Origin of the sequence: Bradyrhizobium sp. R2.2-H (genome assembly GCF_004346455.1) — a bacterium.
GTDB lineage: Bacteria > Pseudomonadota > Alphaproteobacteria > Rhizobiales > Xanthobacteraceae > Bradyrhizobium > Bradyrhizobium diversitatis.
The window spans coordinates 1-112,098 of record NZ_SMBR01000011.1; the positions used below are offsets into that span (position 1 = coordinate 1).

Sequence of the window (112,098 nt, forward strand, 5' to 3'; positions counted from 1 at the left end):
AATGGGTCGCACCATCGGATGCTGGCCTCCAGCCCAGCCAGCATCTTGAATCATATTCGCCCCAGATCCGGAATCCCTTCCGATTCAATAAATTCGTGAACCGCTCTAGTTTGGCACGAGCGATGCCCACTCACTTGCAGCCTACTTCGTCAGCAGCGCATACGCACCGGTCCAGCCCTCCGGCGGTGGATTGAGCTGAAACTCCTTGATCCTCGCCTCGTAGAGCTTGAACAGCTTCTCAAGCGTGTCGGCGTCCTCGCTGCGGCGGCCGCGCTCGATCGCGTCCAGTGCGCCCTGCCAGTTGCGGCTCCGGTAGCAGCCGAGCATCTCGATGGTGATATTGCGCAGGCGCTGGAACGCGCCCGAATGCATCACGTCCTCGCGGCCCGCGATGGCATAGATGACTTCCGGTTCGGTCTTGCCCTTGACCATGATGAAGTCGAGCTCGAGGATCGCGAACTTCTCCTTGGCCGCGAGCGCGGTCCTGGATCCGACGATGATCGGGAAGCCGTATTCCTTGGTCTGCCCTTCCAGCCGCGAGGCCAGGTTCACGCTGTCGCCCAGCACCGAATAGTTCTTCTTCAGGTCGGAGCCCATGTTGCCGACGACGCCGATACCGGTGTTGAGACCTATACCGACATTGAGCGGGATGTAGACGTGGCCGCCATCCGCGGCTTCCTGCTCGCGCTCCTTGTTCACCACGTCGATCTGCTCCAACATCTGGATCGCCGCCTCGCAGGCATTGACCTCGTGCTCGGCATCGTCGAGCGGCGCGTTCCAGAACGCCATGATGGCGTCGCCCATGTATTTGTCGATGTAGCCCTTGCGCTCGATGATCACGTCGGTCAGCGGCGTCAGGAAGCGGTTCATCAGCGCGATCAGCCCTTGCGGATCGTGCTTGTAGCTCTCGGAGATCGTGGTGAAGCCGCGCACGTCGGAGAACATGATCGTCATCTCGCGCTCCTCGCCGCCGAGCACGAGCTTTTCCGGCGACTGCGCCAGCTGCTCGACCAGCACCGGCGACATGTATTGCGCGAACATGCCGCGGATCTGCACGCGCTGGCGCTGCTCGCGCACGAAGCTGGCGAAGATCAGCGTCAGATAGATCGCGGTGGTCGAGAGCAGCGGATAGGTGAAGTCGATGAGGTAGCGGCGCTGCGCGTAGAAGAACCAGGACGTGCCGACCAGGATCGCTGCGAACGTCGCACCGGCGAGGACGAGGCGCACCGGCCCGAGATTCGGGGTGAAGATGATGACGAGCAGGCCGATGACGAGCGCGGCGATCAATTCGACGCCGAGCGCGTAGCTCGGCTGGGAAATCACCGCCTTGCTCAGCAGGCTCTCGAGCACCTGGGCATGGATCTCGACCCCGGGCATGGTCGAGGACACTGGCGTGGTCTTGATGTCGTTGAGCCCGACCGCGGAGGTGCCGACCAGCACCAGCTTTCCGGCGAGCTTGGCTGGCGGGACGGTGTTGTCGAGGACGTCGGCCGCCGAGACGTAGATCGAGGGGTCCTGGCGCGCATAATGCACCCAGAGCTGACCGTTCTTGTCGGTCGGAATCTCGACGCCCTTGAGGCGAACGGCCCGCACGCCGGTCTTGTCGGTCCGGATCAGCAGCGTCGGCGTGCCCGTGGCGACGCGCAGAATCTCGAGGCTCAGCGAGGGCATGATGTTGCCCTGGGCGCGCATCACCATCGGCACGCGGCGGATCAGGCCGTCGCGCTCGGTCTTGATGGTGAACAGGCCGCGGCCGGCCGCGGCCTTCTCGATGACCGGTACGTTGCGAAGCAGGCCCGGGAATTCGAACAGAAATCGCTCGGCGCCCTCCTCGCCGACCGTCGCGACGCCGGTGAAAGGCAGCGACTTGTCGATCTCGGACGAGATCGCCCGCTGCCCGGTCTCGCCCAGCACCACGCGCGAGCGCTTGATCGCTTCGGCGAGGATCTGGTCATTGGTTGGAAGCTCGCGCAGCTTGGCGCGGGTGGCATCGTCGAGAGAGCGCATCTGGTCCGCGACCAGGTCCGGATTGAGCCGGTCGGGCTCGGAAAACACCACGTCGAAGCCGATCGCCACCGCGCCGCTCTGGGTGAGGTTCTGGATCATATCGGCGATCCGCGTCCGCGGCCACGGCCACTGACCGAGCTTGGCGAGGCTCTTGTCGTCGATGTCGACGATGGTGACTGGCCGCACCGCCTTGTGGCGCGGATCGATCAGCTGGAACATGTCGAAGGTGCGCAGCCGCAATTCCTGGATCGGCGGCGGATCCCAGAGGCGGGCGCCGGCAAACAGAACCAGCAGGACGAGGCACATCAGCCGCGCAAGGCCAAGCTTCCGCGCAAACCACCGCCGCAGGATCTTGAGACGTTTCATGAGGGTTGGATATCACGCTTTCGCGGCGAACGGCAGCGCGGATCGGCTGTGCGGACGGTCGCAGCCCATCGCGCAGCGATCAGGCATGGACGATGAAGTCGCTCGCCTGGACCTGGGCGACACCCTTCAGGAGGAAGGTGTCCGTCGCATTGATCGTGATCAGGGTGTCAGCTCCTGAGGCCGCCACGTGCTGGGCTATCCATGCCGAGTCGATATCGGTCGTCACAACCGCCGTCAGGTCGATGTGATCTTGACCGTGCTCAAAATCGAGGATCGTGTCGTGGTTGGAGTCGGCGGCGAATACGAACTGGTCCTGATAGCCGGTCCCGAACAGCACATCCTTGCCGCTGGTGCTGGCGAGGGCGACCGGGCCTTGTTCGTTCAGGTTGAAGATCAGATTGATCGTATCGGTCGCGCCGTGACCGTCGGTCACCGTGACCGCCAACTTATCCGTCGCAGTCGCGCTCTGGCTCGGCTCCGTATAGATCAGCCCCTGGAGTGCTGAATTGACACTCGCCAGCGTATCGGACGTCGGTCCAGGCTCCACATAAGTGCCCGAATCCGCCGCCACGGTGAGTGCGAATGTTTCATCGGGAGCAGCGTCGGCGTCGATGACCGTGATGCCGTGGATGAAGACCTGGACGCCTTCCTGCGATACGCTGATCTGGTTCACGTCGATCACCGGTGCGGCGTTCCCGTCGTCCGCGCCGGTCACGTCCACCGTGAGCGTTGCCGTGCCGGTCGCACCATGCGCGTCCTTGGTCTGGACGGTGAACGTATCCGTATAGTCGCCCTCCGAAAGCGCGTTGATCGCGGCTGCGTCGGGAACGTAGCTGTAGCTGCCGTCGGGGTTGACCGTCAGCGAGCCGTACAGTCCTGCAACCGTCGTCACCGCATGGTGATCTGCGTTCAGAACGGCATAGGTCAACGTCGCCGTCTCGCCGCTGTCGACATCCGTTCCGGACAAATGGCCGGTGAGATCGGAGAAGGTGTCGGCCGCGGCAGTATCCGTGAGCGGACCAATGTCGAGATCGGCGAGGGTCGGCGCGTCGTTCGTGCCGGTGATCGTGACCGTCACGTCCTGAGAGACCTGGGCGCCATGATCGTCGGTGAAGGTGACGGTGTAGACCTGGGTGATGGTCTGGCCCTGCGCCAGCGACTGCAGCACCGCATTGCTGTTGTCGAGGCTGAAGTGCCAGCCCAGCGTCGCGCCGTTGCTGGTATCGGTGCTGGATTCGAGCACGGACTGATCGATCGTGAAGCTACCGATGTTCGCGCCGGCACCGAATCCCGGCAGGGCCGAACTGACGGACGATGACTTGAACACGGCTTCCGCCGTGTGGGTATCGATCAGGTCGAGATCCTGGATCGCCAGCGTACCGCAGATCGCCAACGTCGCACTGGCATCCTCGGTCACCGCTCCAGTGGCATCTGCGGCGCTGCTGGTGACGGTCGGCGCGTCGTTGATACCGTTGATCGTGACGGTGACGTCCTGCGTGACCATCCCACCGTGATGGTCGTCGATCGTGACGGTGTAGACTTGGGTGATGGTCTGGCCCTGCGCCAGCGACTGCAGCACCGCATTGCTGTTGTCGAGCGTGAAATGCCAGCCCAGCGTCGCGCCGTTGTCGGTGTCGGTGTTGGATTCGTACACCGACGGATCAATCGTGAAGCAGCCGAGCGGCGTGCCGTCGTCGAAGCCCGGCAGATGTACGCTCGACGTCGACGACTTGAACACGGCCTGCGCGGCATGAGTGTCGATCAGGTCGAGATCCTGGATCGCCAGTGTGCCGCAGATCGAGAGTGTCGGGCCCGTGTCCTCGGTGACACAGCCCTTCGCCGCGTCTTCATCGCTCGTGATGGTCGGGGCGTCGTTGGCCCCCGTGATGGTGACCGTGACGTCTTTGGTGACCGTTCCACCGTGGAGATCGTCGACCGTAACGGTGTAGACCTGGGTGATGGTCTGGCCCTGCGCCAGCGACTGGAGCACCGGATCGTTGTTGTCGATCGTGAAGGTCCAGCCCACGGCCCCTTTCGTGCCGGCGCCCGGGTTCTCGCTCACCGGTCCAAGCACGAACGTGCCAATATGCGAGGTACCATCGCCGAATCCGGGCAGATGCGCGCTCGACGTCGTCGACTTCAGGATATAACTCGCGGTGTGTGTATCCGTGAGGTCAGGATCGTTGAAGGCAATGGTACCGCTGGCCGTCAGGACTTCCGTATCCTCCGTCACCGCGCCGGTCGAGATCGTGTCGTCCTCGATGATCGTCGGTACGTCGTTGGTGCCCTCGACATTGACGTCGGCACCATTGATGGAAACCGTGAGCGGCGTGCTGACGATGCCGCCGTGCCCGTCATCGACCTGCACCACGTAATTGAGGATCAGCTTCTCGTCCTCGGCAAGGAAGTCGAAGAGATGGTCGGGAACGCTGTAGGTCCAGGTGGCCGAGCCGTTGTTGCCGTTCCCTGCACCCTGCACCACCGTCAGCGGCACCTTGACGGCTGCGATCGCGGCGAGTTGCTGCGGCGTCAGCGTGGCCGTGATGTCGTTGCCTTCGGCATCGAGATATTTGAACGGCTGGGTCGACGAGAGCTCAGCGCTCACGATCGGCCGATCCGTCAGATCGACGTCGGCGAAGGTGACCGTGCCGGTGATGACGTCCAGAGCCTCGTTACCGGTCCCGACCTGCTCGATGACGGTGCCACCCGACGTCGCGACGGTAGGCTTGTCGTTCGTCCCCGTGATCGTGATGGTGATCGGGATGAACCTGGACTCGGGGTTCACCACAAAATTGGTATCGACCCGCACCATGTAGGTCAGCGTCAGGGTTTCGCCGGCCGCGAGGAAGTCGAAGACCTTGTCGGGGATCGTGTAGGTCCAGACCGCCGAGCCATTGTTCTCGTTGGCGGGGTCGGCGACGACGCTGATCTGGATCTGCGTCGCTGCGATGCCCTGCTTCTGGAGCTCGGTGAGCGAGGCAGTAACGTCCTGCTGGCCGGCGCTCTTGTAGACGTAGTTCGGCGCTTCGGCGAGACTCACCGACACTGTCGGCCGGTCGCCGAGGTTTTGATCGACGAATCTGATCAGGCCGGTGATCGTATCGGCGTTCGTGTCGCCCGTTATGCCCGCGCGCTCAGTCAGCGCGAACGCCGTCTTTACATTCCCGCCGGCGTCGAAGCTTTGCACGATCGGCTGGCCGGGAATACGGGTGGCCTGCTGCGTTGAATTGCTGGGGCCGTCGCGTCCCTGCGGGCTGAGATTGACGAATGTCGCGACTGCGACGGGGCCGGACCCCGACTTGAACGCGAAGTCCAGGCTGATCGGCGTGATCGTGTCGGTGAAGTTCGTGGTCAGCTTGGTGTTGGTGTTGTTGTCGGTGAACTTCAGCGTGAACACGTCCGTGATCAGCTTCTGAATTTCCGGCGACATCAGCGCATTGCCGATCGAGACGTTGCCGCCGCTGATCTGGATCATCTGGCCGGCCTGGTTCACCGTCGCGATCGGCAGCAGCGTGACCTTGTCGAACAGGATGTAGGAGCCGGTCGTGCCGTTCGGCTCGACCAGTACCTGGAAGCTCGCCTGTGGCTGCGGATCCCCGCCGCCGGCGGGAACGACGAAGTTGATCTGGGTCAGCACCGCCGTGCCGCGGATGCCCATGGTGGCGACCGGCGTGTCGACCTTCATGTCGCCATGCTTGGCGGTCTCGCCGGCGACGAAGGTGATGGTGCCCGCAACTAGGCTGAGCAGCGAGTAGTTGCTCGACCCGTTGGGGTCGTAGACCATCTCGTTCAGCACCATCCGCGCATTGGAGGACAGGCCGAACACGGTGCCGTCGATGAAGGTGATGCCAAGCGTCGAATCGGCGCCGGTCGAGACCACGTCGCCCTTCTCGACATTGTCGCCGTTGTTCAGGATGACCGAGACGCCGTTGCGAATCGCGGTCGCACTGCCGGAGAGTTTTGTGACGTGACCGATGACCTGGGCCGCAGCGGTGCCGGGCGCGGCCTGGGCAACCTGGACGTGGCCGGTGAGGGCATTGACGATGTCGCCGGTGAGGTGGGCGCCGTCGGGCGAGGCGATTGCGGCGCGCTTCTCGCCCCTGAAATAATCGTGAACCACGAACTCCTGCCCTTCGTGGGACAGCACGAGATCGAGGCCGGCGCGCTTGAACTCGCCGTTGAAGATCAGGTTGGGGTCGGGAACGACGAACGCGCCATCAGGCACATGGCCATGTCCCTTTGCGATGAAGGGCTTGGCCGCAAGGGAATCGGCATGGACGTGGCCAGGCGTACCGGAAACCTGGCCGTCCAAGGACGTCGCGGCGTCGAATTTGCCAGCGTAGTTCAACCGGGGCACCGCAAAAGGGTTAAAATTTAAGTAAGTATCAATTGCCTAAGCTTGCTTAGCATTACCAAGTCCTTAGCGAAACCATCTATTGCTCGTGTGATTTCGCGTCACTTGGTCATAAGAGCCCCCGCAGGCTGGCGCACTCCCAGAGAAGCTGAAGTAACACTCCAAGCATTCTGAAGTCGAATTGAGCTTAGATGCACGCATTCCCCATCATCCCAAGTCGTTCATTGTAAAATTGGTCGAAGCGATACTTGCGTCATCTTCATTGCATGGTGCCCGGCAACATCCTGCGCCAGATATGGAACTAGATCTGTGACCTAGGTAACAGAACCCCCGAAATAGCGCGCTGTTAGCCATAGGACGCAGAATCAGCCACCTCGCAACGCCTGCCTGCAACGGGATCCATACCACGGCAGCGCCCTCCCTAGCCTCGGGACCGTAAAATTTTAGGCAATTTGGGCTGGCCTGCTTCAGCCTGTCCCACGGTTTTAGGACCCCTGCCGGGCGCGTTAAGCAGAACAGAACGGCCCGCCTCGCACTATCTCCAGGGAAGCAACACAGCCCGGCACGTCGAGATCGAGGGGATCTCGCGAAGCCTGGGAAGGGGATGTCAGATGGAGACCGCTGCTCGCTCGCGCGCCTGGCGTGCAATCCTGATCTTGTGCGGCTTGATCCTGCTGGGATCGGCCGCCGAGCTTCGCGCCGGCACGCTGCTGTCGCCCGGCGCCGGCGTCCTCGTACGCAAATCCGCCGAACCGTTCGGCGTGTTCGCCTTCGCCATCTCATCCGGCGGCCTCCAGCAGAAATGGTCCACGCTGAAGGACAAGCTCGACGACGACATGGTGCAGCTCGCGCTGTGCGACGGCGACCGGGACAATTGCGTCTCGCCCGCGGCCCTGAAGCTGCTCGCCATCGTCGACCAGGCCCGCGCCCGCGATGGCCGTGCGCGCCTCGGCGAGACCAACCGCGCCATCAATCTCGCCATCCACGCGGCCAACGACGGCACCGACGACGTCTGGAGCTCGCCGCTCGCGACCTTCGTGCGCGGCGCCGGCGATTGCGAAGACTATGCCATCGCCAAGCTCGCCGCGCTGCGGCTGGCGGGCGTAGCTGCGGAAGACCTCCGCATCGTCGTGGTGCGCGACACCCGCGCCGGCGAGGAGCACGCGATTGCTGCTGCACGTCTCGACGGCCACTGGCTGATGCTCGACAATCGCCGCATGGCGATGGTCGAGGACGACGCTGAGCGGAGCTATCAACCGCTGTTCGTGCTCCATCAGTCTGCGGTGCTGAAATATGCCGACCAGCCGGTAATGGCCTCAGTGCACTAAGCGATGAGATCGGGATAAATCATCGCGCTTTAGCTTCTTGATCGCGCATGATCTTTTCAGAAAACCGCTGCACACTTTGCGCTAGCGCGGCGCTTCGGGTCCGGATCATGCACCACGCGTTCACTCACATCGCTCATCGGAGCAGCTCGACCTTTGCCGCCATGTCCGGGGCACGCGAGACCCTGTAGGTCGCGTTGCTGCATTTGAGGACCCAGACAGCGTAGTCCGGCCGGGAGCGCTTCTTGTCCCGTGTTGCACCAAGCGCTTTTTCGCAGGCGAAACCTTGCAAGCGGATCTGGGCGGACAGCTCATCCTTCGGCGTTTCGGCCGCGACCTGTTGCGCCCTCGCCGGGTAGCCGCAAACAACAGCAATGATGGCCAACGACAACAGTGATGCAAGTGTCTTGTGCATGACTCCGAACCCCAAAACAGGCACCTCGCGCGCGCGTAGAACTATACACAAGAATGCCAGTGTTGTCCGCCGACAGTCAGAATCAGCGATGTTCTGATCAGGCACGGGATTTCTGCTTAACGCCCGACGGCCGGTTTTGCCCATCGCCGCGCCGCCCTTTTCCTGCGACAGCTTCTCGCCCACAACAGCCGGCTGTAGGGCGCGCCTCACTCTTTACTTCCTTCTCCGTTTTGGGAGGTGGCGCGCGCACTGCGCGCGCCGGATGAGGGGTTCTATCGGCGCGCTCGAAGGACAACGCCTCGCGGAGAGAACCGCTCACCCGGCTTCGCGTTGCGAAGCCACCCTCTCCCGCAAGGGGAGAGGGTGCACCGAGTTCTCCGCAAGAGAGCATCAGAACATCAGATTGTCCTTCACCAGCACCCAGCGGCCGCCCTTGACCTGCTGCACCTGGGTGATGGTGTTGGCGAGGTGGTCGGTCTTGGAGAACTTGGTCGGCGGCGAGTTGAAGATGTCGAGGAATTTCTCGCCCGACTCGAGCGCATCGAGCATCTTCTGCCCGGTGAGATCCTTGCCGGCCTTGTTGGCGTAGAACGCAAACGTCATCACCGCGTTGTAGCCGATGATGGCCTGGGTGTTGGCGTCGGTGCCGAACATCTTCTTGTAGTTGACCAGCCAGTCCTTGACCTTGCCCTTGGCGGTGTCCTCGTACGGGATCTCGAAGCCGCTTGCAGCATAGAGTCCCTCGACGGCCTCCTTGCCGAGCATCGGCACTTCCATCACGTTGACGGGTGTCGCGCCGAGGAAGGTGACGTCCCAGCCGAGCTTCTTGGCTTCACTCATTGTGCCGATCGGCTCACGGAGGACCGCGCCGAGCACGACGAGGTCGCAGCCGTCGGACTTCATCTTGGCGACCTGCGCCGAGAAGTCGGAGGCGCCGCGCTTGTAGCTCGTGATCGAGGCCGGCTGCACCTTCATGGCGGCGAGCTGCTGGTTGAAGCCGTCGAGCACGTTCTTTCCGTACTCGTCGTCCTGATGCATGATGCAGGGCTTCTTGAAGTTCTTCCACTCCATCATGTATTTCAACGCCGCCCGCGTGCTCTCGACGTAGGGAAGCAGATTGTTGAACTTCAGCCGCTCCTGCGGCTTGGCCGGGTCGAACTTGAAGGTGAACTCAGCCGCCGTCAGCGGGAAGAGCTGCATGACGCCGGCGTCGAGCAGGATATCCTGCGCGGCGAGTACGGTGGGCGATCCCATCGGCCCCACCATTGCGAAGATCTTGTCGCGCTCGATCAGCTTCTGCGAGGCCAGCACGGCCTTCTTCGGATCGTAGCCACTGTCCTCGACCACGAGGCGGATCTTCCGGCCGTGGATGCCGCCGGCGGCGTTGACCTCCTCGACGGCCATCTTCATGCCGTTGGAGACCGGCACGCCCCAGCCCTTGATCGGACCGGACAGGTCCTGATGGGTGCCGATGACGATCTCCGTTGCCGAGATGCCTTCATTGGTGACCTTGGTTTGCGCGACGGCCGGCAGACAACCGAGCGCGATAGCGCCCATAGCAAGGCCGAACGCGTGGAACGACTTCGACATTGACGTCTCCTCTCCTTTGGGCCCGTATTATGCGAAGGGCGGGGCCATCGCTCCCTCGCTTTTTCGAAAGGTATGATTCACGCCACTGCACGCTCGCGATACATCGCCTCGATCTCGGCGGCGTAGCGCTTGTTCACGAAGCCGCGCTTCAACTTCATGGTCGGCGTCAACTCCTCGTCCTCCGGGGTGAGCTGGCGTTCGATCAGATAAAACCTCTTGATGGTCTCGACGCGGGCAAAATTGCCGTTGACCTGTTCGATCTCGCGCCAGATCAGGTCCTGGATTTCCCTCGCCCGGCACAGGCTGGCGTAATTGGTGAAGGGGATGTCGTGATCCTGGGCGAACTTCTCGACGTTCTCCTGGTCGATCATCACGAGGCAGGTGAGATACGGCCGCTTGTCGCCGATCACCACGGCATCGGAAATGTAAGGCGAGAACTTGAGCTGGTTCTCGATCTCGGACGGCGTGATGTTCTTGCCGCCGGACGTGATGATGATGTCCTTCATCCGGTCGGTGATGCGGACGAAGCCTTCATTGTCGATGGTGCCGACGTCGCCGGTGTGCAGCCAGCCGCGCGGATCGATGGTCTCGGCCGTCTTCTCCGGCTGGTTCAGATAGCCCATGAACAGGAAGTCGCCCTTGATCAGGATCTCGCCGTCGGGCGACAGCGCGACCTCGCCCCAGGGCACCGCGGTGCCGACCGAGCCGAGCTTGATCCTTTCCGCCGGCATCATGGTGGCGACCCCGCAATTCTCGGTCTGGCCGTAGACCTCGTGCATGTCGATGCCGAGCGCCAGATACCAGCGGATCAGCTCCGGTGCGATCGGCGCCGCGCCGGTGAAGGCGATGCGGCAGCGGTCGAGCCCGATCATGCGGCGAATGTTGCGAAACGCGACCAGGTAGGCGATGCGGTTGGCGATCCGCAGCGACAGCGGCGGCGCCCTGCCCTCGAGCGGGCACTCGACCATGCGGTAGCCGATGCCGATCGCGCGCCGATAGACCCATTGCTGCAGCGGCGTCGCATCCTTCAGCGCGATGGTGATGGCGGAATAGAACTTTTCCCAGACGCGCGGCACCGCGAGAAAGACGGTCGGCTGCACCTCGCGCAGATTGTCCGGCACGGTCTCCGGGCTCTCGGCGAAATTCATCACCGAACCGAGCGCGACCGAGATGTAGTAGCCACCGATGCGCTCGGCGACATGGCAGAGCGGCAGGAAGATCAGCCGGTCTTCGTCCTCTCGCGCCGGGATGAAGTCGTTGGCATGACGCATCTGGTGCGTGACGCTGCGGTTGGCATGCATCGCGCCCTTGGGCGGACCGGTCGTGCCGGACGTGTAGACGAGGATCGCGAGATCGCCGGCGCTGCGGCTGTCGATCATCTCCTGCCAGAGCGCTTCGCGGCCGACCATGTGGTTGCGGCCGAGCGCGCGAAGCTCGTCGAGCGACAGCACCATGTCGTCGCAGAAGCCGCTGAGGCCCTCCATGTCGAACACGATGATCTTCTGCAGGGACGGACAGCGTGCGCGGCAGGTGAGAATCTTGTCGAGCTGCTCCTCATCCTCGGCGAAAATCACCCTGGTGCGGGAATCGTTGACGAGATACTCGACCTGGGACGCGGAATCGGTCGGATAGATTCCGGAAGAGACGCCGCCGGCGCACAGGATACCCATGTCGGCATGGACCCATTCCGGGACGGCGTTGGCGACGATGGAGGCGACGTCGCCGGGCATGAAGCCGATCGCGCGAAGCGCGTAGGCGATCTCCTTCGAGATCTCAAGCCATTCGCGCCAGCTCGTCGGTTGCCAGATGCCGAACTTCTTCTCGCGGATCGCCGGCCTGTCGCCCCGCGTCTCGGCGGCGCGCAGGAAGCTCTTCGCGATCGTATCAGCGACCGTCAGCACCGCCGGTCGGGCCATGCGCCTCTCCTCCCTCCTTGTCGCCTGCCTCCGCTGCCTGCCTTGCCGGCGGTCTATGCTCGCGGATGGCAAGCTCATCTTACTGCCAGCTTGTCCTCACCGCCACGTCTTCTTCTTTTTCCAGCGCCGCTCGCCTCGCGCGCCCGCTTCCTTGGCGCCAAGGTAGAACTCCTGAATGTCCTGGGAATGCATCAAGCGGTCGCAGCTGTCGTTCATCACGATACGGCCGATCTCCAGCACATAGCCGTAATGTGCCGTCTCCAGCGCCACCTTGGCGTTCTGCTCGACCAGGAGGATCGACATGCCCTGCTCCTCGTTAACCCTGCGGATGATGGTGAAGATCTCTTTCACCAGCAGCGGCGACAGACCGAGCGAGGGCTCGTCGAGCAGCAGCAGCGTCGGCCGGTTCATCAGGGCGCGCCCGATCGCGAGCATCTGCTGCTCGCCGCCGGAGAGCTGTCCGGCCGGCTGGTTGATGCGCTCCTTCAGCCGCGGGAAATAGCCGTAGACACGCTCCAGATCCTCCGCAACGCCGTCCCGGTCCTTGCGCGGATAGGCGCCCATCATCAGGTTCTCGCGCACGGAGAGGAACGGGAACACTTCGCGCCCCTCCGGCACGTGGCTGAGGCCGAGCCGCACGATCCGGTCGGCCTCCATGCGTTGGATCGGCCTGCCCAGAAACTCGACCGCGCCCTTCTGCGGATCGAGGATGCCCGAGATGGTCTTCAGCACCGTGGTCTTGCCGGCCCCGTTCGCCCCGAGCAGCGTGACGATTCGGCCGCGCGGCACTTCCAGCGAGATGCCCCGGATCGCCATGATCGGCCCGTAATAGCTCTCGACGTTGGAGAGCTTCAGGATGGTGTCCGGGGTCGTGGCGGCATCCATCGGTCAGGCTCCCAGATACGCGGCGACGACGTCGGGGTGCTGCTGGACCTCGGCGGGCGAGCCCATCGCCAGCACCCGGCCGTAGTTCAGCGCGATGACCCGATCGGAGACGCGATTGACCAGCGACATGTCGTGTTCGACCATCAGCACGGTGACGCCGAGCTCGTTCTTCAGGTCGCGGATCCAGAACGACATGTCGCCGGTCTCCTCGACATTGAGGCCGGACGACGGTTCGTCGAGCAGGATCAGCTTCGGCTCCGAACACAGCGCCCGCGCCAGCTCGATCACCTTGCGCACGCCGTAAGGCAGGCCCGAAATCAGCTTGTCGCGATAGGGTTCGAGATCGAGGAATTCGATGACCTGCTCGACCCGGCGGCGATGCACCTTCTCGTTGGCCCGCACGCTCGGCAGAAACAGGAGCTCCTGCCAGAGCTGCGTGGTCGAGTGCCGGTGGCGGCCGACCAAAAGGTTCGACAGCACGGTCGCGTTCTCGAACAGCTCGATGTTCTGGAAAGTGCGGGCGATGCCGAGCCTGGCGATGTCGTAGGGCGGCTGCTCCGTAATGTCCTGGTCCTCGAAGAAGATGCGGCCCGAGGTCGGCCGGTAGATCCGCGAGATCAGGTTGAAGATCGAGCTCTTGCCGGCGCCATTCGGGCCGATGATCGAGAGAATCTCGCCCTTCTCGACCGCGAACGAGACCGCGTCGACGGCCTTGAGGCCGCCGAAATGCAGCGACAGGTTCTCGGCACGGAAATAGCTCATCGATTGCGCTCCGACTTCACGTAGATCTTCTGCCGCTTGAAGGTGGCGCGCTTGTAGAGCGGGAACAGCTGGAAGAAGAGCTTGATTTTGAGCCAGCGGCCGTAGAGCCCGAGCGGCTCGAACAGCACGAACAGCACGATGATGATGCCGTAGATCGCGCCCTTCAGACCGTTGAGCGAGGCGAAGGCCGCGACGTTCGACTGGATGTTTCCCGCAGTCGCCGGGCTCGCTCCGAAGGTCGCGGCGAGGCCGGCGATGATGCCGGGCATGTCGTCCTTGAGATAGGTCAGGAACGGATCGATCATCACGATGAAGATCGCGCCCAGCACCGCCCCGTGCAGGCTGAAAGTGCCGCCGATCAGGATCACGATGATGAACTCGATCGAGAGCTGGAGCGTGAACATCTCGGGCGAGATGAAGGAGAGCTTGTGCGCGAACAGAACGCCGGCAAAGCCGGTGATCGCCGCCGAGATGGCAAAGGACTTCACCTTGTAGAGCGCGACATTGACGCCCATGCTGCGCGCCGCCGTCTCGGAATCGCGGATCGCGACAAAGGCGCGGCCGGTCGGCGAACGCAGCAGGTTGAGCGTGCCGACGATGGTCAGCACCAGCACGGCAAGGCAGAGGTAATAGAAGGTCGGGCTGTCGCGCGGCACCGCGACGCCGAGCAACGACAGCGTCTTGACCCGCATGCCCTCGTTGCCGTGGGTCACGCTCTCCCAGCGCGCCAGGATCTCCTCGACGATCAAGGCAAAGGAGATGGTGGCGATGACGAGGTAGATGCCGGTGAGCCGCAGGGCAGGAAAGCCGACCATGGCGCCGATGATGCCGGTCAGGAGCCCGGCGGCGAGGAAGTAGACCGGGAACGGCACGTTGTATGTCTGCAAATAGGCCGCGGTGTAGGCCCCGATCGCGAGGAACGCGGCGTGCCCGAGCGAAGCCTGGCCGGTGAAGCCGGTCAGGATCAAGAGCGCCACGCCGACGATTGCATAGATGCAGACGAAGACGAGCTGGCTCATCAGATAGCTGGACAGCACATGCGGTGCGATCAACAGCAGGGCGAGCAGGACGCCGTAGGTGACGACGTAGCCCGAATGCGGAAACAGCCTGATGTCGTCTTCATAGTCGGTCTTGAACATGAATCGCATGGCGTTCAGACCTTCTTGCGGACGTGGAGGCCGAACAGGCCTTCGGGCTTCAGGAGCAGCACCGTCAGCAGCACGACATAGGGCGCGACGTCCTTCCAGCCCTCCGGCAGGTAGAAGCCGGCCATGCTCTCGATCACCCCGATCAGGACGCCGCCGACCACTGCACCGGGGATAGAGCCGAAGCCGCCGAGCACGGCGGCGGGAAATGCCTTCAGGCCGAGCGCGAGGCCGACATTGGAGTGGATGAAGGTGATCGGCGCCAGCAGCACGCCGGCACAGGTCGCGACCGCCGCGCTGATCGCCCAGACGACCGACACCACGCGCTTGACCGGAATGCCCATATAGTAGGCTGCCAGCATGTTCTCGGAACTGGCGCGCATCGCAGTGCCGAGCATGGTCTTGTTGAAGAACAGCCAGAGCAGCGCGCACAGGATCATCGTCGCCGCGATCACCGAGAGCTTGTCATAGGCGAGCACCAGCGAGCCCATGCGCAGCACGCCCTGGCTGAACGGCGTCTCGATCTTCAGGTCGTCGGTGCCCCAGATCATGCCGGCGACCGAGCGCAGGAAATAGCCCAGCCCGATCGTCGCCATGATGATCGAGAACTGAGGATAGCCGAGGATCGGCCGCACCACCACGCGCTCCGCCACCATGCCGAACAGCGCCATCGCGGCCACCGCGCCGGCAAAGCCGATCCAGTAGTTCAGGCCCATCATGCCGATGAAGGTGAAGGCGAAGAAGCCGCCCAGCATCATCAGATCGCCCTGGGCGAAGTTGACGACCTCGGTAGCCTTGTAAACGAGCACGAAGCCGAGCGCGATCAGGCCGTAAACGCAGCCGAGCGCAACACCGCTGACCAGCTGCTGAACAAAATCCAGCATCGACGCGTGTCCTCCCGATGCAACCCGCGGTTCTTCCCGACCGCCCTGCCGCATCTTGTGTCCAGTCGCTACGCAGTCGTCTCGCTGCGTTAGCGCCATTTGTCCGGAATCAATTCAGCCTGAACGCTCGCGCGCTGTCAACAAACGGTGACTTGCCTTTGGTCGATCCCGGATGAGGAATTTGAGGCAAAGCGATTCACCGTGCCGAAATATCTTCGGGTCATGGTCTCGGGCGATGCAAAACCGGATGGTGTGGCCGTCATGAAGCCGGACAACTCGGCGCTGGAAGTCCGAGGGTTAACGAAGCGTTTTGACCGTCCGGCGGTCGACGGCCTCGATCTCACCATTCGCGCCGGCGAATTCTATGCGCTGGTCGGCCCCAACGGCGCCGGCAAGACCACCAGCCTGCGCATGGTTGCGGGCCTGCTGCGCCCCGATGCCGGCGCGATCTCGATCTTCGGCATCGATGCGTTGCAGAGGCCCGCCGCCGCCAAGCAGGTGATGGCATGGGTCTCCGACGAGCCCATGATCTACGACAAGCTCACCCCGCTCGAATACCTCGAATTCGTCGCCGGCCTCTGGGGCATCTCCCCCTCGGCCTCGGAACCGGTCGCGCAAGAGCTGCTCAGCTCGCTCGGGCTCGCGCCGCACCGGCACGAGCGCTGCGAAGGCTTTTCCAAGGGCATGCGCCAGAAGGTCGCTCTCGCGGGGGCCCTGGTGCACGATCCCCGCCTCATCATCCTCGATGAGCCGCTGACGGGGCTCGATGCCGTCTCCGCACGCCACGTGAAGGACCTGCTCAGCGAGCGCGTCCGCGCCGGCTGCACCGTGATCATGACCACGCATATTCTGGAGGTCGCCGAGCGTATGGCCGACCGCATCGGCGTGATCGCGTCCGGACGCCTGGTCGCCGAAGGCACGCTGGCAGAGCTGCGTCAACAAAACGGCCATGCCGATACCAGCCTCGAAGATCTCTTCATCGCGCTGGTGACGCTTCAGGCCGCAGCATGAGCTCGGCAACCGCGCTGTCCTGGTTTGCCCGCCACGAGCTGCGGCTCGCCTGGCGCGAATGGTTCGCCATGATGACCGGCGGGCGGCGCAAGCGGACGCGCGCTGCCGTGATCGGCCTGCTCTGCTTCGCCGCGCTGCTGCACCTGCCGGCCTGGGCGGTGATCGGCCGTTTCGCCGGCCTGCAGCTGCCGCTCGACAAAACCTCGCTGATCGTGATTTCGGCGACGATTTTTCTCGCCTGGACCTTGATGCTGTCGCAGGCGATCGAGTCAGTAACGCGAGTGTTCTACGCCCGGGCCGATCTCGACCTGATCATGTCCTCGCCGGCGCGGCTCGCCAATCTGTTCTCGGTCCGCATCGCCGCGATCGCGCTGACCGTCACCGTGCTGGCGCTGCTGTTCTCGACGCCTTTCATCGACGTGCTGGTGATCGGCGGTGGCGCGCGCTGGCTTGCCGCCTTCGGCGTCGTCATTGCGATGGGCCTGTCGGCCGCGGCGATCGCGATCGCCGTCACCATTCTCTTGTTCCGCCTGATCGGCCCGGCGCGAACGCGCCTGATCGCCCAGGTCCTCGCCGCGATCATCGGCGCTGGCTTCGTGATCGCGCTGCAGGTCGCGGCGATCATGTCCTACGGCACGCTGTCGCGCTTCACCATCCTGACCTCGGGGAGCCTTGCCGCCTACGCGCCCGACGTGAACAGCATCTGGTGGTGGCCGGCGCGGGCGACCATGGGCGACACCGAGGCGCTGCTGCAGCTTCTCGCGCTCGCCCTGGTGCTGCTCGGCAGCGTGATGGCGATCTTTTCGCACCGATTCGCCGACACCGCGATCGATGCAGCGGCGTTCGGCACGTCCGGCCGCGCCCGCACGAAGGAGCGCCCGTTCCGCGGCGGATCGCGCCAGCAGGCGCTGCGGCGCAAGGAGTTCATGCTCCTGTGGCGCGACCCCTGGCTGATCTCGCAGACGTTGATGCAGCTGCTCTATCTGGTGCCGCCGGCACTCCTGCTCTGGCGCAACTTTGCCGACAGCTCCGCAGCGCTGACGCTGATCACACCCGTCATCGTGATGGCGGCCGGACAGCTTGCCGGCGGGCTCGCCTGGCTGACGATCTCGGGCGAGGACGCGCCCGACCTCGTCGCCACCGCGCCGCTGACGTCGTCCAGCGTCATCCGCGCCAAGATCGAGGTGGTGCTGATCGCAATCGCCGTGATCTTCTGCCCGCTGGTCGCCGCGCTCGCTTTCGCCTCGCCATTCCAGGCAGCCATCAGCGCCGGTGCGACCATCGTCAGCGCGGCCTCGGCGACGGCGATCCAGCTCTGGTTCCGGGTGCAGGCCCGTCGCAGCCAATTCCGCCGCCGCCAGACGTCTTCGCGGCTTGCGACCTTTGCCGAAGCGTTCTCCTCGATCGGCTGGGCCGCGACCGCCGCTCTGCTGCTCGCCCTGCCACTTGCCGGCCTCATCAGCGGCCTGATCACGGCCAGCCTCGTCGCTGCCACCTGGAGGTTCAGCCCAGGCGGGCGTGAAGGTGCGACACTGACGCGCTGTTGATCGCGGCCCATTGGCCATGCACCGCGTTGCGCGCTAGACTTGTTTCGAAGTCATCGGGGACGGACTCATGCGGCGACTGGTTTCGGCGGCCCTTGCGCTGTTCGGCGTATCCCTCGCACCTGCGCTCGCCCAGCAGCCATTTCAACGCAGCGAATGCTTGGCGATGGCCAACGCGGCGCCCCGCGTGATGCCGGCCGCATTCCGACAGGCGGCGGCCGTGGCCGAAGTCCAAATCACCTATGCCGGCCATTCCACCTATTTCATCGACACGCCCGCCGGCTTGCGCATCGCGACCGACTATAGCGGCGCATATCAGGTGGGACGGCTGCCCGATGTCGTCACCATGAATCGGGCGCACAGCACGCACTATTCCCTATATCCCGACAAACGAATTCCCCATGTGCTGCATGGCTGGAGCGAGGACGGCAAGCCGGCGATCGTGTCGGAGCGCATCAGCGATACGTTCATCCGCAACGTCACGACGGACATCCGCCGCTATTACGGCGACGACGCCGGCAGCGACATGATCCGCGACGGCAATTCGATCTTCATCTTCGAGGCCGCCGGCCTTTGCATCGGCCATCTCGGTCACCTCCATCACAAGCTGGACGACAGCCATTTTGCCCAGATCGGGCGGCTGGACATCGTGATGGTGCCGATCGACGGCACCTACACCATGTCGCTCGAAGGGATCTCGGACATCACCAAGCGCTTGCGCGCCTCGGTGGTGCTGCCGATGCACCGCTTTGCCACCCCGCTCGACGACTTCATGCGCCGGATCGGCCAGCAATTCGAGATCGACCGGCGCCTCGAGCGATCGTTCCGGATGTCGCGGGATGCGCTGCCGCCGAAGCCGACCGTGATCATCCTCGACGGGGTCTGAGGCGCAATTTTCTCCAAGCCCGATGTTGGCGTTTGGTGTTGATCTCCCCGCGACAGGAGATCGACATGACCGAGTTTGCGAGATTGTTGCACGCGGACGGACCGAATCCCGCGCACGCGGCGGCGCTTCAGCTTTATGGCCGTTTCGTCGGCGACTGGGATGCCGAGATCACGGCCCATGGACCCGGCGGAACGAAACACGTAGCGCCAGGCAATATCCATTTTGGCTGGGTGCTGGAAGGGCGCGCCGTGCAGGACGTCTGGATCATCCCCCGCGCTGCAGACGGGGCGGCTTTCCCGATCGCCGGAAACTGGTACGGCACGACGCTGCGCGTCTATGACCCCACCATTTCCGCCTGGCGAATCTCCTGGTTCGATCCCGCGCGCTGCGTGTTCCGCCAGCAGATCGGCCGGCCGCGCGGCAACGACATCGTGCAGGAAGGCACGACCGAAGCCGGCGAACTGACGCGGTGGAGCTTTACCGGGATCACGGACGACTGCTTTCACTGGCTCGGCGAATCCAAACCGGCCACGGCGGCCGACTGGCGACTCGTGGTCGATGTGAGGGCGAAGCGGCGCAAGGGCTGATGAAAGCGCCGCTGTGCTCGCGACGACGGACGCGGTTGCAGAACACGCGCTGCTGCGTGAAGAGATCAGATGCTAGGCTCCTTCCACAAGAACATAAAGGGAGCGAATGCCGATGGCCGCAAGCGGTCTTCCCGCCAACACGAGCGGACTATTCGTCGAGCCGCGCGAGGACTGGCTCGCGCTGCACCAGGAGGAAATCATCGATCCGGCGCGGCCGATCGTCGATCCCCACCACCATCTCTGGAATCGCGGCCATCGCTATCTGATCGAGGAGATGGCCGCCGACGTCGCGTCCGGCCACAACGTCACCGCCACCGTCTATGTCGATTGCCGCTCGATGTATCGCGCTCACGGACCTGAGGCATTCCGGCCCGTCGGCGAAGTCGAATTCGCCAATGGCGTGGCGGCGATGAGCGCCAGCGGAGGCTACGGCCCGGCCGCGATCTGCGCCGGCATCGTCAGCCACGCCAATCTTCTGCTGGGAGACGCCGCCAGGCGGGTGCTGGAAGCCGAGATCGCGGCGGGCAATGGCCGCTTCCGCGGCATCAGGCATTCGTCGGCCTGGGACGAAGACCCTGTCGTCGCGGGCATGTATGCGAATAGGCCGAAGGGGCTGTTGCAGGATCCGAGCTTTCGCAAAGGCTTTGCCTGTCTGGCGCCGCTGAACCTCAGCTTCGATGCCTGGCTGTTCCATCCGCAGATCGGCGAACTGACCGAGTTGGCGCGCGCCTTCCCCGAGACCAGGATCGTGCTCGATCATTGCGGCGGCCCAGCCGGCGTCGGACGCTTTGCGGGCCGGCGCGAAGAGGTGTTTGCGCAGTGGCGCGCGTCGATCCGGGAGATCGCGACGTGCGAGAACGTGGTGGTGAAGCTCGGCGGGCTCGCAATGTGCCTGCTCGGCTACGACTTCCATCTGCGCGAGAGACCGCCGTCATCCGAGCAGCTTGCCGCAGCGTGGCGCCCCTATATCGAGACCTGTATCGAGGCATTCGGCGTGAAGCGGGCGATGTTCGAGAGCAATTTTCCGCCGGACAAGGGCCAGTGCAGCTACCAGGTGATCTTCAACGCGTTCAAGCGTATCGCCTCGCCCTTGAGCGAGGCCGAGAAGACGGCACTGTTCTCGCAGACCGCGACCGAATTCTACCGGCTCGAGCTGTCGTCATGACGAAAAGAGGGGCCGGGATGTTGTTCCCGTCCCCTCTTCATCGTGGCCGCTGGGAAGCGTCCTTGAAACCTTATTGTCCGATCTAGCCGGCACCCATCAGCGAGGCCGGCCGGCGTTCGCCGGTGGAGACGAACATCTTCTTCAGCTTGTTGACGACGCGGATCAGGAAGCCGATCATGACCGGATTGGTCTTGCGGCAGAAGGCGATCTTCTTGACGTGCCCTTCGACGTGCCATTTCGCATGCGCGCCGTCGCGGAAGAAGATGATGTCGCCGGGACCGTAGCGCTTTGGCGGCATGCCGTCGCTCTCGAGCACGATCGATCCCTCCATGATCATGATCGTCTCGTCGATGTCGTAGTACCAGTTGAAGCGCCCTTCGGTGCAGTGCCAGATGATGGTCTGGGCTGTGCCATCGGCGCTGGTCGACACGACGCGGGAGCTTGATACCGGATTGCCCTCGATGATCCAGGACGGCTCGATCGGCCGCAGCTCGAGGTCCACATTGAAACTACCGACTTCAATCAATGCCATCTGCTTCCTCGGGAAAATGATATTTGCAGCCGAATCCCGGCCGGGATTGTCTCGAAAGATGCTCGGACGCTAGTCGCCCGTTTCTAATTCTTTCTTACATCGATTTCGAGAATCGGCCGGAAGCGACAGGTGCAAACGGTTAACGTCGCAATTCCCTTGCGAATCCGCGGACATGACCCGGTCCTTCCCGGGTGCGACAAAGTGCGCAACGGCCCTGGGACAAAGCTCGACGACGCCGGTGCTCCGGCCACCGGCGGCGGCGCGGCTCGTCGACGATCGAGAGAGTTACGCCGCCTACTTCGCCCACTCGCCCTTGCGGAACACGGGCACCTTGCTGCCATCGGCCAAAATGCCGTCGATGTCGGTCTCGGCCGAGCCGATCATCCAATCGATATGGATCAAGCTCTGGTTGCCACCTTGCGCCGCGATCTGCTGCGGCGTGAGCTGGGCGCCGTTGACGAAGCATTTCGAATAGCACTGGCCGAGCGCGATGTGAGACGCTGCGTTCTCGTCGAACAACGTGTTGTAGAACAACAGGCCGCTCTGCGAGATCGGCGAGGAATGCGGCACCAACGCCACTTCGCCGAGGCGCCGCGCGCCCTCGTCGGTGTCGAGCACCTTGTTCAGCACCTCCGCGCCGCGCGAGGCTTTTGCGTCGACGATCTTGCCGTCCTCGAAGCGCACGGCGATGTTGTCGATCAGCGTGCCCTGATAGGACAGCGGCTTCGAGCTCACGACATGCCCGTAGACCCGGCGGCAATGCGGCGTGGTGAAGACCTCTTCGGTCGGGATATTGGCGTTGCAGCTGATGCCGTTCTTGGAGAGCGAGGCGCCGCCTTCCCATTCGTGGCCGTCGGCCAGTCCGATGGTGAGATCGGTGCCGGGACCCGAATATTGCAGCGCGCGAAAGCGCTGGCCGTTGAGCCAGTTGGTGCGCTCGCGCAGCACCGCGTTGTGGCTCGCCCAATTGCCCATCGCGTCCTCGCGATCGACGCGGGACGCGGCGAAGATTGCATCCGCGAGCTTGCCGACCGCGACGTCCTCGGGATCATCAGGGAACACCAGCTTCGCCCAGGACGGGCTCGGATAGGCGATGATGTTCCAGTTGGTGTCGAAGTTGACGATCTTCTCCAGCGCGGGCTGATAGGCCATCGAATTCGCCTTGCTCGCGCGCGCCACCTTGGAGGGATCCTCGCCCGACAGCAGCATCGGGTTGTCGCCGACGATGGCGAGCCGTGCGGTGTTGTCCGAGAAGGCCCTGGCCATGCCCTCGTAGAGCCAGCCGGCGGCACGATCGAAACTGGCGTCGTGGCCATGGCGGTAGCGCGCCAGCGTCATCTCCTCGTCCGACAGGATCGGCGTCACGAGGCCGGCGCCGGCCTTGTAGGCATGCACGGCGATCCGCCGCACCAGCGGCAGCGCGATCGCGGGCGCCGTCAGAAGCAGATCCTGTCCCGGCCGCAAGCCCAGGCCCACCTTCACCGCCACCTCGGCCAGCCGGTCGAGCTTCGCGGGATCGATGGGAGTTGAGGTGTTGCGTTGATCAGTCATGCCGGGCCCTCTGCCGAAAGTCTCTCGCTCAATCTAAGTCTAGCATCGCAAGGCACAAGTGTGCGAGCGTCTTGCAACGCACGAAAGATACGCAGTTTCACGCATTTTGGTTTTCAACGCGTTGCCGATGTCAGCACCCGGTCGACCATGGCGGGCGCGAGCCCGAGGTAATTTTTCGGTGAGGTGAGTGCCTCGATCGTGGCACGGTCGATGCGGCTCGATATCCGTGAATCTGCGGACAGCGCATCGGCAAGGCTGATTCCCTTCTCGTTGGCCTGACGGCATGCATCATAGACCGCGTCATGCGCCTCCTGCCGCCCGATCTGCGGCGCCAGCCCCATCATGACCGCTTCGGCCACAATCAGGCCGCGGCTGAGGGCGAGATTGTCGTTCATCTTCGCTTCGTCCACGATAAGGCCTGCGAGCGCGAACTTCGCCTGGTGCAGCGCGCCGGCGGTCAGCACGAAGCTTTCGGGGATCGCCATCCATTCAGCGTGCCAGGGACCCGTGGCGCGCTCGAAATCCTGCACCATGGCGTCGAGCATCAGGCCGGCGTGCTGGCGCACCGCCTTGGACGCCGCAAGCATCAGTTCGGAGGAGATCGGGTTGCGCTTCTGCGGCATGGTCGAGGAGGCGCCGCGCCCCTTGACGAAGGGCTCGTAGACCTCGGCAAACTCGGTCGAGGCCATGATCATGATGTCGAGCGCGATCTTGCCGAGCGAGCCGGTGACGAGAGCGAGGAAGTTCACTGCCTCTGCAAAGCCGTCGCGCGCAACGTGCCAGGTCGAGGCGGGGACGCCGAGCTTCAGCTCCGCACAGAGCGCCTCCTGCACCTCGAACCCCTTGTCGCCGAGCGAAGCCAGCGTGCCGGCCGCGCCGGCAAACTGGCCGACCAGTACGCGCGGCTTCAGCTGCGCCAACCGCTCGGCGTGGCGATCGAACATCGCGAGCCAGATCGCGGTCTTGTAGCCGAAGGTCACCGGCAGCGCCTGCTGGAGATGGGTTCGGCCCGCCATTGCCGTGTCGCGATGGCGCTTCGAGAGGTCGGCAAGGATCTTGCGCAGCTCGGCGATGTCGCGTTCGACAATCTCGAGCGCGGCGCGCAGTTGCAGCACCACGGCGGTGTCCATGATGTCCTGCGTGGTCGCGCCCCAATGCACGTAGCGGCCGGCCTCGCCGCATTGCTTCACCATCTGATGCACCAAAGGGAGGATCGGATAACCGACGACATCGGTCTCCTGCCTGAGCAGATCGAAATCGAGGGCGGCGACGTCGGTCCGCGCCGCGATCGCTGCGGCCGCCTCCTGTGGGATCACACCGCACTTCGCCTCCGCCTTCGCCAGCGCCACCTCGACCTCGGCATAGCGTGCGACCGTCGCGACGTCCGAGAACACCTCGCGCATCTCAGGCGTGCCGAAGGCGTCGCGAAACAGCATGGAGTCGAGCACGGTGGTGGAGGCGGGGAAAGCTGGCATGGGCGTTTCTTCGTGGTTGGTGTTTTGTGTGGCGGCAGCTTACGCAGGCCGCGCATTTCGGCAATGGACATTCATCGTTCGCTACATTTGCCGCGCCACGACATTATGACGGCACGTCATCCTGTTACTTCGTCATCCCAAGGGGCGAGCGTGCGATGCGGAGCTGCGCACGAGAGCCTCGAAGGATGACGGTGCTGGATCGGCGAGCATGGTCCCGGCCCCGCGGAGATCCGCCGGCCGCAACATTCCAGCTGCGGTTGTATTCCCCTCCGGAATGGGCATAGCTGCCCTCACGCGATCGCGATGAACCAAGCGCCCCCTTCGAGAGACACACGGTTTTCGACCTAAATTTCATTTAGTCATTTTGCTTGCCCGATTTCACAATGAGGCCTGAGTTTTCGACGTGCAGTTTCTGTTCCGGGATCACCTTCTCGATACCGACCGGCGCGAGCTGAGCCGCGAGCAGGTTCCCATTGCCGTGGAGCCGCAGGTTTTCGACCTCGTCGTCCACCTCATGCAGAACCGCGACCGGGTGGTCAGCAAGGACGAGTTGATCGACAAGATCTGGCACGGGCGCAGCGTCTCCGAATCCACCCTGACCAGCCGGATCAACGCGGCGCGCAAGGCGATCGGCGACAATGGCGCAAGCCAGACGCTGATCCGCACCATCACCCGCAAGGGTTTTCGCTTCGTTGGTGACGTCCAGACACAGCACGGCGCGGTCGCACCGGAGCCGGTTCGTGTCGCCCAGAATCAGACAGCCTTCGCGCTGCCCGAGCGGCCCGCGATCGCCGTGCTGCCCTTCACGAATATGAGCGGCGAGGCCGGGCAGGACTATTTCTCCGACGGCATCAGCGAGGACATCATCACCGCGCTGTCGAAGCTGCGATGGTTCTTCGTCGTCGCGCGCAATTCCTCCTTCGTCTACAAGGGCCGCGCCGTGCACATCCACGAGGTCGCGCGGGAACTCGGGGTGCGCTACGTGGTCGAAGGCAGCGTGCGCCGGAGCGGCGAGCGGGTGCGCATCTCGGCTCAGCTCAACGACGTCTCGACCGGCAGCCATCTCTGGGCCGAACGCTACGACCGGGAGCTCGCCGACATCTTCGCCGTGCAGGACGAGATCACCGAGGCGATCGTCGCCGCGATCGAGCCGCAGCTCTATGCCGCCGAAAGCTTCCGAGCCCAGCAGAAGCCGCCAGGCAGCCTGGATGCATGGGACCTCGTGATGCGCGCCCTGTCGCATTACTGGCGCATTACCCGCGAGGACAACGCCGCCGCGCAAGGGCTGCTGGAACAGGCCGTCACCATCGATCCCGCCTATGGCAAGGCACTTGGCCTGCTTGCGACCAGCCATATGTTCGGCGCGCATATGGGCTGGGCCGACATGGCCGCGACCTTGCCGCTTGCCGAACGTGCGGCGCTCGCGGCAGTGGAGGCCGATCGCGAGGATGCCTGGGCCCATCACGGCCTCGCCTACACCTATTTGTTCCGCCGCCGCTTCGACGACGCGCTGGCGGAATTCGAATTGGCCCTGAGGCTCAATCCGAACTTCGCGATGGCGCATGCCTTTCACGGCGTGACGCTGTGCTATGCCGGACGATGGCAGGACGGCGATGCCGCCGCCCGTCGCGCGCTGCGGCTGAGTCCGCGCGACCCGCTCGCGGCGATCTATTGCGGGGTTGCGGCCTATGCCCGGTTCGTCGGCCGCGACTACGAAGGAGCCGTCCAGATGGCACGGGAATCAATGCGCCAACGCGGAGATTTCGTCGGCGCACATCGCGTGCTGACGGCCGCCGCCGGCATGCTGGGCGATCCGGCGCTCGCGGCGTCCGCCCTGGAAGGCCTCCTCCGCGCCCAGCCCGAGGTCTCGCTCGCCTGGATCACCCGCGAGCTGCCGATGCTGCGGGAAGAGGACCGTGCGCACTATCTCGAAGGCTTGCAGCGCGCGGGCATGAAGTAATGGCGGGGCGACAATGACCGCGCACCTTCTCCCATTGCAGCTTGCGATCCTGGGCTAAGCGCTATCCTGGGCTAAGCGCTATTCGTCATCAGGCCCGAACAGCCTGATCTGCGGAAAGCCGCTGCGTAGCCGGCCTGCATGGTCGCGCGCATCGGAGTCTTCGCGGACGTTGCGCGCGACGTCATCCCAATCGGTGCGGTCGCGCATGCCGCGCGGTTCGCGCAAGTCATGGTGCCGGCGCTCGGCCCAGCGCTCGCGGCGCTCCGCCCGGCGCCGTTCGGCCGCCGCACGCTTCACGTCGGAATCCCTCGCCTTGGCAAAGGCATTGTTCGAGGAGGATGATGGCTCGGTCGAGGCCTGCGGCTCGGCAGGTCTTGCCGCCTGCGCGGGCGCTCCCGGCACCGGCTTGGGCGGCTCGACTGCAGCGGCTTGCGAAGGCTGCGGTGCCGGCGGTTCAGCATTCGCCTGGGTGGTTGGCGTGTCAGACTTTGCTTCGGCCCGCGCTGGCGCAGCGATCATCGCCCCGAAGGCTTGCGTGCCGGTGAGATAGTTCACGCGCTCCGAAGGCGCGTTCGTCGTCGCCGGCGTGGCGGCCTCGGTGCGCTGTGCCATCTTGCTGGTGTCCGGGCCCTGCCTGGACGCGACCGGATGCATGATGTTGCCGGCAACGATACCGCCACCGAGACCAATGGCGATGGCCGCGATGATGGTTCCGGCACCGACAAAATAGGCTGTCGAGGCGCGCATTCATCCACTCCCTCTTTTGGAGCGGGCAACGCGTGGGGATTGCCGGATGTTCCTGATGGCCGCGGCTCCTGAAACAGGAAACCGCGCCGGGTCAGATCTGCTGCGCGACCTTCTCGAGCCCGATGAGACGAGCGAGCTTGCGCACTTCTTCCTTCTGGTCGTCACGCAGCTGGAACAACAGCGGCATCGCGGCCGACTTCAACTGCTGCACCTCGTCGCAGTTCGGGTCGATCTGCGCGCTGGGCGGCGCATTCGGATTCGACAGCTTGTTCGCCTGGATCTTGCGGGCGACGTTGCGCAGCGCGGTCTCGACCGAGGGCCAGTAATATTCCTGCGACGACGACAGTTTCAGGCGGTCCCTGATGCCTGCGATCTGCCCGTCGGACAGCAGCGAATAGGCCTTCTGCGGTTGCGGCTTGGCGACGACCTTCGGCTTGGCCGGAACCTCGATGGCAGGAACCTCCGTCGCGGCGGGCGCCTCGTGCACGCTTGCCTTCGGCATCGGGAAATCGGAGGGCGTGGCGGCGGCGAAGGCCTGACGCAGCGGCTCGGTCAGGACGGGCGCCTGGGAAAGCTTGTCGGCGGCCACCTGGACCGGCTGGATCGCGGCCGAGGCCAGCGCGAGCGTCGGAACCAGACGGTCGGCCTTGGCGGCGCGGTTTGTTGCGAGCGGCTTGGCCGGGGGCGTCTGGTCAATCATCTCGGCGCTGACGCTGGGCACGCTGTCGCGGCCGAGAATGGCGGTGGTGGCGGCGCCGAGGACGAGGAAACAGGTCAGCGCGACGATGGTGATGGCTTTGGACAAACGTCTCTCCGCGTCCGACTTCAAGTCCACGTGATCACTGCCCCGAAACTGGGCGATAAATAAGGCTTAACCGTGTAATTGCAGCGGCAATCGCGCGGACTGCGGCGACACCGCGCGAAAAGCTCAACGAAATCAGGCCGCTGCCGCGAGGTCATAGGCGTCCTGGATGTCGGCCACGATCTCCGAGGCTTCCCAGACCGCGCGCGGCTCGACCGATTGCAGCGTCACCGTCCAGTTGCCGCCACGGCGGGTCCGGGGGACGCTGACGACGTCGAAGCGGACGTTGCGGCACAGCGGGTGACGGGCCAGGGCATGGGCGACGCGGACGCGGATTTCGTCCATCGTCGCGGCTGTCTTGCTGTTGAGAAAATCGAAGTCCATCGCCTGTCCCCTCTCGGTCCTGGTTGGCGGCCGTGAAGGGGATTCTTGGCGGGCGATGGTTAATCTGCCGTTAAGTGCGGGCGCGCAGGGGCGCGCTCGATTAACTGTGATCGGGGGCGGCCCCTCGATATTCCGCACGCGTTCGCGCGACCAGATCGTCGACCGCGAGCACCTCCGTCACCCCAGATGCGGAGTGCCCGGCGCTCCAGATGTCGCGCCAGCGCTTCGGCCGATTCTCGCGCGCGGCGACGTCGATGTCCTTGACGATGTCGATCGCGCCGCGCGCCGGCAGGTCGTCCGGATCAAGTCCGGCGGCGACGATTGACGGCCGCAGCATGCTGGTCTGCAAGCCCGTGAACGCGGTGGTGAGCAGGACGTCGTCGGCGCCGCTCTCGACCAGCATCCGCTTGTAGCGATCGTCCGCCATGCTCTCCTGCGTCGCAATGAACTTCGTGCCCATATAGGCGAGATCGCAGCCGAGCACTTCCGCCGCATGCAGCGCATAGCCGTCGCTGATGCCGCCTGCCAGCACGATGATGCCATCGTAGAATGTGCGCACCGCGCGAACGAAGGCGAACGGGTTGAGCCAGCCGGTCTGGCCGCCCGCGCCCGCCGTGAGCAACACGAGCCCGTCCGCGCCGGCTTCCGCCGCACGCTCAGCGTGACGGATCGAGGCGACATCCGCCAGCACCAATGCCCCGGCATCATGGAGCGGCCTCAACACCTGCGCCGGCGATCCGACCGAAGTGATGACGACCTCCGGCCCGTGCCGCAGTAGCACGGCGAGATCCTCTGCGAGCCGCGCATTGGAACGGTGCACGATCAGGTTCGGACAGAGCGGCGCGACCTTGCGGCCGGTCTGATCTTCATGCCGTCGCAGCCGCGTGCCGATCTCGGTGAACCATGCGTCGAGTTGTTCCGTGCTGCGGCAATTCGCGGTGGGAAAGCTGCCGATCACGCCGTTGCGGCAGGACGCGACCATGAGTTCGACGCCCGACACCAGAAACATCGGCGCCGCGATCAGCGGCAGCGCGAGACGATCGTGGAAGCGTTGCAGTCGATCCGATGGCATGCATGCCTCCCTGCGCGGGCTTTGTCGTTTCCTCCCGCATTCGCTGTGCTAGCGTCATCGGCAACATTGGCACGCCAGAAGCCGGTGACAAAGCAACGAGGAAACATATGTCTGATCCGCTCCACGCATCGCCTCCAGCTTGTGCGCAGACGCTACGGGCGCTGTCGCGCTATCCCGACCGCACCGCTTTCGCCTGGCCCGAGGGATCGCTGAGCTATCAGGGCACCATCGACCTGATCGGACGCATCCAGGGCGTGTTCATGCGGCTTGGATTGCAGCCCGGTGCGCGCGTCGCCTTCCTCACCGCGAACCGCGCCGATACCTGGTGCGCCGGTGTCGCCGCGCAATTGGCTCGGCTCTGCATCACCTGGCTGCATCCGCTGGGATCGCTGGAGGACCAGCTGTTCCAGCTCGAGGACTCCGAGGCCGAGATGCTGGTGGTCGATGCCGCCGCCTTCCACGACCGCGGCGGCGAGCTTGCTGCGAAGGCGACCCGGCTGAAGGCAGTCTTCACCGCGGGTCCCGCCGGCTACGGCGTCGATCTGCTGGCCGCCATCGAGAATGCAGGACATGCAAGCCCGCAATGCCTCGCCGGCCCCGACGATCTCGCCACGCTGAACTACACCGGCGGCACCACCGGCAAATCCAAGGGCGCGCTGCGCTATCATCGCGAGAACAGCGGGGCTGCCGGCGCGATCCTCGCCGACTTCGAGATTCCCGAGGCTGCGCGCTATCTCACGGTCGCGCCGATCAGTCATGTCGCCGGGACGAAGGTGCTGCCGACCCTGATGCGCGGCGGCACCGTGCACATGCTGAAAGGCTTCGATCCCGAGGCGGTGTTGTCGACGATCGCGCGCGAGCGCATCAACTTCACGCTGTTCGTTCCGACCATGATCTATGTGCTGCTCGATCATCCCGCCCTGGACAAGACCGATTTGTCCTCGCTCGAGCTCGTGCTCTATGGCGCCTCCGCGATGTCGCCGAGCCGGCTGCTCGAGGGCATCGAACGCATCGGGCCCGTGTTCTCGCAGCTTTACGGCCAAACCGAATGCTATCCCGTCTCGGTGCTGCGCAAGGCGGATCACGATCCCAAGAACCCCGACCTGTTCCTGTCCTGCGGCTTTCCGATCGCGGCCTGCGAGGTCAGGATTCTCGACGACGACGACCAGGAGGTGAAGACGGACGAGCCCGGCGAGATCTGCGTGCGTGCCCCGCATGTGATGGCGGAGTATTGGAAGCGGCCGGACATCACCGCCGAGACGCTGAAGAACGGCTGGGTCCACACCGGCGACATCGCGCGCAGGGACGAGCGCGGCTACATGTTCATCCTCGACCGCAAGAAGGACATGATCGTCTCAGGCGGCTTCAACATCTTCCCGCGCGAGGTCGAGGACGTGCTGTCGCAACACGCGGACGTGGCGATGGTGGCGGTCGTCGGCATCCCCGACGAGAAATGGGGCGAGGCCGTTACCGCCGTCGTCGTGCCGCGCGAAGGCGCAAAGCCAGATCCGGACGAGCTGATCAACCTGGTCAAGACGCGAAAGGGCTCGGCGCATGCGCCGAAGCAGATCCAGTTCGTCAAGCAATTGCCGATGACCGGCGTCGGCAAGGTCGACAAGAAGGTGCTGCGCGCGGGCTTCTGGAGCGGGCGGGACCGGATGGTGGGATAAGCACCCGGAATTCTACGGGGGCTTTGTGGCCCGGACACCACAACACGCAACGGAGTGGGTGGCGGCGACGTCCACGTAATTGCCGGCGAATCAGGGAATCACCTAGACCGCTGTTGGGGCTGGGAAGCGGAGTGAGAGATGAGAGTCGCTTCCCTGGAAAGTGCAATCGCCGCGATCGCGTTGATCACGGCGATCGTCGTGGTGCTGTGGGAGATCAAGATCTTCTACGGAATGTGAACTGGCAGGATGCCAAGCATCCCTTCCGCGGCGGCGGAAGCCTGCCGTTCAATCGGCTCCAAGAGCGACGCTCGCCGTCACGCTCACCGCTTCTCGATCACCAGGCTCTGCACCGCGCGGCCGAAATAGCCCCGCCGGTCCGCCAGCCGAGACATCGCAAGGCCGGCACCGTCGGGACCGATCCACGATTCGCCATCGAGCAATATCCACTCACCGATGGGTTGGCGCGAAAAGTTCACGGTGAGATCGGCGTTGATGTAGGTCCAGGCGCGGAAGTCGAGCGTCGAGGCGGTGCCGTTGGAGAAGTCGGCGGCGACCACGGCGCGCATCGCCTGCGAGACCGCTTCACCGGCGATCAGCGGATGGTCGACGCGAAACCAGATCGCGCCCGCGCCGGCCTGGCCGAAGCGCCCGCGCGCGGCACGCATCGAGACCGATCGCACGAACGGGCTGGTGGCGGCGTGACCGTCCTCGACCAGCGAGTCCTCCGGAGATGGCAGCGTGACCGGCAGCTCCCTGACCTCGTCCGGCAGAGGCTGCGCCTCGTGCCTGATCTTGAGCACGGTGGCGCCGACCACCTGCACGCCGTCGGCGAGCAGCTTGACCTCGCAGAGCTGGATCTTGCGGCCCTCGCGCAGCACCTCGGTCGCGATCGTGAGCGGGGCGACCGGCACCGGGCGCATCAGATCGATGGTGACGCGCGCGATCTCCATCGGCACCGCCGTAGGGATGCGCTCGGCCGCCCACGTCACCAGCGAAGCCGGCGCCGAGCCGTGCTGCATGCGTCGGTCCCAGGGACCTGCCGCATCCGGGCTGGTGTGGACGTTATCGCCGTCGACGCGGTAGATGGCGGTCATATGTTCTCTGTGGTGCACGATCAGAGTTCAGAAAAAAGTGCCGTCCCCGCGAAGGCGGGGACCCATATCCCCAGGGAGAAGTGGCGGCGCGAAACCAGTATCCACGAGTCTTCGCCAAACTACTCCCTGTGGTTATGGATCCCGGATCTGCGCTTCGCTTGTCCGGGACGACAATAACTCATAGCGGCGGATCGATCGCTTCGTCGTATTCCTTCTTGAAACGCGCGATCAGGTCGGCCGCCGGCACGACCTTGTCGATGCTGCCGATGCCTTGTCCGCTTCCCCAGATCTCCTTCCAGGCCTTCGGCTTGGCGCGCTCGCCGGAGGCGTCGGTGCCGAAATTCATCTTGGACGGATCGGAGGTCGGCAGATTGTCGGGATCCATGCCGGCCGCGAGGATCGAGGGCTTCAGATAATTGCCGTGCACTCCGGTGAAGAGGTTGGAATAGACGATGTCGTCTGCGCTCGAGCCGGCGATCATCTCCTTGTACTTCTCGACCGCGTTGGCCTCCTTGGTCGCGATGAAGGCCGAGCCGATATAGGCGAAGTCGGCGCCGAGAATGCGTGCTGCGCGGATCGCCTTGCCGTTGCCGATCGCTCCCGACAGCGCGATCGGACCGTCGAACCATTTTCGCGTTTCGGCAACGAAAGCCAGCGGCGAGATGGTGCCGGCATGGCCGCCGGCGCCGGCTGCGACCAGGATCAGGCCGTCGGCGCCCTTCTCGATCGCCTTGTGCGCGAATTTCTGGTTGATCACGTCGTGGAAGACGATGCCGCCCCAGCCGTGCACGGCCTGGTTCAGCTCCTCGCGCGCGCCGAGCGAGGAGATGATCATCGGCGCCTTGTACTTGGCGCAGAGCTGCATGTCGTGATCGAGCCGGTTGTTCGACTTGTGCACGATCTGGTTGACCGCGAACGGCGCCGACGGCCTCTCGGGATGGGCGCGGTCATACGCCGCAAGCTCCTCGGTGATCCGCGCCAGCCATTCGTCGAGCAGCTCCGGCGGCCGCGCGTTCAGCGCCGGAAACGAGCCGACCACACCCGCCTTGCATTGCGCGATCACGAGATCGGGCACCGAGATGATGAAGAGCGGCGAGCCGATCACCGGGATCGACAGGCGCCCTTTGAACAAGGCAGGCATGGACATTGCGAAACGATCCTCTGTTGACGGTCAAATCGAAGGTTGGAGTCATACCAACAAGGCAATCTTTCCACTGTCAAGTATTGCGTTTTGGCGCCGTGGCGGAGGCGACGATCGCAATTCCAACCAACGGAATTCTTCTTCCGTCATTCCGGGGCGACGCGCCAGCGTCGAGCCCGGAATCCATCGGGCGTCAGTACGCGTAGTAAAATGGATTCCGGGTTCGCGCTTCGCGCGCCCCGGAATGACGAGAGGAGAGACCTGTCCCTACCCGATCATATCCGGATTGATCAGCCGCTCGAACGAGAACATCTCGTCCCACTTCTCCTGCGTGAGCAGTTTGCGCTCGACCACGACGATCTGGTGCAGCGACTTGCCGCTCTTGTAACCTTCGCGCGCGATCTCGGCGCACTGCTTGTAGCCGAGCAGCGGCTTCAGCACCGTGACGATACCGAGAGAGTTCAGCACCATGTTGCGGGTGTGCTCCTCGTTGGCGGTGATTCCGACCACGCAGTTCTCGCGCAGGCTGTTGACCGCGCGCTCCATGGTGCGGATCGAGAAGAACAGCGCGAACGAGATCACCGGCTCCATCACGTTGAGCTGGAGCTGGCCGGCGGAAGCCGCGAGCGTCACCGTGGTGTCGAGCCCGATAACCAGGAAGCTGGTCTGGTTGACGACCTCGGGGATAACAGGATTGACCTTGCCGGGCATGATCGAGGAGCCCGGCTGCAGCTGCGGCAGGTTGATCTCGTTGAAGCCGGCGCGCGGGCCCGAGGCGAGCAGGCGGATGTCGTTGCAGATCTTTGTCAGCTTGCTCGCCGTGCGCTTCAGCACGCCCGAGAGCTGCACATAGGCGCCGGTGTCGGAGGTCGCCTCGACGAGATCGCCGGCAAGCACGAAGTCGACGCCGGTCAGGGCGCTCAAGTGCCGCACGGCAAGCTTGGGATAGCCGACCGCGGCCGTGACGGAGGTGCCGATTGCGGTGGCGCCGAGATTGATCTCGCGCAGCAGCGCGCGCGCTTCCGAGATGCGCTCGACCTCCTCGCCGATGGTGGTGCCCCATCCCCGGAATTCGGCCCCGAGCGACATCGGCACCGCGTCCTGGAGATGCGTGCGGCCCATCTTCAGCACCCGGTCGAATTCGCGCCCCTTGGTGAAGAAGGCCTCCTGGAGCTGTCGCAGCGCCGTCATGTAGCTCTCGAGCCGCAGGATCAGCGCCAGCCGAAAGGCGGTCGGATAGGTATCGTTGGTCGACTGGCCGTAATTGACGTGATCGTTGGGACTGACATGCTGGTAGTCGCCCTTGGCAAAGCCGAGCGCTTCCAGTGCGAGGTTCGCGATCACCTCGTTGGCGTTCATGTTGGTGGAGGTGCCGGCGCCGCCCTGGATGAAGTCGGTGACGAACTGATCCATCATGTCACCGGCGATGACGCGGTCGCAGCCGAGGATGATGGCGTCCGCGACCTTGGCGTCGATCGCACCGAGATCGCGATTGGCCATCGCGGCAGCCTTCTTGACGTAACCGAGCGCCTTGACGAAGTAAGGCTCCTGGCTCATCGGAATGCCGGTGATGTGGAAGTTCTCCTTCCCGCGGATGGTCTGGACGCCGTAATAGATGTCGTCGGCGATCTCACGCTGCCCGAGGAAGTCCTGCTCCGTCCTGCTCATGGGCACTCCTTGTTGCTCGCGCGATGTCCTCTAGTTCTGGCACAGCGCACTGGTCACGAACGTATCGGTGCGGCAGTCATCCGGTTTGCGTTGCCTGCCCGGAATGAGAACCTTGGCCGAGCATTTCTCCGCGGAGTCGGCGTTCAGGCTCTTGCCCTCCTTGTAGCCCTTGCCCTGGCAGAGCTGGTCGGCGGCCTGCTTGCAGTCCGGCGCGCCGTTCGACGAGATGGGGCAGACCACGCGCCCTGATACCATGGTCGAGGGCGTGGCCAGCCGCGACAGGTCGTTCATGGTCTCGCTCGGGCTTTTGATCGGCGGCAGGATCGAAGGCAGCTTGTCGAACAGCTTGCCCATTTCATTGATCAGCCCGGGATTTTCCTCGCGCGCCGGCAGGGCGGAAGGAGCCGGCGTCGAGGGCGACGGCGCGGCCTGGCCCCCCTGCTGCTGGAGGCCGAGCGATGGCGGTGCAGATTGCGTCCATCCGATGCCGCCGCCACCGAGAAGGAGCAGCAGCGCCGCTGACATCAGCGTCCCGAGCCGGACCGCCGGATTGCCGGATCGAACCATCATGGCGGCAACCGTAGCCGAAGCCGGCCCTGCGGCAAAGCCGCCAGCGCCTAGATCAACTTGACCGCCACCACGAAGCCGAGCACCAGCACGATGGCGCCGAGCGCGACCCACAATCCGAGATGCCGCTCGATCCTGACCCGGATCCAGTCGCCGTAGCGGTTAAGCAGGATCGCGACGACGAAGAAGCGTCCGCCACGCGCGACAATCGAGCAGAGGATGAACAGGATGATGTTGTAGCCGGCAAAGCCCGAGGTGATGGTGACGAGCTTGTAGGGGATCGGCGTCAGCCCCTTGAGCAGGATGATCACCGCGCCCCATTCCGCATAGGAGGCGCGGAAGGCGTCGACCTTGTCGCCGAGGCCGTAGACCTGGATCAGCCATTGGCCCACCGAGTCGAACAGCAGCGCTCCGATGGCGTAGCCGACGATGCCGCCAAGCACCGACGTCGCGGTGCAGACCGCCGCATAGAGCCAGGCGCGCTGCGGGCGCGCCAGGGACATCGGAATCAGCATCACATCCGGCGGGACCGGAAAGAATGAGCTTTCGGCGAAGGAGACGACACCCATGATCCAGAGCGCATAGGGCTTGTGGGCGGCGTCGATGCACCAGTCGTAAATACGTTTCAGCATGGCGCCGCGATGAAGCACCATGGGACGGATTTGTCCATGCCGAGATTGAGGCGAATTATGACGTTTCTAGTGGCGCTTGCGCGCGGCACGGCTCTCGAGCGCGACAATTGGCCGCCTGGCCGCAGCGCGGGGTGACGCGACTTTGGGCAGTTTCATCGGCGATTTCGGCAGCTTCTCGGCAATGCCGAGCATGTCCTCACGCCGCGTCATCTCCCGCCAGACGTCCTCGGGGCGTACCCCGGCCGAGGCCCACAGCACGGTGAGATTGTAGAGCAGATCGGCACTTTCCCGGATCACGGCCTCGCTATCGCCGTTGACCGCATCGATTACGACCTCGATGGCCTCTTCGGCCAGCTTCTTCGCCATTTTGGAAGGGCCGCGCTGAAACAGCCGGGCCGTGCGCGATGTTGCCGGATCAAGATCTCTGGCCGCGAGCACAGCCAGATATAGCCGCTCAAGCGAATCACTCATGGTACTCAAACTACTCTAAACCAATGGCGAGCGCGTTAACGCGCGACAATAAAAGCAGAGAACGGGCCGGCGCGGCAAGCGCGACGGCCCGTCATGGTCAACCCATGAATGCCGGGCTAATAGCAGTTCTGATAGTAGCCTTGGCCGCAGAGCTCGGACGGAGCCGTGCCGCCATAGCGCTGATACTGGTAGTTCGGGCCCGGACCATAATAGGGACCGTAGGCCGGAGCGCTGTAATAGACTGGACCGCCGTAATAGCCGTAGCCCGGACCGTTGTCATAGGCGTAGGCATTGCGGCTGGCCGCGATGGCGAGACCCGTGCCGATGGCGGCGAAAGCCGCAGCTGCGGCCGCGCCGCCTCCACCGCCATGCCAGTGGCGGCCGCCCGCATATGAAGCGGTCGGGGCGATCGTGGTCAGCGCCAGCACCGCGGCGGTGGCAAGAACGGCCTTTCGGCCCGCAAATTGGGAGACTCGCTCGAACATGTCTTGGCCCTCCTTTGGGACCTGGAATGGACGCCTGCGGACAGGCTCATGCCTCTCAAAACCCGCATAACCTAAGTTAGGTTCCCCAAACCCAATACAAGCTGAACGGGGTTGCGTAACGATGCCGCAACGCCGCTCATCCTGCGTTCATGTTGGCGCGCGCACGGTCGCGGGCCGCGCGCTGCAAGCGTCACGAAACCATAACAATGCGGGACCGGCGCAACCGATGTCAGGATTCAAGACGACCGCACTTCACTGCCTGATGGCTCTCTCGATCTTGCTTGCAACGCTGTTTGCACGCGATGTCAGCGCGACCGAGACCACCGCGCCCGTTGCGATCCACTTCACCTTCGACCGCCCGCCGGACGCAAGCATGGCGCCGTTTTTCCTTGCGGCAAAGGACGGCAGGTTCGGCGCCGAGCGCCTCAACGTGGCCTTCAACAGCGCAAGCGGATCGCCGGAGACGCTCGCACGTGTCGCCAAGGGCGACAGCGAGCTTGCGCTCGTCGACATCAACGAGCTGATCCGCTTTCGCGACAAGGACGACGCGGCGCCGATCAAGGCCGTGTTCGTGCTGTTCAACAGCGCGCCCTACGCGATCGTCGCGCGCAAGAGCCGCGGGATCCAGCTGTTGACCGATCTCGACCGCAAGGCCGTCGGCGTCGCCGACAGCGATCTGTCGATGCGGCTGTGGCCGGCGCTGGCGCGGCAGAACGGAATCGATCCATCGCGCGTCAAATTCCACAAGATCAGCGCGGCGGTGCGCGAGCCGATCCTCTCCGCGGGCCAAGTCGATGCGGTCGCCGGCTTCAGCTATCTCACGGCGGTGAACCTGCGCGACCGCGGCGTGCCCGGAGCCGATCTCGTCGTGCTGCGCTACGCGGACTACGGCTGCGAAGCCTACGGCTTTGCCGTGGTGGTCAATCCCGCCTTTGCCGCAGCAAAGCCGGACGCCGTGAAGGGCTTCGTCCGCGCCCTGATGGCCGGCATCACCGCGACCGTCAGGGAGCCGGGACGAGCGGCGGAGGAGGCGGCGAGCCGCATCGACGGCGGCGACCCCAGCCTGGAGCTCGAGCGCCTGCGCGCCGTGCTCGCCGACAACATCCTGACGGACGAAGTCAGGCGCAACGGCCTCGGCGGCGTCGACACGGCACGCTTCGATCGTTCGATCGGCCAGATCGCGCAGGACTTCAAATTCCGCAAGCTGCCCACGGCGGGTGATATCTTCGACGACCGGTTCCTGCCACCGGTTGCCGGGCGGCTGATCAACTGAGCAAAACTGGCAGCTTCCGCTATATCTCCCGCACGATCCCTGCTTAGAATGCGGGCTCCGTTACTCGCCCGAGTTCGTCCCCGCATGTCCATCCTCCGCCTCTACACCCGCGTTCTCGAGCTGCTCGGCAAGGAAGCGCGGCTGGGCTGGCTGCTTGCGGTCGCCAATCTCCTGCTCGCCGCCTCGCAATTCGCCGAGCCCGTGCTGTTCGGCCGTATCGTCGACGTGCTCTCGGGCAAGACGGTGGCTGGGTCGAACTCGGCCTGGCCGTTCCTGGCTGCCTGGGTTGCGTTCGGGCTCTTTACCATCGCGTGCAGCGCGCTCGTGGCCCTGCAGGCCGACCGGCTCTCTCACCGCCAGCGTCAGGCGGTGCTGACGAGCTATTTCGAGCACATCCTGCAACTGCCGTTGACCTTCCATTCCGGCACCCATTCCGGCCGGCTGATGAAGGTGATGCTCAACGGCACGGACGCGCTGTGGCGGCTCTGGCTCGGCTTCTTCCGCGAGCATTTTGCCGCGATCCTCTCGGTCGTGGTGCTGCTGCCGCTGTCGCTCTACCTGAACTGGCGGCTGGCGATTCTGCTGTTCGTGCTCTGCATCGTCTTCACCGCGCTGACCACCTTCGTGGTGCGCAAGACCTTCGGCATGCAGATGGCGGTCGAGGAGCACTACAGCGAGCTCTCCGCGCGCGCCTCCGACGCACTCGGCAATGTCGCGCTGGTGCAGAGTTTCGTGCGCGTCGAATCCGAGGTGAAAGGGCTGCGCTCCGTCGCCGACGAGCTGCTGGCCGCGCAGATGCCGGTGCTGTCGTGGTGGGCGCTGGTCACCGTGATCACACGCGCCTCCACAACCATCACGGTGCTCGCGATCTTCACTTTCGGCATCGCCCTGCACGACCAGGGGCTCACCTCGGTCGGCGACATCGTGATGTTCGTGAGCTTCGCAACGATGCTGATCCAGAAGCTCGAGCAAGTCGTGAGCTTCATCAACAACGTGTTCATGGAAGCGCCACGCCTGCGCGAGTTCTTCAATGTGCTCGACGCCGTGCCCGCGGTGCACGACCGGCCCGACGCAATCGACGCCGGCCGGCTGTCGGGCCTCGTCGAGTTCAACGACGTCACGTTCTCCTATGACGGCAAGCGGCCGGCGATCGAGGACCTCACCTTCACCGCGCTGCCCGGGCAGACCATTGCGCTGGTCGGCCCGACCGGCGCCGGCAAGTCGACCGCGATTGCGCTTTTGCATCGTGCGTTCGATCCGCAATCCGGCGTCATCAGGATCGACGGCATGGACGTGCGCGGCGTCACGCTGACCTCACTTCGGCGAAACATCGGCGTGGTGTTCCAGGAAGCGCTGCTGTTCAACCGCTCGATCGCCGACAATTTGCGCGTCGGCAAGCCGGACGCGACCGAGGCCGAGATGCGCAAGGCGGCGGAGCGCGCGCAGGCGCTCGCGTTCATCGAGCGCAGCGGCGGCTTCGAGACCAATGCCGGCGAGCGCGGCCGTATGCTCTCGGGCGGCGAGCGCCAACGCCTGTCCATCGCGCGTGCGCTGCTGAAGGATCCGCCGATCCTGATCCTGGACGAAGCCACCAGCGCGCTCGACGCCGTCACCGAGGCCAAGGTGAATGCCGCTCTCGACGAAGTGATGAAGGGCCGAACCACCTTCGTGATCGCCCACCGTCTGTCGACCATCCGCAACGCCACGCGGATCCTGGTGTTCGAGAATGGGCGCGTGATCGAAAGCGGAACTTTCGATGAACTCGTGGCCAAAGGCGGCCATTTCGCCGAGCTCGCCAAGGCCCAGTTCATGGTTCAGGAGACCGCGCGGGCCAGCCTGACGGCGGCCGAGACTGCCGCGGCGGCCGCAATATCCCCATAGCAAGTCCCCACGGCGTCGTCGAAATTCGGCCTATTTCGTTGCGGAATACCGCGCCGATCCCCCTATTCTCGACGCACGAGCCGGTATAGGTTTGCGACGCCGCAAGCGGCGGCGCTGGATTTCAGGAACCGACCATCAGATCACGAGAGCCGACCGTATCAGGCGGATCTCCAAGGACCGGAATCGGATAGTGCACGCCCTTCGCCCGCTGCTTCGCAAATCGCTGTTCAACCTGTTCGCCGCGAGCCTCGCATGCGCCGCATTGCTCGCGCCTCGCGCCGCGAGCGCCGAGGCGCTGCTGCTGATCGAGGCCGACAGCGGCAAGGTGCTGCAGGCGGACAACGCGACCGTCCCCTGGTATCCGGCCTCCGTCACCAAGATCATGACTGCCTATGTCACGCTGAAGGCGGTCAAGGACGGCAGGCTGACGCTCGACACGCTGCTCACAGTGTCGCCGACGGCGGCCTCGCAGTCGCCCTCGAAGATGGGCTTCCGCCCTGGGACGCAGCTCACCGTCGACAACGCGCTGAAGATGATGATGGTCAAGTCGGCGAACGACATGGCCGTGGTGCTCGCCGAAGGCGTCGGCGGCTCGATCGACGGCTTCTCCGCGATCATGAACGACACCGCGAGGAAGCTCGGCATGACGCAAACGAGCTACGTCAATCCGAACGGCCTGCCCGCCGACGGCCAGATCACGTCCGCGCGCGATCTCGGAATCCTGGCGCGCGCCTTCCTGCGCGACCTGCCGGAATACGAATACTTCGTACACATCCCGGCGATCCGCTTCGGCAAACGCGTCACCGGCAATTTCAACAAGCTGATCGGCCGCTATCCCGGCGCCGACGGTTTCAAGACCGGCTTCATCTGCGCCTCCGGCTACAACCTCGTCGCCTCGGCCACACGCAACGGCCGCCGGCTGATCGCGGTGGTGCTCGGCGCCAGTTCCGGCACCGCGCGCGCGGTGAAGGCGGCGCAGCTGCTCGAGCGTGGCTTCGCTCAGGACAACCTCACCTGGCTGCGCCCCTCGCTCGGCACCGTCGACAATCTCGTGCCGGTCGACGCCTCGCCGCCGAACCTGCGCGACGAGATGTGCGGGCCCCACCGCAAGCGGCCGGCCAGTGACGACGACGATGCGCTGATTGCGGCCAATGGCGGCGCGACCGGATCGGCCTCGGCCACCGGTGGAGAAGCCCAGGTCACCTTCTTCACGGCGGGCCTGCAGCCGCCCCTGATGATGAAGGCTTCCGAGCTGATGGCCTCGGCCCCCGCGGCGGCCGAACCCGTGCTGGTCTATACCGGCCCGACCCGCACCGGCGCCGCCCTGATCGCGGCGGTCGCGGCCGATGCCGACCAGCAGGCCGCGTCCAAGCCGCGTGGCAAGAAGTCGCGCGTCGCCAAGAAGCCTGACGCCGACAAGTCCAAGGATGGAAACAAGGATGGACACAAGGACGCAGGCAAGGACGCCAAGACGGCGGCGGTGAAGCCGGACCCCAAGTCCGAAGCCAAGCTTGGAGGCAAGTCTGAATCCAAATCCAGCGCCAAGGGGGACGCCAAGACCGCAGCCAAGCCGGCCGGGTCCAAGCATGCCGCGACCAAGCATGATGCGGCAGCGAAGCCCGCCGAGAAGCCTGCGGCAAGCGGCGATCAGGCGGCCAAGCCCGCCAAGCCCAAGGCCGCGACCAAGCCGGCCGCAGCCGCCAAGCCGGCGAACAACAGTTAACGTTCCTCGGGCCTAAACCGCAGCCCGCGTTTCGCACCCGCGGCAGGGCGCTTTGCGACGATTCCAGTAGCTACGCCCGGACCTTTGCCCTAAGCCACGACGGCTTGCCACCAGTTCCGGCAGGCAGGATACTGGCGGCAATGCGGCAAGCCCGTGACACAACGGGCTCTGGTCAATGAGGGGAGTTTTCCATGGAGCGCATCTGGCTCAAGCAATATCCGCCCGGCGTGCCCGCCGATATCGAGCCGACACAATACGCATCACTGGTCGACCTTCTCGAGGAGAGCTTCACTGAGTTCGCCGACCGCAAGGCGTTCATCTGCATGGACAAGTCGATCAGCTATCGCGACCTCGACCAGATGTCGGTCGCGCTCGCCGCTTACTTGCAGGGCCGCGGGCTCCAGCGCGGCGCCCGTGTTGCGATCATGATGCCGAACGTACTGCAGTACCCCGTCGCGACCGCCGCCGTGCTGCGCGCCGGATACGCGGTCGTGAACGTCAACCCGCTTTACACCCCGCGCGAGCTCGAGCACCAGCTCAAGGATTCCGGCGCCGAAGCCATCATCGTGCTGGAGAACTTTGCCCACACGGTCGAGCAGGTGATCGCGAAGACGCAGGTGAAGCACGTCATCGTCGCCAGCATGGGCGACCTGCTCGGCTTCAAGGGGATCATCGTCAATCTCGTCGTCCGCCGGGTCAAGAAGATGGTACCGGCCTGGTCGCTGCCGGGGGCGGTGGCCTTCAACGACGCGCTCTCGGCCGGCCGCGGCATGACGTTCAACAAGCCGAAAATCTCGCCGGGCGACGTCGCCTTCCTGCAATATACCGGCGGCACCACCGGTGTCTCCAAGGGCGCGACGCTGCTCCATCGCAACATCGTCGCCAACGTCCTGCAGAACGACGCCTGGCTGCAGCCGGCGCTCGCCGCGCCGCCGCATGTCGACCAGCTCATGATCGTGTGCGCGCTGCCGCTCTATCACATCTTCGCGCTGACGGCCTGCTACTTGCTCGCGGTGCGCGCCGGCGGCTGCAATCTCCTGATCCCCAACCCGCGCGACATTCCCGGCTTCATCAAGGAGCTGGCGAAATACCAGGTCAACAGCTTCCCGGCCGTGAACACGCTCTACAACGGACTGATGCATCATCCCGACTTCAAGAAGCTCGACTTCTCCAAGCTGAAGATCTCCAACGGCGGCGGCATGGCGGTGCAGCGACCCGTTGCCGACCAGTGGAAGGCGATCACCGGCTGCTTCATCGCCGAAGGCTACGGCCTGTCGGAGACCTCGCCGACGTTGACCTGCAATCCGGCGACCGCGACCGAGTTCTCCGGCTCGATCGGCATCCCCGTGCCATCGACTTACATCTCGATCCGCGACGACGACGGCAACGAGGTCCCGCTCGGGCAGCCCGGCGAGATTTGCGCCAAGGGCCCGCAGGTGATGTCGGGCTACTGGAACAGGCCGGAAGACACCGCGAAGGTCATGACGGCGGACGGCTATTTCCGCACCGGCGACATCGGCATCATGGACGAGAAGGGCTACACCAAGATCGTCGACCGCAAGAAGGACATGATCCTGGTCTCCGGCTTCAACGTCTATCCCAACGAGGTCGAGGAAGTGATCGCGAGCCATCCGGGCGTGCTCGAATGCGCCGTGATCGGCATCCCCGATTCCAAGTCCGGCGAGGCAGTGAAGGCCTTCGTCGTGAGGAAAGACCCGAACCTCACCGCCGAGGCCGTGATCGCGTTCTGTCACGAGCAGCTGACCGGCTACAAGGTGCCCAAGCACATCGAATTCCGCACCGACCTGCCGAAGACCAATGTCGGCAAGATCCTGCGCAGGCAGCTCCGCGACGAGAAGAAGGCGGAGGCGGCGTAACGCGCGCCTCCGTTCATGGCTGACGCCCGCGACATCACGCCATCAGGCGTTCTCGCCTTCTGGCGAGAGGCCGGGCGCGAACGCTGGTACGAGCGCAGCGATGCTTTCGATGCGGAGATAAGACGCCGCTTTCTCTCGCTGTGGCAGAGAGCGGCCGCTGGCGAGCTGGCATCGTGGGAGGCGAGCGACGACGGCGCGCTCGCGCTCGTCATCGTGCTCGACCAGTTTCCCCGCAACATGTTCCGCGGCACGCGGCAAGCCTTTGCCAGCGACGCGCTGGCGCGCGACGTCGCCCGCCGTGCCATCGATCGGGGCGTTGATCGCAGGATCGACCTCATCCTGCTCGAATTCCTCTATTTGCCCTTCATGCATTCCGAGCACCTGCCCGACCAATTGCACTGCATCGCGCTGTTCCAGAACACCGACAATACCGAAAACCAGAAATACGCGCGGGATCACGCCGACATCATCCAGCGGTTCGGCCGCTTCCCCCACCGCAACCGCATCCTCGGCCGCGACACCACCGAGGAAGAGCAGGCCTTCCTCGACGGCGGCGGATTTGCGGGCTGATGACATCACGGTGAAAGCCACAGGCCCTGCCGCTTTCCCCGCCGGCAATATTGTGCAGGCCGGCCGCCCGGTCTAAAAAGCGGGACCGATTTTCAGGGAGACTGACGATGGCGATCCAGATTGGCGACAAGCTGCCCGAGGCGAAATTCCGCGTGATGACGGCGGAAGGCCCGCAGGTGAAGACCACCGACGACATCTTCAAGGGCAAGAAGGTGGCGCTGTTCGCGGTGCCCGGCGCCTATACCGGCACCTGCCACAAGATGCATCTGCCGAGCATCTTCCTCAACGCCTATGCCATCAAGGACAAGGGCGTCGACACCATCGCTATCATCTCCGTCAACGACGCCTTCGTCATGAACGCCTGGAAGCGCGACACCGACCAGCGCGACGAGGCCGTCTTTCTCGCCGATGGCAACGCCGACTTCACCAAGGCGATCGGCATGGAGCTGGACGCCTCCGCCAACGGCCTCGGCATCCGCTCCAAGCGCTATTCGATGCTGATCGAGGACGGCGTGGTCAAGAAACTGAACCTCGAGGCGATGCCCGGCAAGGTCGAAGTCTCCGGCGGGGATACGCTGCTCGGGCAGCTGTAAGAATGATGTCATTCCGGGGCGCGAACCCGGAATCTCGAGATTCCGGGTTCGGTGCTTTGCACCGCCCCGGAATGACGAAACAAAAACTCTACTCCCTCACCCGCTGCTGCAAGCGCGCCATCGCGACGCCCTCGCGCGCGAGCTGATCGGCGCGCTCGTTCTCGGGGTGGCCGGCGTGGCCCTTGACCCAGTGCCAGCGGACCTCGTGCTGCTTCAGCGCGGCGTCGAGGCGCTGCCATAGCTCGACATTCTTCACCGGCTTCTTGTCGGCGGTGCGCCAGCCGTTGCGCTTCCAGCCGAAGATCCAGCCGGTGATGCCCTGCCGGACATACTGGCTGTCGGTGTAGAGATCGACCGTGCACGGCCTCTTCAGCGCTTCGAGCGCCGAGATCGCCGCCATCAATTCCATCTGGTTGTTGGTGGTGTGCGGCTGGCCGCCGTTCAGCTCCTTTTCCTTGTCGCCGAACCTCAGGATCGCGCCCCAGCCGCCCGGCCCGGGATTTCCCGAGCAGGCGCCGTCGGTATAGATCGTGACATTGGGAAGCTCGCTCACGCCACCAGCCCCGACGGGGTTAGCCCATAGTCCCGCGCACTCGTCACGCTCTGGTGGAAGCGCAGCTTGCGGAAATATTCCAGGGGATCCTTCGGCCTGACCAGCGCGCCCGGCGGCACGTTGAGCCAATCGACCAGCCGCGTCAGCAGGAAGCGGATCGCGGCGCCGCGCGCCAGCAGCGGCAGCGCCGCCTCTTCGGTCTCGGAGAGCTTGCGCACCCGGCCATAGGCGTTGAGAAAAGCGCGCGCCTTGGTGACGTTGAAGGAGTGATCCGGCTCGAAGCACCAGGCGTTGAGGCAGATCGCGACGTCATAGGCCAGCATGTCGTTGCAGGCGAAGGTGAAGTCGATGATGCCCGAGAGCTTGTCGCCGAGGAAGAAGACGTTGTCGTTGAAGAGGTCGGCGTGGATCACGCCCTCCGGCAGATTGGACGGCCAGACGCCGCTCGAGAGATGATCGAGCTCGGCGGCAAGAAAGTCGCGCAAGCCCGGCTGCACCTCGTCGGCGCGGCCTGAAGCCGCGTCGAACAACGGCCGCCAGCCGGAAACCGATAGCGCATTGGTGCGCTTGATCGCAAAGTTCGCGCCCGCCAGATGCAGTTTCGCCAGCCCGTCCCCGACCCCGGCGCAATGCGTCGCGTTCGGCTTGCGCGGCCAGACGCCTTCGAGAAAGGTGATGATTGCCGCGGGCCGGCCTGCCAGCTCGCGCAGCGCCTCGCCGTCTTTCGCCTTCACAGGCAGCGGACAATTGACACCGTGCTCGGCCAGATGCGTCATCAGCGCGAGGAAGAACGGCAGATCGTTCTTCGCCACGCGCTTTTCGTAGAGCGTGAGAATGAACGAGCCCTTGCTGGTGTGCAGCAGGAAGTTGGAATTCTCGACACCCTCGGCGATGCCCTTGTAGGAGAGCAATTCGCCGAGATCGTATTGTTTCAGGAAATCCGCAAGCTCGTCGGCGGCGACGTCGGTGTAGACCGCCATAGAGGTCTACTCGGCGGCAGCTTCGGGGCGCACCTGACGCGGCAGCGGGAAGAACTCGTTCTCCTCCGCGGCCGAGACCGTCTCCACATGCAGCGTGTAGCGCTCGGCGAAGGCGTCCATGATCTCCTCGACGATCACTTCGGGCGCAGAGGCGCCCGCCGTGATGCCGAGACTGGCGATGTTGCCGAACCTGGTCCAGTCGATGTCGGTGGCGCGCTGCGCCAGCACCGCGATCTTGCAGCCCTCGCGCTCGGCAACCTCGCGCAGGCGCTGCGAGTTCGACGAATTCGGCGCACCGACCACGATCAGCGCGTCCACCACCGGCGCCACCTTCTTCACCGCGAGCTGGCGGTTGGTGGTGGCGTAGCAGATGTCTTCCTTGTGCGGACCGTTGATGTTCGGGAAGCGCTCCTTGAGCAGCGCCACGATCTCCGCTGTGTCGTCGATCGACAGCGTGGTCTGGGTCACGAAGGCGAGGTTGTTGGGGTCCTTCGGCGTGATCGTCTTGGCGTCCTCGGCGGTCTCGATCAGGGTCACGGCACCGGGCGGAAGCTGGCCGAGCGTGCCAACCACCTCGGGATGGTGGGAGTGACCGATCAGGAAGATCTCGCGGCCGCGCTTGAAATGAATCGCGGCCTCGCGGTGGACCTTGGTCACCAGCGGGCAGGTCGCATCCAGCGAGAACAGATTGCGGGACTGGGCGTCAGCCGGAACCGACTTCGGCACGCCGTGGGCCGAGAATACCACCGGTGCGGTGGCGTTTTCGGGGATTTCAGCCAGTTCCTCGACGAAGATAGCACCCTTCTTCTTCAACCCGTCGACGACGTACTTATTGTGCACAATCTCGTGGCGAACATAGACAGGCGCGCCGTATTTATCGAGCGCCCGTTCCACGGTGTCGATCGCCCGGACCACGCCGGCACAGAAGCCGCGGGGAGAACAAAGCACGATCTTGAGGTCTGGTTTGGCTGACATTGAGCGATCTCGGGACCGAATCACCCGTTTCGCCTTCTGGCGGGGGCGGTCGATGGATTGAACAGGGGCTTAAAACGGTCGGCTTGAACCCTACAGCGGTTCAAAGGGAATTGGGCCCCCTTTCGGGCGGTGTCAAGGCACTATCTATAGCAGAACCATTGCGTGGCTGCCCCCTCCCGGCTTATATAGCGCGAATTCCCTGTCATCGCTGATGACCACCGGTTTCGCCTCCAGAGGGGTGGGCGAAGCACAAAGGAGATTTGCCATGAGCAACGCACCTCTGATGCCCAAGGCGACCGCCGTCTGGCTGCTCGACAACACCGCGCTGACCTTCGACCAGGTCGCCGATTTCACCAAGATGCACCCCCTCGAGGTCCGCGCGATCGCCGACGGCGACGCCGCCCAGGGCATCAAGGGCATGGATCCGCTCTCCAACGGCCAGCTGACCCGCGAGGAGATCGAGAAGGGCGAGAAGAACCCGGATTACCGGCTCCGCCTGCAGGAGAGCAAGGTGGTGCTGCCGCCCCAACCCAAGCGCAAAGGCCCCCGCTACACCCCTGTCTCGCGCCGCCACGAGCGTCCGAGCGCCATCCTCTGGCTGCTGCGCAGCCATCCGGAACTCAAGGACGCCCAGATCATGCGGCTGGTCGGCACCACCAAGAGCACCATTGCCAGCGTGCGCGACCGCACCCACTGGAACACGTCCCAGCTCACCCCGATCGACCCCGTCACGCTGGGCCTCTGCTCGCAGATCGAGCTCGATTTCGAGGTGCAGCGCGCCGCCAAGGAAAAGCCGATCGACGCAACCTATGGCGGCGCGACCCTGCTGCCGGCCTCCGAGACTACCCGCAAGGACGAGTACGAGCCTGCGGAAAAGTCCAGCGACGATCTCAATGTCGACGCCGTGTTCGCCAAGCTGAAGACGCTCGGCGGCAAGAAGCACGACGAAGAAGAGGAGTGAGTTTCCTCCCACCGCTGGACACTAAACGAGTGCGACAGGGGTAACCCTGCCGCATTTTCTTCGCGCCTCCGCGGTTCCTCCGCGCGGTCCTGACGCTCAGGGTATAATGGTCGAAGCGGTTCGCAGGCCAGCCGCCAACCCGACGGGTCCGATCTCCAACATCTTCTCATTCGGCTTGCACGACCAACTGGTCGCATCCTTGACTGGACCTGATCCGTCGTAGGCAGCCATGGTTGGGTAGGAACAGAGCGGCATCGCGCGCGCTTCGGAGCCAGATTGGCCAGGAGGGCTGACGGGGGTGGCCGCGTTGATTGCTTCCGGAGGTGTTCCCTTTTCGATCCATGCGTCCAGCGCCGAGAGCGTGTCAAAGCGGCTGGGCCCTGGGCCGCCTCGACAGTGCTGCATCCCCGGGACTGCGAAGAAGCGCGCACTCTTCTTCAACTCGTCGTAACCGCCGCGGTGCTTGGCGAGGTCTTCGTAGTAGCGGACAGTTCGAAACGGGCTAAGGGCGTGATCGGACATGCCGTGATAGAGGATGAGCTTGCGTCCTGCGTCGAGAAAGGCGTTGATCGCGTCGAGCTGATTGCCATTTCCGCCTTGGGTTCGAGCGAGAAACAGCGCGAGATCTTCGGATTTGACGCGTCCGTCGGTCTTCACTCCGAATTCCCTCACATTGAAGTCGGGATTCCGCATCACGATGTGCTGAACGATATGATCGGAAAATGCCCATTCGAGCGGCGCCGGTGCAAAGCCCTTGTTGCCCCAGGGCTCCGCGGCATTGATGTCGATCGGAGGAGTGTTTCCGCCCATGAAAAGCGCAAACTGGCCTTCCATATCCGTAGGCGAATAGCCGGGATAGACAAGCCGTCCGTTTTCATCATGCACGGCCGTGAAATAAGTGCGAAGCGATGTCGCTTGTTCGGAGGTCAGGCAATCAGCCTCGCTGCCAGCCCTGCAAATCATCGTGGCGGGATCGAAACCGCAGGCAGCGGGGTTCTGGATCAGGCCGTCCCGAACACCGTCTAGCGCATCGCAGCTGGCGCGAACCGCCTTGTCGATCTTCGGCAGCATGGCTGCAGGTATGTGGGCCCGCACGTCTGACAATTGCTGCTTCTGAAATTTCATAATCGGCAGCATAGAGGATATGTCGAAGAACGGCGCTCCGGCGATGATGCCGTCGTAATCTTCGGGAAAGCGGGTCGCTTCGACCATCCCCTGCCGTCCGCCGTTCGAGCAGCCATCGAAATAGGATCGCTTGATCTCGGCGTCGAAGTAGCCCTTGGTGATCGCCTTAGCCGCGATGGTCACAATATGCGTGGCCCGAAAGTAGTAGTCTGCAAGCTTTGCCTCATTGGGCCGACCCGGCGCGGACAGGGCCCAGGCGGCGTCAAGACCTGACGCGGTGTGTCCCTGATCTGTGATCGCCACAGCATAATGATCGGCAGTCGCCACCGCGATATCCGTCTCATTTGCTGACAGGTTGTTTTCGAACAGGCCGCCCGCCAAGCCACCGACGCCGACGAAGAGGAATTTTCCATTCCAGCCGGATGGCAAGCGCAGCTGGAACAGGGCATTGCCATCGGGCGCCCCTTGGCCGGTCGTCTTCACCGATCCTGCAACAAAGCACAGGCTCTCAGTATCACGCCAGTTAACCTCAGTGATCCTTACGTCAGACGGCGCCAACGCCCGTAGCGACTCCAGCGAGCATTCGGCCGGCGCCGAAAGCGCCTTCTCTGAAGCATTCGCGAGGAAGAAGCAGGCAAAGGCACTTACCAGAGGACGCGTTTTCAACTTCATTGGCCCTCGCATTCGATCCCGTCGTTCGACGACCAAATGTCTTGCGGACCGTCCACACTGTCAAATATCATTTGTAGGCAAACGACATCATTTGCAGGCAAACAAATGCTGCCGTCGTGAGCACGCACGATCGAGACAGGCATATCGGCGTTGGCTAACGCCGCCGCTCCTACCCGGCCGAGGCCCGAAGCTCTCGGCCAGGCCAGGATGATTGCCTGTACTCGCGGACTGCGAGCTCAGAACTTGTACGTCACACCCGCGCCGACCAGCCACGGATCGATATGCGCGGTGCCGGTGACCGGGATCGCGCCGTTGACCGTGGCCGAGTAGTTCGGCTGGAGCCACAGCTTCTTCACGTCCACGTTGAGGCCCCAATGCTTGTCAAACATGTAGTCGAAGCCGAATTGCACGGCGCCGCCCCAGGCGTTGCTGACATGCAGGTTGGTGACGGCAAGGCCGCCGAACGGAATGTTGGACGCCGAATTGTTGAAGAACACGGTGTAGTTCACCCCGGCGCCGATATAAGGCTTGAAGGCGCCGAAATTGGTGAAGTGGTATTGTAGGGTGAGCGTCGGCGGCAGCAGCGTGGTCTTGCCGATATCGAGCCCCTGGAGCGTGCCAGATCCGGTGAGGTGATGCCGCGTGACGCCGAGAATCAATTCGGCCGCGATGTTCGGCGTGAAGAAATAGGAGATGTCGAGCTCGGGAACGACCTGGTCGCTGATATGAAGGCCCGAGTTCGGCGAGGACAGCGCAGGCACACCCGCGACATTGACCGTGCTACTACCGCCGTCCGGCAAGACGCCGAGCACGCGCAGACGGATCATCCAGGGATTCCAGGCCTCCACCGCCGGCGGCGCCTTGGTATAAACCGGCAGATCCGCAGCTTGCGCCGATGCAAGCGCGCCGCCGAATGCAGCGGCGAGCACTGCGATCCGTGCGGTGTTCCGAATAGTCCTTCGCATTGAATTCCCCTTGAGAGCCATGCGCGCCCCGTTGCGCGATCACAGCTGTCAGAGCAGAAACCAGGCGCCCTCGGATTTGACCTGAATCAAAATTGGACTGACGCGCCATGAATCAGGTCCGGCGTTGCACATCTGCCACGGTAGACGACAATGCGAGGGACTTGCACGGTAGTTGAGTGGGGCGCGCGACAATGGCCGCGGAGAACCGCGATCGCTTCAGTTCGGCACGTGCAAACGCGCTCAGACCGCTACGGCCGCACGGGATTGTTCAGCATGTACTCGCCGAGATCGCGCTGGCGGCGGTCGGCGCGGGCAATGGCAGCATTGCGCTGGACGTCACGGTCCTTGCGGCAGGCCGCGTATTCCGGCGAGCCCTGCACATAGCCCCGGCTCTGGCAGACCGCGTCATCATCGTCGCCGCCCATCGCCACCGGCGTCTGGTAGCGCGCGGAGCAGGCGGAGAGAACGATGGCGAGAGCTAAGGCGATCAGCAGGCGCGGCGCGGCGGAAAGCGGCATCAGGGGTCCCTTGTTGGCCGGCACTGTTTAGCGCGGAATGCGGAGAATGTAAGTCCCTGGACGCCGCTCCCCGTTCGCGGTCATTCCCCGCGAAGGCGGGGAATCCAGTACGCCGCGGCCTCTCGGCTCCAACCTCACCGTCTCTGGAATACTGGATCGCCCGCCTTCGCGGGCGATGACAGCAGCAATTGGTGGGACGGCGTCACGCCTCGCGGGCAAATGGCGTTAGCCTCACACCCTCCCCTTCAGCGCCTCCCCGATCTCCTCGAGCGCCTTGGGATCCTCGATGGTCGCCGGCATGGTCCAGGATTCGCCGTCGGCGATTTTCTTGATGGTTCCGCGCAGGATCTTTCCGGAACGCGTCTTGGGCAGACGGCCGACGGTGATGGCGAGCTTGAAGGCGGCGACCGGGCCGAGCTTGTCGCGCACCAATGCGATGATCTCCTTCTCGATCTCGGCGGGCGGGCGCTTCACGCCCGCTTTCAGCACCAGGAAGCCGCAGGGTACCTCCCCCTTGATCGCGTCCTTGACGCCGAGCACGGCGCATTCGGCAACGTCGGGATGCGAGGCCAAAATCTCTTCCATGCCACCGGTGGAGAGCCGATGGCCGGCGACGTTGATGATGTCGTCGGTGCGGCCCATGACGAAGACATAGCCGTCCTCGTCCTTGTAGCCGGCATCAGAGGTTTTGTAATAGCCGGGGAATTCGCTGAGGTAGGCTTCCTTGAAGCGCTCGTCCTGATTCCACAGCGTCGGCAGACAGCCCGGCGGCATCGGCAGCTTGATGACGATCGAGCCCATGGTGTTGGCGCCGACCGGCTTTGCCGCTTCATCGACGACATCGACCTGGTAGCCCGGCATCGGCACCGTTGGCGAGCCGTGCTTCACGGGCAGCATGCCGAGCCCGACCGGATTGCCGGCGATGCACCAGCCGGTCTCGGTCTGCCACCAATGGTCGATCACCGGCACCTTCAGCTGCTGCTCCGCCCACTCCACCGTCGGCGGATCGGCGCGCTCGCCGGCAAGGAACAGCGTGCGGAATTTGGAGAGGTCGTACTGCCGGATGAATTTTCCCTCCGGATCGTCCTTGCGGATGGCGCGGAATGCGGTCGGAGCGGTGAAGAAGGCCACCGCCTTGTGCTCGGAGATCACGCGCCAGAACGCGCCGGCATCGGGCGTGCCGACGGGCTTGCCCTCGTATATGATCGTGGTCGCGCCATGAAACAGCGGTCCGTAGACGATGTAGCTGTGGCCGACCACCCAGCCGATGTCGGAGCCGCACCACCAGACCTCGCCCGGCTTGACGCCATAGAGGTTGAACATCGACCATTTCACCGCGACGAGATGCCCGCCATTGTCGCGCACGACGCCCTTCGGCACGCCGGTCGTGCCCGAGGTGTAGAGGATGTAGAGCGGATCGGTGGCGGCGACGGGCACGCAAGGAGCGCTCTTGCCGTCGTTCAGCGCCTTGCGGCGCAGGCTGGCCCAGTCATAGTCGCGGCTTGGCGTCATCTCGCAGGTGAGCTGCGGACGCTGCAGCACGATGCAGGCTTTCGGCTTGCTGCCGGCGAGCCTGATCGCCTCGTCGAGCAGCGGCTTGTAGTGCACGATACGGCCGGGCTCGATGCCGCAGCTTGCGGAAAGGATCAGCTTCGGCTGCGCGTCGTCGATGCGGGTGGCGAGCTCTTTCGCCGCAAAGCCCCCGAACACGACCGAGTGCACCGCGCCGATGCGCGCGCAGGCCAGCATCGCGACCACCGCTTCCGGCACCATCGGCATGTAGAGGATGACACGGTCGCCCTTGGCGACCCCGAAGTCCTGCATGACGGCGGCGAGCGCCTGGACCTCGCTCAGCAGTTCGGCATAGGTGAACTTGGTGACCGAATTGGTCAGCGGCGAATCATGGATCAGCGCGACCTGGTCGGCGCGGCCGCGTTCGACATGGCGGTCGAGCGCGTTGTAGCAGCTGTTGACGACGCCGCCGGCGAACCAGCGGCCGTAGGTTCCTTGCGAGGGATCGAAGATCCTGGTCGGAGGCTCGATCCAGTCGATCTCCTTCGCCGCCTCGGCCCAGAAGCCGGCGGGATCGGCCAGCGAGCGCGCATGGACCTCATGATAACGACTTTTGCCGTCGGCGTTTCCTTGGACGTTCATTCCCGCGCTCCCGTGCCTTTATTCGCCTGCCCTTGACCCTTGTGGCAGGACAGGCGCCCCGCCATGACCAGGATCAATTGCCGGCCTTGTTGTGAAGCTATTTTCGCGGGAACGGGCCGCGGTTCAAGCTCAAAAGGATGGGCCTTTCGGGGAAGACACAACTACCGCCGCGCGGGCGGTGCGCCCTCTCGCCCCGCTTGCGGGGGGCAGGGGTCTCCGGAAGGACGGTGGCGGTTCGACTCGAGGAGAGACGACGAGGGCGGAACGCTTCTCAGCTTTCCATCGCGTTCAGCTTCTGCAACCGCTGCTGCATGATCTTCTTCAGATCATAGTCGGGGCGGCCGAAGCTGGCGTTGCGCGTGGCGAGGAAATCGCGCTGCGTCCTGCGCAATTCGCCGGCCGAGCGCTTGTTCGCCAGCTTCAGCACGCGCGCGTAGGCATCGGCGATCCGGCGGTCGAGCACGCCGAGCTGGGGATCGGCGCAGATCACCTTCTCGACCTCGCGCTTCGCCGTCGCGCAATCGAACGACGGGCCGTTGCCGGAAGCCGCATTCAGCGGACGCAGCGGCTCGGCGCCGAACTTCGCGATCTCGGCGGTCATGGCGCGGCGGCCGTTGGCTGCATTCTCGTTGCCGGGATCAAGCTTCAGCGCCGTCTCGTAATCCGCCAGCGCCTTCTTGCGCTCGCCCATCTTCTTGTAGAGCACGGCGCGGTTGTTGTAGGTCTTCGCAAAATTCGGATCGAGCTCGATCGCGGCATCATAGTCGCTCAGCGCCGCCCCTAGCTCGCCCTTGAACTGGTAGGAATCGCCGCGGTTGGTCAGGAAGTTGGCGCGCCGCTCACGCCGGATCGCTTCGTCGTAATCGGCGATGGCCTTGTCGTACTCGCCCATCGCCGCATAGGCGAGGCCGCGATTGTCGTAATATTCCGGCTGCTTCGGATCGAGCCTGATGGCCTCGGTGTTGTCGGCAACCGATTTGTCGTTCTGGCCGAGCTTCTTCCAGGCCGCGCCGCGGTTGGTGTAGGTGCGAGGCCGGTTGGGGTCGAGCCGCAGCGCCTCGTCGAAATTCCTGATCGCCTTTTCGTTGTCGCCGCCAAGATAATAGGTCACGCCGCGGTCGGACCAGGCCTGCGCATCGTCCGGCTTCAGCCTGATCGCCACGTCGTAATCGGCGAGCGCGCGGTCGAGCCGACGCTGATTGGTGTAGACCACGCCGCGCGACTCGTAAGCCTCCGCATCCTGCGGATCGAGCTCGATCGCTTTGGTCAAATCCGCCGCAGCGCGGCCGAGATCGCCGCCGGCCTCGCGCAGGAGGTCGCCGCGCAGGCGCCAGGCCTTTGCGTTCCTGCCGTCGAGCGCGATGGCGCGGTCCAGATCGCGCAGCGCCTGCGATTGCCCTCCAAGGGTTCGCGCATTGGCTTCGGCGCGGACGACGAGGGCCGCGCTGCGATCGGAGGCTGGATTTGCAGTCTTGTCGATGATCGCGCTGCACGCCGGAATCAACTCTGCCGGGGCAGCCTTGCTGCCCAGCACGCACTCTGTGCTCGCCGCGGCTGGGGAAGCGAGAACAAGGCTGATCGCCGCGCTGAGGAAAAAGGCGCGAAGCGAGATTTTGGCGGGCGAAGGCGCTTGCGCGGAGGCTTGAGTGCCGCACATGACATTGGGCTCCGTGACGTCGGGTTCTCACCGTTGTCGCCGCCGGCAAGGGATGGGTTCAATGAGGCGCTGTCAGGGGAGCACCGGCGCCTCTCTCCCTCGCCCCGCTTGCGGGGAGCTATGGCACATGGTGCACACGGTGCGGCGGCATCGGCACTGGGCTCCCTCTCCCGCAAGCGGGAGAGGCGGAGCAAGCCCTCGGACGATCCCCGTGAAATGCATATGCGATTGCCCTGCCGCTTGCGGGGAGAGGCGAAGAGCTCAATACCCATCCACCCCGTTCAGCTTCTGCAATCGCTCCTGCATCGCCTTCTTGAGATCATAGCCCGGTCGGCCGAAGCCGGCATTTCGGCGCGCGATGAATTCATCCTGTTCGCGCTGGAGTGCCTTTGCTTCATCCGCATTGCGCGCCGCGCGGATCACGCGCGCGTTCGCTGCAAAAATCTCCCGGTCGAGATCGGCAAGCTCGCGATTGCCGCAGATCGCCCTTTCAACCGCGCGGCGCGCTCGCGCGCAATTGAAGCTGGGCTTGCCGGCAACCGCCATCTGCGCGCCGATCCGCTCGAGCTCGCGCGCCATCGCCTTGTGATTGGCCCTGGCCTTCGCATGGTTCGGATCGATCTTGAGTGCTGCGCCGAAATCCTGCACCGCCTTGGGCTTGTCGTCCTTCTTCAGCCAGAGCTCGCCGCGTGCGTTGAAGACATCCGCAAGGCCCGGATCGAGCTCAAGAGCACGGCTATCGTCGGCGATGGCACGGTCGACCTGGTCGTGCCTCGCCAGCAGTGCGCCGCGCGCGATCAGCACCTTGATCAGGTCCTCCTTCGCCGTCTTCTCATCGTCGATCACGGCGGCGCAGGCGGTGCCCGCCTTGTCCATGTCGTCGGCCGCGGTCGCCGCAAGGCAGAGCTCGACATCGACCTGCGTCACCGCAATCGACTCGCCGCCGGTCGCAGCATCGGCCGGGGCGAGCGAGAGTGCGTAGAGCAGCCCGGCGCCGAACAGGTGAATGAAAGAACGCATGCTCGTTGCTGTCGGAGGGTCTTGTCTCAGGATCTTGTCTAAAGGTCTTGCCTTGACGCTGCACTATCCATCATACGGCCGGATTGGTGCTAGCTTGTGGCGCCGCTCAGGTCGGTCTCGGGGATCATCGTGTCGACATTCGAATGGATCATCGCGCTTCTGCTCGGCGCTGTTGCCTTATCGGCGCTCGCGCGGCGGATCAAGGTCCCCTACCCGACCTTTCTCGCCATCGGTGGCGCTCTGATCGCCTTCGTGCCGTCCAGTCCGTCCTGGGCGCTGGAGCCGGACCTCGCCTTGGCCCTTTTTGTCGCACCGGTCCTGCTCGATGCCGCCTTCGACACCTCGCTGCGCGATCTGCGCAACAACTGGGTTCCGGTCTCGACCCTGGTGGTCGCCGCAGTCGGCCTGACCACGGCCGCCGTGGCCTATGTCGCGCACCGGCTGATGCCCGACATGCCCTGGGCCGCCGCGGTCGCGCTCGGCGCGATCGTGGCGCCGCCGGATGCGGCCGCTGCCGTCGCGATCCTGAGCCAGGTGAAGCTGCCTCACCGCATGGTGAAGGTGCTGGAGGGCGAGAGCCTGCTCAACGACGCCAGCGCGCTTCTGATCTATCGCATCGCGGTCGGCGCGGTCGCCACCCAGCATCTGACATGGAGCCAGGTCGCACCGACCATGGCGCTGGCGCTGGTCGGCAGCGTCATCGGCGGCCTTGTCGCAGCACGCATCATCGCGCCCATGATGGAGCGCGTGACGGAAGCCCCGAGCGCGATCATCGTTCAGTTCGCCACCACCTTCATGATCTGGATCGGTGCCGAGCATCTCGGCCTGTCCGGCATCCTCACCATCGTGATCTACGCCATCGCCCTCGCGCGCACCGCGCCGGCGCGCATGCCGGCCCGGCTGCGGGTGCCGTCCTATGCGGTGTGGGAGACGATGGTGTTCGTGCTCAACGTCCTCGCCTTCATGCTGATCGGCATGCAGATGCGGCCGATCTGGACGCGGCTCGATGCCGACGTGCGCTGGGAATATTGCGTGGCTGCCGCCTGGATCCTGCTCACGGTAATCCTGGTACGCCTCGGCTGGGTGACGTTCTATCGCACGACCCTGCGCGTGCTGATCGCAAACGGACTCTATCATCCGAAGGATCCGAAGCAGATCGCTTCGCCCAAGGGCGGCCTCATCATCTCCTGGTGCGGCATGCGCGGCCTCGTCACGCTCGCGACCGCCTTTGCCCTGCCGGAGGGTTTTCCCCATCGCGACTTCATCGTCTTCATCGCCTTTGCGGTGGTGCTGGGATCGCTCATCATCCAGGGCCTGACGCTGCGGCCGCTGATCCTCGCCTTCAACCTCGAGGACGATGATCCGGTCGGCGTCGAGGTCGCGCGCGGGCGCGCGGTCGCCTATCGCGCAGCGCTCGATGCGATCGAGAGCGATCCGTCGGAGGAGGCGGAAATCCTGCGGCTCGAATATCGCGCCATCCTGATGCAGGCCGAGACCGATCCGAACGGTGGAATCGCCAGCGGCGAATTGCCCGCCGACCCCCTGCGCCGCCGCGCCATCGAGGCCGCACGCAAAGCGATCTTCGATCTCCGCGCCACCGAGGTGATCGGCGACGACGCGTTTCATCGGCTGGAGGAAGAGCTCGATCGCGCGGAATTGAGCGCGGGCGGATGACGCAACTCCGCGATACAAACTCGGTGTCGTCCCGGACAAGCGAAGCGCCAGACAACGCGCAGCGTTGACTGGAGCGGAGAGCAGATCCGGGATCCATAGCCACAGGGAGGGGTTTGACGAAGACTCGGAGTGACCAGCCTGCCCCAAGCGTGACCCGGTGATTATGGGTTCCGGATCGGCGCGCGCTTAAGGCGCGCTTGTCCGGGACGACAGCGGAGGGTGAATAGCCGGGTTTGAACCAAACGCCACCTTTCCAGACTCACTCCTGATGACGACCCTGATCGACGACCGTCGTGTGCGCGCGCGTGAGGCGTCGCCTGCACGATATTTTTATTTCCACATGGCCCTGGCCTGCGCGGCCACCGCCTTTCTCGGCTTCGCACCGACCTATTGGGTGCCGCTCGCGCAGCGGACATTGTCGGCAAGTCCGGTGATCCACTTTCACGGACTCTTGTTCTTCACCTGGTCGCTCTATTTCGTGCTCCAGACCTGGCTCGCGGCCTCGGGCCGCGTGGTCAATCACCGCTCGCTCGGCATCGCCGGCGTATCGCTCGCGACCGCGATGACGATCTTCGGCTTCCTCGCCTCGGTGCACGTGATGCAGCATTCCGCAGCGCTCGGGCAGAAGGAAGCCGGCATCGGCTTCTCGATCGTGCCGATGAGCGGAATCGCGTTCTTCGCCGTGGTGTTCGTGCTGGCGATCATGAACACGCGCAGACCGGAGATCCACAAGCGCCTGATGCTGCTGGCGGCGGTCTCGATCCTCGATGCCGCGATCGCGCGCTGGTTCCTGACCTTCCTCGCGCCTCCGGGACCGGCCGGCCCGCCGCCGGTGCCCGTGACGATTGCGCCGGCTGTCGTCGCTTCCCTGCTGCTCGTCGTCGCCATGGTGCGCGACTGGCGCACCGAAGGCCGCGTGCATCCGGTCTACATCTACGGCACGCTCGCGCTATTGGCGGTGAAGGTGCTGAACTGGCCGGTCAGCGAGACGGCGGCATGGCACGCGTTCGCCGGCGGGATCCTGGCGCTGGCGCAATAGGCAACCCGACACTCAGCTGTCGTCCCGGACAAGCGCAGCTCTGGACAACGCGTAGCGTTGTCTGGAGCGAAGCGCTGATCCGGGACCCATAACCACAGGGCGATGTGGTTACGAGGACTCGGAGTTACCGTTTAGCAAAACAACTTTATCCTGTGGCTATGGGTCCCGGATCGGCGCGCGCTTTTGGCGCGCTTGTCCGGGACGACGACGGAGGTTGAAGCTACGCCCCCGCCTTGCACGTGATCCCGCCGTCGACCACGAGCTCGATGCCCGTCACGTATTTCGACTCGTCCGAGGCCAGGAACAGCGCTGCATTCGCGACGTCGAAGGCATCGCCCATATGGCCCATCGGCACCTGCGCATCGCGCGCGCGCCACATCGCCTCGACGTCGCCCTTGGCGTAGCTGGCAGCAAGACCCGCTGAATGCTCGACCATCGGCGTCTTCATCAAGCCGGGCAGGATCGCGTTGACGCGGACATGATGGCGCGCGAACTCGATCGCCGTGGTGCGCGTCATCTGGTTCATCGCCGCCTTCGAGGTGCCATAGGTGACGTAGGAGATGCCCATGTGGCGGATCGAGGCGATCGAGGAAATGTTGATGATCGAGCCGCCGCCCTGCTTCACCATGACGGGGATGACGTGCTTCATGGCGAGATAGGCGCTCTTGAGGTTGACGCTGAAGACGCGGTCCCAGCTCTCCTCGCTGACCTCGACCACGCTGCCCATCTCGGCGATGCCGACATTGTTGTCGAGCACGTCGATGCGGCCATAGGCCTTCAGGCATGCCGCGACCATCGCCTCGATCTCACTTGCGCGCGACACGTCGGCCGTGAACGCCGTCGCCCTGCCGCCTTCCTCGGTGATGATCTTCGCGGTCTCCTCGGCCGCGGTACCATTGCGATCGACGCAAAACACCTGCGCGCCCTCGCGCGCGAAGGTCACCGCGGTCGCCTTGCCATTGCCCCAGCCGGGGCCGATCGAGCCGGCGCCCACCACCATCGCAACCTTGCCCTTGAGCCTATCCATCGTGATCTCCCTTTATTTCTCTTGTTGTTCGCAGATGCTCATTGTGGTGGCGTTAGCACCGATCGGATGGCCGACAATCTCCGACAATGTCCGGCACTTCCCGTCATGGCACAACCGCCATTCCCCGGCCGCACCGGAATTACCGAGCACGACCTCATGCATCGGCGGACGCTGCGGCCGCCATTGAAACCAGCCATCGACGAGCCGCGCCTCGGGCGGCGGCTCCATGCCGGGGCCGGTGCCCTTGACGCGGGCCTGCACCAGTTCGAGGCCGGCGGGCGTGACACGCCAATCTTCCTGCCATTCGACCTTCGCGACCGAATGCGTCCAGGCCAGCGTGAAGGCGGACAGCGCCAGCGCCTTCACGCCTGATGCCGTTGCGAAGCAGAGGCTCACGCCGCCTCGACCGCCGTCGGCGGGCGCTGCCGCCATTGCCACAGCACCAGCGCAGCAGCGAGCACGAAGCCCGCGGTGTCGCTGAACGGGAATTCGCCGAGCAGGCAGAACGCGGCGCCGAGCGCGACCAGGCGCTCGATCAGCGTCAGCCGCGTGAACAGGAAGCCGATCGCGACCATGCCGAACAGGCCGATCGCCACCAGCGCCTTGGTGGCGGCCAGCGCCACCGCGCCGTAGAAGCCGAGCCTGGCCGCCATGGGATCGCCGGCCTGCAACAGCAGCGCCGGCGAATAAACGAAGATGAAGGGGATGACGTAGCCGGCGATCGCGATGCGCATCGCCTCCCAGCCGATCTTGTCCGGATTCTCCTTGGCGATCGGTGCGGCGGCCAGCGCGGCCAGCGCCACCGGCGGCGAGAGGTCGGCCATGATGCCGTAGTAGAACGCGAACATGTGGCTCGCGATCAGGGGCACGCCGAGCTTCGCCAGCGCCGGCGCGGCGAGCGCGGCGGTGATGATGTAGGTCGGGATGGTCGGAATGCCGGTGCCGAGCAGGATCGACAGCAGCATGGTCATGACCAGCGCCAGGAACAGGCTCTTCTCGCCGAGACCGATCACCCAGCCGCCGAAGATGGTGCCGACGCCGGTCTGCGACATCATGCCGATGATGACGCCGACGATGGCGCAGGCCATGCCGACGGTGATGGCGGATTTCGCGCTCTCGGCCAGCGCATCGCGGCAGGCGCGCAACGCCGCAAACCCTCCGCGGACGAAGGCGGTGATCACGATCAGCCCGACCACGACGCTTGCGACCGGCACGATCTGCAAGCCCTCGCGCGACAGCGCGGCGACCACGAGCGCAAGTCCGATCCAGAAGATGTAGCGAATCGCCGTCGCGGAGACGCCGGCCGTGATGGCAGTGCCAAGGATCAGCGTCACGGTCAGCGCGAGGCCCATGCTGCCGGCATAGAGCGGCGTAAAGCCTTCGAACAGCATGTAGACGAGGGCGGCGAGTGGCAGCACGAGGTACCAGCGCGCCACCAGCGCCTTCCAGGCGCTCGGGATTTCCGAGCGCTTCATGCCGACGAGACCGTGCTTGCCGGCTTCCAGATGCACCATCCAGAAGGCCGACGCGAAATACAGGATCGCAGGGATCGCCGCTGCCTTGACGATCTCCGAGTACTGGACGCCGAGCGTCTCGGCCATGATGAAGGCGACCGCGCCCATCACCGGCGGCATGATCTGTCCGCCCATCGATGCCGTCGCCTCGACGCCGGCGGCGAAGGCGCGGCGGTAACCGAACCGGATCATCAAGGGAATCGTGAACTGGCCGACGGTGACGACGTTGGCGACGCCCGAGCCTGAAATCGTGCCCATCATGCCCGAGGCGAACACCGCGACCTTGGCAGGTCCGCCGCGGGTGCGGCCGAACAGGCCGAGCGAGACGTCGGTGAAGAGCTGGATCATGCCGGCACGCTCGAGAAACGAGCCGAACAGGATGAACAGGAAGATATAGGTCGCCGACACGTAGATCGGCACGCCGTAGAAGCCTTCGGTGCCGAACGACAGATGCGTGACGATCTGGTCGAAATCGTAGCCGCGATGGTTGAGCGGCGACGGCAGGTACTGGCCGAAGAACCAGTAGACCAGGCACGCGCCGCACATCAGCGGCAGCGCCGCTCCCATCAGGCGCCGCGTGCCCTCGAAGATCAGCACCGCGAGCAGCGTGCCGACCACGAGATCGAGCCGGGTCGGATCGCCGTCGCGCGCGATCAGGTCGGCGTAGAAGATCCATTGGTAGAGGCCGCAGAAGAAGCCGGAGCCGCCGATCACCCAGCCGAGCGCACGGCCGAAATTGCTCTTCGCAGTGAAGTTCGCGATCAGGCCGAAGGTGAGCAGAACGAGGAAGCCGACATGGACGCCGCGCACCACCTGGCTCGGCAGATAGTTGAATGCGGCGACATAGAGCTGGAAGGTCGCGAACGCGATGCCGATCCAGTAGGCGAGCCGTCCCCACCAGCCCGGGCCGAAGCCTTCCGGGAAGCCATGCTCGAAATTGTCGAACTCGACCTTGACCTTGTCGGGCGCCGTCTCGGTACCCTCTGCCTTTTCCAGCATCCAACTCGTCCCCAATCGTCGAGCGCTTATAGCATTGGCACGGTCCACCCGAGCCGTCATGCCCGGGCTCGTCCCGGGCATCCACGATCTTTGTCGCCAAACCTAAAAACGTGGATGGCCGGGACAAGCCCGGCCATGACGAAGCGTGGCGAGAGCCGACCTTACTTGATCAGCCCTTTTTCCTTGTAATAGCGGATCGCGCCGGGGTGCAGCGGAACCGGGCTGCCATTGGCTGCGGTCTCGAGCTTGATCTCCTTGCCGGCCGCATGGGCGTTGACGAGCTCAGGGAGCGACTCATAGACCAGCTTGGTCATCTGATAGGCGAGATCGTCCGACACCGCGGAGCTCGTGACCAGATAGTTGATCACGGCCGCAGTCGGCACGTCCTTGTCCTGACCGGTATAGGTCTTGGCCGGAATGATCGCCGAAACGAACGGCGGGCCGATCTTGTCGACGGTCTCCTTCGGCACCGACACCACAGTGATCGGGCTCGAGGTCGACAGGTCCTTCAGCGAGGCGACGCCGAGCCCGGCCGATTGCAGCGTGGCGTTGAGCTGCCGGTTCTTCATGAGATCGACCGATTCGGCGAAGGGCAGATATTCGACCTTGCCGAGATCCTTGTAGCTCATGCCGGCGGCCGCGAGGATCGCGCGCGAGTTCAACTCGGTACCCGACTTCGGCGCGCCGACCGACAGGCTCTTGCCCTTGAGATCGGCGAGCGTCTTGATGCCGCTGTCGGCGGTCGCGACGATCTGGATGTAGTTCGGATAGATCGCGCCGATGGTCCTGAGCTTGTCGAGCTTGGTCTTGAAGCCGGCCTCCTCCTCGCCGTCCCAGGCCGCTTTCAGCGAGTCGCCCAGCGTGAACGCCAGCTCGCCGCGCCCCTGCTGCAGCAGGATCAGATTCTCGACCGACGCCTTGGTGGCCTGCACCTGTGTCTTCACGTTCGGAATCTTGTCGCCGTAGATCTTCCCGATTGCGACGCCGAGCGGATAGTAGACGCCCGAGGTGCCTCCGGTCAGCACGTTGATGAAGGATTGCGCACGCGCGCAAGGCGCCGACGCCGCCAGAGCAAGAGCCGCGGCCACGCCGAAAATCGTCCGTTTCATGGTTGTTGTTCTCCCCAAACCGGCGGCGAAATTGGCTGGATGAGGGGCGCGGGTCAACCCATCCAAAAGACAAAACAGGACTGCGGCGAACGGCCGTTCCCGCCGGGTTCTTTGGAACCGGATGGTGCGGCGAGGTGGCGCAGCGTGACTGGAGTCGCGTTAGGTTCGAGCCGGAGCGGCTTGCTCGGTCACCTCTCCCGCAAGCTTGCGGACGAGGTCGCGCCCAGCGGGTCGCGCCAACGGCGCGCCCGACGACAGGCTCCGGCGCGGGTGAAGGTTTTCTCCTCCAGGGGATTGTCCCCATGCGGAGGCACCCTCTCCCCAACCCTCCCCGGAAGCGGGGGAGGGAGCCCACCGCTTACGCAGTGGCGATCGGGGCTCCCTCACTGGAACGTCATGTCCAGGCACTTCGAGATGTCGGAGCCGAGGCCGGAGGAGATGGTGATGCAGCCGCGGATCTTCTGCGCGCCGACATCGGCGGCCCAGACCGAATAGCCGCCTGGGCCGAAGAACGAATTGGTGTTCGGCGGCTCGGTCTCGGTGGGGTCGAAGTCGTAATGTCCGTCGGTCTCGAAGATGCGCGGCTTCTTGGTGCAGCCGCCGTCGGTCTGGACGTTGATGACCTCCTTGTTGTCGCGGGTCAGAGCCAGGGAAACCTGGCAGCGGAAATATTCCGACGTCTTGGTATTGAAGAGATAGGTGTAGGACTTGCAGGTCGCCGTGTTCAGCTTGCCCGGGGCGAGGCCGCGGCTGCAGGAAATGCGCTGATTATGGCTGAGCTGGTAATCATCGGCCCGGGCCGCCGGCACCATCGCCGCCAGCGACAATACAGCAGACCAGCAAAACTTGATCACATGGCGCATCCGAATCATCCCTACCAGTAATTTTGTCGAATTGCGTTCTAGACTGAAAGCGGAACATAGTCGCGAGGGGACGAAGGGAAAATCACAAGCTACTGGGCAAGACGTGATGCGCTGCGGCGCTTTCGCAAATTGACCCGGCCACGCCGTTCGTGATTTGTTCAAGCCTGGAATGTCCCGACTGTGGGAGGATGGGATGACGGCATTTTCAACCAAGACAATTGCAATCGTAGCCGCGCTCGGCGCATGCGCAGGGCCCGCATTGGCGCAAACCGGAGCGACGCCCTGGGAACTCAAGCCCGACATGGGCTATGCCTATGACAGGGCCGGCAAAACCTATTCCTACAAAATGGGTACCAGCAACGCCGGCGAGCTCCTGAAGGGAGCCAAGAAGGTGCCGAAGGGCACGCTGTTCTTCATCGGCCAGAACGGCCAGCTCTACATGCGGAGCGGCCCTTATCTGGAGGGCGACGGCAAGTTCAAGTTCGGGCCGGATCAGTAGGGGCGCGGGCTGGCGGGCGATTGCAGCACCACACACTCGGTGTCATCACCCGCGAAAGCGGGTGATCCAGTATTCCAGAGGCCGCAGCAATTGAATCGAGAGGCCGCGGCGTACTGGATGCCCCGGTCGAGCGGGGCATGACAGCGGAGAACGTGGCGAACCAAGGCCTAAAACGCCCCCGCGAGCTCCCGCGCGCCGGCTTTGTTGCTGTTCGAGTCCATCCGCTCGTCGGTCACGGCAAGCAGCTTCGCCACCGTGTTGTGGCGGATCGCGACCGGATTGCGCTCGTAGCCGCCGCGCTGGAAGAAGTTCGAGGTCGGCACCTTCTCGCGCATCGCCTGCGGCATCGTCACCATGTCGAGACCGGTGCCGTCGCCGGTGAGGTTCATCATTTCGAGCTCGGCCGCGGAGAGCGGTCGGCTGTGGCCCTTGGCGCGGGCGAACAGCACCGACGTCAGCAGCTTGTGAGTTTGAAGCATCGGTCCAATGTCGACGTCGAGCACCATCGCATGCATGGCCCAGCCCTGCGGCGTGTTGCCGATCTTCTCGTGCTCCGACCAAGTGTCGGGCACCGACTTCGCATGCGCCACCATTTTCTTCAGGACAGCGAGCTTGTGCTCGAGCGCATGCCGCGCCGGCCCAGAGGTCCGCGCCACCTTCTCGGAAAGCGCACGGATGAGTTCATGGCCCTGCTCGGCCAGCAGCTCGACGCTGTTGGTGGTCAGGAGCTGATTGTAGCCCATCGCGGTCGAGATCGCGCGCTTGCCGCCGTGCTCGATGCCCGCCTGCACGTCGTAACTTCCGGTGCCGCCGGTTTCGAACGAATAGACCCGCACCGCCTGCTCACGTGTCAAGCCGTGGGCCAGCGCGTAGCGCGCATAGGCGCGCTTGAACTCGAGCTCGCTGGACGGGCGCTGCGGCGTGAACTGGTAGAGCTGCTGCGCCGCGCGCAGGAAATCGGCAACCACCGGAATAGGCTTTCGCGGCGGCCGCTCCGGCGTTTCCTCCGGCTCCGGGTTCACCGGGCGCTTCGGCCCGTTGTAGAGAGGCGGATGCTCCAGCACGTAATCGTCGAGCGTGACCTGCTGCCCGCTGCGCCGCTTGGCGTTGCGGCCGCGACGCTTCTCGGAGATCTTGCTCCAATAAGCGCCAGCCTCGGCGTCGAAGGCGGCGCGCGCCGCCTGGTATTCGGCAAGCTTGCGGCGATATTCGAGCACGGCAGCCGAGGCGCCACCTTGCGCGAAAAACTGCGACAGCAGCTGGGCCTTGGCATCGCGGATCGCCGGCGGCAGCGCGTCGGCCTCGCCGCTGCGCGCGGCCGGCGTGATCAGGACGAGCGCAAGTGGAACCAGCGCCAATGTGTTTCGAATCGAATGATGCATGCTGCCCTCTTAGCAGGCATCCGGTAACCGTCACGTTAACGCGCCGTTTACCATGTCACTTCCAGGCGAACACCGGCTGTTCCAGGTCGGTGACGCGGGTCTGCCGCCCCGCCAGCACCTCGCGGAACTGGTAGATCAGCGCCGCCGTCGGCGCGTGGATCAGGCTCATCTGGTGGTGGAAGCGGATCACGCGGCGGCTGCTTTCGGGAATGGCGACGAAATCGAAAGCGTCCTCGCGCTCGATCGTCGCCAGCGCGATGCGATGCACGGACGCGACCTCCTCCGGGTTCGGCCGGATCGCGGCGCTGGCTGCGGCCCAGACCACGACCGGCGTGATCAGATAACCGGACCGCGTCGGGTAATCGTCGAGCGTGCCGAGCACATCCGCATTCGTCAGGCGAAGGCCAAGCTCCTCGTCGAGTTCGCGCAGCGCCGCTTCGACCGGCGTCTCGCCGGGATCGCATCGGCCGCCCGGCAGCGCCCATTGACCGCGATGGGCGCGCAGATGCGACGCGCGCAGCGTGAGCAGCAGCGCAGTGTCGTCGCCCTCGCTCGCGGTTAGCGCGACCGCCACCGCGGCGCGTTTCAGCGTCGCTTGCGCATCATCCTCCTGCAGGCGCGTGAAGGCCGCGCAGGCATCCGCGATATTCCGCCGTGTGGCATCATCGAACGGTCTCATGATGCTTGACTACACCACGTCCGGCCCCGATGAAATGCGCTCGCAAGGCCCACGCAGGAACGGACGACGACATGACCACCAAGGCCGCCGCAAGGCTGAAATCAGACGGCTGGAGCATCCTGGAGACCACGGGCTTCCTCCACCTCGTCGGTCCCTTGTGGGAGCGCAAGGTCGACGGCCATTACGAATTCGCACTCGCCACGGAGGACAAGCACCACAATCGCCGCGGCATGGTCCAGGGCGGCGTGATGATGACCTTTGCCGACCGCACCTGCGGCATGACGGCCCGCTATGTCTCCGGCAAGGAATATCTGGCGACGGTGCAGCTCGACACCCACTTCGTCGAGGCCGGCCAGATCGGCGACATCCTGATCTCCCGCCCGCGCGTGGTCCGCTCGACCCGCAGCCTGATTTTCATGAGCACCGAAGTCAGCGTGGACGATCGTTGCGTCGTGATGGCGAATGGCGTGTTCAAGATATTGAAGGGGCCGGCGTAGGCATAAGTTAGGCAGCCCCCGCTGTCGCCAAACACTCCGCTGTCGTCCCCGCGCACGCGGGGACCCATAACCCCAGGGAGTAGATATAGCGCGAGACAGGTCACTCCGAGTCTTCGCCAAACAACTCCCTGTGGTTATGGGTCCCGGATCTGCGCTCCGCTTGTCCGGGACGACGCGAGGAAATCGGGCTGCCTTCCTCACCTCGTCATTGCGAGCGCAGCGAACCAATCCAGAATCCCTCCACGGACACATCTCCCGATTGCTTCGCTGCGCTCGCAATGACGGGCGTTGCTGGCTATGCTGCTCTCACGAAGAAGCAGCAAGGATAGCCCATGCAATACCGTCAGCTCGGCCGTACTGGCCTGAAAGTGTCGCCGATTTGCCTGGGCACCATGATGTTCGGCGGACCGACGGATGAAGCCACGTCAAAACGGATCATCGACAAGGCGCACAGCGCCGGGATCAACTTCATCGACACGGCGGATGCCTATTCGAAAGGTGGCTCCGAAGAAGTTGTCGGCCGCGCCATCGCCAGCAATCGCAACGCCTGGGTGCTCGCGACAAAACTCGCCAATCCCATGGGCGGCGATCCCAATCGCGGCGGGCTGTCACGACGCTGGGTCTTGCAGGCCGCCGACGAAAGCCTGACGCGGCTCGGCACCGATCACATCGACATCTACTACCTGCACAAGGAAGACCACGCGACTCCGTTGGAAGAGACGGTGCGCGCGATGGGCGACCTGATCCGGTCAGGCAAGGTGCGCTATTTCGGCGTCTCCAACTACCGCGCCTGGCGCGTTGCCGAGATCTGCAACATCTGCGACCGGCTCGGCATCGATCGACCCGCGGTGAGCCAGCCTTACTACAACGCCATGAACCGCATGCCGGAGGTCGAGCACTTCCCGGCCTGTTCCTATTACGGTCTCGGCATCGTGCCCTATAGCCCCCTGGCGCGCGGCGTGCTCACCGGCAAGTACAAGCCAGATGCAGCCCCCGACAAGGAGACGCGCGCAGGCCGCAACGACACCCGCATGATGCAGACTGAATGGCGGCCGGAATCGCTGCGCCTCGCGCAGGAGATCAAGACTCACGCGGAGAAGAAGGGCATCACCGCCGGACAGTTCGCGGTCGCCTGGGTGCTGAACTCCGCCTTCGTCTCGTCGATGATTGCCGGTCCCCGCACCGAGGAGCAATGGGACGGCTACATCAGCGCGCTCGACTATCGTTTCACCGCGGATGACGAGGCGCTGGTCGACCGGCTGGTGACGCCAGGCCATCCCTCGACGCCGGGCTACAACGACCCCGCCTATCCGATCGAAGGCCGCCGCGCGCGGACGGTCAGCTTCTAGTCGCGATTTTGACGACGAACAAAATGGTGCAGGCAATACGACGTTGCATTGCAGTATAGCGAGCCCAACAAAGCGCGCCTCAACTCCTTGACAACTTGAACAACTGCTCGCGATGGTTGCGCATAGATTGGTACCATTTCATCTAGGCTAACTACATGATTGCTCCACAAGCAGAGCCTGTCGTTCAAGCGCCACTTTATGCACCCTATTCTGAGGTTGCCTACGCCATTCGTCTACTCAATGGCGAGCCCGTTCAGCGGGTGCGCGACATGATCAGCGCAATTGCCGACCAAACGGGGACACCACAAAATCCTGTTGATTGGTCGGATCCCGACACCTGGATCGGAGAGCGCCTTTCGGGCGACCTGCAAGACCTGGCGCGCAAAATATGGGAAGGGAGCGGCAAGGAGCTGAATCCTCGCTACCTGAGAGGGTGTTATCTTTTCATCAACAGAATGAGGCTCCTGGATCGAGTTGGTGGCGTTTATCAGCTTGGCGATAGGGGCCAGAAGTTCTTAGCGAGGGACGAGGCCATTCTTCGCGAACTTGATGCTGCAGAAGGTATACCCAAACTACTTTCCCTCGTTGCCGAGCGCTCTCCCTGCAAGAGAGGGGATATTCTTCCGGCCTGGTCTGATTATCTAAAAGCCGTCTCACTATTTACGACGCCAAAGAATTTTGCTGACACCCTGCGTCGTAGGCTGATGGCGATGGCCGAACGCAGCTTGATCACTCGTGAGGGAAATTACTATACGATCACCGAAACTGGATTGCATTGGCTGAAAGGCTTTTCCCAACCAATCGAAGCTAGCATAGCCAGCACGGCGCCTTCCTCGAAGCGCACTACAGTTGCGGAAGCTGCTCATGCGCACAATGAAGAGCAATTGATTGCGTTTCGAGCCCGTCTGATGCAGTTGGAGCCGACTCAATTTGAGCACTTCGTTAAAGAACTGCTTGATGCAATGGACTATGAAGACGTCCGCGTCACAAAGGTCAGCGGCGACAAGGGCGTTGATGTGGTTGCTCGTGTTCAATTTGGTATAACAGAAATAACCGAGGTGGTGCAGGTCAAGCGCACCGAGAATACAATTACTCGCCCTAAAGTCGATGAGCTGCGTGGAGCGCTCCCATATTTTAAGGCCATTCGCGGCACAATTATCAGCCTTGGCGGCTTCGCAAGAGGTGCGCAAGAGGGGGCTCTATTTATTGGAGCCGCACCAATAACTCTAATTGACGGGAAACGCCTTCTTGATCTCTGTATAAAGCACCAAGTCGGTATTCGACGCAGCCCTGTTGAGATTTACGAAATTGACGACGCCTTCTTCGCAGAAAAATTCACTCAGGAAGACGTCGAAGAGGAAGGGCCGATCGTCGGCAACATTGAGGATACATAGGCGCACCAGATGTTTCCCGAAGACCGCTACGGCCTGCCGCTCTCCACCACCTCGCACGAGGCGGCGGCCGCGTATCGCGAAGGCGTCGACCTCATGCTCGCGGGCTGGACCGGCACGGCGGAGACGCTGGATCGCGCGATCGCGACCGACCCGGAATTCGCACTTCCCCATATCGCCCGCGCCCGCGTGCATGCCTTCTACCAGCAGGGTGATCTCGCGCGGCAGAAGGCGACGCTCGCGCGCGAGCTGGCGGCCAAGCGCGGCACCGAGCGCGAGCGCTCGCATGTCGAGACGCTGGCGCTCGCGATCGAGGGCCGGCTGCTCGAAGCGATCGCGTCGACGCTGAAGCACATCGACGTATGGCCACGCGACGCCGTGGTGCTGTCGCTGCCGCTCGGCGCGTTCGGCCTGTTCGCATTCTCCGGCATGGCCGACCACGATCGCGCCCGGCATGAGCTGTGCGAGCGCGTCGCGCGGCATTATGGGGAGGATTGGTGGTTCCTCACCATGTCCGGCTGGGCGATGACGGAGAATGGCGACGTCGCCCGTGGCCGCGCCGTCACCGAGCGCGGTTTCAATCTGCGCCGGCAGAACGCCCACGCCATGCACGCGGTGCTGCATGCGATGTTCGAGGACGGCTCGATCGATGCGGTCGACCGTCTCGTCGACGAATGGATCCCCACTTACGACCGCGCCGGAATCCTGCACAGCCATATCCGCTGGCACCAGGCGCTCGGCGCGCTCGAGCATGGCGATGCGGCGCGGGCGCTGTCGATCTATGCCGACGTGCTCCAGCCCTCCGCCACGCAGGCGCCGCCGCTCAACGTCGTCACCGACAGCGCCTCGCTGCTCTGGCGCCTGTCTGCCTACGGCCATGCCGTGCCGAAAGCGCTGTGGCGCGAGGCTGACGCCGCCGCGCAAAAGCTGTTTCCGAGGTCAAGCCTGTCCTTTGCCGACGTCCACATGGCGCTGTTCGCAGCCGCCACGCAAAACCGCGAGGCGCTCGCCGCGCGCCTTGGGACGATCGAACAGCGGCTCGCTGACGGCAAGCTGCCCGCCGGTCCCGTGGTACCGGCAATCTGCCGCGCGCTCGCGGCGTTCGCCGATGAGGATTACCGGACTTGCGTCCAGGTGCTCGCGCCGGTCCTCGGCGAGGTCGTGCGCATCGGCGGCAGCCATGCCCAGCGCGAGCTGATCGAGGACACCTTTATCGTCGCGCTCATGCGCAGCGGTGAGCTGCCACGCGCCCGCGCCGTACTGGATGCCCGCCTGCACCGCCGGCCCTCGCTTCGGGATGCGCGCTGGCAGGCCGCGACAGGCTAGCTCCGCCACGAAAAAAACACTGCCCTGATGGCATGTGCTGGCCATACGGGTTGGGCAATTTGGGCAAAGCGCCGTCGGGGGTGACGCGGTGGTATTCCAGGCGGGAATTGCGGTGCAAACGGGATCGCAACGAATTTGCGGTTCGATGGTTGTCGGACGGACCTTTTCCGCCGCTACAGCCCCCTGGCACACGAGCCCGACGATGCGCCTCTGCCGACCGGTCCTCGCCGCCCTGATCATGGTCTTGGCAAGCCCTTGTTTTGCCGAGACTTCTGGACCCATTCCGGTCAACAATCCGCAGCCGCAGCAGAACGCCTTTATCGACCTCCTGGCGCTGATCTCCGGCCACTGCAAGACGTTCAAGGTCGCAGGCCGTACCTATGCCTGCAAGACGGTGGCCTACGCCCATGGCGACAGGGGCCGGGTCAATTTCGCGGTCGCTGTCGACAATCCGTCCGATGACAGCCACGTCGTGTCGTTTTCCGGGGAGAACGGCAAGCGCGCCGACGACAATTCCTACGAGCTGCCGATCGACCGCATGCTGCTGAACTCAAAGGACCGGCCCAGGGTCGACGGCCTGCCGGTGCCGGCCGAGCAGACCTCCACCGGTGTCTGCCGCCAGACCGGCAATTTCGCCGCCCGGAAGGTGAACGACGTCACCTGCTCGGCGACCGACAACCAGGGCCGGAAATACGAGCTCGTGTTCGTCTCCGACGGCTCGCCGGTCAGCGTGCGCCGCATCCGCCAGTCGGCACCGTCGATCCAGGACCCGTTCAAATAGCCATCACGCGAACGCCTTCTCCAGCGTCGCGAAGATCACGGCAAGCGACTTGTCGTGCCGCGTCACCGGCGGCACCGGGCGATCGATCTTCATGAGCCGATAGACCGCCGTCTGCGCCGCACGCACCGAATATTCGACGGTGAACACGACGTCATCGGGGATCTCGACGAACTGGCTGACGAAGGCGAGATTGACGGAATTTTCGGGCACCGGCAGCGGCCGGTCGGTGGCGTTGCGCGGCATGAACATGCTGGTGATGTAGGGCATGCGGCAGGGAATGCAGATCGCATCCTCGAACACGGCGGGATCGAAGTTCAGGTGACCGCAAAGCTCCTTCAGGATGTCGGCGCCGCCGCAATCGGACATCGGCTTTGCCACGAAATTGCCGATGCGGTCGGGATGCAGCGCGTAGCCCCAGAACACCTGCACGTTCTTCGGCTGGCCCGTGAAATGCGGCTGGTGATAGAGCACGACCGACATCAGCCAGTTTGAGTCCTTGAACGTGACGAGACCGCCGGTGCCGGCCCTGTTGCCGGAGAACGCTTCCATCCGGTCGAAGAACCGGGGATCGCGGCAGGTGACGGTGAAGGACAGCCAGTAGGATTCGGGGATCGAACTGTTGAACGCGGACGGATTGCCGAATTCGGGACGTCCTTGCGCGATCGTCTCCCACAGCGCCCAGCCCTGACTGTCGGCCTTGGTCAGGCGCGGCGGCGGCTCGGTCATCGTGCCCAGGCTCGAAGCGTCCGTCATCGAGCCGTTCTGGAAGAACACGATGTCGTCGTCTTCAAGCCGGACATTGGCGGTGCGGCTGTCGCGGTCGAGCGTGAGCTGACGCACGCGCAAGCGCGCGCCGTCGGCCTCGAACGCCATGTCGGTGACGCGCGTCCCGCGCACGAACTGTACGCCCTGGCGCTTGAGCCAGTCGGCGAGCGGCCGCACGATCGCGTCATACTGATTGTAGACGGTGCGCTTGACGCCGCCGAGCGTCTCGATCCGCGGAAACTCGCTCATGAAGCGGTGCAGATAGCGCTTCAGCTCGACCGCGCTGTGCCAGGGCTGGAAGGCGAAGGTGGTCTGCCACATGTACCAGAAATTGGACTCGAAGAATCCGGGCGACAGCCAGTCGGTGATGCGGCTATTGCCGAGCGTCTCCTCCGAAGCTTCGGTGAGCCGCAGCAGCTCGATCCGGTCGCGCGCGGAAAAGCCCATGTGCGAGACGTCGACCTTGAAGCGGTTGCGGTCGACCAGCCGCGCGCGGGAATGCGCCGGGTTCTCTTCGTTGAAGGCGATGGTCTCGTCGCGCACGCTGAGGCCGGGATGTTCGAGCGAGGGAATGCTCGAGAGCAGATCCCAGGTGCATTCGTAATGGTCGGTGGTGAGCATGCGCCCGCCGCGCAGCGAATAGGCGCCGTTCGCGAGCTGCGCGCCGTCGAGGCTGCCGCCCACCAGCGGCTGCGCCTCGTAGATCACGATGTCGCGCCCAGGCAGCTGCGCATCGCGAACGAGGAACGCCGCGCCTGCGAGCGATCCAATGCCACCGCCGATGAAATACACCTTCATGATCTGCCTCGATTGCATTTCGAATGTCGCGGCCACATTGCATCGGGCGGCGGCGGCCGAAGTTGCGCTGGATCAAGGGCAGCCGAAGGCGGAATCACGTCGCCGTTATCGGCGCCGGCTTCCCGGCGTAGATCTGCTCGATCTCGGCGGCGAAGCGGCGCTCCAGCGCGGGGCGCTTGTTCTTCAGCGTCGGCGTGAGCAGGCCGCCGGCAATGGTCCACGGATCCAGGGTCCACCAGACCGCGCGCGGCGTCGCGTAGGACGGATAAGCCTTCACGGCGGCCGCAATTCTGGCCAGCAGCACGGCCCGCTCCGCCGCAGCGCCTTGCTTGTCGCTCGCCGCGAGCCTTTCCTTTTCCTGCGCCCAGGCCTTTGCATTCAGCACGACCAGCGCGGCGAGGAACGGCCGCTGTTCGCCGATCACCAGTGCCTGCTCGAACAGGGGATCGGCGAGGATGGCGGTCTCAAGATCCACCGGCGCGATCTTCTCGCCGGTCGAAGTGACCAGGATGTCCTTGATGCGACCGGTGATGGTGATGCGCCCGTTCTCGATGCGGGCCTGATCGCCGGTGTGCAGCCAGCCGTCGGCCTGCTTGACCCTGCGCGTCTCTTCCGGCTTGTGCCAGTAGCCGAGCATCACGCTCGGCCCGCGAACGAGCAGCTCGTCGAGCTCGCCGAGCCTGACCTCCAGACCGTCCAGGACGCGGCCGACCGAGGACGGATCGTTGTCGTCGGGCGTATTGACGGAAACGACCGGCGAGGTCTCGGTCATGCCGTAGCCCTGAAGGATGTCGAGCCCGAGCGCGAGAAACAGGCGGATGACCGGCTCGGCAATCGGAGCCCCGCCGGAGACCGCAACGCGCAGGCGGCCGCCGAACTGGGCCAGCACCTTGTCGGCGACGAAACGCTTCAGGAGCGGCCAGGCGAGCCGGTCGAACAGCGTCTGCGAGCCCCGCCCCTGCCGCGCATCGAAGCGCCGGCCCCCGACGGCAAGCGCGAGATCGAGCAGCGCGCGTTCTGCGCCGCCGGCCGCCGCGCGATGTTGCATGATCAGGGCGTAGATGCGCTCGTAGATGCGCGGCACCGAAACAAGCACCGTCGGCCGCACCATTTTCAGGTCTTCCCCGAGCTGCGGCACCGAGCGGGCATAGGCGACGCAGGCCCCCACCGCGATCGGATAATAATAGCCGCCGGTGCGCTCGAAGGTGTGCGAGAGCGGCAGGAAGGACAGGAAGACGTCGTTGGGCACGGCCGCGATGCGCCGCGCGACCGCCTTCACGTTGGCGACGATGTTGCCATGCGACAGCATCACGCCCTTGGGCCGGCCGGTCGTGCCCGAGGTATAGACGATGGCGGCAAGATCGCCCGGCTCGACCGCGACGTCAGCCAGCGGCGCGCCGGCGCTGCGGGGCTCCGCAAGCCAGCGGTCGAGCGCGACGATACGGGCATCGGCAGCACTGAGCCCCGCCGCATCCGCGCAGACGATGCGCTTGAGATGGTCGAGCGGCTGACCAGTGGCGGTGATCGCCTGCCAGCGCGAAAGCCTATCCACGAACAGCAGCAGCGCACCGGAATCGGCGAGGATGTAGGCGATGCTGTCGGGGTTGTCGACGGCATGCATCGGCACCGGAACGAGCCCGCGCGATAGCGCCGCCTGGTCCATCGCGACATGCGCAATGCCGTTCGGCATCAGGATGGCGACACGCTCGCCGGCCGAAAAGCCCTCCGCAGCCAGCGCCCGCCGCCAGCGCTCGAATTCCGCATCGATGTCCTGCCAGGACTGGCTGACCCAGCACCCGGCAGCGCCGTCAAAATGGCGATAGGCCTCCGCCGCCGGCGTCGCATGGACGCGCCAGCGCAAGAGCTCCGGCAGTGTCGTCACGTCAGCGAGCGACTGCGGTTGACTGATCGGCCCCGGCATGGCGTCCTTTCTTCTTAACTCTATCGATCCCCAACCATCTGGGGCCTCGACACTAGGCCGGCCAGACCGCGCCGCCTTGATCCTCAGCAAGGCGGCCATGCTTCGGAGCGACCCATGACGCGCGACCGCCTGTTTCTGCTGCGCCCCGGTTTCGACGATCCGGCCTTTCCGAATCGCCGGTTCTATTGCTGGCATTGCGCGCTGATCGAGGGCGTGCTGGCCTCGTTTCCGGCGCTCGCCGAAAAGCTCGACGTCGAGCGGATCCCCTGGCCGCTACCACGGCAAGCCGTGATCGCGCTGGTCGGCGAGGAGAACCAATCGTTGCCGCTGCTCGTGCTCGCGACTGGCGCAACTTCGCAGCACCAGACCGGCAGCCATCATGGCCGCGCCTTCATCGCCGACAAGGACGCGATCCTCGCCGCGCTCTCCGAGCGCCACGGCTTTCCCGATCCGCATCCGTGAAAGGTGTGCGAAAATCTGCGTACCCGCTCTCGTGTCCCGGACGCGCTGCAGCGCTCCTTGCGCTGATGTGCAGAGCCGGGACCCATGCAGCGGGCACACCAAGAACATGTGCCCCGGCTCAGCAGCGCATCGTCGAAGAGACGCTGCGCTGCGTCCGGGGCACGAGTCGCGAGGCAACGCATCGTCATGCGACAATAGAACGCGCGGCGTTCAAACATCGACAGACGTTAACGCGCGTTAATCGGAACTCCACATCTGCGTCGTTTCGACGCCAGCACTGGCGGGAACGCGCCGGATGCTCATGTGTTGTCACTCGACATTCAACTGGAGTGATGACATGAAGTATCTCATTGCCGCGATCGCCCTCGGTGCTGCGGCGTTCGCCGGCGGATCGGCGGCCAACGCGGCAGGCAGCGTGAGCGCCAAACAGACCGCGCAGGAAAGCCGGTCCACCGATATCAGCGCGCACCGCAGGCACCATCGCTGGCACGGTCACCATCATCGCTGGCGGCATCATCACGGCCACTACCGGCCCCATTACAGAAGCTACGGCTACTATCCGCGGCACCACGGTTATTACGGCGGCGGACCGTACGGCTATTATGGCGGCGGTCCCGGCGTGACGTTCAGCTTCGGCGGCGGACGCTGGTAAGACAAAAGGCCCGCAGAGATGCGGGCCTTTTCCGTTATCCCTGCAAGATTCTCTCCGCCGTCTCCAACCCACTCGCCAGCGCCGCCTCGACCGTGCCCATATCGCGGCCGCGATAGAGCGCTTCACCCGAAAACAGCACGCGCCCGTCGGCACGTGCGAGGATCGCCTGTGCCTCCCGCGTCCGCGGCGTCGCCCAGGAATAGGCACCGCGCGCGAATCGATCATGCGCCCAGTTGATCGCAGCCGCCGCCACGAGCTCGCGCACGATATCATCGCGCGGCAGGCCGAACATGGCGGCGAGCGAGCCGAGCCCGGCATCGATCAGTTCTTGCGGATCGAGGCTTTCCAGCTCCGCCGTACGCGGGCCGCCGAACCAGCCCGTGAGCACGGGCTGCTGGTCTGGATAGCGCGTCCACCACACCGGGATCACCTGGTCGGACAAGAGGAAGGTCATGTCCGCGAGATTTTCCTTGCGCTCGCGCCACCATGGCCGTGCGAAGCGCAGCAGGATCTTGATGACATTGCCGAAGCCGATGTCGTCGGCAGCGGCGAGCTTCGCGCGCGCCTCCGCCGGCAGCGCGATCTCGCGCAGCAGCGGCAGCGGCACGGTGAGGATCACGCGATCGCAGGCGTGCACATCACCGCCGGCGCAGCGAACGGTCACCGCGCCGCCCCCCTCCGCGAGAGCCGACACGACACAGCCGAGGCGGATGGTTGCGCCGTGCCTGCGGCAGTCGGCGGCCAGCACGTCGATCATGGCGCCGTATCCGCCGTCGATCCGCGCCAGCGGAGCGTGTCCGCCATCCATCCATTCCGCGCGCAACGCCAGCGTGGACGCGCGCTCGGGGTCGGCCGCATCATAACCCTCGACCATCCGTTCGATCGAACGGCGCATCGGCGCATAGTCGTCCCCGGCAAAATGCCGGCGCAGGAAGTCGGCGACCACGAGATCGTCCTTCAAGCCCCGCAGCGTGGCTTGAAGCTCTGCCTCATGGAGATCGGGGCGATCCTCGCGCGCGAGCCTCGCCCCGTCAAAGCTCCATTGCTCGCCTTCGATCTCCTGGAGGGACAGCCCGGCGTCGCGCAGGAGTGCGCGCGTGACCGGCGCCTCGCCATGAACGAATTCAGCGCCGCCATCGGCGCGATAGCCGAACTCCGAGGCCGGCAGCGGATGAATGCGGCCGCCACAGCGCTCGCGTGCCTCCAGGATCGTCACCTTCCGGCCGGCACGCGCCAATTCGCGCGCCGCCATCAGGCCGGCCGCGCCGGCGCCGACAATGACGATGTGCTCGGATGGATCGGACATGCCGCGCTTACCGGCTCGCTGCCTGAGGGTCGTTCTTGATCAGATATCGCAGCAGCAGGACGCCGCCGCCGAGCTCGCGCGTGCTCTCCAGCGTCATCGCGGTGATCGGTGCACGCCGGTCGCCGTGCGCCTCTGTCGAATCGAACACGAAGGGTGCGCCTTTCGCGCCGTCGATTGCCGGGCTGAGGATCAGGTTGAACTCGTCGATGAGACCGGCGCGCAGGAACGCGCCGTTGGCGACGCCGCCGCCTTCCACCAGCAGACGCTTCACGCCCAGCTCGCGGGCGAGGATGTCCAGCGTCAGCCCCAGGTCGATCTCGGACTTGCCGGCAAAGATGTAGGACACGCCCTCGCCGCGAAGGCCGGCGAGATGCGAATCCGGCACACGCTCGGTCAGCACGACGACGATCGGGTCGCCGCCGATGTCCGAGCGCCCCCAGCCGATCTTGCCCTGTGCATCGAGCACCACGCCATAGGTCTTCGCATCGCGCCGCGCAAACCAGCTTTGGCGCGGGAACGTTGCCTCCGTCGCGGGATAGGGCTTGCCCTTGGCGAACTCCGCCCCGGTGACGCGGCCGATCACCCAGGCATCGCCGCCGAGTTCGTCATGGATCTTCTCGAACCAATCCGTGCCTGCCCCCTTCGGACGCCAGCGGCTCGGATGCGTGCGGCCGTCGAGGCTGGAGTGCATCAGACAGATGACATACGGCTTCATGCAATTCTCCGGATAGCGCTCAGGCCGCGGATCCACCGCCGGCTGCCGCATTCTCCTTGGCGCGATCGCTCGCGATCACCGCCAGCGGATTGAGCTTTGGCGGCGCGACGAGCTGGAGCGTGTTGGTGTCGCGATGATTGAACGGCGCGCCGCGCACGAACAACTCGGTCTGGATCAGATAGGTCCAGCTGCCATCGTCGTTGAAGGTGATGTCGCAGCGGTAGGTATCGGTGCGGAAGGCCTGTTCCAGGAAGTCGGTCGAGCAGATCCCGTAAGCGGTGTCGCCGCGTTTGGCGGTGACCGTGATTGTCCTGTCATCCGGCCCGGCCTTGCCCGAGGCCAGCAGCACCTGGCCGCGCGGGATCGCCAGCGTCTGCATGATCAGCCCGGTCGCGGGCTCCCACAGCCAATAGCCGACCTGGTCGTGGAAGGTGATGTCTTCTTCGGGCGTGTTGATGTGGATGTGATAGCGCAGGCCGTACAGCAGCTGCGGTCCGTTGGCCTGCGGATCGATCGGGTCCATGCGGATGCGCTCTATGAAGGTTCGCCGCTCCGGCCCTTCCGCCTTCGGATTGACGTCGATGCCCTTGTCCGCCTGCCAGGTGCCGGCGAGCCGCCGCAGCGGGCCGAGATTGGCAAGGCCGTCGGGCGAGACGTCCTCGGGCTCGGTGAAGATATCGGCGGGAATGGGGAGCATGAGGGCCTCGCGGGATTGCGGAGGCCAGCAATATCACAGCCAGGCGCGGCGTGAATTCAACTCATGCCCCGACAAGCGCCGGGGGCATTCGAGCCATGCGACGATGCTCGTTGCATCCCGTGCGCCGACGGCCCGTGGCGCGGCCGCCGGCCCCGATACTGCTCTCAAGCCGCTTCCGACATTGATTTCGCGCGCTGCTCGAGCACGCCGATCGTCGACACCAGGTTGTCGCGTCGTGTGCGCAGGTTGAGCGCGAGCAGCGGATAGGTCGGCTGGTTCACGTCGAACACCCTGGCCCGAGCTTCCTCCTCGAGGATGTCGGTGTTCAGGAGCCGAACGCGCCACCACAAATCGGCGATCAATGCATCGAGCCGGAGTTCACCGGCAGCACCAGAACGGGACATTTTCTGCATCACTTGCCTCAACCTGAAACGGCCTCTCGCCGAGACCTTGGCTTGGCTCCTGACTGAGCAAGCAGAGTGCCAGGATGGGCCGGGTGCAGGCATGCGGGTTGGAACCAACAATTGGGCACTGCACAGTGATCCGGGGCCTGTTCCCGCTCGTTCTCAGCCTCGGAGATCGCTTGTCGAGGCGCTATGATCGCTGCTATCCGGGCTATAGATGTGCCAATCCGGGCTGAAGCTCGCGTGCCCCGGCGGGGTGAGGCGCGGCTGTCGATTGGTGCGAGCAAAGGGCCGAAGGCAAAGGTGGATTGGGCTGATTTGATCGGACGCGTCGCCTCTCACGGTGACCGGGCCGCTTTTAAGCGGCTATTCGAGCATTTCGCGCCTCGCATCAAGGGACTGATGCAGAAAGCCGGGTGCAGCTCCGACGAGGCGGAGGAGATCGCCCAAAATGCGATGATCGCCGTGTGGCGGAAGGCGAGCCTCTTCGATCCTGCGACGGCTGGCGCGGCGGCCTGGATATTCACGATCGCGCGCAACCTGCGGATCGATTTATTCCGTCGCAGAGCGCGGGCAAACCGTCTGCATGCCGATTCCGAGCTGCCCGATGCACCGGACCCAGCCGAACCGGCAGATGCCGTCATTTCGCGGGTGCAGGATGCCGCACGGATCGAGTCGGCCATCAAGCAACTCTCGACAGAGCAATCCATGGTGGTGAGGCTGTCGTTCATCGAGGAGAGGGCGCATCCGGAAATCGCGAGCCAGCTCGGTATTCCGCTCGGAACGGTCAAGTCTCGGATCAGGCTGGCGATGAACCGGTTGAGAGACATATTGGACGAAGAAGCATGACGATCAGCCACCACCCGCCTGAATATCTTCTGGCCGATTTCGCGGCCGGCAAGCTGGAAGAGGCCCATCAGCTGGTCGTGGGAGTTCATGTGGCAGGTTGCGCGCGGTGCGCCCGCTTTGTGCGGGCCATCGAGCAGCTTGCGGGAGCCGCGCTGGAGGATGTCGAGCCGGTGCCGATCGCACCAGATGCGTTCGACCGCGTCATGTCGCGAATTGACAGCGCTCCGGAAGACGAAGCGGCGCCACCCCTCACGTCCGACGCCAATCATGATCTTCCGCCGGCACTGCGAAAGTATCGCATCGGCAAGCGCCGGCGCATCGCGCCGGGTCTGAGCATGCGGCCGATCGAGCTTTCCGGTTCGGGCAAGGCGCGCGCCTTTCTGCTTCGGTCCGCGCCAGGCTCACGCATGCTTGAACACACGCACACCGGCACCGAACTGACGCTCGTCCTCGAGGGCAGCTTCAGTCACGAGGGCGGACGCTTTGGTCCTGGTGATTTCGATTACGGTGATGACGAGATCGAGCATCGTCCCATCGTCGGGGACGAAGGCCCATGCGTCTGCCTGGTGGCGATGACCGGCGACCTGCGCATGAACGGTTTTCTCGGCCGACTGATCGGGCCATTCGTGCGGCTTTGATTCTCTCGAGTCCTTCTCCCCGGGGGTGATCCAGACCCGCGCCCGGAGCGTTTCGAAACAAACGCAAGGGAGACAGGACATGGCCGGTTCAAGCCTGGCGAGTCAGGTGCCGAGCGAGAGGCTGCCTGAACTACTGGCACGCGTTTCCGCAGGCGAGACACGTGCCTTCGCAGAGCTCCACACGCTGACACGAGGCCGGCTGCGCAGGATAGCGCTGGCCGTTGGAGCTTCACCTCACGACGTCGACGACATCCTCCAGGAGACCTTTCTGAAGATCTGGCGCAAGGCTGGTCGGTTCGATCCCGGACGCGCCCCGGCGATGGCCTGGATGTCCGCGATCGTCCGGAATACCGCAATTGATCATCGGCGGACCAGAAGGCAGCAAACTTACGAATTGGACGAAGCGCTCTTGGTTCCGGCGGGAGCCGGCGCGCCATCGATCGAGGATTTCGACTACGCCAGTGCCGAGCCGACTGCGCGCGGAGCATTGGCTCGTTTGCCGGAAGATCGCCGCAGGCTGGTGGCTCTCGCTTATCTCGAAGGCGAGAGCCGCGCCAGCCTGTCACGACGCTTCGGTGTGCCGGTCGGCACCATCAAGACCTGGCTGCATCGAACCATCCTGGCGGTGCGCAAGGATTGCCTCGCGGCTGCGGCCTGACGCCGGAGAACGCGCATGGCTGCAGAGATCATCGCGTTTCCGGAGTCCGATCGCGGGGACCGGCTCGTCTCCTCGATCGCACGGCTCGAAGCGGTTTTGAGAGATGTCGAACGTGTCGGAGCCGACGATCCCGGAGCCAACCTCGATCAGCTGCTTGCTGCCATGGAGCGCATGAGCGATCAACTGGTCGATCTCGCCTGCCTCCTGCTCGACGAAGATGCGAAGCTGCAGGCTCAAAGCACATTCAGGTCCTTGTCCGACAAGATCGCGGAAACCAGAGACACGTTCGACCAGCTCGGAGGGCGAAGTTGTACCTAGCTCGGCCTGCCACGCTTGCTCACGCTTAGTCGGCCAGCTTTCGAGCGACGAGAAATCCGATCCATGCACTGACGCCGGCAAGAAACGATCCCCAGCAAACATCCGCAAGTGTCAGCCCGGTCGACCAATTCCGCAGGGTCGCCTGATTGGTGAGATCATAGGTCGCATAGCTGAAGCACCCGAGCATCACGCCGGACATGAAGGCGCGCAGCGCATTCCCGTCTTGCTGCGCGGGCAGCACGGCGAACCAGATCAAACCGATGGGATACAACAAGTAAAATGCCGCAGCGGCCGCCAGATTGGGCTCGGCCCGCAACATACCCCCCAGCACCGGCCGGTAGAGCCTTTCGACCATGATCTTGAGCCAGACCATGTCGATTGCAACGAAGGTCAAGGCCACCGAAAGATAGGTGAAGAGAAGATTCATGTCCGCGTTCCCGTCCGATTGCATCTGGCCGGCTTGTCGAACCCGGCATCGGATTAACGACCGGCGAACCACGCCGGATCATATCCGCGCACTCGCGCCCGCTTGCGTCCAGCCAGCACAACAGCCACCGGCCATCAATGTGCGTGTTTCGGCGGCCACGGGACGAATGCATTGGTTCGCGCCTGATACTCCCGATACCGGTCGCCGCGCGATTGCAGCATCTGCTCCTCAAGCGGGGGTATCCCCGTCACATGCACGAGTATCCAGTACATCATCGCCGGCGCCGCCAGGCTGACCCACCCCCATGCATATCCGGGCGACAGCGCGATGACCGGGTAAGCCCACCACCCCAGCCATTCGAAGAAATAGTTCGGATGACGCGACCAGCGCCAAAGGCCGGCATCGCAGACGAGCCCGGCGTTGGATGGGCAGAGCTTGAACCGGCGCAATTGCCGATCCGCCAATGCCTCGCCTGCGACGGCTGCCAGAATGATGACGGCTCCGGCGTAGTCCTGCAGTCGCAATCCGGGCTCGGGAGCGTGCGCCGCGAGGAAGACGGCGAACGGCAGCGGCACCGAGACCAGCGCCTGCGATTGCAGAAAGAGGAACATCCGGCGAGGAGCCGCAGCCCCCCACTGGCGCGCATAGTTCGCATACCGAGGATCGTCGATGCCTGCCGCGGCCCGGCGCGCAATGTGCGTGCCGAGTCGCACCGACCAAAGCAGCACGAGCCCTGCGACGAGCACCCGGCGTGCCAGCGTGTCGTCGGCGAGAGGCCACAGAGCGGCGACCGCGCCAACGAGGCCGGTCGCGTAGGACCAGATTGCATCAACCCATCCGGAGTTTCCCGTACGCTGCTGAACGACCCAGGCCAGTCCCATCAGGAGACAAAGGGCCAGCGCAATGCCGCCTATTGCCTGAACATGCACCAAAACCATGCCCTCACCAGAATTGCCCTCTCCTCGATACGTCGGCTGCAGGAGCCGGTTTCGCGCTCGGCGGCGGGTCGGCCGATGGTCCGCAAGGTGATCCGCGCCATCTCGCCGAACGTTTCCTTGCGCAGCGACCGTATCGAGCACCGTATTGACGGTATCCAGTGGGGGCGACAGAGAATGCGTTTGGCCGTGATCGGGACCGGAATTGCCGGCAATGCTGCCGCGTGGCTCCTGTCGAAACGCCATGCCGTGACGGTGTACGAGCGCGAGCTGCGCCCGGGCGGACATAGCCAAACCGTTCGCGTCGACTATGATGGCGAAGCCGTTGACGTCGATGTCGGCTTCATCGTGTTCAACGAGGCAAATTATCCGCAATTGACGGCGCTGTTCGCGCGGCTGGGCGTGAGGACCGTCGAGACTTGCATGAGCTTCGCCATGTCCGCCGATGATGGCCGGTTCGAATGGCGGGGTGGCGGCGAGACCTTCCTGCAGACTGTTTGCGGCCTGTTTGCACAACCGCGCAACCTCTCATCGCCATCCTATTTTCGCATGCTGGCCGAGGTCCTGCGATTCAACAGGCAGAGCGCGGCGGACTTGCGCGCCGGCCGGCTGCACAACCTGACGCTCGGCGAGTATCTGCGCAAGGAATCGTTCGGGCCGCGCCTGTTCTCCGATTATCTCGGACCGATGGGGGCGGCCATCTGGTCGTCCTCGTCGGCCGACATTCTGTCTTTCCCAGCGGAAAACTTCGTCGCCTTCTTCGACAACCACCGGCTCCTGCACCTGGACCGGCCGCGCTGGCGGACCGTGGAGGGTGGCAGCCGGCGCTATGTCGACAAGCTCACCGCTATGTTCAAGGACAACATTCGGCTAGGCTGTGCGGTGACGTCGATCCATCGAGCGGAGCATGGCGTGACGATCCGCGACAGTCATGGTGGTGTGGAGACTTACGATGCCGTCGTGATGGCCTGTCACAGCGATCAGGCCTTGGCGGCGCTGTCGGATGCCGATGCCCAGGAGCGCTCGGTTCTCGGCGCGATCAGGTATGCCCCCAACACCGTCTATCTGCACCGCGATCGCAATCTCATGCCCAGGCGCCGCCAGGCATGGGCATCCTGGAACTTCCTGCAATGGCCGCGACAAACGCCCGTCCAGAACGACGTCGCGGTGACCTATTGGATGAATCGGCTGCAGGGCATAGACGACCGCAAGCCATTGTTCGTCAGTCTCAACCCGCCTTTCGAGCCGGCGGCCCATCTGACGTTTGCAAAATTCAGCTTCGCCCATCCGCAATACGACCTGGCAGCGTTCGCGGCGCAGCGACGGCTCCCCGCAATTCAAGGGCGCCGCCGGACGTGGTTCTGCGGTGCCTGGACCGGCTATGGCTTTCACGAGGATGGCTTGCAGTCCGGCATCTCCGTTGCCGACGCGCTTGGCGGCCAGGTTCCATGGCGTCGGTCCGACCCGTTGCTGGTCCAGGCTGCCGAGTAGCACGATGGTCCAAACCAAACCGACGAGAGCGGAGAATGCGATAGCGCCCGCCGCGCTCTACCGGGGAAAAGTGATGCACGCGAGGTGGCGGCCCGTGCAGCACAGATTCAGCTACCGCGTGATGAGCCTGCTGATCGATCTCGACCGGTTGGGCGAAGCAAATGGCCTGTCCAGGCTGTTTGGCGTCAATCGAGCGGCACCCTTCAGCTTCCACGAGCGCGATCACGGCGAGGGCAAGAGCGCCAGCCTCGGCCAGCACGTCCGAGGACTGGCAGCGGAGCGCGGCATCGATCTCTCCGGAGGCCGCATTCTCCTTCTCTGTTATCCCCGGGTTCTGGGCTACGTGTTCAACCCGCTTTCGGTCTATTTCTGCTACCGCGCGTCCGGCGACCTCGCACTGTTGATCTACGAGGTTCGCAACACCTTCGGCGACATGCATTCCTACATCCTGCCCGTGCAGGGTGCGCGACCGGGCTGCACAATACGGCAGAGCCAGGCGAAGGAATTTTATGTTTCGCCTTTCATGGCGATGGAAACACATTACCGCTTCAGCATTTCTCCACCGGAGCGAGATGTGAGGGTCAGGATCGTGCAGACGAGCGAGCAGGGCGCGATGTTTGCGGCGGCGTTCCGCGGACGACGCCGCCCTCTGACCACCCACTCGCTATTGGCGGCGCTGTTCGGTCTGCCCTTCCTGACGTTCAAGGTGATCGCAGCCATCCACTGGGAAGCGATGCGGCTTTGGCTGAAAGGTACTCCGTACGTGCCCCGTTTGAAACAACGCGAGACTTGAACCATGGACCTCGCAGCCACGCATCAGGCCGTTCAATTCGATGGTGTCCCATTCCTTGCCCGACTGGCTCTGCGCCTTGCATCGCAGATCAGATACGGCACGGTTCACGTGCGCCTTCCCGACCAGAGAACCGTCACGTTGCGCGGCCGCCTTCCGGGTCCGTCGGCCACCATCGAGCTCAACAACTACAGGTTCGCGCGCAGCCTCGTCATGGGCGGCGACATCGGCATGGCCGAGGCCTACATTCGCGGCGATTGGAGCACGCCCGATCTCACCCAGCTTCTCTACGTGTTCTGTCTCAACGAAGAGCTGGTCGACAGTGCCTTTCCCGGGAACATGCTGGTCCGGCTGTGCCGGCGGGTGCTTCATCGACTGCGCCGGAACACCAGACAGGGGTCGAGGCACAACATCCACTCGCACTACGATCTCGGAAACGAGTTCTTCGCTGCGTGGCTCGATTCGAGCATGACCTACTCGTCGGCTTTGTTTCCGGCCGAGACAGCCGACCTGCCCTCTGCCCAACAGCACAAATACGAACAACTGGCGAAAGCTATCGAATTGCGGCCCGGTCAGAGCGTGCTCGAGATCGGATGCGGTTGGGGCGGCTTTGCCGAGTTTGCCGCGAAGACTTACGGCGCCAGCGTGGTGGCCCTCACCATCAGCAAGGAGCAGCACGAGTTTGCCCGTCGACGAATCCACGAAGCCGGGCTCGCCGAAAAGGTCAAGGTCCGGTTGCAGGACTATCGCGACCAGGAAGGTCATTTCGACCGCATCGCCTCCATCGAGATGATCGAGGCCGTCGGCGAGCAATTCTGGCCAACCTACTTCGATCAGTTGAATCGGCGGCTCAAGCCCGGCGGTCTGGCAGGCATCCAGGCCATCACGGTCCGCGACGAGCTCTTTGACAGCTATCGGCGGCGTGTGGACTTCATCCAGAGCTACATCTTTCCGGGAGGGATGCTCCCCTCGACGACTATCCTGCGCTCGCTCGGCGAACGCTTCGAGCTGCCTGTCATTCGCGAGCGCGTGTTTGGGCAAGACTATGCAAAGACGATCGCGCTCTGGCGAGAGAACTTCGGACAGGCATGGAGCGACCTGACCTCGCTCGGGTTCGACGAGCCCTTCCGCCGGCTGTGGGAATACTATTTGTGCTACTGCGAGGCAGGATTCAGGGCCGGAAAGATCGACGTCCGGCAGCTGGTTTTTGCACGCCAAAGCTGACGAGGCTCAGGGGACAGCGGCCCCCGCCAGCAGCGTGCGGTATTTCAATGCATGATCCGGAGAAAGTGCGCAGCGGTTTTCCGAAATGATCATCCTCAAACAAACATCCAAAGCGCGATGACGATTCATCCCAGTCTCATCGCGCTTCGACAGTGCTGACGGTTTCGGGCCTCACACTGCGTGCGCGAGAACGATCGCGCCGGACAGGATGAGGATCCCGCCTGCCACATAGCTCAATCTTCGGCCGAACGGCAGCAGCTTTTCGCCGGCGACATAGAGCATGAGCCCGACGATCCAGACCAGATTCATCACGCCGCCGACAAACAGCAAGACCATCAGAACCCAGCAGCAGCCGACGCAGTAGCTGCCGTGGCGCAGCCCCATGCGGAATGCCCCGCGCGTGCCGGGCCGCCAATGCCGGCTGAGAAACAACAGCGGGCTCTCGCAGTACCGCAGGCAGGCGCGTTTGAAGGGCGTGAACTGGTAGAGTCCCGCGGCAAGCAAGATGACGCCGCCCAAAACCGCGCTGGTGCTTGCCATCGCCATCGACAACAAGCCGAGGCGTTCAAGCGTCCATTGTGCCAGGACTGCAGCGAGACTGAACCCAGCCCATGTCACGAGGTACCCGGCGAGAAAGATCCAGGCATCGATTGCTGCGCGGGATGCAGTCTCGTCCTTTTGCCTGATCGTCGCATACAAGAGGACCGTAGGCCCCGCGCTCGGCGCCATCATCGCGATCATCATCACCCACCACATGGCGAACAGCAGCGCGGCAGAACGCAGCGTCCACGGCATTGGCGCCATGTCCGGCATCTCGGCCATCATGGCGGTGTCCATGCCGGCGCCGCCCATGAGATAGGCCCAGGCCAGCGCCGCCACGACGGCGGTCCCGATCGCGACGATCAGGCGATCGCGGTGGAGCAGATGTTCCAGTATCGCACGCCCGTGCATGGGTTAATCCGCCAGCGTAGTGACGAATCCCGGGGCCGGATCTTCATCCGTCGCGACGCGCGCGTCGCGCTCCCGGAAGACAACGAGTTGACACCGAAGCTGCGGCCTCGATGTCAGCGCCGCATCACGCCGCGACGCCCTCGGGCGTCTGCACGACATTGGCGAGTGAGCTGTGCGTACCCTGCGTCTCGAATGGGATCGCACCGGCCGAGCGGATGTTGGCGGACGCGACCTCGGCGGCCCTGTGCTCGAAGCCCTCGGGCATGACCACTTGAATTCGATGTGGCGCACCGGTCACCGGATTCTTGATCGGTTCCACCTCGGTCTCGAGCACGCTGCCGGCGACGAGTTTTGCGACACGGCCATCCTTGTCGAAGGAAAATTCGAACGGCGCGAAGATCGGATCGTGAATGGTCGTCACGATCAGGCTGAAGATGTGGAACAGCGTGCCCTCGGCCGAATACTTGCCCGACAGGATATTGAACAGCGCCTGTCGCTGCTCCGGTGTGGCGCGTTCGTCGACGATGGGCTGCATCTTGCCGTTGCCTTGATGCAGCGCGCCGGGGAAATCCACCACGACCGCAAAACAAAGGCCGTCGAGCTTGACGTCCTCAAAATGCCCCGTCGTGATCCGCATGCCGACCAGGCCCTTGCAATAGCCGTTGGTCGGTAGAGCGTTGAAATCGCAGGGGCAGCCAAACGCGCAATTGCAATTCTTCATCCATTCGCCTTCGAGACGCCAGTCCGATGCAGCCATGGCACATCTCCCAATGTGAACGGGGACGCGGCAGCCGTTGACGAATTTGTTCAGCGTTGTTGTCGAGGCAATGCGAAAGGCGCGAGCGGGATCGAGGTCCGATCAGAAGGCCGGCATCGTAGACGAGTTGATGGCGAGCTGCCGTTTACCGTCCGAGGATCATATCAGCCGCCACCGGCCACGTATAGTGAACGAGGGTAGTGCCTCATAGGCAGCCACATCTCGGGGATGTCAGGGAAATGGTGCCCAGGGGCGGAATCGAACCACCGACACTGCGATTTTCAGTCGCATGCTCTACCAACTGAGCTACCTGGGCGTGCTCCAAGAGAGGGGCCAAAGCCCATCGAGCGGGCGGTTTATAGTGGGCTCGGGGCGGCCTGTCCACCCGGCTTCGCCAAGAGGCTTCGCCGGGCGCCGCCCGGCTGTGCACAAGCTGCGGCGGCCCGCATGGGGCCGGCCGGCACCGCTTTCAAGCAATTGAAATTATTGGTCTATTCTACGTCGTCGACCTCATCATCGCGACCGGGGATGACATAGGAGCCCTTCAGCCAGCGGTTCAAATCGACGTCGCGGCAGCGGGAGGAGCAGAACGGGCGGGTCTTCTCCGACTGCGGCTTGCCGCAAATCGGGCAGGCCTTCCGCGGGCCGGTGGGCTTTTCAACTTGGTCATTCATGACATCGGCAGCTTACACGAGGTGAAGGGCTTCAAGCGCCTGTCGGCAAACGGGTTCCCGGGGCGGCAGCGCAGGGGGCCGTCGCGGCCCTTCTACTGTGCATGGGGTTGTTTTCGCGGTTTTGTTCGGGCCGCGGCCTTCGGCTCACACCGCGGTGGTGTTGAGCCAGCCGAAGCGGATCGGAAAACCTTCGCCGCCGAGCAGCGTCGTGGTCTCGTACAGCGGCAGGCCGACGACGTTGGTGTAGGACCCCACCATCTTCACCACGAAGGAGCCGGCGATGCCCTGCACGGCGTAGCCGCCGGCCTTGCCGCGCCATTCACCGGAGCCGATATAGGCCTGGATGTCGTCCTCCGACAGACGCTTGAAGCGCACGCGGGTTTCGACCAGGCGCTGGCGGAACGCCTCGCGCGGCGTGACGAGGCAGATCGCGGTGTAGACGCGGTGGTTGCGACCCGACAGCAGCCGCAGGCATTGCGCGGCCTCATCCACCAGATTGGCCTTGGGCAGGATGCGCCGACCGACCGCTACCACGGTGTCCGCGGCGAGGATGAAGGCGCCGCGCAGCTCGTCGTCCAGCTGCACCGATTTCAGCGCCGCATCGGCCTTGGCCCGGGCGAGGCGGTTGGCGCAGGCGCGCGGCAGCTCGCCCCGCTTCGGCGTCTCGTCGACGTCGGCCGGCCGGAGCGCGTCGGGCTCGATGCCGGCCTGGTTGAGCAGCGACAGGCGGCGCGGCGAACCGGAGGCAAGTACGAATTTGGGGCGGCCGAGCATCAGGTGATTTGCGGGATGAAGCGGAGGGGTGAATTGCGCGCGGAACCTATCGGAAGGGGGCCGATTTCACAACCGGGAACCGGAGGTTTGGTGATTCGAGGTGTCCGACATGCCTGTGCCTGCGCTCTGTGACGCGGGTGTTACGGCTTCTTCGCCTCTCCCCGCTTGCGGGGAGAGGCCGGAATTCAAGCGTGCTTGAATTCCGGGTGAGGGGGACTCTCCGCGAGTCTCACTGTCACCGTCCTCGCGGAGACTTCCCCTCACCCCGACCCTCTCCCCGCAAGCGGGGCGAGGGGGAAAAGCCGCTGCGTCCGGGGCGCGCGCCCTACCCGCTCGCCGCGCCCGCCTTGGCGAAGCGCCGGCGGATGCGCATCAAGAGCTGATCGCAGACCTCGCGATAGGCAGCGAGCTTCTGGTCGCGGCTGCCTTCGGTGATGGTGGGGTCCTGCGTCGGCCAGTATTCGACCTCGGCCGCGAGTGTCCGTGTCAGCTCCAGTGCCTTGTGATGCGCCTCGGGCGAGAGCGTGATGATGAGGTCGAAATTCAGCCCCTCCCAGTCCTCCAGCTCCTCGAAGGTCTGAGGCTTGTGGGCCGAGATGTCCTGGCCGAGCTCGGCCATCACGGACACTGCGAACGGATCGAGCTCACCCTTCCTGGTACCGGCCGACTTCACGTAGAGGCCCTGCGGAAACATGTGCAGCAACAGGCTCTCGGCCATCGGCGAGCGCACGCTGTTCATCGCACAGGCGAACAGCACCGATTGCGGATCGCGTGCGCGTGGGGGCGCAGCCATCCGCGTTTAGCCTTTCCAATGCAGGACGGTAATGAGGGTGAACAGGCGGCGCGAGGTCTCGAAGTCGACCCGCACCTTGCCCTTCAGTCGCTCCTGGAGCGTGCGCGACCCCTCGTCATGAATGCCGCGGCGGCCCATGTCGATGGCCTCGATCTTATCGGGGGTCGCGGTGCGGATCGCCTGGTAATAGCTGTCGCAGATCATGAAATAGTCCTTCACGATCCGCCGGAACGGCGTCAGCGACAACAGATGCGCGACGACAGGCGTGCCGTCCTCGCGGCGGATGTCGAACATCAACCGGTTGCCGGTGATGCCGATATGCAGCGTGAACGGGCCCTTCCCCTCCGCGCCCTCGGGCGCGAACAGATTCTGTTCGATCAGATCGTAGATCGCGATCGCCCGCTCATGCTCGATGTCCGGCCCGGAACGGCCGATCGAGTCCTCGTCGAGCGTGACGCCGACGATGCGATTGGCCGAGTCGTCCTGTTCGGGCGGCTTTGTCATGACAGATTGAGGCGCAATCCAATCGAACGCGAATGGGCATCCAGCCCCTCCGCCTTGCCCAGCGTCATCGCGGCCGGACCGAGCGCACGCAATTGATCGGGTCCGCATTTCAGGATCGAGGTGCGCTTGATGAAGTCATGCACCGAGAGCCCGGAGGAAAATCGCGCCGAGCGCGCCGTCGGCAGCACGTGATTGGAGCCGCCGACATAGTCGCCGATCGCCTCGGGCGTATGGGGCCCCAGGAACACCGCGCCGGCGTTACGGATCTTTTCGGCGAGCGCCTCCGGATCGGAGGTCATGATCTCGAGATGCTCGGCAGCGATGGCGTCCGCGAGCGGGATCGCCTCGGCAAGGTTCTTCACCATGATGACGGCGCCGAAATCGGCCCAGGAGCTGCCTGCAATCGCCGCGCGCGGCAGCGTCTTCAACTGCGCCTCGACCGCCTTTTCGACGTCGGCGGCAAGGCGTGCCGAGTCCGTGATCAGGATCGACTGCGCGCTCGCATCGTGCTCGGCCTGTGCCAGCAGGTCGGCGGCGATCCAGTCGGCGTTGCCGGTATCGTCGGCAATCACCAGCACCTCCGAGGGACCGGCGATCATGTCGATACCGACCTTGCCGAACACCAGCCGCTTTGCGGCGGCGACATAGGCGTTGCCGGGGCCGACGATTTTTGCGACGGGCTCGATCGTCGCGGTACCGTGCGCGAGCGCGGCAACGGCCTGAGCGCCGCCGACACGGTAGATCTCGGTGACGCCGCCGAGATGCGCGGCGGCCAGCACCAGCGGATTGAGCTTGCCGTCGGGCGAGGGCACCACCATCACGAGGCGCGAAACGCCGGCGACTTTCGCGGGCACCGCGTTCATCAGCACCGATGACGGATAGGCCGCGGTGCCACCAGGCACGTAGAGGCCGGCAGATTCGATCGCGGTGTAGCGCCAGCCGAGCTCGACGCCGAGCGGGTCGGTGAAGCGCTCGTCCTTTGGAAGCTGACGGCGATGATAAGTCTCGATGCGGTCCCGCGCGAGCTCGAGTGCATCCAGCGTCGCGGCATCGCAGGCCTTCACGGCGGCCTCGATCTCGGCGGCGGTGACGCGCAAGGAGGATGCATCCAGCGTCAGCCGGTCGAACTTGGCCGTGGCTTCGAGCAGGGCGGCATCGCCACGCCTGGCCACGTCGTCGACGATCGCGCGCGCGGCGGCCTCGACATCGGCCGAAGCCTCGCGCTTGGCGGCGAGGAAGGCGGCGAATCGCTGGTCAAAATCGGCGCTGCTGCGGTCGAGGCGAACGGGCATGTTTCGCTTGGCTTCTGGCTGGTATTTTGGGGCGGATCGGCGCACCGGGTCCCCTGCTCAATGGCGCGGCGGGGAAGCTGCGTCAACCCTCGGCAGATGCCGTTCGGGCGACGGCCTCAGCCCATTCGACTGGTATACCGGCCACCTTACCCCTCCCCCTCGATCCCCGTTCCCAGCGCATCGTCCCCGAGGTCGGTCAGCTCGCATTCCAGGCACTCGACATCGAGGCGGATGGCGCCGCCCTGGGCGAACAGAAGCAGGGCGCTGCCGCCGGGCTCCTCATGGCGCCCGTCCTGGGAGTGAAATTCAATGCCGACGAGGTCCAGCACCTTGTCCGGCGCGGCGAGATCGATGTTGCGCGACTTGCAGGCGAGCACACGGTCGAAACGGAGCGCGGCGACCAGCCGGCGTGGTTCGGCCTCGCCCTCCAATGTCTGCTCCCAGTCCAGCCGGCTCATTCCGACCACGAGCCGCTTCTCGCCCTGCCGCCAGATAATGTCGGAGGTCTGGACTCGGGCGTCCTGGACATGGGTCGAGATCACGGCGAGGTCGTCGGCGTCGAGCGCGATCAGTTTGAGCTGGGGCGACATTTCCGACGCTTCTCCATTGGAGGGGTCTGGGCTCAACGCGTGCGGGCCCCGAAATTTCCGCGCAAACTAACCGGCCGGCAGGTTAGAGGCTATTGATATCCTCCATCTCCAGCACCCTGCGCGGACACCCCTCCCCCGCAAGGCAGGGCCATCGCATGTGCACATTTGCAGAGGTCGTCATGCCCGGGCTTGTCCCGGGCATCCACGTTCTTGTGCTGCGTGGAAACGCGTGGATGGCCGGGACAAGCCCGGCCATGACGCTGTAGAAACAGTCGGTGCCTCACACCTCACATGCGATGGCCCTGCCCCGCAAGGGGAAGGTAAGAGTCACTCACTCCCTGAAGAACGCCAGCAGATCGGCGTTGATGGTTTCGGCGTGCGTGGTCGGCATGCCGTGCGGAAAGCCCTTGTAGGTTTTCAGGATGCCCTTCTTGAGCAGCTTGGCAGAGAGCGGCGCGGAATCGGCGTAAGGCACGATCTGGTCGTCGTCGCCGTGCATCACTAGCACCGGCACGTTGATCTTCTTGAGGTCCTCGGTGAAATCGGTTTGCGAGAACGCGACGATGCCGTCGTAATGCGCTTTCGCCCCGCCCATCATGCCCTGGCGCCACCAGTTCTGGATCACCGCTTCCGACGGTGTCGCGCCAGGACGGTTGTAGCCGTAGAACGGGCCGGCGGGGAGGTCGCGATAGAATTGCGTGCGGCTGGCAGCGAGCTGCTTCTGGAGGTCGTCGAACACGCTCTTCGGCAGGCCGCCCGGATTGGCTTCGGTCTGCACCATCAGCGGCGGCACCGCCGAGAGGATCGCGGCCTTCGCAACCCGGCTCTCGCCGTGACGGGCGATGTAGTGCACGACTTCGCCGCCGCCGGTGGAATGGCCGACATGAATCGCGTTCTTGAGGTCGAGATGCGCGGTGAGCGCGGCGAGATCGTCGGCATAGTGGTCCATGTCGTGGCCGTCGGCGACCTGCGCCGAGCGGCCGTGCCCGCGGCGGTCATGGGCGATGACGCGGTAGCCGCGCGTGACGAAGAACAACATCTGCGCGTCCCAGTCGTCCGCCGACAGCGGCCAGCCATGGCTGAACACGATCGGCTGGCCAGAGCCCCAATCCTTGTAGAAGATCTCGACGCCGTCTTTGGTGGTGATGGTGGGCATGGATTGCTCTCTTTCGGTGAAAATTCAATTGCGTGGCGCGCCGACGAGCACGCGCCAATGCCGTGCAGATAGCTACGCGAGATTCTGAATGCGATGCCTCGAATCAACGGGGAACGTTGAGAATCGTGTGATCAGGCAAACGCCATTGGCCTGAAGCGGCGCCAGGCGCCGATGGTCAGCACCACGAAGAACACCAGCACGATGCCCTGCACCACGGCGAACACCGGACCGGACGGCGGCGCCGGCGGCACGGCCGGTGCGAGGGCGGCGAGCGCCGGCACCTTCAGGAACGACTGGATGACCAGCACGAAGACGTTGAAATAGAGCGAGATCATCGCGGTCACGATATAGACCGGGCGCCAGACTCCGGCGAGCTTCATGCCGTACAGCGCGACGCAGGCGATCGCGAGCAGCACCAGCGAGATGATGCCGATGATATGCGAGGGCAGCAGCTCCTTGAACGGAAACAGGAAACCGGTGGCGCTGGTGAGGATCGTGGTCAGCAGGAAGATCGCGGTGAGGGCCGGCATCGGCTTCGAGCCGAGCAGGCCGAACATCACGACGAGGCCGGCGACGATGGCGATCAGGCTGATGATGACATGGATCAGCGTAAGGGCGGGCAGACTCAACCCAAGGACCATGACATCTCTCCTGTTCTCCGCATTGAGATGTTGAGAGTAGTATTACGGTCCTCATGGGATTGCCACCTGCGTTGTCGTCACACGCAGAGGCGCGGCCATGCGTCATCGTGCGAATCGACAAACGCGTGGCCGATTTATTTCGCGTCGCCGTCACGGCGGACGGCCGTTTCCGACGAAAGTCGAATCGATCCTTCACACGTCCTTGGTGTCGAAGATCAAGAGGTCGGCACCGCCGCTGGCGAACTTGGGCACGTCGGCGCCGGTCGCCTTGCCTTCGGGGCTGGCGAATGCCGCCTGAATGTCGGCCACGCTGTCGAAGGTGAGAATGGCGACGAGATGGATCCCGGAAGGACCTGCCGGAGATGCGACCGGCCCCTTGCTGACGGCGTATTTCTTCAGACCGGGAAGTTTCTTGGCGAGCGGGATGTGCGTCTCGGCATAGTACTTGTCGAAGGCGGCAGCGTCCTTGGGTGTTTTGTACAGCACGACGATTTCAGCCATTTGGTCCTCCCTTGGGAATCTTTGTTTTTCTACGCGCGGTTGGCCCCGCGACGAAGCGATAGTCTGTGGGACGCAGCAAGATGGCAAGCCGGATTCGGCTTGCCATCTCCTTGTCTTCTGCGTGCCTAAAGCGCCGGTTTTGCGACGTCGCCGAGATAGCCGTGCAGGGACGCCACGACCTGCGCGCCCTCGCCGATGGCGCCGCCGACGCGCTTGACCGAGCCGGAGCGGACGTCGCCGACGGCGTAGACGCCGGGCACGGAGGTTTCCAGCGGCGCCACCAGCTTGCCCTGGTTCTGTTCGGACTGCGCACCTGTCACGACGAAGCCGCCGCGATCGAGCGTCACGCCGCAGCCGTCGAGCCAGGAGGTGGCGGGATCGGCGCCGACGAACAGGAAGAGATTGCGGATGTCGGCAGAATCCTCGTCGTCCGACAACCGGCTCTTCCAGCGGATGCGCCGCAGCAGCGAGGCCTCGTCGCCCTCGAGCGCGGTAATCTCGGTGTTGAACATCAGTTCGATGTTCGGTGTCGCTTCGATGCGCTCGATGAGATAGCGCGACATGCTGGCGCCCAGGCCGCCGCCGCGGATGATCATCAGCACTTTCCTGGCGTGGCCCGACAGGAACACGGCGGCCTGTCCTGCCGAATTGCCGGCACCGACGAGAGCCACCTCCTCGCCGGCGCAGAGCCGCGCCTCGACCGGCGAGGCCCAGTACCAGACGCCGCGTCCCTCGAACTTGTCGAGGTTCACGATGTCAGGCCGGCGATACCGCGCGCCGCTCGCGACCACCACGGCGCGCGAACGCAGGGGATCGCTGCCCTCGATCGTCACCGAAAATGCGCCATTCCCGCGCGTGCAGTCCAGCGACTTCACCGTCACCGGAATCATGATGTCGGCGCCGAATTTCTGCGCCTGGGTGAACGCACGCGCGGTCAGGGCCTGGCCCGAGATGCCGGTCGGAAAGCCCAGATAGTTCTCGATCCGCGCGCTGGCGCCGGCCTGGCCGCCGAAGGCGCGGGTGTCGAGCACGGCGACCGACAGCCCTTCGGACGCGGCATACACGGCGGTGGCGAGCCCTGCGGGTCCGCAGCCGACGACCGCAACGTCGTAGATGCGGTCACCCTTTGCGCCGCCGATCATGCCGATGGCGCGCGCGAGCTCGGTCTCGTTCGGGTTGCGCAGCACCGCGCCATCGGCAGTGACGACCAGCGGCCAGTCTTCGGGCTTCGGCAAATACCGCGCGATCAGCTCAGCCGCATCGCGATCGCGATCGGGGTCGAGCAGATGATGCGGCTGGCCGTTGCGGGTGAGGAACCCCTGCAACCGCACCACCCCGACGGAGTTCGACGGTCCGATCAGCACGGGGCCGCCGGCGCCGTCCTGGATCAGATTGACCCGGCGCAGGATCAGCGCCCGCATGATGCGCTCGCCGAGCTCGGCCTCGGCGACCAGCAGCGCGCGCAGCCGGTCCGGCGGCAGCAGCAGCGTCTCGACATCGCCCTCGGCGCGGCCGTCGACCAGCGCAGGCCGGCCGGAGAGCTGGCTGAGCTCGGCCAGGAATTGCCCCGGCCCCTGGTCGATCACCGGGGTGACGTGGCCCAGCCCGTCGCGCTGGGTGATGGCGACAAGGCCCTTCAGCACGACGAACATGCCGGGGCCGGGCTTGCCGGTCTCGAACAGCAACTCGCCATCCGCGAAGGTGCGGATTTCGCCGAAGTGCCTGATCCGTTCGATCTCGGCCGGTGACAGCGCCGGAAAGGTCTGCTCGGGGCGAATGAAACGCGACAGCTGCGCGTCACGGTCGGTTCGTTGTGGTTCGTCCTGCCCCATGGCCACCTTATGCACTCCAAAAATTCCAGCCGCCGCCTCAACTGCCGGTCTTGCCGGCGGCCCCCTCATTTAGGCAACCATCGTCCTTCTGCGAGGGGTCGGTGCTTGCGGCGCGTTCGCGCGCCTGCACCTTCCGCCGCTTCAGGTTCTCGCGCAGCGCCGATTTCAGCCGGTCGTCGCGGGATGCCCGCGCCTTCCTCGCGCTCTTGTCGTTCTGGTCGGTCATCAAGGGCCCATTCACGGAAATCGGGGACAGGATGCCACCGAAGTGTGGCAGCTCAAGAGGCCGACGCGATCCGATCGTGCGAAACGCGAAATGGAGCAAGTCCAGTGTCCCGGGCAACTGGCCAGTTGGCCGGGATATCGGGCCCCGAATCGGCGGAAAGTCGGTGATTTCTCATCAAATGAGGCATTTTGGCCCCGATATCGGCTCGATTTTCTCGTTTCGGCGGGGCTTGCAAGCTTGCACAGGAGGGGGGCTTGTGGCAGATATCGGCCCGCTTGGTAGGCCCCCTCGGGCGCCCGATTCTTTCACCAGCACATGCTGCCGTAGCTCAGTGGTAGAGCACTCCATTGGTAATGGAGAGGTCGACAGTTCAATCCTGTCTGGCAGCACCAGCTTCTCCCATTGAAGCGAGCCCTATTGAAACAAGCCTTGCGCCTGGCCAGCGAGCCCGCAACTCCCCGGATGCCATCGTGATCAAACGTTCCCTGCCCTACGAAGGACTGCTCCACGAGATCGTCGAGCATAACGGCGTGCTCTATCTCGGCGGCATCGTTCCCGAGGATCCGGGGCTCGACATGGCGGGCCAGGCCGACGATGTGCTGCGCCAGTTGAAGACGCTGCTCGAGGGGGCCGGCTCCGATCTCTCCTGCGTTCTGCAGGTGACCATCTTCATGGCTGATCTCGCCGACAAGGCGGCGTTCAACCAGGTGTGGAAGCGCTATTTCACCGCGGACCATCTGCCGGCGCGTGCCGCGATCGGCGTCGCGGACCTCGGCCCGGGCGTCAGGCTGGAGCTGACGGCGATCGCCGCCCGCCGCTGATCCTCGAGCGGCATCGGCGAGGCAAGAAAGCTCGGTCGTTCCTGTGTTCACACATGAAGCAGGGTTCTCGCGGCGCGAAGCGTCCGAGTTTTGCTGGTTTCCTTGACCCTCTCCATGTGAAGAGGGCGCAGGGAAAGCCGGGTGCCGGCTGGCACCCACGATCCGCTGCGCTCAGGTATTTGCACACGCAAATGCGCAGGCGGACAACAGGTGGGCCGGAAAACACCCGGCCTTCCCTGCGCGATGGGTTGACGGCTTATGCGCGCTCTCCCCGGAGCCGAGTTCCTTCTGGCCTCCGTCACCTCGCGAATTGGCGATGTTCCGTGACCCGGTTGGGCCCCGATCCGTCTCCGCAAGGCTTGACCGTAGCAACGACGGTCAGGACGACGCGTTTTCGCCGTACGCAGCTTCCGGCTCTGCCGAGAGGCTTCGCCGGATGTTGGCGCCGTCCGTCCGCACGCTGTTGGACCTCACGAGGTTCATCTCGCCCTGGTCCCGCCTCGCATGCCCGACGCAGCCGCGTCCACCGCACCCCCACCCACGTTCGTTGCGACGTACGATCGCCCCTCTCCTCGGGCCGGGATGCGCGATGGATACCGTAATTCCGAATTTCGGTAAAGGAGAATATTTTCGCGGAAGGGGATTGACGGGATTGGGGGGGGTTTTGCCCGAGGGCCAGAAGCGTTGCGGCCGACATCAGCTTGCGGTTGCGCCTCTTCGAAAATTGCAGTCACACGGCACGTTGACCCCTCATTTCCTGGTGATAGTCTTTTCGCTCGCGACATGTCCGGGAGGACACAATGGGATGGTTCGACCGCCTGTTTGGAAGGATGTCGGAGCCGACGACCCCTTTCTTTGCGAGATTTCGGCGGAAATCAAAAGCCCCGACCGATCCTGATCTTCTGAAAATCGCCAAGGACCGGAAGGGGCATGTGTCCCGCAGAGCCGTCCGGGACGAGTATAATCGGCTGGTCCTGGAGAAGTACGCGCACGATAAGTCGTGATGCCAGGGCCCGTCGAGGATCTCGGTAGCCGTAGGATGGGTAGAGCGAAGCGAAACCCATCGGCTCCCTTCGAGCCTCGAAACAGGATGGGTTTCGCAAGGGCTCTACCCATCCTGCGGGCTGCGCACCATCAATCGTTGCCATTCCTCTGCAGGGCCGCGAAACGATCGTCCGAACGGCGCAGCCGGCGGCACAGCTCGCGATTGATGTTCTGCAGGACGATCACGTAGGCATGGATGTCCGCCTTGTAGCAGGCGTAGAGCTTCTGGGCCGTCAGCTCGTACAGCACGGTCGGGCTCTCCGCGACCACCGTGGCGGAGCGGTTCTGCATTTCGATCAGCGTCATCTCCCCGAAGAAATCCCCTCGCTCCAGAACGGAAATCGGGATGACGCGGTCCGCCTTGGTCCGTTTGCTCACCGCCAGCCGGCCGGATTCGACGATGAACATCGAGCGTCCCGGCTCGCCTTCCGCCACGACGGTGCTGCCTGCCTTGAAGCGGCGCTCGACCAGCATTGAAATCAGGAAGTCGAGGCTCGGCTCCGGGAGACCGCCGAAGAACGGTGTGGCGAGCAGGAAGGCTTTCAGATCGGGATCGCTGGCGGCCATTGCGCAAGGATATGCGCCCTCGCCATCTGCGGCAAGCAGAGGTCACCGGCGCTGACGTCGCCCAATGAATGCCGCTCAATGTGTTAGATCAAGTGTGTTCGATCAAGCAGGTCTGCGACGCGCGGTCAGTTCCGCGCGCTTACTGCCGCGCAACACTCTCGCCGCGCAGCGTCCGTCGTCTCCAGAGATCGATCATGACCTTTACGGTCACCGCGAGGACAGCTGCGCACAGTGCCGCTTTCGAGATCGTTTCCATCGTCCCCTCGATCAGCAGGCAATGCACCACGCTGCCCGCGACGATGACGATCGCGAGGGGGATATGGACGATGCGCCAGGTTCGCAGCCGCAGTCCCAACCGCCGGCGCAGCAGAGCCAGCAGCGCGACGATGAAGATGGCCCACATCGCGGTCACGCCGAAGGGAGAGAACGGCGTTGGCGATGCGTAGGTCAGGGCATCGATCATGTCGGGCGGGCTGGTGAACCAGAGGCCGGCGACGTGGATCACCACCGCCACCACCAGCGCACCGCCGATCCAGTGATGGGTGCGCCGTCCGCGATAGGCCGGCAGGCCCGGCAGATATCCGCCGATCAGCAGCGGCTGCACCAGCACGAGGCCGAGGGCGATGATCCCGGCGAAGCCGGCAAGAATGTAGACCGGGCCGCGCCATGCGAGTTGCTCGCTTGTTGCAGCTGCGGCGATCGGCACGCAAATGGCCAAAGCAAGGGCGACCCAGATCAGGACCGCCCGAGCCGATCTCCATCCCCTCATTTGCAGAGTCAGCTCAGGCCGGCTGCAGCACGAAGTGCGCCTCGAGGCTGGTTTCCTTGGCGCTCCGCATCACCGGCCGCAGGAAGACGGTTTTGAATTCGCCGCTGTCATAGGCGAGGTGGCCATGCGGCTGGCCGAAGATCGGAATGATCTGCGGCATCTCGAGCCGGAACTTGCCGTCCTTGTCCGTGAGCGTGGCGCCATGGCTCTGCGGCTCATGCTCCTGTCCTTCGACCGTGTGCGCCCAGATCTGGATGCGCTGCCCGGCCAGCGGAGCGCCATCGCCGGCGCGGCGAACGGTGCCGCTCATCCAGAAGCCGCCCTTGCCGATCCGCTCCACGATCGCCGCGCCCTTGCGATAGTTGTTCGCCCCGCCCGACATCGACTGGGTCGGTGCGAGGCCGTCGGCGCGGGCGGGCAACAGGAGGCCGGGGAAGGCCGATACCAAGACCCCGGTTGCGAGGACGGTGCCGCCGGCGGCGAGGATGCTGCGGCGGTCGAGTGCGACGTTGGTCATGTCAGTTCCTCCCGGCAACGGGGCTCTTGCTCGAGCAAGCTACAACAACAGGCGCAGAACGCCCAGTTGAGAGGGAGGGGACCATCGGTCGCAATAACAGTGTTGTGAACCGGGGCATTCGCAGCTCATGGCGGCCAGGCAGCTCTTGGCGGGCAGGATGGGTCGCGTGGCGGAGAACCCACCAGCCCCTGGTGACGAAACATGCGAGGGCTCTACCCATCCTGCGCGCCGCCACTACATGTCTTTCCTCAAGACGCGCATGATCGCGCAGCCCTCCACACCGGCAGCCCCCGTATGATCCCCTTCTCCGTGCTCGACCTCGCTCCCATCCGCCAGGGCGGCGATGCGGCGCAGGCTTTCCGCAACTCGCTCGACCTTGCCCGGCATGCCGAGGCGTGGGGCTACAAACGGTTCTGGCTCGCCGAGCATCACAACATGACGGGAATCGCGAGCGCGGCGACGTCGGTCGTGATCGGCCACGTCGCGGGCGGGACCAGGACGATCCGCGTCGGCTCGGGCGGGATCATGCTGCCGAACCATTCGCCGCTCGTCATCGCCGAGCAGTTCGGCACGCTGGAATCGCTCTATCCCGGGCGGATCGATCTCGGGCTCGGCCGGGCGCCCGGCACCGACCAGTTCACCGCGCGGGCATTGCGGCGCGACCTCGCCACCACCTCCGAGAATTTTCCGCACGACGTGCTGGAGCTGCAGGCGCTGCTCGGCGACGTGCAGCCGAACCAGGCGATCCGCGCCGTGCCCGGCATGGGGACCAAGGTGCCGCTGTGGATCCTGGGATCGAGCACCTTCGGTGCGCAGCTTGCCGCGATGCTCGGGCTGCCCTTTGCGTTCGCCTCGCATTTCGCGCCGCAGATGATGATGCCGGCGCTGCGCGAATATCGCGCGCGGTTCGAGCCCTCGGCGCAGCTCGACAAGCCCTACGCGATGATCGGCGTCAACGTGTTCGCCGCCGACACCGACGACGAGGCACAGCGGATGTTCTCGTCGCTGCAGCAGCAGTTCATCAATCTGCGCCGCGGCACGCCGGGGCCGCTGCCGCCGCCGACTGGCGACATGGACGCGCTGTGGTCGCCGGCCGAGAAGGCCGGCGTCGGCCAGTCGCTGTCCTGCTCTGCGGTCGGCTCGCCTGATGTGGTGGAAGAGAAGCTGAGGGCGCTGATCGCAGAGACCGGCGCGGACGAATTGATGACGACGGGGCAGATCTACGACCACGCCGCGCGGCTGCGCTCGTTCGAGATCGCAGCCGAGGTGCGGGAGAGGTTGGCGAAGCAGCCGGCGATGTGAGGCGCAATCGCGCCCCGACGGAGGTGCGCTCCCTCCCCCCTTGTGGGGGAGGGTTAGGGAGGGGGGTAGCCCAGGAAAAGGTATCGATTGTTTAACGAAGTATCAGGGCCGGTACGTAACGGATGGAATCCCCGTGTGGCCCCCCTCCCTGCCCCTCCCCCACAAGGGGGGAGGGAACGGAGAGAGCCTGCTCGTGGCCGAATTCTATTCCGACTAATCCGCAAACCCAAACAGCTTGGCCGGATTGTGCACCAGGATCTTCTCGAGCTCCGCCTGGTCCGGCGCGTAGCGGTACATCAGCTCGAGCAGGTCGGCATCGTTCGGCGGCTGCTTCACCGAGACCGGATGCGGCCAGTCGCTGGCCCAGACGCAGCGATCGGGAGCGGCCTCGATATAGGCGCGCGCGATCGGGATTACGTCGTCGTAGGGAGCCCCGGTCTTCGAGGTCTTCTCGCCGAGCGACAGCATGACCCAGAAATTGCCCTTGCCGAGCAGCTCCAGCATCTTGCGCAGGTTCGGATCGGCCTTGCCGGCTTCGGGATCGGGGCGCGCCATGTGGTCGATCAGCACGGGCACGCCGAGGTCTTCATACTTGGCGACGCTCGACATGATGCCGTCCTTCTCCGGCTGGATCTTGGCGTACCAGCCGAGCTCGCGGATGCGCGCGATAGCGCGGGCGAAATCGGCATCGGAGAGCACGGCACCAAGCTCCTGGCGGAAACTGAAGCGTGCGCCGCGAACGCCGGCATCATGCAGCTTGGCGAGGTAGGAGTCGCTCGCCTCGGCGAACACCAGCGCGTTGGCGCAGCCGCGATAGTTCGGGCCCATGGCTTTGAGCCCGTCGAGCACGACGGCATGGTCGGCACCGTAGGTCGTGGTCTGCACGATGATGCCGCGCTCGATGCCGAGCGCCTTGTGCATGCGCAGCGCCGCTTCCCAGGTCGCGGTCGGCATCCGATAGGCGGCGCCGGGACGCTCCGGATATTTGTCGATGGGACCCAGCACGTGAAACTGGCTGTCGACCGTCTTCGGCGGCGGCGCCTTGCTCGGGTGGCGCGGATTGGGATCGAACGGCAGATAGGTCGGCATGCGCAAAACTCCTCAGTCGATCACGGCGGTGAAGTCGCACTGCACCAGCGCGCCGCCATCCATGTTGTCCATCGGCAGCGCGTGGCGCGCCGGGCGCGAATGCTCGTCCGGAAACATCTTGAGCCACTCGACATTGACGGGGCCGCGATTGCCGCGGTCCTTCAGCCACACCGTCATCTTGATGATGTCGTCGGTGGTGCCGCCGGCAGCCTCCACCGTCGCCTTCATATGCGCGAACATGTTGGCGCATTGAGCGTCGAGGCTCTCGGGCATTGCATTGGTCGCGGGATCGCGGCCGAGGATGACGCCCGACATCACGAGATTGCCGATGCGGCAGGCGTTCGGAATCGGATTGACGTGCTTGAAGCCGCCGATGTGGATGCTCTTGCGCCGCGTTTGACCCGTCATGGTGCGCTCCCTGATTGTTGTTGCTTCAGACGAACTGGCACGACACCGAGCCGAACGCGCCGTAATCGGCATGAAACGTGTCGCCGCGGCGGATGTCGACCGGACGCGTGAACGAGCCCGCCAGCACGACCTCGCCGGCTTTGAGATGCTCGTCATGCGGCGCGAGGCGGTTGGCGAGCCAGGCGATGCCGTTGGCGGGATGATTGAGCACGCCGGCGGCAAGGCCGGTCTCCTCGACCTCGCCGTTGCGGAACAGCAGCGCGCCGATCCAGCGCAGATCCGCATCCATCGGGCGGATCGGCCGGCCGCCGAGCACCAGCGCGGCATTGGCCGCGTTGTCCGAGATCGTGTCCATGACTTTGCGCGCCTTGCCCGTCTCCGGATCGACGCGATGCATCCGGGTCTCCAGGATTTCGAGCGCGGGCGTGACGTAATCGGTGGCGTTGAGCACGTCGAAAATGGTGCAATCGGGCCCGCGCAGCGGTGCCTTCAGCACGAAGGCAAGCTCGACCTCGATGCGCGGCGCGTGGAAACGGTCGAACGGAATCGGCGTCGCATCGGCATAGAACATGTCGGCGAACAGCACGCCGTAATCGGGCTCGGAGATGCCGACCGCGTTCTGCATCGCCTTCGAGGTCAGGCCGATCTTGTGCCCCTTGATGACGCGGCCGCGGCCGAGCTGGAGCCTGGTCCAGGCGCGCTGCACCGCGTAGGCGTCCTCGATACTGAAATCCGGGTACTCCTTCGTGAACATCGGGATCAGCGATTTCGTGCGCTCGGCTTCGTCGAGGCGCGCGGCAAGGCGTTCGATCGTCGCAACATCCAGCATGATCTATTGCTCCGCGGCCACGGTGTTACGGAGCACGCCGATGCGGCTCGACTCGACCTCGACGACGTCGCCGACCTTCAGCCAGCGCGGCGGATCGAACCGCGCGCCCGCGCCGGTCGGCGTGCCCGTCACGATCATGTCGCCTGGCTTGAGCGTCGCGAAGGTAGAGAGATAGGCGATCAGGACATCGAACGGGAACATCAGCCGCTCGGTCGTATCCTGCTGCCGCACCTCGCCGTTGACGCGCGTGATGATGTCGTGCGGCCCGCGCGGATCGAGCTCGTCCGCGGTGACGATCCAGGGACCGATGCTACCGGAGCGGTCGAAATTCTTGCCTTGCGTGACGTTGAACTTGCCGTGGCGCAGCCAGTCGCGGATCGTGCCCTCGTTGCACAGCGTCATGCCGAAGATATGCGACCACGCTTTCTCGCGCGGGATGTGGCGGCCGCCCTGCCCGATCACGATGACGAGCTCGCCCTCGTAGTCGAGCTGCTCGGAGACCTTCGGCTTCTCGATCGGCTGGCCGGAGCCTGATATCGAGGACATGCTGCGCACGAACAGGCTGGGATATTTGGGCAGGTCCGAACTGTCTTTATATTCGGCGTTGCGCTCGGCGTAGTTGACGCCGATGCACCAGAGCTTTTCCGGCGCCAGTACCGGCGGTAGCAGGACGAGTTTTTCCAACGGGTAATCGGGCTTCTGCCCGGCCGCCGCTTCCTGCGCATCGGACAGCGCGTTGGCTGCGATGAGCGCCTTCACATCCGAGAAATCGCGACCGATCCGCCTGGTCAGATCGATCACACCACCTTCGACGGCCGCTCCGTAGCGCGGCTCTCCATCCAGGAGATAGCTCAGGAGTCGCATTGTATTTCCTCCAATGATCTTGAGGCAGCTGGGCCCGAGACAGACCCGCGCACTCAGTCTTTCGACTTGGGAGTCTGGAATACGGTGTTCAGCGTCACGATCTCGCCGAGCCGGGCGTAGCGCGGCCCGCCGATCCGCGCGATCGGGTCGAGCGCCTTGGTCTCGACCTTGCCGTCATTCACGAGGCCGTCGCGTAGATGAAACATCACGACCTCGCCGACGATCAGCCTGCTCTTGGCCTCGCCGAACTCGAGGCACTGCCGGAAGCGGCACTCCATCGCGACCGGCGCGGCAGCGAGCCGCCGCACCTTGATGAGGTCGCAGGGCAGTGTTTCGAGTCCGAGATGCTCGACCTCGCTGATTTCAGGCGGATGCTCGACCGAGCTGTCGTGCACCGCATTCATCAGCGGGGTATCGGCGATGTGGATGACGTATTCCTCGGTGTCGAGGATGTTGTGCGCGGTGTCCTTGTAATCGGCGCCCTTGCGGCCGACGCTGATGGCGAGCATCGGCGGCTTCTGCGAGACGAAGGTGAAGGCGCTGAACGGGGCGAGGTTGAGCACGCCCTTGGCAGACAGGCTCGTGACCCACGCGATCGGGCGCGGCACCACGATGCCGGTCATCAGCCGGTAGATGCGCTCGGCGCCGAGTTCGGTGGGATCGATCCGCATTGATCAATCCGCCCTGATGTTGGCCTTGCGCACCACCGGAATCCATTTGGCGTCCTCGCGTTCGAGATAGGCCTTGAACTCTGTCGGCGTCATCGGCGCAGCCTCGCCGCCGAGCTTCTCGAACTTGTCGACCACGGCAGGATCCTTCAGGATCGCGACCAGCGTCTCGTGCAGCTTGTCCACGATCGGCGCCGGCGTGCCGGCGGGCGCGAACAGGCCGGTAAAGGTCTGGCCGTCGAAATCCTTGTAGCCGAGTTCGGCGAAGGTCGGCACGTCGGGCAGCGACTTCAGCCGATGCGGGCTGGTGACCGCGAGCGCGCGGAACAGGCCGGCCTTGATGTGCTGGAGGCTGACCGTGAGCTGGTCGAACGCGAACTGCACCTGGCCGCCGAGCAGATCGTTGATCGCCGGCGCATTGCCGCGATAGTGCGCGGTGACCCATTGCACGCCGAGGTTCGACTGCATCAGCTCGCTGAGCAGGTGGTTGGTGGTGCCAGGGCCGGGCGAAGCCATGGTCAGCTTGCCGGGCTCACGCTTGGCGAGATCGATGAACTCCTTGAGATTCGTCGCCTGCACCGACGGATGCACCTCGAGCACCAGCGGCGTCATCGAGATCGTCGAGATCGGCAGGAAGTCCTTCTTCCAATTATAGGCGTCGCGCTTGTTGATCTCGGTCGCGAACAGCACCGGACCGTTGGCGCCGACGAACAGCGTGTAGCCGTCAGGCGCGGATTTCGCGAAGGCTTCGCCCGCGATCATGCCGCCGGCGCCGGCCTTGTTCTCGATGATGAAGGGCTGGCCGAGCTTCTCCTGGAGCTTGTCGGCGACGATGCGTGCGGCGCTGTCGACATTGCCGCCGGCGGGATAAGGCACGATCAGCTTGACGTTGCGCGCCGGCCATTGCTGGCCCGACGCCGGCCCCGCCAGCATCGCAGTGACGGCAGCTATGGCAATCCAGATTAATCTCATGTTAACCTCCCGGCAGCGCTACGAACTCAGTTCGAATGCCTGGCGCCTCGCATGGCATTCCGATTGGGCCGCAATCTCCAGATGCGCGCTTGCCCTGTCGAGGGAATTGTGGCGTTCTTGTCCATATTATGGACAAGAGGCGTTCGACGAAATCCGCCCGCGGCGCCATGGAACCGCGACAGGGCGCGCAGGCGATCCGGCGCGCGCTCGCAGTGCTGCGCATCCTTGCCGCAGGCCGCGAAGACGGTGTGCCAATGGCCGAGGTGGTGCGCGCCACCGGCCTCACCCGTCCGACCGTGCATCGCATCGTCCACGTGCTGATCGAGGAAGGCATCGTCGAGCGGCATGGCAAGAGCGGCCGCTACGCCATCGGCAACCAGGTGCCTGAGCTGGCGCTCGCGCGGCCGCGGCCCTCGCGGCTCTTGGTCGCCGCCAATCCGTCGCTGCAGCGCGCTTCTGCCGAGATCGGCGACACGCTGTTCCTGACGGTGCGCACCGGCAACGACACGCTCTGCGTCGATCGCCGGATCGGCGTCTATCCGATCCAGGTGCTGTCGATCGAGGTCGGCGCGCGCCGGCCGCTCGGCGTCTCCAGCGCCGGCGTTGCCATCCTCGCTGCGATGCCGGCGCCGGACGCGCGAAAGATCATCGCGGCGAATGAGAAGCGGTTCGAGGCCTACCGGACCGACGTGGGCACCGTGACGAGCCAGGTCACTGCAGCGCGGCGGCGGGGTTACAACATGAGAGAGATCGGCCTCGTGCAGGGCACCAAATCGATCTCGACCTGGATCAAGACCCCGGACGGACAGCCAACCGCCGCGATCACGGTCTCCGCCGTTCGAACCAGGCTCGGCCCCCGCCGCGAGCAGGAGGTCGCGGAGATTCTGTTGCGGGAGGCGCGCGCCATCGAGCAGGCGATCCGGGGTTAGGCGGCGCTGTCAATGGCTGACTTCGCACGCGTTTTTATGGCACAAGAGCCGCCATCGCCGACCGACCAACGAGGCCACGCATGCCCGCGCCAAAACCGCCTGCCTTCGAGACCCTGAGCCTGCATGCGGGCCAGCATCCGGACCCCGTGACCGGCGCCCGCGCGGTGCCGATCTACCAGACCACGTCCTACGTGTTCCAGGATTCCGATCACGCCGCGGCGCTGTTCAACCTGGAGCGCGCCGGCCACATCTATACCCGCATCTCCAATCCGACCACGGGCGTTCTCGAGGAGCGGCTTGCGGCGCTGGAGGGCGGCGTCGGCGCCATCTGCACCGCGAGCGGCATGGCCGCGCTGCATCTGGCCATCGCCACGCTGCTCAATGCCGGCGACCACATCGTGGCGTCGAGCTCGCTCTATGGCGGCACCATCAACCTCTTGGCGCACACCCTGCCGCGCTTCGGCATCACCACCACTTTCGTCAAGCCGCGCGACCTCGACGCGTTCCGCGCCGCGATCAAGCCGAACACCAAGCTCGTGATCGGTGAGACCATCGGCAATCCCGGGCTCGAGGTGCTCGACATCCCCAAGGTCGCGCAGATCGCGCATGACGCAAAGATTCCGCTGCTGATCGACAACACCTTTGCCACGCCCTATCTCAGCCGCCCGATCGAGCTGGGCGCCGACATCGTCATGCATTCGGCGACCAAATGGATCGGCGGCCACGGCATCGCGATCGGCGGCGCCATCGTCGACGGCGGCCGCTTCGACTGGCGGGCGTCCTCCAAGTTCAGCGTGCTGACCGAGCCCTATGGCGGCTATCACGGCATCGTCTTCGACGAGCAGTTCGGCACGGCGGCCTTCATCATGCGCGCCCGCACCGAGGGCCTGCGCGATTTCGGCGCCTGCCTGTCGCCGACCAACGCGTTCCAGCTGCTGCAAGGCGTGGAAACGCTTCCTGTGCGCATGGACCGCCACATGCAGAACACGCATCTCGTGCTGGAGGCACTGAAATCCAGCAAGGCCGTCGACTGGGTGTTGCACCCCTCGCTGGAGACCCATCCCGATTATCAGCTCGCCAAGCAGCTCTTGCCGCGCGGCGCCGGCTCGATCGTCTCTTTCGGCATCAAGGGCGGCCGACCGGCGGGGCGCAAGTTCATCGAAAGCTTGCGCATGATCAGCCATCTCGCCAATGTCGGAGACGCCAAGACGCTGGTGATCCACCCGGCCTCGACCACGCATCAGCAGATGGATGCCGAGCAGCTTAGGGACGCCGGCATCGGCGAGGAGCTGGTGCGGCTGTCGGTCGGCATCGAGACGGCAAGCGACATCATCGACGATCTCGCCCAAGCGCTGCGCATTTCGCAAAAGGTCTGACGCCATGAAGCTCTCCGTCAACGGCACTGAAGTGTTCGCGGCGACCGGCGGCCGCGACTTCGACAAGTCGCTGCCCGCGGTCGTCTTCATCCACGGCGCCGGCTTCGACCATTCCACCTGGGCGCTGCACACGCGCTGGTTCGCTCATCACGGTTTTGCCGTGCTGGCGCCCGACCTGCCCGGCCACGGCCGCTCCGCCGGGCCTTCACTCGGCAGCATCGCCGAGATGGCCGATTGGACGGCGGCGCTGCTGGATGCGGCAGGCGCCACCAAGGCGCATCTGATCGGCCATTCCATGGGCTCGCTGATCTCGCTGGAGACGGCGGCGCGCCATCCCGACAAGGTCTCCGCGCTGAGCCTGATCGGCACCGCCGCGACCATGACGGTCGGCCCGGATCTCCTAAAGGCGGCCGAAGCCAATTCGCAGGATGCAAACGACATGGTCTCGATCTGGGGTCTCGGCTTCAGCGCCGAACTCGGCGGCAGCCTCGCACCGGGCCTGTGGATGCATGGCGGCGCACAGGCCGTGCTTCAGGCTTGCGAGCCCGGCGTGCTGTTCAAGGATCTGTCGGCCTGCAATGCCTATGCGAATGCGCTTGCCGCCGCGGCGAGCATCAAGGTGCCGACGACGCTCATTCTCGGCGAGCGGGACATGATGACGCCGGCGAAGGCGGGCAAGGCGCTTGCGGCCGCGATCCCGCATGCGAAGACCGTCGTGGTGCGCGGCGCCGGTCACATGATCATGGCCGAACGTCCGGACGAGCTGCTGGCGGCGCTGAGGAACTGACTGGATCGATCTTCTGCCTTGCGCGTTGCGGTGAGACATCCTTCTCAATCAAGAAGGGAACTCGACCATGCCAAGACAGGAAGTCATTCGCAAAGCCAAACAGGACAAGCGCGCCGGCAAATCGCCGAGCACGCAGGCCGGCGAATTCGTCAAGGACGAGATCGACAGGATCAGGAAGGGCAAGCACGGGGCGCGCTCGACGAAGCAGGCCATCGCTATCGGCCTGTCCGAGGCACGCCGCGCCGGTGTCGATCTGCCGCCGCCACGCAAGGGGCGCACCAAGAAGGCGACGCGCAGCAGCGCCAAATATGCCTATGAGGTCGGCCAGGGTAAACGCACGCCCAAGCGCCGCCCGCGCGTCTCGCGTGCGGTCGAGAACGTCCTGAAGAAGGAGCCGCGCTCGACCGCATCACGCAGTGCGCTGTCGAAACAGGGCAAGCGGGCCGCAAGCCGCCGAACCGCGGCGTCACGTTCGGCCGCCGCGCGGAAAGCGAGCCACACCAAGGGCGCCAAGGTCCGCTCCGCCGCCGCAAAGAAGGCGGCGCGCACCAGGGCGCGCCGCAGGAGCTGATGTCCTGTAGCGACCTTGTGAGTTGAATGCCAGCGGCTGCCGCCTGACGATCCGGCCGTCCATGAATCGATCGGAGCTTTCATGTCAGAGACTCTCAAGGGGCGCACCGCGCTCGTGACCGGCGG

At 64.5% G+C, this 112,098-nt stretch carries 108 protein-coding genes, 2 tRNA genes and 1 pseudogene (1 of these 111 only partly in view); 40 read left to right on the forward strand and 71 right to left on the reverse strand.

Features of this window, described 5'->3' with window-relative positions; genetic code table 11:
* Positions 1-141: 141 nt before the first annotated feature.
* The 3 genes and pseudogenes from EDE08_RS26080 to EDE08_RS39695 all read right to left on the reverse strand — a co-directional run.
* Positions 142-2,373 (reverse strand): CHASE2 domain-containing protein, encoded by a 2,232-nt coding sequence (locus EDE08_RS26080; protein ID WP_131871630.1) that lies wholly within the window; start codon positions 2,371-2,373, stop codon positions 142-144.
* Positions 2,374-2,452: 79 nt separating this feature from the next.
* Positions 2,453-4,978 carry a VCBS domain-containing protein gene (locus tag EDE08_RS39690; RefSeq protein WP_502700643.1) on the reverse strand — a complete coding sequence of 842 codons (2,526 nt, stop codon included), beginning with the start codon at positions 4,976-4,978 and terminating at the stop codon, positions 2,453-2,455.
* Positions 4,958-6,721 (reverse strand): annotated as a pseudogene (locus EDE08_RS39695) (FecR family protein); the annotation flags it as partial. The gene EDE08_RS39690 and the pseudogene EDE08_RS39695, both read right to left, overlap by 21 nt.
* A gap of 617 nt (positions 6,722-7,338) precedes the next feature.
* Between EDE08_RS39695 and EDE08_RS26090 the strand changes: the two are divergent.
* Positions 7,339-8,055, forward strand: a complete 717-nt coding sequence (locus EDE08_RS26090; RefSeq protein ID WP_131871632.1) for a transglutaminase-like cysteine peptidase — start codon at positions 7,339-7,341, stop codon at positions 8,053-8,055.
* Positions 8,056-8,188: 133 nt separating this feature from the next.
* On the opposite strand, the gene EDE08_RS39160 is transcribed toward EDE08_RS26090, so the two are convergent.
* The 7 genes from EDE08_RS39160 to EDE08_RS26125 all read right to left on the reverse strand — a co-directional run bounded on the left by EDE08_RS39160 (position 8,189) and on the right by EDE08_RS26125 (position 15,649).
* Entirely contained in the window at positions 8,189-8,650 is a 462-nt protein-coding gene (locus tag EDE08_RS39160; RefSeq protein ID WP_245524892.1) for a hypothetical protein, read from the reverse strand.
* Between the two features lie 207 nt (positions 8,651-8,857).
* On the reverse strand, positions 8,858-10,057 hold the full coding sequence (locus EDE08_RS26100; RefSeq protein ID WP_131871633.1) for an ABC transporter substrate-binding protein: 1,200 nt from the start codon (positions 10,055-10,057) through the stop codon (positions 8,858-8,860).
* 77 nt (positions 10,058-10,134) lie between these two features.
* On the reverse strand, positions 10,135-11,973 hold the full coding sequence (locus EDE08_RS26105) for an AMP-dependent synthetase/ligase (protein WP_131871634.1): 1,839 nt from the start codon (positions 11,971-11,973) through the stop codon (positions 10,135-10,137).
* A 96-nt stretch (positions 11,974-12,069) separates the two neighbouring features.
* Complete coding sequence (locus tag EDE08_RS26110; RefSeq protein ID WP_131871635.1) at positions 12,070-12,858, reverse strand: ABC transporter ATP-binding protein; 789 nt, start codon at positions 12,856-12,858, stop codon at positions 12,070-12,072.
* Positions 12,859-12,861: 3 nt separating this feature from the next.
* The gene (locus tag EDE08_RS26115; protein ID WP_131871636.1) at positions 12,862-13,620 is read right to left on the reverse strand and encodes an ABC transporter ATP-binding protein; all 759 of its coding nucleotides are present in this window, start codon (positions 13,618-13,620) and stop codon (positions 12,862-12,864) included.
* Positions 13,617-14,768 (reverse strand): branched-chain amino acid ABC transporter permease, encoded by a 1,152-nt coding sequence (locus tag EDE08_RS26120; protein ID WP_131871637.1) that lies wholly within the window; start codon positions 14,766-14,768, stop codon positions 13,617-13,619. Before EDE08_RS26120 ends, EDE08_RS26115 begins: the two co-directional genes overlap by 4 nt.
* 5 nt (positions 14,769-14,773) lie before the next feature.
* Positions 14,774-15,649, reverse strand: a complete 876-nt coding sequence (locus tag EDE08_RS26125) for a branched-chain amino acid ABC transporter permease (protein WP_131871638.1) — start codon at positions 15,647-15,649, stop codon at positions 14,774-14,776.
* A gap of 261 nt (positions 15,650-15,910) precedes the next feature.
* On the opposite strand from EDE08_RS26125, the gene EDE08_RS26130 reads away from it, so the two are divergent.
* The 5 genes from EDE08_RS26130 to EDE08_RS26150 all read left to right on the forward strand — a co-directional run bounded on the left by EDE08_RS26130 (position 15,911) and on the right by EDE08_RS26150 (position 20,842).
* On the forward strand, positions 15,911-16,660 hold the full coding sequence (locus EDE08_RS26130; RefSeq protein WP_165936212.1) for an ABC transporter ATP-binding protein: 750 nt from the start codon (positions 15,911-15,913) through the stop codon (positions 16,658-16,660).
* A complete protein-coding gene (locus EDE08_RS26135; RefSeq protein WP_131871639.1) occupies positions 16,657-18,207 on the forward strand; it encodes a permease in 1,551 nt (516 codons plus the stop codon). The genes EDE08_RS26130 and EDE08_RS26135 overlap by 4 nt, the downstream gene beginning before the upstream one ends.
* A gap of 67 nt (positions 18,208-18,274) precedes the next feature.
* The gene (locus EDE08_RS26140) at positions 18,275-19,090 is read left to right on the forward strand and encodes an MBL fold metallo-hydrolase (RefSeq protein WP_131871640.1); all 816 of its coding nucleotides are present in this window, start codon (positions 18,275-18,277) and stop codon (positions 19,088-19,090) included.
* A 65-nt stretch (positions 19,091-19,155) separates the two neighbouring features.
* Positions 19,156-19,677, forward strand: coding sequence for a hypothetical protein (locus EDE08_RS26145; RefSeq protein WP_165936183.1), 522 nt, complete (start codon positions 19,156-19,158; stop codon positions 19,675-19,677).
* A gap of 112 nt (positions 19,678-19,789) precedes the next feature.
* On the forward strand, positions 19,790-20,842 hold the full coding sequence (locus EDE08_RS26150; protein WP_131871641.1) for an amidohydrolase family protein: 1,053 nt from the start codon (positions 19,790-19,792) through the stop codon (positions 20,840-20,842).
* A gap of 82 nt (positions 20,843-20,924) precedes the next feature.
* Here EDE08_RS26150 and EDE08_RS26155 read toward each other — a convergent pair whose 3' ends face one another.
* The 3 genes from EDE08_RS26155 to pcaB form a co-directional block, all read right to left on the reverse strand.
* Positions 20,925-21,374 carry a cupin domain-containing protein gene (locus EDE08_RS26155; protein ID WP_165936184.1) on the reverse strand — a complete coding sequence of 150 codons (450 nt, stop codon included), beginning with the start codon at positions 21,372-21,374 and terminating at the stop codon, positions 20,925-20,927.
* Between the two features lie 294 nt (positions 21,375-21,668).
* The gene (locus EDE08_RS26160) at positions 21,669-22,925 is read right to left on the reverse strand and encodes an aminopeptidase (protein WP_131871643.1); all 1,257 of its coding nucleotides are present in this window, start codon (positions 22,923-22,925) and stop codon (positions 21,669-21,671) included.
* Between the two features lie 113 nt (positions 22,926-23,038).
* Positions 23,039-24,400: a 3-carboxy-cis,cis-muconate cycloisomerase gene (gene pcaB / locus EDE08_RS26165; protein ID WP_131871644.1), complete on the reverse strand. Its 1,362-nt coding sequence runs from the start codon at positions 24,398-24,400 to the stop codon at positions 23,039-23,041.
* A gap of 403 nt (positions 24,401-24,803) precedes the next feature.
* Between pcaB and EDE08_RS26170 the strand changes: the two genes are divergently transcribed.
* A complete protein-coding gene (locus EDE08_RS26170; RefSeq protein WP_131871645.1) occupies positions 24,804-26,360 on the forward strand; it encodes a winged helix-turn-helix domain-containing tetratricopeptide repeat protein in 1,557 nt (518 codons plus the stop codon).
* 78 nt (positions 26,361-26,438) lie between these two features.
* Here EDE08_RS26170 and EDE08_RS26175 read toward each other — a convergent pair whose 3' ends face one another.
* The 4 genes from EDE08_RS26175 to EDE08_RS26190 form a co-directional block, all read right to left on the reverse strand.
* Positions 26,439-27,107 (reverse strand): hypothetical protein, encoded by a 669-nt coding sequence (locus tag EDE08_RS26175; protein WP_131871646.1) that lies wholly within the window; start codon positions 27,105-27,107, stop codon positions 26,439-26,441.
* 91 nt (positions 27,108-27,198) lie between these two features.
* The gene (locus EDE08_RS26180; protein WP_165936185.1) at positions 27,199-27,912 is read right to left on the reverse strand and encodes a hypothetical protein; all 714 of its coding nucleotides are present in this window, start codon (positions 27,910-27,912) and stop codon (positions 27,199-27,201) included.
* Between the two features lie 132 nt (positions 27,913-28,044).
* Complete coding sequence (locus EDE08_RS26185; RefSeq protein WP_061024145.1) at positions 28,045-28,293, reverse strand: hypothetical protein; 249 nt, start codon at positions 28,291-28,293, stop codon at positions 28,045-28,047.
* 100 nt (positions 28,294-28,393) lie between these two features.
* Entirely contained in the window at positions 28,394-29,365 is a 972-nt protein-coding gene (locus EDE08_RS26190) for an NAD(P)H-dependent flavin oxidoreductase (RefSeq protein WP_131871647.1), read from the reverse strand.
* A 107-nt stretch (positions 29,366-29,472) separates the two neighbouring features.
* Between EDE08_RS26190 and EDE08_RS26195 the strand changes: the two genes are divergently transcribed.
* Positions 29,473-31,035 (forward strand): AMP-binding protein, encoded by a 1,563-nt coding sequence (locus tag EDE08_RS26195; RefSeq protein ID WP_131871648.1) that lies wholly within the window; start codon positions 29,473-29,475, stop codon positions 31,033-31,035.
* Between the two features lie 320 nt (positions 31,036-31,355).
* Here the strand turns inward: EDE08_RS26195 and EDE08_RS26200 are convergent, their stop codons facing one another.
* The 7 genes from EDE08_RS26200 to EDE08_RS26230 form a co-directional block, all read right to left on the reverse strand.
* Complete coding sequence (locus tag EDE08_RS26200) at positions 31,356-32,129, reverse strand: thioesterase family protein (protein ID WP_131871649.1); 774 nt, start codon at positions 32,127-32,129, stop codon at positions 31,356-31,358.
* Positions 32,130-32,307: 178 nt separating this feature from the next.
* A complete protein-coding gene (locus EDE08_RS26205) occupies positions 32,308-33,276 on the reverse strand; it encodes an NAD(P)H-dependent flavin oxidoreductase (protein ID WP_131871650.1) in 969 nt (322 codons plus the stop codon).
* Positions 33,277-33,537: 261 nt separating this feature from the next.
* Positions 33,538-34,938, reverse strand: coding sequence for an aspartate ammonia-lyase (locus EDE08_RS26210; protein WP_061881115.1), 1,401 nt, complete (start codon positions 34,936-34,938; stop codon positions 33,538-33,540).
* A gap of 30 nt (positions 34,939-34,968) precedes the next feature.
* Positions 34,969-35,508 carry a hypothetical protein gene (locus EDE08_RS26215; RefSeq protein WP_131871651.1) on the reverse strand — a complete coding sequence of 180 codons (540 nt, stop codon included), beginning with the start codon at positions 35,506-35,508 and terminating at the stop codon, positions 34,969-34,971.
* A 47-nt stretch (positions 35,509-35,555) separates the two neighbouring features.
* Positions 35,556-36,158 (reverse strand): YqaA family protein, encoded by a 603-nt coding sequence (locus EDE08_RS26220; protein ID WP_194390100.1) that lies wholly within the window; start codon positions 36,156-36,158, stop codon positions 35,556-35,558.
* Positions 36,159-36,203: 45 nt separating this feature from the next.
* Positions 36,204-36,608 (reverse strand): phosphoribosyl-ATP diphosphatase, encoded by a 405-nt coding sequence (gene hisE / locus EDE08_RS26225; RefSeq protein ID WP_131871652.1) that lies wholly within the window; start codon positions 36,606-36,608, stop codon positions 36,204-36,206.
* Positions 36,609-36,724: 116 nt separating this feature from the next.
* Positions 36,725-37,093 (reverse strand): hypothetical protein, encoded by a 369-nt coding sequence (locus EDE08_RS26230; RefSeq protein WP_131871653.1) that lies wholly within the window; start codon positions 37,091-37,093, stop codon positions 36,725-36,727.
* A 226-nt stretch (positions 37,094-37,319) separates the two neighbouring features.
* Between EDE08_RS26230 and EDE08_RS26235 the strand changes: the two genes are divergently transcribed.
* The 6 genes from EDE08_RS26235 to EDE08_RS26260 all read left to right on the forward strand — a co-directional run bounded on the left by EDE08_RS26235 (position 37,320) and on the right by EDE08_RS26260 (position 45,010).
* Entirely contained in the window at positions 37,320-38,366 is a 1,047-nt protein-coding gene (locus EDE08_RS26235) for an ABC transporter substrate-binding protein (RefSeq protein WP_165936186.1), read from the forward strand.
* A gap of 84 nt (positions 38,367-38,450) precedes the next feature.
* On the forward strand, positions 38,451-40,247 hold the full coding sequence (locus EDE08_RS26240) for a glucan ABC transporter ATP-binding protein/ permease (protein ID WP_131871655.1): 1,797 nt from the start codon (positions 38,451-38,453) through the stop codon (positions 40,245-40,247).
* Positions 40,248-40,437: 190 nt separating this feature from the next.
* Positions 40,438-41,970, forward strand: a complete 1,533-nt coding sequence (locus tag EDE08_RS26245; protein WP_131871656.1) for a D-alanyl-D-alanine carboxypeptidase family protein — start codon at positions 40,438-40,440, stop codon at positions 41,968-41,970.
* A gap of 191 nt (positions 41,971-42,161) precedes the next feature.
* On the forward strand, positions 42,162-43,847 hold the full coding sequence (locus EDE08_RS26250; protein ID WP_131871657.1) for a long-chain fatty acid--CoA ligase: 1,686 nt from the start codon (positions 42,162-42,164) through the stop codon (positions 43,845-43,847).
* A 15-nt stretch (positions 43,848-43,862) separates the two neighbouring features.
* Positions 43,863-44,417: a DUF924 family protein gene (locus EDE08_RS26255; RefSeq protein WP_131871658.1), complete on the forward strand. Its 555-nt coding sequence runs from the start codon at positions 43,863-43,865 to the stop codon at positions 44,415-44,417.
* A 107-nt stretch (positions 44,418-44,524) separates the two neighbouring features.
* Positions 44,525-45,010, forward strand: coding sequence for a peroxiredoxin (locus EDE08_RS26260; RefSeq protein ID WP_061881123.1), 486 nt, complete (start codon positions 44,525-44,527; stop codon positions 45,008-45,010).
* Between the two features lie 88 nt (positions 45,011-45,098).
* On the opposite strand, the gene rnhA is transcribed toward EDE08_RS26260, so the two are convergent.
* The 3 genes from rnhA to ispH are packed head-to-tail and all read right to left on the reverse strand — an operon-like array spanning position 45,099 to position 47,518.
* Entirely contained in the window at positions 45,099-45,563 is a 465-nt protein-coding gene (gene rnhA / locus EDE08_RS26265; RefSeq protein ID WP_131871659.1) for a ribonuclease HI, read from the reverse strand.
* A complete protein-coding gene (locus tag EDE08_RS26270; RefSeq protein WP_131871660.1) occupies positions 45,560-46,543 on the reverse strand; it encodes a homoserine kinase in 984 nt (327 codons plus the stop codon). Before EDE08_RS26270 ends, rnhA begins: the two co-directional genes overlap by 4 nt.
* A gap of 6 nt (positions 46,544-46,549) precedes the next feature.
* Complete coding sequence (gene ispH / locus EDE08_RS26275; protein WP_131871661.1) at positions 46,550-47,518, reverse strand: 4-hydroxy-3-methylbut-2-enyl diphosphate reductase; 969 nt, start codon at positions 47,516-47,518, stop codon at positions 46,550-46,552.
* Positions 47,519-47,783: 265 nt separating this feature from the next.
* Here ispH and EDE08_RS26280 point away from each other — a divergent pair, with 265 nt between their 5' ends.
* Entirely contained in the window at positions 47,784-48,479 is a 696-nt protein-coding gene (locus tag EDE08_RS26280; RefSeq protein WP_165936187.1) for a DUF1013 domain-containing protein, read from the forward strand.
* A gap of 96 nt (positions 48,480-48,575) precedes the next feature.
* On the opposite strand, the gene EDE08_RS26285 is transcribed toward EDE08_RS26280, so the two are convergent.
* From EDE08_RS26285 to EDE08_RS26310, 6 genes are all read right to left on the reverse strand, one after another.
* A complete protein-coding gene (locus EDE08_RS26285; RefSeq protein WP_165936188.1) occupies positions 48,576-50,276 on the reverse strand; it encodes a tannase/feruloyl esterase family alpha/beta hydrolase in 1,701 nt (566 codons plus the stop codon).
* A 236-nt stretch (positions 50,277-50,512) separates the two neighbouring features.
* Complete coding sequence (locus EDE08_RS26290) at positions 50,513-51,241, reverse strand: OmpW/AlkL family protein (RefSeq protein ID WP_131871664.1); 729 nt, start codon at positions 51,239-51,241, stop codon at positions 50,513-50,515.
* Positions 51,242-51,489: 248 nt separating this feature from the next.
* Positions 51,490-51,759: a hypothetical protein gene (locus EDE08_RS26295; RefSeq protein WP_131871665.1), complete on the reverse strand. Its 270-nt coding sequence runs from the start codon at positions 51,757-51,759 to the stop codon at positions 51,490-51,492.
* A gap of 231 nt (positions 51,760-51,990) precedes the next feature.
* The gene (locus EDE08_RS26300; RefSeq protein ID WP_131871666.1) at positions 51,991-53,913 is read right to left on the reverse strand and encodes a propionyl-CoA synthetase; all 1,923 of its coding nucleotides are present in this window, start codon (positions 53,911-53,913) and stop codon (positions 51,991-51,993) included.
* Between the two features lie 271 nt (positions 53,914-54,184).
* Positions 54,185-55,570: a tetratricopeptide repeat protein gene (locus EDE08_RS26305; protein WP_131871667.1), complete on the reverse strand. Its 1,386-nt coding sequence runs from the start codon at positions 55,568-55,570 to the stop codon at positions 54,185-54,187.
* A gap of 261 nt (positions 55,571-55,831) precedes the next feature.
* The gene (locus EDE08_RS26310; protein WP_131871668.1) at positions 55,832-56,590 is read right to left on the reverse strand and encodes a tetratricopeptide repeat protein; all 759 of its coding nucleotides are present in this window, start codon (positions 56,588-56,590) and stop codon (positions 55,832-55,834) included.
* 96 nt (positions 56,591-56,686) lie between these two features.
* Here EDE08_RS26310 and EDE08_RS26315 point away from each other — a divergent pair, with 96 nt between their 5' ends.
* Both EDE08_RS26315 and EDE08_RS26320 read left to right on the forward strand, forming a co-directional pair.
* A complete protein-coding gene (locus EDE08_RS26315) occupies positions 56,687-58,264 on the forward strand; it encodes a cation:proton antiporter (protein WP_131871669.1) in 1,578 nt (525 codons plus the stop codon).
* Between the two features lie 268 nt (positions 58,265-58,532).
* On the forward strand, positions 58,533-59,303 hold the full coding sequence (locus EDE08_RS26320) for a hypothetical protein (RefSeq protein ID WP_131871670.1): 771 nt from the start codon (positions 58,533-58,535) through the stop codon (positions 59,301-59,303).
* Between the two features lie 220 nt (positions 59,304-59,523).
* Here the strand turns inward: EDE08_RS26320 and EDE08_RS26325 are convergent, their stop codons facing one another.
* From EDE08_RS26325 to EDE08_RS26350, 5 genes are all read right to left on the reverse strand, one after another.
* A complete protein-coding gene (locus EDE08_RS26325) occupies positions 59,524-60,330 on the reverse strand; it encodes an SDR family NAD(P)-dependent oxidoreductase (RefSeq protein ID WP_131871671.1) in 807 nt (268 codons plus the stop codon).
* A 12-nt stretch (positions 60,331-60,342) separates the two neighbouring features.
* Positions 60,343-60,762, reverse strand: a complete 420-nt coding sequence (locus EDE08_RS26330) for a DUF1850 domain-containing protein (RefSeq protein WP_131871672.1) — start codon at positions 60,760-60,762, stop codon at positions 60,343-60,345.
* The gene (locus EDE08_RS26335) at positions 60,723-62,843 is read right to left on the reverse strand and encodes a TRAP transporter permease (protein ID WP_165936190.1); all 2,121 of its coding nucleotides are present in this window, start codon (positions 62,841-62,843) and stop codon (positions 60,723-60,725) included. The genes EDE08_RS26330 and EDE08_RS26335 overlap by 40 nt, the downstream gene beginning before the upstream one ends.
* Positions 62,844-63,004: 161 nt before the next feature.
* Positions 63,005-63,952, reverse strand: coding sequence for a TAXI family TRAP transporter solute-binding subunit (locus EDE08_RS26340; protein WP_131871673.1), 948 nt, complete (start codon positions 63,950-63,952; stop codon positions 63,005-63,007).
* Between the two features lie 383 nt (positions 63,953-64,335).
* Complete coding sequence (locus EDE08_RS26350) at positions 64,336-64,815, reverse strand: hypothetical protein (protein WP_165936191.1); 480 nt, start codon at positions 64,813-64,815, stop codon at positions 64,336-64,338.
* Between the two features lie 193 nt (positions 64,816-65,008).
* Here EDE08_RS26350 and EDE08_RS26355 point away from each other — a divergent pair, with 193 nt between their 5' ends.
* Positions 65,009-65,314, forward strand: coding sequence for a hypothetical protein (locus EDE08_RS26355; protein ID WP_131871674.1), 306 nt, complete (start codon positions 65,009-65,011; stop codon positions 65,312-65,314).
* A gap of 167 nt (positions 65,315-65,481) precedes the next feature.
* Here EDE08_RS26355 and EDE08_RS26365 read toward each other — a convergent pair whose 3' ends face one another.
* Positions 65,482-66,696 carry a hypothetical protein gene (locus EDE08_RS26365; protein ID WP_131871675.1) on the reverse strand — a complete coding sequence of 405 codons (1,215 nt, stop codon included), beginning with the start codon at positions 66,694-66,696 and terminating at the stop codon, positions 65,482-65,484.
* A gap of 55 nt (positions 66,697-66,751) precedes the next feature.
* A complete protein-coding gene (locus EDE08_RS26370) occupies positions 66,752-67,378 on the reverse strand; it encodes an NUDIX hydrolase (protein ID WP_131871676.1) in 627 nt (208 codons plus the stop codon).
* 68 nt (positions 67,379-67,446) lie between these two features.
* Between EDE08_RS26370 and EDE08_RS26375 the strand changes: the two genes are divergently transcribed.
* The 5 genes from EDE08_RS26375 (at position 67,447) to EDE08_RS26395 (ending at position 72,719) form a co-directional block, all read left to right on the forward strand.
* The gene (locus EDE08_RS26375; RefSeq protein WP_131871677.1) at positions 67,447-67,872 is read left to right on the forward strand and encodes a PaaI family thioesterase; all 426 of its coding nucleotides are present in this window, start codon (positions 67,447-67,449) and stop codon (positions 67,870-67,872) included.
* Between the two features lie 332 nt (positions 67,873-68,204).
* Positions 68,205-69,221, forward strand: a complete 1,017-nt coding sequence (locus EDE08_RS26380; RefSeq protein WP_131871678.1) for an aldo/keto reductase — start codon at positions 68,205-68,207, stop codon at positions 69,219-69,221.
* A 155-nt stretch (positions 69,222-69,376) separates the two neighbouring features.
* A complete protein-coding gene (locus EDE08_RS38895; RefSeq protein WP_207913096.1) occupies positions 69,377-70,615 on the forward strand; it encodes a restriction endonuclease in 1,239 nt (412 codons plus the stop codon).
* A 9-nt stretch (positions 70,616-70,624) separates the two neighbouring features.
* Positions 70,625-71,938 (forward strand): tetratricopeptide repeat protein, encoded by a 1,314-nt coding sequence (locus tag EDE08_RS26390; protein WP_131871679.1) that lies wholly within the window; start codon positions 70,625-70,627, stop codon positions 71,936-71,938.
* A 202-nt stretch (positions 71,939-72,140) separates the two neighbouring features.
* On the forward strand, positions 72,141-72,719 hold the full coding sequence (locus EDE08_RS26395; protein ID WP_131871680.1) for a hypothetical protein: 579 nt from the start codon (positions 72,141-72,143) through the stop codon (positions 72,717-72,719).
* Between the two features lie 3 nt (positions 72,720-72,722).
* On the opposite strand, the gene EDE08_RS26400 is transcribed toward EDE08_RS26395, so the two are convergent.
* Together EDE08_RS26400 and EDE08_RS26405 are read right to left on the reverse strand one after the other, a co-directional pair.
* A complete protein-coding gene (locus tag EDE08_RS26400; protein WP_131871681.1) occupies positions 72,723-74,300 on the reverse strand; it encodes an oleate hydratase in 1,578 nt (525 codons plus the stop codon).
* Positions 74,301-74,376: 76 nt separating this feature from the next.
* Positions 74,377-76,203 (reverse strand): AMP-dependent synthetase/ligase, encoded by a 1,827-nt coding sequence (locus EDE08_RS26405; RefSeq protein ID WP_131871682.1) that lies wholly within the window; start codon positions 76,201-76,203, stop codon positions 74,377-74,379.
* A 114-nt stretch (positions 76,204-76,317) separates the two neighbouring features.
* On the opposite strand from EDE08_RS26405, the gene EDE08_RS26410 reads away from it, so the two are divergent.
* Entirely contained in the window at positions 76,318-76,665 is a 348-nt protein-coding gene (locus EDE08_RS26410) for a DUF3088 domain-containing protein (RefSeq protein ID WP_131871683.1), read from the forward strand.
* Positions 76,666-77,002: 337 nt separating this feature from the next.
* Positions 77,003-77,317 carry a hypothetical protein gene (locus EDE08_RS26415; RefSeq protein ID WP_165936193.1) on the forward strand — a complete coding sequence of 105 codons (315 nt, stop codon included), beginning with the start codon at positions 77,003-77,005 and terminating at the stop codon, positions 77,315-77,317.
* Between the two features lie 34 nt (positions 77,318-77,351).
* Here the strand turns inward: EDE08_RS26415 and EDE08_RS26420 are convergent, their stop codons facing one another.
* The 4 genes from EDE08_RS26420 to EDE08_RS26435 form a co-directional block, all read right to left on the reverse strand.
* On the reverse strand, positions 77,352-78,623 hold the full coding sequence (locus EDE08_RS26420) for a flavin monoamine oxidase family protein (protein ID WP_131871684.1): 1,272 nt from the start codon (positions 78,621-78,623) through the stop codon (positions 77,352-77,354).
* A 7-nt stretch (positions 78,624-78,630) separates the two neighbouring features.
* A complete protein-coding gene (locus EDE08_RS26425; protein ID WP_131871685.1) occupies positions 78,631-79,338 on the reverse strand; it encodes a RibD family protein in 708 nt (235 codons plus the stop codon).
* A 19-nt stretch (positions 79,339-79,357) separates the two neighbouring features.
* Positions 79,358-80,035: an FABP family protein gene (locus tag EDE08_RS26430; RefSeq protein ID WP_131871686.1), complete on the reverse strand. Its 678-nt coding sequence runs from the start codon at positions 80,033-80,035 to the stop codon at positions 79,358-79,360.
* 164 nt (positions 80,036-80,199) lie between these two features.
* Entirely contained in the window at positions 80,200-80,439 is a 240-nt protein-coding gene (locus tag EDE08_RS26435) for a hypothetical protein (protein WP_431309542.1), read from the reverse strand.
* A gap of 303 nt (positions 80,440-80,742) precedes the next feature.
* On the opposite strand from EDE08_RS26435, the gene EDE08_RS26440 reads away from it, so the two are divergent.
* The 4 genes from EDE08_RS26440 to EDE08_RS26455 all read left to right on the forward strand — a co-directional run bounded on the left by EDE08_RS26440 (position 80,743) and on the right by EDE08_RS26455 (position 82,902).
* On the forward strand, positions 80,743-81,288 hold the full coding sequence (locus EDE08_RS26440; RefSeq protein WP_131871873.1) for a sigma-70 family RNA polymerase sigma factor: 546 nt from the start codon (positions 80,743-80,745) through the stop codon (positions 81,286-81,288).
* The gene (locus tag EDE08_RS26445; protein WP_131871687.1) at positions 81,285-81,926 is read left to right on the forward strand and encodes a ChrR family anti-sigma-E factor; all 642 of its coding nucleotides are present in this window, start codon (positions 81,285-81,287) and stop codon (positions 81,924-81,926) included. Before EDE08_RS26440 ends, EDE08_RS26445 begins: the two co-directional genes overlap by 4 nt.
* Positions 81,927-82,005: 79 nt before the next feature.
* Entirely contained in the window at positions 82,006-82,584 is a 579-nt protein-coding gene (locus tag EDE08_RS26450; protein ID WP_131871688.1) for an RNA polymerase sigma factor, read from the forward strand.
* A 15-nt stretch (positions 82,585-82,599) separates the two neighbouring features.
* Positions 82,600-82,902 (forward strand): hypothetical protein, encoded by a 303-nt coding sequence (locus tag EDE08_RS26455; RefSeq protein ID WP_131871689.1) that lies wholly within the window; start codon positions 82,600-82,602, stop codon positions 82,900-82,902.
* A gap of 25 nt (positions 82,903-82,927) precedes the next feature.
* On the opposite strand, the gene EDE08_RS26460 is transcribed toward EDE08_RS26455, so the two are convergent.
* Entirely contained in the window at positions 82,928-83,329 is a 402-nt protein-coding gene (locus tag EDE08_RS26460) for a DUF2177 family protein (protein ID WP_131871690.1), read from the reverse strand.
* Between the two features lie 134 nt (positions 83,330-83,463).
* The gene (locus EDE08_RS26465; RefSeq protein ID WP_131871691.1) at positions 83,464-84,267 is read right to left on the reverse strand and encodes a DUF1295 domain-containing protein; all 804 of its coding nucleotides are present in this window, start codon (positions 84,265-84,267) and stop codon (positions 83,464-83,466) included.
* A 174-nt stretch (positions 84,268-84,441) separates the two neighbouring features.
* Between EDE08_RS26465 and EDE08_RS26470 the strand changes: the two genes are divergently transcribed.
* From EDE08_RS26470 to EDE08_RS26480, 3 genes are read left to right on the forward strand one after another with little or no spacing between them, the layout of a single operon-like run.
* Complete coding sequence (locus EDE08_RS26470; RefSeq protein ID WP_131871692.1) at positions 84,442-85,755, forward strand: NAD(P)/FAD-dependent oxidoreductase; 1,314 nt, start codon at positions 84,442-84,444, stop codon at positions 85,753-85,755.
* Between the two features lie 4 nt (positions 85,756-85,759).
* Positions 85,760-86,548: a DUF1365 domain-containing protein gene (locus EDE08_RS26475; RefSeq protein ID WP_131871693.1), complete on the forward strand. Its 789-nt coding sequence runs from the start codon at positions 85,760-85,762 to the stop codon at positions 86,546-86,548.
* 3 nt (positions 86,549-86,551) lie between these two features.
* A complete protein-coding gene (locus EDE08_RS26480; protein ID WP_131871694.1) occupies positions 86,552-87,769 on the forward strand; it encodes an SAM-dependent methyltransferase in 1,218 nt (405 codons plus the stop codon).
* Positions 87,770-87,940: 171 nt separating this feature from the next.
* On the opposite strand, the gene EDE08_RS26485 is transcribed toward EDE08_RS26480, so the two are convergent.
* The 14 genes from EDE08_RS26485 to EDE08_RS26550 form a co-directional block, all read right to left on the reverse strand.
* Entirely contained in the window at positions 87,941-88,648 is a 708-nt protein-coding gene (locus EDE08_RS26485; protein WP_349627702.1) for a DUF2182 domain-containing protein, read from the reverse strand.
* Positions 88,649-88,844: 196 nt separating this feature from the next.
* On the reverse strand, positions 88,845-89,477 hold the full coding sequence (locus tag EDE08_RS26490; protein ID WP_131871696.1) for a DUF1326 domain-containing protein: 633 nt from the start codon (positions 89,475-89,477) through the stop codon (positions 88,845-88,847).
* 240 nt (positions 89,478-89,717) lie between these two features.
* Positions 89,718-89,793: transfer RNA gene (locus tag EDE08_RS26495), tRNA-Phe, on the reverse strand.
* A 175-nt stretch (positions 89,794-89,968) separates the two neighbouring features.
* Entirely contained in the window at positions 89,969-90,151 is a 183-nt protein-coding gene (gene yacG / locus EDE08_RS26500) for a DNA gyrase inhibitor YacG (RefSeq protein ID WP_131871697.1), read from the reverse strand.
* Between the two features lie 144 nt (positions 90,152-90,295).
* Complete coding sequence (locus EDE08_RS26505; protein ID WP_057027605.1) at positions 90,296-90,925, reverse strand: Maf-like protein; 630 nt, start codon at positions 90,923-90,925, stop codon at positions 90,296-90,298.
* A gap of 325 nt (positions 90,926-91,250) precedes the next feature.
* On the reverse strand, positions 91,251-91,718 hold the full coding sequence (locus EDE08_RS26510; RefSeq protein ID WP_131871698.1) for an arsenate-mycothiol transferase ArsC: 468 nt from the start codon (positions 91,716-91,718) through the stop codon (positions 91,251-91,253).
* 6 nt (positions 91,719-91,724) lie between these two features.
* Positions 91,725-92,222 (reverse strand): UPF0262 family protein, encoded by a 498-nt coding sequence (locus EDE08_RS26515; RefSeq protein WP_061881155.1) that lies wholly within the window; start codon positions 92,220-92,222, stop codon positions 91,725-91,727.
* Positions 92,219-93,514 carry a histidinol dehydrogenase gene (gene hisD / locus EDE08_RS26520; RefSeq protein WP_131871699.1) on the reverse strand — a complete coding sequence of 432 codons (1,296 nt, stop codon included), beginning with the start codon at positions 93,512-93,514 and terminating at the stop codon, positions 92,219-92,221. The genes EDE08_RS26515 and hisD overlap by 4 nt, the downstream gene beginning before the upstream one ends.
* Before the next feature lie 146 nt (positions 93,515-93,660).
* Positions 93,661-94,104, reverse strand: coding sequence for a DUF2948 family protein (locus EDE08_RS26525; protein ID WP_028176540.1), 444 nt, complete (start codon positions 94,102-94,104; stop codon positions 93,661-93,663).
* Between the two features lie 331 nt (positions 94,105-94,435).
* Positions 94,436-95,260: an alpha/beta fold hydrolase gene (locus EDE08_RS26530; protein WP_131871700.1), complete on the reverse strand. Its 825-nt coding sequence runs from the start codon at positions 95,258-95,260 to the stop codon at positions 94,436-94,438.
* Positions 95,261-95,391: 131 nt separating this feature from the next.
* Positions 95,392-95,901 (reverse strand): hypothetical protein, encoded by a 510-nt coding sequence (locus tag EDE08_RS26535; RefSeq protein ID WP_061881159.1) that lies wholly within the window; start codon positions 95,899-95,901, stop codon positions 95,392-95,394.
* A gap of 192 nt (positions 95,902-96,093) precedes the next feature.
* Entirely contained in the window at positions 96,094-96,402 is a 309-nt protein-coding gene (locus EDE08_RS26540) for an EthD family reductase (protein ID WP_035706504.1), read from the reverse strand.
* Between the two features lie 125 nt (positions 96,403-96,527).
* Positions 96,528-98,234 carry an FAD-dependent oxidoreductase gene (locus EDE08_RS26545; protein ID WP_165936213.1) on the reverse strand — a complete coding sequence of 569 codons (1,707 nt, stop codon included), beginning with the start codon at positions 98,232-98,234 and terminating at the stop codon, positions 96,528-96,530.
* Positions 98,235-98,271: 37 nt separating this feature from the next.
* On the reverse strand, positions 98,272-98,460 hold the full coding sequence (locus EDE08_RS26550; RefSeq protein ID WP_131871702.1) for a hypothetical protein: 189 nt from the start codon (positions 98,458-98,460) through the stop codon (positions 98,272-98,274).
* Between the two features lie 317 nt (positions 98,461-98,777).
* Between EDE08_RS26550 and EDE08_RS26555 the strand changes: the two genes are divergently transcribed.
* A tRNA-Thr gene (locus EDE08_RS26555) sits at positions 98,778-98,852 on the forward strand.
* 78 nt (positions 98,853-98,930) lie between these two features.
* Positions 98,931-99,281: a RidA family protein gene (locus tag EDE08_RS26560; protein ID WP_131871703.1), complete on the forward strand. Its 351-nt coding sequence runs from the start codon at positions 98,931-98,933 to the stop codon at positions 99,279-99,281.
* Positions 99,282-100,415: 1,134 nt separating this feature from the next.
* Here EDE08_RS26560 and EDE08_RS26565 read toward each other — a convergent pair.
* The 3 genes from EDE08_RS26565 to EDE08_RS26575 form a co-directional block, all read right to left on the reverse strand.
* Positions 100,416-100,892: a Crp/Fnr family transcriptional regulator gene (locus EDE08_RS26565; protein ID WP_131871704.1), complete on the reverse strand. Its 477-nt coding sequence runs from the start codon at positions 100,890-100,892 to the stop codon at positions 100,416-100,418.
* 139 nt (positions 100,893-101,031) lie between these two features.
* Positions 101,032-101,661 (reverse strand): ferric reductase-like transmembrane domain-containing protein, encoded by a 630-nt coding sequence (locus EDE08_RS26570; RefSeq protein ID WP_131871705.1) that lies wholly within the window; start codon positions 101,659-101,661, stop codon positions 101,032-101,034.
* 13 nt (positions 101,662-101,674) lie between these two features.
* Complete coding sequence (locus EDE08_RS26575; RefSeq protein ID WP_061881166.1) at positions 101,675-102,178, reverse strand: peptidase associated/transthyretin-like domain-containing protein; 504 nt, start codon at positions 102,176-102,178, stop codon at positions 101,675-101,677.
* Positions 102,179-102,472: 294 nt separating this feature from the next.
* On the opposite strand from EDE08_RS26575, the gene EDE08_RS26580 reads away from it, so the two are divergent.
* Positions 102,473-103,480, forward strand: coding sequence for an LLM class flavin-dependent oxidoreductase (locus EDE08_RS26580; protein WP_131871706.1), 1,008 nt, complete (start codon positions 102,473-102,475; stop codon positions 103,478-103,480).
* Between the two features lie 213 nt (positions 103,481-103,693).
* On the opposite strand, the gene EDE08_RS26585 is transcribed toward EDE08_RS26580, so the two are convergent.
* From EDE08_RS26585 to EDE08_RS26610, 6 genes are read right to left on the reverse strand one after another with little or no spacing between them, the layout of a single operon-like run.
* On the reverse strand, positions 103,694-104,569 hold the full coding sequence (locus tag EDE08_RS26585) for an amidohydrolase family protein (protein ID WP_131871707.1): 876 nt from the start codon (positions 104,567-104,569) through the stop codon (positions 103,694-103,696).
* Between the two features lie 12 nt (positions 104,570-104,581).
* Positions 104,582-104,977: a RidA family protein gene (locus EDE08_RS26590; RefSeq protein WP_131871708.1), complete on the reverse strand. Its 396-nt coding sequence runs from the start codon at positions 104,975-104,977 to the stop codon at positions 104,582-104,584.
* Between the two features lie 25 nt (positions 104,978-105,002).
* The gene (hpaH, locus tag EDE08_RS26595) at positions 105,003-105,806 is read right to left on the reverse strand and encodes a 2-oxo-hept-4-ene-1,7-dioate hydratase (RefSeq protein ID WP_131871709.1); all 804 of its coding nucleotides are present in this window, start codon (positions 105,804-105,806) and stop codon (positions 105,003-105,005) included.
* A gap of 3 nt (positions 105,807-105,809) precedes the next feature.
* Positions 105,810-106,670 (reverse strand): fumarylacetoacetate hydrolase family protein, encoded by an 861-nt coding sequence (locus tag EDE08_RS26600; RefSeq protein ID WP_131871710.1) that lies wholly within the window; start codon positions 106,668-106,670, stop codon positions 105,810-105,812.
* 53 nt (positions 106,671-106,723) lie between these two features.
* Positions 106,724-107,341 (reverse strand): flavin reductase family protein, encoded by a 618-nt coding sequence (locus EDE08_RS26605; protein WP_131871711.1) that lies wholly within the window; start codon positions 107,339-107,341, stop codon positions 106,724-106,726.
* Between the two features lie 3 nt (positions 107,342-107,344).
* A complete protein-coding gene (locus tag EDE08_RS26610; protein WP_131871712.1) occupies positions 107,345-108,310 on the reverse strand; it encodes a Bug family tripartite tricarboxylate transporter substrate binding protein in 966 nt (321 codons plus the stop codon).
* 128 nt (positions 108,311-108,438) lie between these two features.
* Here EDE08_RS26610 and EDE08_RS26615 point away from each other — a divergent pair, with 128 nt between their 5' ends.
* The 5 genes from EDE08_RS26615 to EDE08_RS26635 all read left to right on the forward strand — a co-directional run.
* On the forward strand, positions 108,439-109,239 hold the full coding sequence (locus EDE08_RS26615) for an IclR family transcriptional regulator (protein WP_131871713.1): 801 nt from the start codon (positions 108,439-108,441) through the stop codon (positions 109,237-109,239).
* Between the two features lie 80 nt (positions 109,240-109,319).
* Positions 109,320-110,615 carry an O-acetylhomoserine aminocarboxypropyltransferase gene (locus tag EDE08_RS26620; protein WP_131871714.1) on the forward strand — a complete coding sequence of 432 codons (1,296 nt, stop codon included), beginning with the start codon at positions 109,320-109,322 and terminating at the stop codon, positions 110,613-110,615.
* 4 nt (positions 110,616-110,619) lie between these two features.
* Positions 110,620-111,402, forward strand: a complete 783-nt coding sequence (locus tag EDE08_RS26625) for an alpha/beta fold hydrolase (RefSeq protein WP_131871715.1) — start codon at positions 110,620-110,622, stop codon at positions 111,400-111,402.
* A gap of 67 nt (positions 111,403-111,469) precedes the next feature.
* On the forward strand, positions 111,470-111,973 hold the full coding sequence (locus EDE08_RS26630) for a DUF6496 domain-containing protein (protein ID WP_131871716.1): 504 nt from the start codon (positions 111,470-111,472) through the stop codon (positions 111,971-111,973).
* Positions 111,974-112,054: 81 nt separating this feature from the next.
* A protein-coding gene (locus EDE08_RS26635; protein WP_131871717.1) for an SDR family NAD(P)-dependent oxidoreductase crosses the window boundary here: on the forward strand, positions 112,055-112,098 show its 5' portion. The gene runs 688 nt beyond the window's last position; only the first 44 of its 732 coding nucleotides appear in the window; it begins with the start codon at positions 112,055-112,057; the stop codon falls past the right edge of the window.

Excerpts from the sequence above, each read along its gene's own strand:
- EDE08_RS26615 (WP_131871713.1), top strand. The coding sequence starts at position 108,439 with ATGGACAAGAGGCGTTCGACGAAATCCGCCCGCGGCGCCATGGAACCG.
- EDE08_RS26480 (WP_131871694.1), top strand. The coding sequence starts at position 86,552 with ATGGACCTCGCAGCCACGCATCAGGCCGTTCAATTCGATGGTGTCCCA.
- EDE08_RS26140 (WP_131871640.1), top strand. The coding sequence starts at position 18,275 with ATGCGGCGACTGGTTTCGGCGGCCCTTGCGCTGTTCGGCGTATCCCTC.
- EDE08_RS26455 (WP_131871689.1), top strand. The coding sequence starts at position 82,600 with ATGGCTGCAGAGATCATCGCGTTTCCGGAGTCCGATCGCGGGGACCGG.
- EDE08_RS26125 (WP_131871638.1), bottom strand. The coding sequence starts at position 15,649 with ATGCTGGATTTTGTTCAGCAGCTGGTCAGCGGTGTTGCGCTCGGCTGC.
- EDE08_RS26570 (WP_131871705.1), bottom strand. The coding sequence starts at position 101,661 with ATGAGGGGATGGAGATCGGCTCGGGCGGTCCTGATCTGGGTCGCCCTT.
- EDE08_RS26605 (WP_131871711.1), bottom strand. The coding sequence starts at position 107,341 with ATGCGGATCGATCCCACCGAACTCGGCGCCGAGCGCATCTACCGGCTG.
- EDE08_RS26240 (WP_131871655.1), top strand. The coding sequence starts at position 38,451 with ATGTCCATCCTCCGCCTCTACACCCGCGTTCTCGAGCTGCTCGGCAAG.
- EDE08_RS26625 (WP_131871715.1), top strand. The coding sequence starts at position 110,620 with ATGAAGCTCTCCGTCAACGGCACTGAAGTGTTCGCGGCGACCGGCGGC.
- EDE08_RS26255 (WP_131871658.1), top strand. The coding sequence starts at position 43,863 with ATGGCTGACGCCCGCGACATCACGCCATCAGGCGTTCTCGCCTTCTGG.
- EDE08_RS26185 (WP_061024145.1), bottom strand. The coding sequence starts at position 28,293 with ATGGACTTCGATTTTCTCAACAGCAAGACAGCCGCGACGATGGACGAA.
- EDE08_RS26340 (WP_131871673.1), bottom strand. The coding sequence starts at position 63,952 with ATGAAACGGACGATTTTCGGCGTGGCCGCGGCTCTTGCTCTGGCGGCG.
- EDE08_RS38895 (WP_207913096.1), top strand. The coding sequence starts at position 69,377 with ATGATTGCTCCACAAGCAGAGCCTGTCGTTCAAGCGCCACTTTATGCA.
- hisD (WP_131871699.1), bottom strand. The coding sequence starts at position 93,514 with ATGCCCGTTCGCCTCGACCGCAGCAGCGCCGATTTTGACCAGCGATTC.
- EDE08_RS26260 (WP_061881123.1), top strand. The coding sequence starts at position 44,525 with ATGGCGATCCAGATTGGCGACAAGCTGCCCGAGGCGAAATTCCGCGTG.
- EDE08_RS26580 (WP_131871706.1), top strand. The coding sequence starts at position 102,473 with ATGATCCCCTTCTCCGTGCTCGACCTCGCTCCCATCCGCCAGGGCGGC.
- EDE08_RS26335 (WP_165936190.1), bottom strand. The coding sequence starts at position 62,843 with ATGCTGGAAAAGGCAGAGGGTACCGAGACGGCGCCCGACAAGGTCAAG.
- EDE08_RS26120 (WP_131871637.1), bottom strand. The coding sequence starts at position 14,768 with ATGCGATTCATGTTCAAGACCGACTATGAAGACGACATCAGGCTGTTT.
- EDE08_RS26150 (WP_131871641.1), top strand. The coding sequence starts at position 19,790 with ATGGCCGCAAGCGGTCTTCCCGCCAACACGAGCGGACTATTCGTCGAG.
- EDE08_RS26100 (WP_131871633.1), bottom strand. The coding sequence starts at position 10,057 with ATGTCGAAGTCGTTCCACGCGTTCGGCCTTGCTATGGGCGCTATCGCG.
- EDE08_RS26415 (WP_165936193.1), top strand. The coding sequence starts at position 77,003 with ATGAAGTATCTCATTGCCGCGATCGCCCTCGGTGCTGCGGCGTTCGCC.
- hpaH (WP_131871709.1), bottom strand. The coding sequence starts at position 105,806 with ATGCTGGATGTTGCGACGATCGAACGCCTTGCCGCGCGCCTCGACGAA.
- EDE08_RS26190 (WP_131871647.1), bottom strand. The coding sequence starts at position 29,365 with ATGCCATCGGATCGACTGCAACGCTTCCACGATCGTCTCGCGCTGCCG.
- EDE08_RS26310 (WP_131871668.1), bottom strand. The coding sequence starts at position 56,590 with ATGCGTTCTTTCATTCACCTGTTCGGCGCCGGGCTGCTCTACGCACTC.
- EDE08_RS26550 (WP_131871702.1), bottom strand. The coding sequence starts at position 98,460 with ATGACCGACCAGAACGACAAGAGCGCGAGGAAGGCGCGGGCATCCCGC.
- EDE08_RS26590 (WP_131871708.1), bottom strand. The coding sequence starts at position 104,977 with ATGACGGGTCAAACGCGGCGCAAGAGCATCCACATCGGCGGCTTCAAG.
- EDE08_RS26435 (WP_431309542.1), bottom strand. The coding sequence starts at position 80,439 with ATGTCCCGTTCTGGTGCTGCCGGTGAACTCCGGCTCGATGCATTGATC.
- EDE08_RS26220 (WP_194390100.1), bottom strand. The coding sequence starts at position 36,158 with ATGGTGCTTCATCGCGGCGCCATGCTGAAACGTATTTACGACTGGTGC.
- EDE08_RS26270 (WP_131871660.1), bottom strand. The coding sequence starts at position 46,543 with ATGGCGGTCTACACCGACGTCGCCGCCGACGAGCTTGCGGATTTCCTG.
- EDE08_RS26490 (WP_131871696.1), bottom strand. The coding sequence starts at position 89,477 with ATGGCTGCATCGGACTGGCGTCTCGAAGGCGAATGGATGAAGAATTGC.
- EDE08_RS26610 (WP_131871712.1), bottom strand. The coding sequence starts at position 108,310 with ATGAGATTAATCTGGATTGCCATAGCTGCCGTCACTGCGATGCTGGCG.
- EDE08_RS26395 (WP_131871680.1), top strand. The coding sequence starts at position 72,141 with ATGCGCCTCTGCCGACCGGTCCTCGCCGCCCTGATCATGGTCTTGGCA.
- EDE08_RS26535 (WP_061881159.1), bottom strand. The coding sequence starts at position 95,901 with ATGGTCCTTGGGTTGAGTCTGCCCGCCCTTACGCTGATCCATGTCATC.
- EDE08_RS26630 (WP_131871716.1), top strand. The coding sequence starts at position 111,470 with ATGCCAAGACAGGAAGTCATTCGCAAAGCCAAACAGGACAAGCGCGCC.
- EDE08_RS26115 (WP_131871636.1), bottom strand. The coding sequence starts at position 13,620 with ATGAGCTATTTCCGTGCCGAGAACCTGTCGCTGCATTTCGGCGGCCTC.
- EDE08_RS26110 (WP_131871635.1), bottom strand. The coding sequence starts at position 12,858 with ATGGATGCCGCCACGACCCCGGACACCATCCTGAAGCTCTCCAACGTC.
- ispH (WP_131871661.1), bottom strand. The coding sequence starts at position 47,518 with ATGTCAGCCAAACCAGACCTCAAGATCGTGCTTTGTTCTCCCCGCGGC.
- EDE08_RS26330 (WP_131871672.1), bottom strand. The coding sequence starts at position 60,762 with ATGGCGGCAGCGCCCGCCGACGGCGGTCGAGGCGGCGTGAGCCTCTGC.
- EDE08_RS26160 (WP_131871643.1), bottom strand. The coding sequence starts at position 22,925 with ATGACTGATCAACGCAACACCTCAACTCCCATCGATCCCGCGAAGCTC.
- EDE08_RS26285 (WP_165936188.1), bottom strand. The coding sequence starts at position 50,276 with ATGAAGTTGAAAACGCGTCCTCTGGTAAGTGCCTTTGCCTGCTTCTTC.
- EDE08_RS26130 (WP_165936212.1), top strand. The coding sequence starts at position 15,911 with ATGAAGCCGGACAACTCGGCGCTGGAAGTCCGAGGGTTAACGAAGCGT.
- EDE08_RS26080 (WP_131871630.1), bottom strand. The coding sequence starts at position 2,373 with ATGAAACGTCTCAAGATCCTGCGGCGGTGGTTTGCGCGGAAGCTTGGC.
- EDE08_RS26505 (WP_057027605.1), bottom strand. The coding sequence starts at position 90,925 with ATGCTCGGCCGCCCCAAATTCGTACTTGCCTCCGGTTCGCCGCGCCGC.
- EDE08_RS26305 (WP_131871667.1), bottom strand. The coding sequence starts at position 55,570 with ATGTGCGGCACTCAAGCCTCCGCGCAAGCGCCTTCGCCCGCCAAAATC.
- EDE08_RS26470 (WP_131871692.1), top strand. The coding sequence starts at position 84,442 with ATGCGTTTGGCCGTGATCGGGACCGGAATTGCCGGCAATGCTGCCGCG.
- EDE08_RS26175 (WP_131871646.1), bottom strand. The coding sequence starts at position 27,107 with ATGCGCGCCTCGACAGCCTATTTTGTCGGTGCCGGAACCATCATCGCG.
- EDE08_RS26400 (WP_131871681.1), bottom strand. The coding sequence starts at position 74,300 with ATGCAATCGAGGCAGATCATGAAGGTGTATTTCATCGGCGGTGGCATT.
- EDE08_RS26410 (WP_131871683.1), top strand. The coding sequence starts at position 76,318 with ATGACGCGCGACCGCCTGTTTCTGCTGCGCCCCGGTTTCGACGATCCG.
- EDE08_RS26545 (WP_165936213.1), bottom strand. The coding sequence starts at position 98,234 with ATGGGGCAGGACGAACCACAACGAACCGACCGTGACGCGCAGCTGTCG.
- EDE08_RS26325 (WP_131871671.1), bottom strand. The coding sequence starts at position 60,330 with ATGGATAGGCTCAAGGGCAAGGTTGCGATGGTGGTGGGCGCCGGCTCG.
- EDE08_RS26135 (WP_131871639.1), top strand. The coding sequence starts at position 16,657 with ATGAGCTCGGCAACCGCGCTGTCCTGGTTTGCCCGCCACGAGCTGCGG.
- EDE08_RS26565 (WP_131871704.1), bottom strand. The coding sequence starts at position 100,892 with ATGGCCGCCAGCGATCCCGATCTGAAAGCCTTCCTGCTCGCCACACCG.
- pcaB (WP_131871644.1), bottom strand. The coding sequence starts at position 24,400 with ATGCCAGCTTTCCCCGCCTCCACCACCGTGCTCGACTCCATGCTGTTT.
- EDE08_RS26445 (WP_131871687.1), top strand. The coding sequence starts at position 81,285 with ATGACGATCAGCCACCACCCGCCTGAATATCTTCTGGCCGATTTCGCG.
- EDE08_RS26235 (WP_165936186.1), top strand. The coding sequence starts at position 37,320 with ATGTCAGGATTCAAGACGACCGCACTTCACTGCCTGATGGCTCTCTCG.
- EDE08_RS26430 (WP_131871686.1), bottom strand. The coding sequence starts at position 80,035 with ATGCTCCCCATTCCCGCCGATATCTTCACCGAGCCCGAGGACGTCTCG.
- EDE08_RS26575 (WP_061881166.1), bottom strand. The coding sequence starts at position 102,178 with ATGACCAACGTCGCACTCGACCGCCGCAGCATCCTCGCCGCCGGCGGC.
- EDE08_RS26510 (WP_131871698.1), bottom strand. The coding sequence starts at position 91,718 with ATGGCTGCGCCCCCACGCGCACGCGATCCGCAATCGGTGCTGTTCGCC.
- EDE08_RS26155 (WP_165936184.1), bottom strand. The coding sequence starts at position 21,374 with ATGGCATTGATTGAAGTCGGTAGTTTCAATGTGGACCTCGAGCTGCGG.
- yacG (WP_131871697.1), bottom strand. The coding sequence starts at position 90,151 with ATGAATGACCAAGTTGAAAAGCCCACCGGCCCGCGGAAGGCCTGCCCG.
- EDE08_RS26525 (WP_028176540.1), bottom strand. The coding sequence starts at position 94,104 with ATGTCGCCCCAGCTCAAACTGATCGCGCTCGACGCCGACGACCTCGCC.
- EDE08_RS26405 (WP_131871682.1), bottom strand. The coding sequence starts at position 76,203 with ATGCCGGGGCCGATCAGTCAACCGCAGTCGCTCGCTGACGTGACGACA.
- EDE08_RS26145 (WP_165936183.1), top strand. The coding sequence starts at position 19,156 with ATGACCGAGTTTGCGAGATTGTTGCACGCGGACGGACCGAATCCCGCG.
- EDE08_RS26465 (WP_131871691.1), bottom strand. The coding sequence starts at position 84,267 with ATGGTTTTGGTGCATGTTCAGGCAATAGGCGGCATTGCGCTGGCCCTT.
- EDE08_RS26290 (WP_131871664.1), bottom strand. The coding sequence starts at position 51,241 with ATGCGAAGGACTATTCGGAACACCGCACGGATCGCAGTGCTCGCCGCT.
- EDE08_RS26530 (WP_131871700.1), bottom strand. The coding sequence starts at position 95,260 with ATGCCCACCATCACCACCAAAGACGGCGTCGAGATCTTCTACAAGGAT.
- EDE08_RS26460 (WP_131871690.1), bottom strand. The coding sequence starts at position 83,329 with ATGAATCTTCTCTTCACCTATCTTTCGGTGGCCTTGACCTTCGTTGCA.
- EDE08_RS26230 (WP_131871653.1), bottom strand. The coding sequence starts at position 37,093 with ATGTTCGAGCGAGTCTCCCAATTTGCGGGCCGAAAGGCCGTTCTTGCC.
- EDE08_RS26585 (WP_131871707.1), bottom strand. The coding sequence starts at position 104,569 with ATGCCGACCTATCTGCCGTTCGATCCCAATCCGCGCCACCCGAGCAAG.
- EDE08_RS26365 (WP_131871675.1), bottom strand. The coding sequence starts at position 66,696 with ATGCATCATTCGATTCGAAACACATTGGCGCTGGTTCCACTTGCGCTC.
- EDE08_RS26450 (WP_131871688.1), top strand. The coding sequence starts at position 82,006 with ATGGCCGGTTCAAGCCTGGCGAGTCAGGTGCCGAGCGAGAGGCTGCCT.
- EDE08_RS26515 (WP_061881155.1), bottom strand. The coding sequence starts at position 92,222 with ATGACAAAGCCGCCCGAACAGGACGACTCGGCCAATCGCATCGTCGGC.
- EDE08_RS26200 (WP_131871649.1), bottom strand. The coding sequence starts at position 32,129 with ATGACCGCCATCTACCGCGTCGACGGCGATAACGTCCACACCAGCCCG.
- EDE08_RS26210 (WP_061881115.1), bottom strand. The coding sequence starts at position 34,938 with ATGAGCAGGACGGAGCAGGACTTCCTCGGGCAGCGTGAGATCGCCGAC.
- EDE08_RS26425 (WP_131871685.1), bottom strand. The coding sequence starts at position 79,338 with ATGAAGCCGTATGTCATCTGTCTGATGCACTCCAGCCTCGACGGCCGC.
- EDE08_RS26540 (WP_035706504.1), bottom strand. The coding sequence starts at position 96,402 with ATGGCTGAAATCGTCGTGCTGTACAAAACACCCAAGGACGCTGCCGCC.
- EDE08_RS26600 (WP_131871710.1), bottom strand. The coding sequence starts at position 106,670 with ATGCGACTCCTGAGCTATCTCCTGGATGGAGAGCCGCGCTACGGAGCG.
- EDE08_RS26280 (WP_165936187.1), top strand. The coding sequence starts at position 47,784 with ATGAGCAACGCACCTCTGATGCCCAAGGCGACCGCCGTCTGGCTGCTC.
- EDE08_RS26195 (WP_131871648.1), top strand. The coding sequence starts at position 29,473 with ATGTCTGATCCGCTCCACGCATCGCCTCCAGCTTGTGCGCAGACGCTA.
- EDE08_RS26090 (WP_131871632.1), top strand. The coding sequence starts at position 7,339 with ATGGAGACCGCTGCTCGCTCGCGCGCCTGGCGTGCAATCCTGATCTTG.
- EDE08_RS26205 (WP_131871650.1), bottom strand. The coding sequence starts at position 33,276 with ATGTCCATGCCTGCCTTGTTCAAAGGGCGCCTGTCGATCCCGGTGATC.
- EDE08_RS26105 (WP_131871634.1), bottom strand. The coding sequence starts at position 11,973 with ATGGCCCGACCGGCGGTGCTGACGGTCGCTGATACGATCGCGAAGAGC.
- EDE08_RS26350 (WP_165936191.1), bottom strand. The coding sequence starts at position 64,815 with ATGCGCCATGTGATCAAGTTTTGCTGGTCTGCTGTATTGTCGCTGGCG.
- EDE08_RS26475 (WP_131871693.1), top strand. The coding sequence starts at position 85,760 with ATGGTCCAAACCAAACCGACGAGAGCGGAGAATGCGATAGCGCCCGCC.
- EDE08_RS26355 (WP_131871674.1), top strand. The coding sequence starts at position 65,009 with ATGACGGCATTTTCAACCAAGACAATTGCAATCGTAGCCGCGCTCGGC.
- EDE08_RS26320 (WP_131871670.1), top strand. The coding sequence starts at position 58,533 with ATGACGACCCTGATCGACGACCGTCGTGTGCGCGCGCGTGAGGCGTCG.
- EDE08_RS26390 (WP_131871679.1), top strand. The coding sequence starts at position 70,625 with ATGTTTCCCGAAGACCGCTACGGCCTGCCGCTCTCCACCACCTCGCAC.
- EDE08_RS26295 (WP_131871665.1), bottom strand. The coding sequence starts at position 51,759 with ATGCCGCTTTCCGCCGCGCCGCGCCTGCTGATCGCCTTAGCTCTCGCC.
- EDE08_RS26420 (WP_131871684.1), bottom strand. The coding sequence starts at position 78,623 with ATGTCCGATCCATCCGAGCACATCGTCATTGTCGGCGCCGGCGCGGCC.
- EDE08_RS26300 (WP_131871666.1), bottom strand. The coding sequence starts at position 53,913 with ATGAACGTCCAAGGAAACGCCGACGGCAAAAGTCGTTATCATGAGGTC.
- EDE08_RS26620 (WP_131871714.1), top strand. The coding sequence starts at position 109,320 with ATGCCCGCGCCAAAACCGCCTGCCTTCGAGACCCTGAGCCTGCATGCG.
- EDE08_RS26380 (WP_131871678.1), top strand. The coding sequence starts at position 68,205 with ATGCAATACCGTCAGCTCGGCCGTACTGGCCTGAAAGTGTCGCCGATT.
- EDE08_RS26250 (WP_131871657.1), top strand. The coding sequence starts at position 42,162 with ATGGAGCGCATCTGGCTCAAGCAATATCCGCCCGGCGTGCCCGCCGAT.
- hisE (WP_131871652.1), bottom strand. The coding sequence starts at position 36,608 with ATGAGTGATTCGCTTGAGCGGCTATATCTGGCTGTGCTCGCGGCCAGA.
- EDE08_RS26215 (WP_131871651.1), bottom strand. The coding sequence starts at position 35,508 with ATGATGGTTCGATCCGGCAATCCGGCGGTCCGGCTCGGGACGCTGATG.
- EDE08_RS26375 (WP_131871677.1), top strand. The coding sequence starts at position 67,447 with ATGACCACCAAGGCCGCCGCAAGGCTGAAATCAGACGGCTGGAGCATC.